This is a genomic window from Ruegeria sp. YTSA064 (assembly GCF_059610325.1).
On the sequence record NZ_JBXWNK010000005.1, the window covers coordinates 225,619 to 336,813 of the forward strand.

A 111,195-nucleotide genomic window follows, 5' to 3' on the forward strand; every position below is an offset into this window, starting at 1 on the left:
CGAGACAAACAAGCTGGCACGGTTCTGCGCGAAGCGGTGAAAGGGGCCAAATTCACAAAATTCAAAGTCAATGACATCCAGGACTTTGTTTATCGCTACGACGCGAAACATCGTCTGCCGCACAAAGAACCGGGCGAGATCGAAGGTGCCAAGTTGACCCCGCTGCCGGATATCGGCCGTGTACCAAAGGGCCTTAAGGACGGCGAATGGCGTTTCGCGAGCCTTGTGCATTTTGGCTGCAAAATTCCCGACTACGGAGAGCTGAACTGGCGGGCACTAGTCGACTGGGAAACCAACGCGGTGCTCTATATCCGGCCCTTGGTGGGCTGCGTCTCGGGCTATGTCTTTACTGACGACCCGATCTCACTTTCAGGAGATTCCGAGCTTGATCCGACGGCGCCGGTCGCGCTTTTGGACGCACAACGCGAGCTGGTGGCACTGGAACGGTTAATATTACCGGGCGGAGGCGCACCGGTGGAGCTGAGCGGCGAACTAGTGGCAGTACGCGACCTCGACACGCCGAACATCGCCCCACCGACTGAAAATGCCGGTGCCGCATCGGTCTTTGACTATCCCGCCGACAGCGACGATTTCGCGGCAGTCTGCGCGTATTACAACCACGATTTCCTGTATCGCTTCGTCCAGTCTTTGGGCTTCGATCTGCCCAGCTATTTCGACGGGGTAACCTTTCCGGTGGATGTGGATCACCGTTGGTTCAATCCCGCTGCAGGGCCGGTGAACGCCCAGGCCCCCGGCAATGCCATAGGCGACGGTGTTCTACGATTTCGCTATGCACTGGCGGCCAATGGGTCCACGGTCGGCATGGCTACAGACTCGCGCGTTTCGGCGCATGAGTTCGGGCACGCGGTGCTGTGGGATCATCTCAATTGGCCCAATTTCGGCTTTTGTCATGGCTTTGGTGACGCGCTGGCGGCAATTCTCTACGATCCGCAGGGCATCGCGCCGGATCGTTTCCGCACCTTCCCCTTCAGCAATCTGATCACCCGGCGTTGGGATCGGTCGGTTGCCTCGGGCTGGGGCTGGGGTGGTACGATGGACGTGGGCGGATATCTGTCAACCGAGATCAACGCCACAACGCTGGGCCGGATCTATCGATCTTTGGGCGGTGACTCTACCGATCTGGACGACAGGCTACATGCCAGCCGCTACACGATCTATCTGATCCTGCAGGCGGTACCGCTTTTGGCCGGGATCGTGCCCAACACAGTCGAAGGTTTTTCCCGGGCCTTGCAGGAATCTGACCAGAACACTGCTCTATTCGACGGTGCAGCCGGAGGCTGGGCACACAAAGTGGTGCGCTGGGGCTTTGAGAAGCAAGCCCTCTACAACGGAGCACCGCCCGATGTGGACGTCTTCATTGATGACGGACGGCAGGGTGAATACCCTTGGCAACAGTCAGGCAATGTCGCCCCCGGCATATGGAACCGGCATCGTCCCGACGGGGGCACCGACCATGAAACGCCGCGCCGCTGCGTCGAGAACTATCTGTATGTCCGGATCGGCAATCGCGGCAACTACCCAGCCCAATCAGTGACGTTATCAATGGCCCGCGCGACCGAAGGTAAGGGTGCCACATGGCCGGACGACTGGGAACCGCTTATTGTAGGAGAGCCCATCGGCCAGTCCGTGCATTGTGGCGACGAAGTGATCGTCGGCCCCATCCCGTGGTGCCCCGAGGACATATGCGAGGAATACGTCCTTGCCAGCGCGGATACGCCGGACGATCGCAGCAATGTCGAGACGATTGCAGGCAGTCTACCTGTCGACCGGCTGGCGCTTGGTGACAACAACGTCGCCCTCCGCCGATTGGAGGTAAACCGCGCCGAAGATGACACCCCTTGCTGCGAGGAGGAAGAACCGAAGATGACCTATCGTTACGCTGTCAAGTTCGTCTGCGGCTGTTCCAAAGGCCGCATTTTATCCACTGGCCGCTATCACACAGCAATTAACATCGGCAACGGCAGCGGAGAACCGGTGCGTTTCCGCAAACGGGTATCCTCTGCCTTGCCAAACGAGAAACCGGGCAATGTCTCAGCCAGGACAAAAAACAAACTCGGACCTTGGGAATCGATGGAGATCGATTGTGAAGACGTGGCGCGACATCTGCGTGTGGCCGAGTGCTGTTTCCTGAAGGGGTTCGTCTTTATCGACAGCGAAACACCGCTGGACGTTGTCGCGGTCTACACCGCAGCCCATGGTGAAGGCGAAGTGGAAACAATCGATGTCGAACCGGTCGTGCCTCGGCTGATCAAAAAGACGCCACCACCACCTCCTCCACCTCCGCCTCCGGATACCGAAGAGAAGCCGGATTTGATCCCGGTACAGCCCTTCCCGCCCGGTCCGCCACCCTTCCCGGCTTGGTATTGTGAGGAACCACGCAAGTTGAGGATCATCGTGCGTAACATTGGTGCAGGGGCCGCGGGACCATCGACCACACGGGTCGATTTCTTCCAGAGCGGCGTGGTGGTAGACTTGCCAACGCCGGCGTTGGGGCCAAACGGGGATGAGACCACCCTGTCGCTCGTCTTCCCTGACGACGTCAAAGGTGGCGAGCAGATCCCCTTCAAGATTACCGTCAATGCCAATCCGGTCGATGGCGTGGTGGAGATTGACACCACCAACAACAGCGACTCCTCTTCCTGCGGCCTGGCCAGCTAGGGAGCGCCGCGGGTAGCCCGGGCCTGTATTGGCCCGGGCTGCGCGGCCACGAATTTTTGGTAGCACAACTCCATTGCATTCAAGGAATAAGTCTCGTCCGCGGGGGTATCTTTCGCACCCATAGCGAACGGTAGGTTCGACGGGCCGCAGTGCAGCGACCGAGTGTGGTGGTCAACAGCCGGTTTGGACCTGTTGTGCCATGACTAGAGATGCATTCTTTCCTGATGTCGAATTGGATCATCGATGTTTTAATAGCAAACAAAACTACCGGAAGGTTGAATTGTTTTCTTACTCTCGGGTGGTTCCACTTGACCTCCATATTCACATGAAATAGGAGGTGCTGTACTTGAGCGGGCGTTGTGTAGTGGTAAGACCTTAGCCTTCCAAGCTAATGACGCGGGTTCGATTCCCGCCGCCCGCTCCAAGAAATCCCTTCCGACACATGACCTACAAAATCAGAAGAGATTTCTCCTTAAATATTTAATAAAAAACAAAATAATTTGAATTAAAGCGTTTGTCTTCCAAGCTAATGACGCGGGTTCGATTCACGCCGCCCGCTCCAGTTCTTTCCCCATGCCAGTTGCGTCAAATGGCCCTTATCGGGCTGCAAATCTCTGCCTTCAGCTTGACCATAACCGTCGCTGCCGCCAAGAAGCAGTGATTGACGCCCGTTTTGGGGCGAATGACCACAACGTAAGGGCCAGACATGGCAAATTCACGCTCCGCCAGTCCAGCGAACAAACCGGCTCCGGGCACTCAGGAAGAGCGCGCGGGATCCAGAAAAATAGGTGTTCTGGCATCGTTGTGGCCCTTCATGAAGCCTTACCGATTACTGATGATTGGCGCGACACTTGCGTTGATTTTGACGGCGAGTATGACGCTGACGCTGCCGCTGGCAGTACGCCGGGTCGTTGACAATTTTCGCATCGAAGATGGCGAGCTGCTGGATTGGTACTTTTTGGCGGCTCTTGGTATTGCAGGCATTCTCGCGGTCGGGACGGGTATTCGCTATGCGTTGGTGACGCGGCTGGGCGAGCGTGTTGTCGCTGACATCCGGAGGGCTGTCTTCGATCGCGTGATTGGTATGAGCCCCGAGTTCTATGAACGGATCATGACTGGAGAGGTGCTCAGCCGGATCACGACCGATACGACGCTGATCCAATCGGTTCTCGGATCATCGGTATCGATCGCGTTGCGCAACATGCTGATGTTTGTCGGCGGGCTTATTTTGATGTTGCTGACATCGGCCAAATTGACAGGGATGGTCCTGCTGCTAATCCCCGCGGTGATCGTGCCTATACTGGTTCTGGGCCGCAGATTGCGAACCATCAGCCGGGAAAATCAGGACTGGATCGCGGCGTCTTCTGGCAATGCAGGTGAGGCGCTTGGGGCGGTGCAAACTGTACAGGCCTTCACCCATGAACAAGCCAGCCGTGCGCAATTTGGCGAAATGACAGAAATTTCGTACGAAGTTTCTCTGCGCCGTATTCAGACCCGTGCGGTCCTTACTGTGATCGTAATTTTCCTGGTGTTTTCTGGTATCGTCGGCGTGCTGTGGATGGGTGCGAATGACGTGCGCAATGGAGCGATGACCGAAGGTGTTCTGATCCAATTCGTGATCTACTCGATCATCATGGCAGGCTCGGTCGCCGCCCTTTCGGAAATCTGGAGCGAACTGCAGCGCGCAGCCGGAGCAACTGAGCGGCTGGTCGAACTTCTAAACGCAGAGGATACGGTTAACGACCCTGCGCAAGCCAAGACGCCGCCAGCTCCGGTGCGGGGCGAGATTCGCTTTGACGACGTGACTTTCCACTATCCCGCACGCCCGGACGTGGTAGCGCTGGATCAGTTTTCACTGCAGATCGACCCCGGTGAAACCGTGGCCTTCGTCGGACCTTCCGGCGCAGGCAAGACAACCGTGATCCAGATGATCCAGCGGTTCTATGATCCGGATTCCGGGCAGGTAAGCCTCGACGGGCTTGATCTGCGCGAACTAGACCGCAACGACTTTCGCCAGCATATCGCGTTGGTTCCACAGGACCCAGTTATATTTGCCGCCTCGGCGCGTGAAAACATTCGTTTTGGCCGCCTGGATGCTTCGGATGCCGAGGTTGAGGCAGCGGCGCGCGCCGCTGTCGCGCATGAATTCATCTCGGCGCTACCTGAGGGCTACGACAGCTTTGTGGGTGAACGCGGTGTGATGCTCTCGGGTGGGCAGAGACAGCGCATCGCCATCGCCCGCGCCATTCTGCGCGACGCGCCAGTCCTGCTGCTGGATGAGGCCACCTCGGCACTCGACGCAGAAAGCGAGCGCGCGGTGCAGGGGGCTGTCGATAATATGCGGGCCGGGCGTACCACGCTGATCGTGGCGCACCGTCTGGCGACCGTGAAGAAGGCGGACCGGATTATCGTGCTCGAGGCCGGGCGCATTGTGGCACAGGGAACGCATGACGATCTGGTGTCGCAGGACGGTTTGTATGCCCGATTGGCGCGTCTGCAGTTCACTGACGGGGTGGCCGCAGAATAAAGTGACGCACCGGCACATCCGGAATCGCCGTTGCGTCATTCTACATTTTCTCACAGCTGATCGCTAAGCCCTTGCTTGCGCGAGTTGAGTTTTACTTCCATCTTGGAGGCAACGAAAACCCGCGCGTGACACGGGAGAGAGATCAGGGGAGGAGCCACATGGCCTTTGTGGGAATCGAAGACAAGGCGCGTATGGAACAGGAGATGCCATGGGAGGACCGGGATGTGCCTGTGACCTTCCACCAGCTTTTGTCGCGGACGGCGGGCAGGTTCCCGAACCACAAGGCGATCAGCTTTCAGTTGCTATCTGGCCCGACCGACAAAGCAGAGACGCTGACCTGGTCGGAACTGCTAGGCAAAGTCAATCAGGCGGCGAATCTGTTCCGCTCGCTTGGGATCGGTGAAAAGGATGTGGTGGCATATGTGCTGCCCAACTGTAACGAGACCCTGGTCACGATGATGGGCGGAGCGGTGGCGGGGATTGTGAATCCGATCAACCCGTTGCTCGAACCCGAACAGATTGCAGCGATCCTGCGCGAGACCAAGGCGAAGGTTGTGGTCACTCTGAAATCCTTCCCCAAGACGGACGTGGCCCAGAAGGTTGAAGAGGCTGTGCGCCACGCACCCGGCGTTCACACGATTCTCGAGATCGACTTGAACCGTTATCTGACGCCGCCAAAATCCTGGCTGGTACCGTTCCTGCGCCCCAAGATGGGTGACAAGGAAAAGCTGGCCCACGCGACCTATAAGAATTTCATTGCTGAGCTGAACAAGCAGCCAAAAACGCTGACCTTCGAAGACAGCAAGGAAGATCGCGTCGCGTGCTATTTCCACACCGGCGGCACCACAGGCATGCCGAAGGTGGCGCAGCACAAGTATTCCGGTCTGATCTACAACGGCTGGCTGGGGCAGACTCTGCTGTTTGACGAAAACGATGTCATCATGTGCCCGCTACCGATGTTCCACGTTTTTGCGGTGCATGTGATCGTGATGGCAGCCGTATCGTCGGGTGCCCATGTCATATTCCCGACACCTGCGGGGTATCGCGGTGACGGTGTCTTCGACAATTTCTGGAAGCTGATCGAGCGCTGGAAAGTCTCGTTCATCATTACGGTGCCCACCGCGATTTCTGCCAAGATGCAACGCCCGGTGGATGCGGATATCTCATCCGTCAAAACCGCGTTCTCGGGCTCGGCTCCACTACCGGTTGAACTCTTCCGCAGGTTCGAAGAGGCCACAGGCGTGACCATCGTCGAAGGTTATGGCCTGACCGAAGCCACTTGCCTTGTGTCGTGCAACCCGGTGGATGGAGAGAAAAAGATCGGTTCGATCGGTATTCCGTTCCCATATACAGATGTGAAAATCCTGCAGGACGGGCCAGATGGTCCGACCGAATGCGGTGTCGATCAGGTCGGCGAAATCTGCATCTCGAACCCTGGCGTTTATGCGGGCAACACCTACACCGAGGTCGATAAGAACGTAGATCTCTACCATTTCGACAAGTACCTGCGCACGGGCGATCTGGGCCGCTTTGATGAGGATGGTTATCTTTGGATCACAGGTCGGGCTAAAGACCTGATCATCCGCGGCGGCCACAATATCGACCCCGCCGAAATTGAAGAGGCGCTTCTGGGGCACGAAGCTGTCGCCTTTGCGGGCGCGATCGGTCAACCGGATGCACACGCAGGCGAACTGCCATGTGCGTTTGTTGAGCTGGTCGACGGGGCCTCGACCACGGACAAAGAGCTGCTGGAGTTCTGCAAGGTTCACGTCCACGAACGCGCTGCACAGCCCAAGCATTTGACCATTCTCGATGAACTGCCGAAAACTGCAGTAGGCAAAGTATTCAAGCCTGATCTGCGCAAGCACGCGATCACGCGTATATATAATGGTGCTCTGGAAGCCGCCGGCGTCGCGGCACGGGTCGTTTCTGTCATCGACGACAAGAAACGCGGGCTCGTCGCGCAGCTTGACGCGAACGGCGCGTCCGAGGACGATGTGGCCAAGGTGCTGGGTGCGTTTACCCGACCGTGGGAGTGGTCTGAATAATCTGGAGGGACAATGGACTATGAACGTCTAATCGACGAAGAGACCTGGGATTTCATCCGGCGTACCGCCGAGAGCTATCCCGATGATACAGTCGAAATGTCCATTGCTGACCAACGCCGGGTCTATGACACGATGTGTCAGGATTTTCGCCAACCGCGACCCTCGGGCGTTGATGTTCAGGACAGGTCCGCCGATGGCGTGCCTGTTCGCGTTTACACTGCCGGTGATCCCACTCGAAATGTGATTTACTTTCACGGCGGCGGGTTCGTCGTGGGCGGACTGGACAGTCATGATGATGTCTGTGCTGAAATCTGTGTTCAGACTGGCTATCGGATAATCTCTGTCGATTATCGCCTGTGCCCTGAATATGTGCACCCGGCGCAGTTTCAGGACAGTTGGGCTGCTGTGAGCTGGGTGGTTCAGGAATATGGCGATCCAATCGTTCTGGCGGGAGACAGTGCAGGCGGTAATCTGGCTGCAACCGTTGCGCATTATGCCCGAGGGCGATTAGATAACGTGCTGGGTCAGGTTCTGATCTATCCCGGTTTGGGCGGTGACATGTCAAAGGGTTCATATATCGAACATGCAAATGCGCCGCTTTTGACCCTGGACGACATCCGGTTCTACCAAACTGTACGCTGCGGTGGGCCTGCACCGAATAACGATCCCTCATTCGCTCCGTTGCAGGATGATGATTTTTCTGGCCTCCCACCGACGGTTGTTGTGACGGCTGATTGCGATCCACTGCGGGATGACGGACCGGCCTATTGTAAGCATATAACTGCGGCAGGTGGGTTGGCCCATTGCATTAATGAACCGGGGTTGGTTCATGGGTATCTGCGCGCCCGAACTTCGGTCAGGCGCGCCGCTGACAGCTTTGAGCGTATCTCGGTGGCGATCGAGGCGCTGGGGCAGGGGATCTGGGCTTACGACTAACAAGTGCCTCAGGTCAGGAACGATTTGGCCTTCATAGTATCTGCCACAGGCGCACCGACGCGCTGTAGTATGGTTGGCGCAAGCTGAAGCTGGTCGATCACGGTCTCGGTGTCAGGCCCTTCGGCGTCACCAAAATAGTAAAGAGCCGTTTCCTGCTGTAACGGGCTGCGCCCGCCATGATGGCCGCGTTCATCTTGGCCATGATCGGCGGTTACGATGACATCGTAGCCAAGCTGCCGCCAACGCGGGATGAAAGGTGCCAGCATTTCGTCCATGACGAAACAGGCGTGGTCCATTTCCTCACAGTCGTGGTAGAAACGGTGCCCCATACTGTCCAGCGTGCAGGTGTGCAGAATACCGTAATCCAGACCAAACCGAAGGCACAGGTTGGTCAGCGTGGCGAACAGATCAACATCGGATGGCGTCATCTGGTTGGCTTTGCCGTAGCCAGTCATCGAATGGAATCTGCCATGGTTGATGGTCTTGCTGTCAGGCTCGTCATATTCCACATCACGAACGTAGTCGAAGGGGTGACGGTTGAAGAATTGCGACCAGTAGCTATGCGTGACCGCGCCGGTCACACCGCCCGCTTCTCGTACCTGACTGAAGACGTCCTTGTGGGACAGCCGAAACACGTTGCCATTACCGGTGCAGCCATGCTGTTGCGGTGTGACACCGGTATGGATCGAAGCGTAGCAACTGGCTGATGTCGAGGGCAGGACAGAGCGCAGTTTCCAAACTCGCGCATCGCCGCTGTCGACCCATCCTTCAAGATTGCCAAACAGTCTGCGAAAGTTGCGCCACGGTACACCGTCGAGAATGATCAAAAGCAGTTTGCGGTCCATTGTCCGGCCCTATTCTTTTCGAAGTATTGGTTGTCGCGACCCTAGGGGATTCGCTTGCACGGGGCTGCCCATTTGCGCCCTAAAATGTAAAATCCCGACGTTTGTTTTCAGTCAAACGCCGGGATTTCCAAACATTATGCTATGTTCGGGATAAGTCCGGGATTAGTTGCCCGCACTTTCCATTTTGCGATGGGCGACAACCTCTTCCAGCCAACCCAGATGCATTTCGGGCACCGAGCTGAGCAGCAAATCGGTATAGTCATCGAAGGGTGGGCTCAGCACCTGCGACTTGGGTCCATAGCGGACCACGCGGCCCTGATACATCACCGCGATACTGTCACTGATGGCGCGCACCGTCGCCAGATCGTGGGTGATGAACAGATAGGCCACATCCTCGATCTTCTGCAAGTCGAGCAGCAACTTGAGGATGCCATCTGCCACAAGCGGATCGAGCGCCGAGGTGACCTCATCACAGATGATCATTTTGGGCTTGGCCGCCAATGAACGAGCGATGCAGACCCGCTGTTTCTGACCGCCAGACAGTTCGGCTGGGTAGCGATCGATGAACTTCTCGCCCAGCTCGATCTCATCCAGAAGTTCTATGATACGCTTGCGTTTCTCAGCACCGCGCATGTTGAAGTAAAACTCCAACGGTCGCCCGATGATCGTACCGACTGTTTGCCGCGGGTTCATCGCGACATCCGCCATCTGATAGATCATCTGCAACTCGCGCAGATCTTCAAGTGAACGGCCCTTCAAGTCGGGGCTAAGTTTCCGACCGGCAAAGGTGATCTCGCCATCGCGCGGCGGCAGCAACCCGGTGATCACACGGGCCAGCGTCGACTTGCCTGAGCCGGATTCACCCACCACAGCCAATGTCTGCCCCGGATGAAGCTCAACATTGACGTTGTGAAGAACGTCGAAGTTCAAGCCTTTGTAGCGCGCGGTAATACCATCGACGCTCAGCACCGGATCCGCAGTGGGCTGCTTTTCTTCGTGTTCAATCGAGCGAACCGAAACCAGCGCCTGAGTATACTCTTCTTGCGGATTGTTGATGATCTGATCGGTGTTTCCATACTCGACCGTATTGCCCATCCGCAGAACCATGATGTCGTCGCTGACTTGTGCGACAACTGCAAGGTCATGCGTGATGTACAACGCAGCGACACCTGTATCGGCGATGGCCTCCTTGATGGCCATCAGGACGTCGATCTGAGTGGTCACGTCCAAGGCCGTGGTAGGTTCGTCAAACACAACTAGATCCGGTTCGGGGCACAACGCCAGCGCTGTCATGCAGCGTTGCAACTGACCGCCCGAAACTTGGTGTGGGTATCGATCACCGATATTGTCCGGATCGGGCAGGCCTAGCTTGGCGAACAATTCGCGCGCGCGGGCTTCGGCCTCTTTACGAGAGAATTTCTTATGTTCGACTGCAGCTTCGACCACCTGATCCATGATCTTTTTGGCGGGGTTGAACGAGGCGGCTGCTGACTGCGAGACATAAGACACCTCGCCGCCGCGCAGGTTGCGGATATCACCCAGCGCCGACTTCATGATGTCACGGCCGTTGACCCAAACCTCGCCACCGGTGATCTTAACGCCGCCCCGGCCATAGGCCATCGAGGCCAGACCGATGGTCGATTTGCCAGCTCCGGATTCACCGATCAACCCCAACACCTTGCCGGGCGCGAGGTCAAAGCTGACCCCGTGCACGATTTCGATGTCATGGGGCTTTTCGCCCGGCGGATAGACGGTCGCGCCGATCTTGAGGTCGCGGACCTTGAGAAGGGTATCACTCATCCTCGGCCTCCTTTCAGCGATGTGGTACGGTTCAGAACCCAGTCAGCAACAAGGTTGACCGAGATCGCTAGCGTGGCGATGGCCACTGCAGGGTAGAGCGCGGCACCAATACCGTAGACGATGCCGTCCTTATTCTCTTTCACGATGCCGCCCCAATCCGCCAAGGGCGGCTGGACGCCAAGGCCTAGGAACGAAAGCGTCGAGATGAACAGGACCATAAAGATGAACCGCAGACCGAACTCGGCCACCAGAGGCGACAGAGCGTTCGGCAGGATTTCTCGGAAAATGATCCACCTGCGTCCTTCACCGCGCAGTTTGGCGGCTTCGACGTAGTCCATCACGTTGATATCCACGGCGACAGATCGCGACAGACGATATGGTCGGGTCGCATCCAACAGGCCCATCACAAGGATCAGGATCGGAACGGTTACCGGAACGATTGCCAGAATAACCAGCGCCAGGATCAGCGTAGGGATCGACATGATCAGATCGACCGTCCGGCTAAGCGCCTGATCGGCCCATCCGCCCAAAACTGCAGCAAGTAGGCCCAATGACGTTCCCGTCAGAAAGCTGAGAAGTGTTGCAGCTGCGGCAATGAAGATTGTTGTGCGCCCGCCATAGATCATGCGGGTTAGCAGATCGCGGCCGATATTGTCCGTGCCCAGCAGATGCTCGGAGCTACTCGGCTCCCAAACGTCGCCGACCACTTCTGCCATTCCATAAGGCGCGATCAAGGGCGCGGCGATCGCGACAAAGAAATAGGCGCCGGTGAACATAAGGCCAATCAGTGCCGAAAGAGGAATGTTCTTTATCATTTCGGATGCCTCAGTCTTGGGTTGGCAAGGATCGACACGATATCCGCGACCATGTTCAACCCGATGTAAACGGCTGCAAACACCACACCGCAGGCCAGAACAACAGGCACGTCACGCTTTGTCACGGCATCTACGAGGTACTGCCCCATACCGGGATAGACGAAGACAACCTCGACCACGACGACACCTACGACCAGATAGGCCAGGTTCAGCATGACAACGTTCACGATAGGTGAAATCGCGTTGGGAAAGGCATGCCGGGCGATAACCTGAAAGGTGCTCAAACCCTTTAGTTCAGCCGTTTCAATATAGGCGGATTGCATAAGATTAAGAATGGCAGCGCGTGTCATGCGCATCATCTGCGCCAGAACCACCAGCGTCAGTACGAAGGCTGGCAAAGCAATGGCATTTAGCTTTTGCCCAAACGACATTGAATCGTTGACCATCGCTAGCGAGGAGAACCAGCCCAGTTTCACTGAGATGTAGTAGATCACCACGTAGCCGATCAGAAATTCCGGTATCGAAACCGTTGTGAGCGTGATCGCAGAGATCAGTTTATCCGGCCAGCGGTTGCGATAACGCACGGCCAGAAGTCCAAGAAAGATTGCAAGTGGAACGGAAACGATGGCAGCGACGCATGCCAGAAACAGTGTATTTCCAAGGCGTTTTCCAATGCTCTCAGAAATATCCAGCTTGTTTGTCAAGGATTGGCCAAGATCGCCCTGAAAAATGCCTCCCAGCCATTCGAAATAGCGGGTCAGGGCAGGGCGGTTCAAACCCATCTCTTCGCGCAGGTTAGCAAGGGCCTCTGGGGTTGCGGACTGCCCCAGGACGGCTTGCGCGGCGTCTCCGGGAAGGGCTTCGGTCAGGCCAAAAATCAAGGCCGAAGCGCCGAGCAGCAATAGGAGTCCCAGCGCCAGGCGCTGGGAAACCAATTTGATGATAGGATGCATTATCCGTAGCCCGTTTTAGACGAACCACATTTTGCGGGATATGTTGCCGTTCATCATCTCTTGCGTCGGGTCAGATTCCCATCCGTCCAGTTGGTTGCTGATGCCCTCGACAAAGTCGTTGAACATCGGACAGATCAGGCCGCCTTCGTCGCGGACCATCCGGCCCATTTGGCTGTAGATGCTTTTGCGTTTTTCAACGTCCAGCTCTGCCTTTGCCGCGAACAGCATATCGTCGAACGCCTGAACCTTAAACCGAGTGTCGTTCCAGTCTGCGGTCGACAGGTACGCGGTCGAATACATCTGGTCCTGAACCGGACGGCCTCCCCAGTACGAGGCACAGAACGGCTGAACGTTCCAAACCTCGGACCAGTATCCATCGTTGGGTTCACGCTTGATTTCAAGCGGAATTCCAGCCTGTGCGGCGGTCTGCTGGAACAGTGCAGCGGCGTCCACAGCACCCGGGAAGGCACCGTCGGCTACACGCAATATGATCGGCGAACCATCATGGCCGGACTTTTTGTAGTGCTCTGCAGCTTTCTCAATGCTGAATTCGCGCTGTTCGATGGTTTCATCAAACAATGGGTAGGCTGCGTTGATCGGCATGTCATTCCCGATCGAGCCATAGCCACGCAGGACTTTGTCTACCAATTCCGCACGGTTGATTGCGTATTTCAACGCGGTGCGCAATTCGTTGTTGTCGAACGGAGCCGTGTCGCAATGCATGATGAAGACATAGTGACCGCGACCGGCGGTTGAATGCACGGTCAGGTTTGGTGCACGGCCCAACAGGTCGGCAACTTTGGGTTCAACGCGGTTGACGGCGTGGACCTGTCCGGACTGCAGTGCAGCGGTCCGCGCAGTTGCATCGTTGATCACAACAACTTCGACGCTGTCAAAATTACCGAAATCGCTGTTCCAATGGTTTTCGTTCTTGGTGAACAGGTGACGGACGCCGGGTTCGTCCACTTCCAGTTTATACGGACCTGTGCCGATACCTGCCGCCGGGTTATCCATGCCCCCATCGGGCTGAATAATCAGGTGATAGTCGGCCATCAGATACGGCAGGTCGGCGTTTGGCTCGGTCAATGTGACTTGGAAATTGTCTCCATCGGCCTTCATCGACTCGATGCCTTTCATGATGCCCAATGCACCTGATTTGGAATCTTCGTTGGAGTGGCGCTGCATAGTTTTCAGCACGTCATCGCTGGTCATGGTCTTGCCGTTGTGGAACTCAACCCCTTGACGCAGCTTGAACGTCCATACTTTGGCGTCTGCACTTCCTTCGACGCTTTCCGCCAGGCGCGGTTCAATGGTCCCGTCGGGGGCCACTTCGACCAATTGGTCACCGAATTGCTTGCCGTTCTGGAACGGGACTGAGCTTGCGTAGGTTGCCGGATCAAGTGAGTTGGTCGATTCACCGCCCTGCAAACCGAATTTCAGATCGCCGCCCTTTTTTGGGCCAGCCGCACGTGCGGCCTCGGCAAACATATTGCTTGCGATTGCGGCCGAGACACCCAGTGCCGCTGCTTTACCCATGAATTCACGGCGGGTCAGCTTACCAGCCGTGACCTGCTTTGACATGTGAGTGAGTTGTTCGTTCATCCAGAGATCTCCCAGTTGATTGGATGTTCGGTCCATTGTTGGACTTTTTATTGACGCGTGAGTCAAAGTAGGGGCAATGCAGGGTGGTGGGCAAGTGAAAATCTTTCGTCTGAAGCTTCAAAACTTACATTTCATTGCGTGGCACCGTGTCTTCGAGCGTTTTTGAGTACACCAATTCGTTATTTTCGAAGGCGCTTATCTCTGCTCGAACAAAAAAGTTCTTATTATCGGACCACATCTCGCAAACGCTTTCGGTGAATAGGAACGATTCACCGCGCTGCTGTTCTTGTGTCCAACGACAATAGCCCCGCGCCGATAGGGGGTTGTCGGGGTGAATCGACCACTTTTCTGTTGCTGTGCTTCCGGTGATCAGCCCATGCGTTTCGTCACGGAGTTTGCCAAAGTCATCCTCGATGATCAGGTGGGTTTCGCCGGTGGTCATATCCAATTCTACACGCCGGGAATTTTGCGTTTCTCGAAGAACACTGACGGGATTTGCAGATTCTGCATCAGGAGGGGCGAAGTTGTATTCGTTTGATTGATGTGGCGGACGCGTTGGAATGATTATGTCGCCTTCAGTCAGTTGAAGCTCGACAGTTTCCGGCGAAGGCCAGATTAACGGCCAATAGGCGCTCGAGATCGCCACGCGTAAGCGGTGCCCTTTCGGTATTCGATAAGCGATGTGATCCAGGTCCAGTTCTATATCGTAGGTCTGATCGGGTATTAGGGGGGTGGGATCTGCATGACTGTCCCGGTGCGTCAGATTTAGCACCCCATATGTGATCCGCGTCGAAGCACCGTCCGGGTGTATATGATTCAGCCGAACAGCAATCTGCGCCTGAGGTTTGTCAGCCCTCAGTCGGAGCCGGATTTTGGGTGCGCCCACAATCTCGATGTCGGCTGCCAATGGGTCGCTGTCGAAACAGGCTGAAAGCGCGTCGTCCCCCCTCTGGTCCCCCGGCATATCCGGACCTAGCCAAATCGCACAAAACTCGCCGCTTTCAAGACCGCAGGTATGTGGCGATCGGATTGAGGTGTTCAGTGACCCTTCGTGCCCAAGGCCGGCATCGGTCAGTTGCATCGTCATGGTTGGCAGATGCGATGTCGCGCCTTCATCCTCGGCAATCCAACGCCCTGCGCGCTCTTTGTACCAGCGCGCCGGACGCACACCGTTCATCACATAAGCGCGGTAGTCTGGATCATCTTCGACACCTGTATCCTTTCCCTTTAGCCAATGGTCCCACCACCTTAGGGCCTCCTGCAAAAAACCGATGCGAGGTTCAGGAACTGCGAAATGAGGATATTTGTGCACCCATGGGCCAACAACACCTTTGACCGGCGCGTTCAACTGTTCGACCAGCAATGGCACAGTGTTCTTGTAAGCGTCACCCCAGCCTCCAACCGCCAGAGTGGCCGCTTGAATTGAATCAAAATTCTCGCAGACGGAACCATGGCGCCAATAGGCATCACGTGTTTGGTGGCGCAGCCAGACGGAGGGCAGGAAAGGCTCATTCACTAACCGATCCAACCAGAGTTCACGCCAGTTTGACCGCAGATCTGGGTCTGGAGCGCGAGAGGAGTAGGACCACATTGTCGCGCCCCAGCCCAGATTTTCATTCAGCAGGCATCCGCCTTTGTAATGTATGTCATCGGCATACCGGTCCGCGGTCGAACAAAGCGTAATGATTGCCTTCAAAGGCTCAGGCTGCATCGCGGCAACCTGCAATGAGTTGAACCCGCCCCAACTGATACCCATCATCCCGACCGTGCCGCTACACCAGGGTTGATCGGCTAGCCATTGGATTACTGCGACGGCATCGTCCAATTCCTGCTGAGTGTATTCATCCTCCATCAACCCTTCGCTGTCACCATTGCCGCGCATATCCACGCGTACGCAGGCATATCCACGTTTGGCAAACCAAGGATGGGATAAGGCGTCACGTGCAGTGGTACCGTCGCGTTTGCGATATGGCAGATGTTCCACAATGGCGGGAACCGGGTCTTCGCCCGCATCGATCGGGCGCCAGATCCGGGCTGAAAGGCGGCAGCCATCCGGCATGGTGATACCCATATCAGGGATTTCTTCGATCTCGCGAAGTGCGTTGAAGGGCGGTGCCATATCTCTGAACTCCTGACCGATAGCAACCGGGCCAAGATGTCAGATCAATTCCGTATTGCAATCACCAAGTCCATCACATTGGTCCCTGTAGGCCCCGTAACCAGCAACGCACCTGCTTTGGCCAGGAAGCTGCCGCTGTCCGCGTTGTTGAGGTATTCTTGCGCTTCGTCTGACCATGTTTCGCCGGTAACGATAGCGCCGGCTGCGTCCGTTGGCCCATCCGTGCCATCTGTTCCACCAACGATCACTGTAATGTCCCGTTGCCCTTCAATTTCGTGCGCCAAAGCCAGCGCTAGGGCCTGATTTCGTCCACCTCGCCCGGGTTGGTCCGGAAGAACGACGGTTGGCTCTCCTCCAAAAACCATCACGCCTTTGGGCATGTGGCGCAGTCGTTCTCCTATCGCGGTCGCAACTGATAGGTAGTCATCGTGCAACGCCTCCGCGTTGGCGAGGACGACAAAGCCAGCTTGCTCGGCTGTTTGGGCGGCCGCGTTACGTGCGTGCGCATTTGATGCGATTATTGAGGTCTGGGCGGCAAAACGTGGCGCATCTGGCAACGCTCCGATACCGGATCCAATCACGCCCAGGTCGTCTCCAGGGACATCCGAGATCGCCAAAACGGTCACTTTGTTCCCCGGAAAACTGGACAGTAGTCCTCCGCCCTTAATGCGCGATAGTTTGCGCCGCTCAGCATTCATCGTTCTGATATCCAATCCATCGCCAAGCAATCTTTGGTTCAGGGCTTCAAGATCGTCCAGGGAGAACCCAGGCATCAAATCCTCGGCCAGAGAGGACGCGCCGCCAGATACCAGTAGCAACAGACTGCTATCATGTTCCATGCTCTCAACGGTTTCGCGCAATGCCTTTCCCCCGGCCAGACTGCGATCATCAGGTACGGGATGAGAGGATTCGATGACATCAACATGCGCCGGCAGGCCATCGCTATGGCCATCTTTGGTAACGACCAACGTGGGGACCGCGCCGAACTGGTTCGCTGCAGCGCGGGCCATCGCAGCCGCCGCCTTGCCAACGGCCAGTATCTGGTCTGGCCGTTCCAGCATTTGGATCGCTTCCAACGTCGCGGTGTAACCATCGACAGCCGCCACACCGGCGCTCCAAATATCCTGAATCTGTTGAGAGGCCCGCATCAGCTTTCCATCCAAATTGTCACGGGCCCGTCATTGACCAGTTCTACAGCCATGTCAGCCCCGAATGATCCCGTTTCGACTGGTATGCCCAGTGAGGACAGGTTGCGAACAAACGCTTCATAAAGTCGTTCGCCCTCTGCTGCCGGGGCCGCACCGGAAAATCCCGGGCGGTTACCGCGTGACGTGTCAGCGGCCAAAGTGAATTGGCTGACTACCAGTGCTGAGCCGCAGATATCCAAGATCGAACGGTTCATTTTTCCTGCATCGTCTTTGAAGATGCGAAGCTTTGCGATCTTGTTAGCCAGTTGTTCGGCCTGAGCCTCATCATCCCCTTGCATCGCACAGACCAAAATCATCAACCCCGGACCGGATTGTCCAATCACCGTTCCCTCGACTGTGACAGAGGCACTGGAAATTCTTTGAAGCAGCGCGCGCATCTGCAATTCCTACTCTTGGTGTTTATTCACGCCAATCAACGATATCATCCAGAGCGGCACGTCCTGTTCTGAATGAGTTGGCTGGATGGTCTTTATCTGGATATCCGAATGAGATCGCACATAAAACAATCCGGTCATCTGGAATATCGAAATACCGGTGAAGAAACGGACCATAAGCCGCAACCGCCGCCTGGGGGATACTGGCCACACCCAGGGCTTGTGCCGCCAATGCGAATGCTGTCACAAACCCTCCGCAATCCATGGCACCGTATGGGCCCAGCTCGGTGGGGCTGGATAGGATGGCGCAGTGTGGAGCTCCGAACAGCGTGTAGTTTTCCATCATTTGCTGCGCCGAAGCGGTGCGATCACCCTTTTCGACGCCGACCGCTTTGTATAACGCCCAGCCGCATGCGCGCCGACGATCCTGATAGACACCGGAATACCTGGTTGGAAAGGGCAAGTCGGGGTTTGGGCTGGCCTGATGTGTCTCGCGCTGCAGCGCTTCGCGAAAATGGTCAGTTTCAGGACCGCTGGTGATCGTAAGCTGCCAGGGTTGCGCGTTGCACCAGCTTGGAACATGCGTTGCGCTGGTGACGATCTGTTCAATCTGTTCACGGGGAACAGGGTTTGAGCAAAAGGCACGGCACGAATGGCGCTGAGTTAAAAGAGCGTTCAGAGCGTCAAGGTGCAAGTCAGTTTCCCCCATCCAACGCGCTATCTGACACGAGTGTTCTCTTTATTGTTGTCCGGTTGCAACCAGATAACCGACACTTGCGGCAACCAGCAGGCCCAGTACCACCGCGATGGTAATCTTGATCGCCGACCAGGGGCGCTCACCCTGAACGCGCCCGGTTCTGCCATTCACTACAAAGCGAAAGGTCTCGCCCCGGTATTTATAGGCTGCCATCCAGACCGGCAGCAGGATATGTTTGAACGTGACATCTCGGACTTCCGTATCGACAGCGTGGATGCGCTGACGATCGCCACCGATATCAAACCGTACATCACGCTCGATCACGCGCGCCATGTGACCGCGCGCCTCCTGATATCCTTCCTGCAATTCGACCGTATAGGCTTCGGCACGGAATCCAGCCAGATATTCGGGCTGATAGGGCTCAAGCGCAGGCAGATCCCAGGGTTCCAGGCCATCCGTATAGGATTTGGGCAGCGATTGTGATGCCAACACCAGAACATCATCAAAAAACCGTGCCACGCGTCCGGACTTTGCCGACCAGCGCACCTTGGGAACCTGCTGCTGAACGCGCTTTCCATCCCGCATCACGGTTCGGTTTTCGTAATAGACGACACCACGTTCACCCCGATAACTCGACTTGGTATCGGCATCGAATGTCCAGTAGGGCACGTAGATGCCCTGCATCTTGCGGCCTTTGCGGGCGTATTCCTTCAGCCCATTGGGCGCAAACCACAGTCGCCCCAGCCAATCCCCCATGGCTTGGTGCGCCGAGCGTTCGTCCACTGCAAAGGGCAACACACCGCGTGGCTTGATATGGCGGCTTACACCGGTATCAGTGACGACAGGTGTCGCACAAAATGGACACTCTGCGGCGTGTGTGTTTGGGTCAAATTCGACCTGTGCTGCGCAGTTGGGGCAGGTAAGAACACGAGTTTCTTCAATTTCACTATCGGGGAGGCGATCCGCGATGGCCGTGTCGAAATCGAGTTCACGTAAACTGGCCCCTCCCCACGGGCCCGCGCCAATGGCCTCGGAATGACCGCAGTGATCGCAGGTGAGCGTTCCGTCACCGGGATTGAACCGATAATCCGCCCCGCATTGTTCGCAGGGAAAACGGTGTTCGTCGCTCATCGGCTGGCCTCTATTCGAACACCCTTGTTACCTGGGCCAATAATCAAACGCACGACTAAGGCTGCTAGGATGCAAATCACAACGAAATTTAGAGAGTTTTTTTGCAAATAACCACCACCCATAGTCAGTTAATACGCCGTTCACGGAGATGGTGCCGAAACCATCGCCAAAGCTGGATGAGTTCTTGGAATCCTGAGACATACGCTCGCTTCTGAAAAACCTGATGGCCAACCTTAGGGCGATGAGGGTGGCCGCAATTCCTGCACCCCAAATGGCAGCGCGAACATAGCTGATCTGACGGCGCATCATGATGCGCAGAAACGGTTTGACCAACAGCCAACAGGTGAGAAACGAAATTGGGAGCCCAAATAGCGCGTACCAAAATACAAGGTACACCGTGTCTGGATTCCAACCCCTGTTGTATGAATTGGAAAGCAGCGGGACACCAATAACGCCGACCCACCCCAATAGCGCTGACAGTTTCACAGTACATGCGAGGTCGCGCTGAGAATAAGGAGATGCGGGCTTGACCTCTGCCACTGCGTCACGCCCCCGGAGGTGGCGGTGGCAAGATGGTGAACAGCTGCGCCAATTCTTGTACGTCCCCCGCCTTTTTCCAACCGTCCTGACCAGCCGTCCAGACATGCGTATCGCGCGTGATCTCACCGTCGGTTGCCATACGACCGATCTTGGCTTTGGAAAATGGTCCGCTAGTCTGGCCATCCACCGCGATATGCCACACATGCTCGACGGGTGGCGGGGGCGGCGGTGCCGCATGCGCTGACGCTTGCGGTGCAGCGAGTGCGGAACCACCCCAGGGACCACTCGGCTGACCCGCTGCCATGTTCGACATTTGCTGCGCCATCGCCATGCCCATCCCCATGCCAAGACCGGCACCCATTCCACCGCCCTGACCGGGGTTATTGGCAGCCGCTGTCATGGCCTCGGCAGCGGAATACTGAGTGAACTTGCCCAGATCGCCCGCCAAACCCATCGAGGTGCGCTTGTCCAGAGCCGCCTCGACCGCAGGTGGGAGCGAGATATTCTCGATATAGAACTCAGGCATGCTTAGGCCATACCCATCCAGCACTGGCGATACCTCGGCTGCGATCAATTTGCCCAAATCTGCGGTGTTCGCCGCCATATCCAGCACCGGAATACCTGAGCCTGCGATGACGCGGCTGAATTCCTGCACGATGATGTTTCTGATCTGAAAGCTGATCTCGTCCATGGTGAACTCACCATCTGTGCCTACGATCTCTACTAGGAATTTCGCTGGGTCCTTGACCCGGACCGTATAGGTGCCAAAGGCCCGGATGCGTGTTGGCCCAAACTCGGGATCGCGCAGCATGATCGGGTTCTTGGTGCCCCATTTCAGGTCATTGAACCGGGTCGTGTTAACGAAGTAAATTTCAGACTTGAACGGAGACTGAAAGCCATGATCCCAATGCTGCAGCGTCGTCATGATCGGCATGTTGTTTGTCTCAAGCATGTAGAGTCCGGGCGTGAACACATCCGCCAGCTGCCCCTCATGCACAAACACAGCCGCCTGACCTTCGCGCACTGTCAGCTTGGCGCCGTATTTGATCTCGTGGCCCTCACGCTCGAACCGCCAGACCATCGTGTCGCGGGTGTCGTCAACCCAGTGGATGACGTCGATGAATTCGCCGGTCAGAAAATCAAAAATTCCCATTGGATTTCTCCTGTCTTCGGGGTCAGAGCGACTGCCCCATCAATTCGCGTGCAATGATACGGACCACCGGACGTGCCTCGTCAGCGGTCATGCCCGCTTTCAAGCGTGGGTCGTAAAGAATCGTCAGTAGTTTTTCGTCATGGCTGGTGAGCAGGGCGAACTCGTCGTCATCATTGAAGATCGACGGTCGGGCCGATGGGCTGTCATTCGGAAGCCCCAATCCTTGCGCAATCTCTTCATGAACGCAGCTCAGGCGCACCAGATCGGGATGTTCTGCCCGTATCAGGGCAACAGCCCGGGTATAAGTCTGATGCGTGCTGTTCGATGCCGACGCAAACACAAAACAATAGAAAGACCGCGGCAGTTTGTCGAAGAGATCAAGCTGCGCCTGTCCTATGCCGGGGATCAGTTGTCGCAACCGGGCTTGTACATAGGCGGTATCATCTTCACCCGCCACGAATACGTGAAAGTTCGCATTCCGGGTGGTGGTCGAGACCGGATGTCGAGTCAGCCGCGACAAACGGTTGGCATAGGCGTCAATTCGGGCAGTCTCTTGCTGGCGAACGTTTGGCGCGACTGAGGGTCCGAATTCGGGTTTGATGCGTACGGGTGACGACCAGCGACTTAACTGTCGGCTGGTTCTTCTGCTACCGCTCGAGACAGCCTGCCCCGGATACTCATTATAAAACGCAATGGTTTCGAAATTCCGTGCGAGGTCATCGGCGTCGTAGGGCGTATCCGGCCCACCACCATCGGTGCGCAACAACCCGCGCGTCAGCAGGTTGTTCTGAACGCTTTCATAATACCGCGCGAGGTCGAGGCTGGCGGGCGAAGGGGGCTGATAGGCATTGCTCAAGCCCTGAGGTTGCTCCGGGTGGGGTTCCGGAGCGATGGACGTCGTCAAGGCCTCTTCGCAGCCAGCTAATGCCAGCAGCGAAACTACCAATGTTGCAGTCCTAGCGCGATGTAATGGCCGCACGCCCGCTGTTTCCATTATCCGGGGACAGCCGTTCCGGCATTGTCACCGATCCCGTCCTGTCGCGCTTTGGCCGAGGCGAGCGTGTCGCGCAACTCGGCCTCCATCTTCTTCAGTTCTTCCTCGGCGGCGGCGCGCTTGGCTTTGCCTTCGTCCGCTATGGCGAGGCTTTCGTTGATCGTACCGATCAGGTCAGCGTTGGCCTGCTTGACGGCTTCGATGTCGAATACACCACGCTCCATCTCTTCGCGGATCATCTTGTTAGACTCGCGCAGGTTGGCCGCGTTCGAGGTCAGCAGCTCATTGGTCAGATCATTGGCATCACGTACGGCGGCTGCAGCTTCGGCACTGCGCTGGATGGTTACCGCTTGTGCCAGCTGGGTTTCCCAAAGCGGCACGGTGTTGACGAGGGTTGAGTTGATCTTGGTCACCAGCGACTTATCGTTCTCCTGCACCAAGCGGATCGAGGGCAGCGACTGCATCGTCACCTGACGGGTCAGCTTCAAGTCATGGACCCGGCGTTCCAGATCGTCGCGCGCGGCGCGCAAGTCGCGCAGTTCCTGCGCCTTCATCACCTGCTGGTCTTCGGGTGCGGCCTGAACCTCGGCCTCTTTTTCGGGAATGTCATGGCTGTCCAGTTCGGTCAGCTTCTCCTCACCCGCCGCGATGTAAAGCGCGAGTTCGTCGTAGAACTCCAGCGTCTTTTCATACAGCAGATCCAGAGACTTGATATCTTTCAGCAAGGTGTGCTCATGGCCCAAGAGGTCGTCTGTGATCCGGTCGATCTGGCTTTGAACGTCCTCATACTGCGCCGTGAACTTGGCAAAGGGCGCTGCGCGGCCTAGCAGTTTTTCCCACCAGCTACGCTCGCGGCGAACGTCTAATTCGCTGACAGAGAAACCTCTGATCGTCGTTACGATATTGCGAAGGCTGTCGCCCGCCGGGCCCACATCCTTATTGCGGACATCGGCCAGCATCGCCTGACTGATCTCCTGCAATTCCGCCTGTGCGGATGATCCAAATGACACGATCGAGTTTGTGTCGCCCATGTCGATCTCACCCATCCGCTTGCGGATTTCGGCGCCAACTGGTTCATCGGCGTCTTCAAGCGGCACAATCTCAGCCTGTGGTTCAGGGAGGGCGACGGCGGTGACTTCTTGCACCAGCGTTTCAGCCTCGACTGCCTTGTTCTTGATCTCATCGGACATGGGGTAATCCTCGCTTACATAAATGCCGGTCAATCCAACCGGACGCCTTCGCGCTGCAGCCGGTCACGCAGCACATCAATTTCAACCGTCAGATCACTACGGTCATCCAATAGCATCTTTCGCGTCCGCGCCGCGAAATTCTGTTCGAGATCGTCCAGCAGGGCCGAATAATCTGCCAGCGCCTGCGCATCGCGGGTACGCGCATAGACGTCCGAAAACTTCACCGTCGCATCGCGTGCGCCCTGCAAGTAAACCGTCAGATATTTCCGCGCGCCCGCCAGATCACGTGGGTCTTCTTCGACCGTTCGGAACAAATCGCGGGCGGTATCTTGAAACCGCTCGACACGCGCTTCGATCTGACGGTCTCCGGCGCGTTTGATCGCGTCGGTCATTTGGGTCAGGTGAGATTCCGCATCCTCAACAACGCGCGCCACGCGATCTTGTTGGAAGGTGTCGATGCCTTCCATACCCTTGTCTTTCAAGGGGTCGATGCCAAAGGACACCGAATGTAATGCAGTGGCAACAACCCCAAACAGAACCGGTGCCAACAGGCTGGCCTGAGCTGCGGTTTCTGCATCTAGAAACTCTGTTCGATACGCGGCCAATGCCGTGCCCAGCCCAGTCAGGACGCTTGAGAAGATTTTGCGGGGGAAGGCCGGGCGGCGGGCGGTACTTTTGGCATTGTATGCAGATTCCGCTCGCAGCCCTTCGCGCAGCAAGAATGCGGCGGCCGTCAGCAGACCTGCAGCGATCAAACCAATTGTCATTCCGATAGCGCCGTCGTTCAGTGACAGGAATGCCAACGGAATTGCGGGCACAAATAGGAGGTTCGCGCGTGCACCCGCCGGTTCGACCCGAGCTCCGTCAAACTGTCCACGAGAGGGTTGATCTTGGTCTGACGACGCACCCTGAGGGCTGAATTTCCCACCGAACCTTTTGGCCATGCCCTTACAAGCCCCCAAGCACGCCGGTACAGACGCCGAACAACAGCACCAGCAGCGCTGCATACGCCAATTTTTGTACTCCGGTCCCGGACATGGTGCCCCCAAACTGTCGCTATCACAGAAAATTTAGGCGATGCGATGGCTTGGCGCTAGGGGGAAGGTTACTTAAGCCGCGTCACTTGCGAGGTTTCTTGCCGATTGTCGGCCTTTTGCGCTGAGGCCGGGCAGGGCGTTTGACGGTTGGCTTGCCGCTTTCTTCAGCGTCCATCCCCAGTTGGTCACGCATAACACGCCGACGAATCTCTTCAACCTCACCGGATTTCAAGTCGCCAAGCTGAAACGGGCCATAAGAAACCCGCAAAAGTCGGTTTACCGCATAGCCGATATCTTCGATTGCACGGCGAATCTCGCGGTTCTTGCCTTCGCGCAGACCGATGGTTAGCCAGGCGTTCGCACCCTGTTGGCGGTCCAATGTAACGGTCATGGGCTGAAACCGTTCCCCGTCTATGACCAATCCCTTGCGAAGCGGTGCAAAATCTTCGTCCTTGGGGCGTCCGTTAACCCGCACCCGGTATTTGCGCAGCCATCCGGTGGCGGGCAGTTCAAGCTTGCGCTTGATGCCGCCATCATTGGTGAGCAGCAGCAACCCTTCCGAATTCAGGTCGAGCCGTCCGACACTCATGACCCTCGGCATATCCTCTGGCAGATCGTCAAAGATCGTCTTGCGTCCCTTTTCATCACGCGCAGTCGTCACAAGGCCTGGAGGCTTGTGATAGAGCCATAGGCGAGATGGCTCGGGCTCGGACACGGGTTTGCCATCGACAGTGATCCTGTCCTTGGCCGTCACGTTCAGCGCTGGGCTACTGATGGGTTTGCCATTCACGGTCACACGACCGGCTTCGATCATGCGTTCAGCCTCGCGACGCGAGGCGACACCGGCGCGGGCAAGCACTTTGGCGATCCGATCGCCGGGAGGAGGGGTATTGGTCATCCCTCGCCCATAGCCTATCCCGGCGGCTTGCGAAAGCCGGGTTTCTGGGGCAGTCAGAGGCATGGAGTTCCGATCTCACATGAAACTGGCGCTGGAACAGGCGCAGGCGGCGGCAGACCGGGGGGAGGTGCCCGTGGGTGCTGTAATTATCGGACCGGACGGTCAGGTGGTTGCCGCTGAAGGTAATCGGACACGCGAGTTGAACGATCCCACCGCCCATGCCGAGATACTGGTGCTGCGCGCCGCCTGCGCACAGGCCGGATCGGAGCGGCTGCCTGATCACGATGTATATGTGACGCTGGAACCCTGTGCCATGTGTGCGGCAGCACTGGCTGCGGCGCGTATCCGGCGTGTGTACTACGGCGCATCCGATCCGAAATCGGGCGGCGTCGCCCACGGCGCGCGGGTATTTTCGCACCCGCAGGCACATCATGCCCCTGAAATCTATGATGGGATCGGTGCCGAAGAGGCCGAGCGATTGCTCAAGGATTTTTTCGTGGGGCGGCGTTAGCGCGCTACCAACTCAGGCTATAGATCGTGTGATCGCCGGGCAAACCTTTCAGTGAAACTGATCTTGGTGTGCCAAAGGTCAACCCATCTTGCCCGTCCGCTAAAAGCTGGGTTGCGTCGGACAAACGGACCTCACCCGGTGCGGCTGAGGCCGCGATCCGGGCGGCCTTGTTCACCACCGTACCGAAGAAATCGTCATCGGTCTGGATCACATCTCCCGTATGTATGCCGACGCGAATCTGCAGCGTTGGTTCACCCAATTCACTGGCGTTGCGCCGCTGCAGGTCGACTGCGGCCATCAGTGCCGCCCGCGCCGACGAGAAGCTGGACATGGTTCCATCCCCCAGCGACTTTACCAGCGTTCCGCTCTGAGCCTCGATGACGTCACGAGCCAATTCAAAGTGTTTTTGGACCGCATCGGTCCAGATCCGGTCCCCCAGCTTGTCGGCAATAGCCGATGAATTGACGATGTCCGTGAACATAACCGAAGCCATGCCCTCGCGCTGATCCTGACGAAACCCGTCGCGTGCGGCTGCTACCAGCGCGTCCAGGGCTTTGTGCTCAATACCGATTTTTTCCATGTTATGGATCGGATTGGACACGTGGCAGTGCACCATCTTCCACACACCGTCTTCGAGATGCAGGATGAAGGTGAACCTATGCAACATTGCCTTTTGGTTCGTGGCGAAGCAAAGCGTTGCAACGCAATGGGCCCAACCAACTGCACCGCATTCAAATGCCTCCAGGCTGTGTTCTTCCCAACCGTAGTCGGGAATTTCGGCCACATGATCAGGGAAACCCTTTCGGAATAGCGAGCCTGACCAAATCTCCCCATCCGCTGAGCCTTGATATCGCAGGTACTCAGACGTCGACAGCATGTTGTAGAGCGCTGCTCCATCTTTGGCTCGGACAGCGTCATTCCAGCGTCGCACCACCGCGATCAACTCCGGCGATGGGCGAATAGGCTGATTCATTTGGATTTCACCACAAGCTCCCGAGGGATGTCCGCCAAAGGCTGACCACCATTGGCGGTAACCAAAAAGCTCTCGGTGATCGCCAGTCCCCAATCCGAAGTCCAGAGCCCGGGCATCAAATGGAAGGTCATATTTTCCTGAAGTTCGGTCGTGTCACCCGGCCGCAGGCTCATGGTGCGTTCACCCCAATCGGGAGGGTAACTTAATCCGATCGGATAGCCGGTGCGGTTGGCTTTGACATATCCGGCGCGGGCGAAACTCTCGTAGACACAGTTCGCGACCTCTTCGCAAGTTGTGCCCGGACGCGCCGCGCTCAAGGCATCATCGATGGCCCTGAGCACAGCAGCCTCGGCGCGGCGAATATCTTCCGGAGGATCACCCAGAAACAGGCTGCGACTGGCCGGGCAATGATAACGGCGATAGCACCCTGAGATTTCAAAGTAAGTTGCCTCATCCTGTGTTAAGGGTCTATCGTTCCAGGTGATGTGCGAAGCAGACGCCTCGGTACCTGAAGGGGCGATTGGAACGATTGCGGGATAGTCCCCGGCCAGTCCCGGCAATCCGGCGATCCCTGCTGCCTGAACTTCGGCAACCAGTTGGTTTTTTGGCAGCCCTTCGCGGAACGCATCGCGCAACACCTGATGCATATGGGCAGTAAGCCGCCCCGCTTTTTGCATCATTTCGACCTCAGCGTCGCTTTTGACCGCGCGCTGCCAGTTTACCAGGCCAGTGGCATCCAAAATCGCAGCGTCTCCGAATGCGTTCTGCAGTATGCGATGACTGGCGGCCGAGTAATAGTAGTTGTCCATTTCGACACCCAGTGCCGAAGTCCATCCGCGGTCCCGCAAAAGTTTGGCGAGGGAATCGACGGGATGGTGGTCGGGGTGTTGAACGTGCTCTTCAGGCCAGTCCAGAAGATCAGATGCATCCATCCATGTGGTCTGCGCTGCACCAGCCTTGTCCTGCGTACGCCCCCACCATAGTGGAGAACCGTTCGCTGGCAGGATGACCATCTGGGGTACATAAAAACTCCACCCGTCGTAACCGGTAAGCCACGCCATGTTCGATGGGTCGGTTATCAGCAGGGTTTCGATCCCCTGCTGTTCCATTGCTGCGCGGGTCTTCGCGATACGGTCGGCAAATTCCTGGGCGCTGAAATCTGTGGCGGGCATCAGAGAGAAATCGCTTTCATCACTTCGGGTTCGATCACATCGACGCCCGGCAAGCCGTCAATCAGGGCCTGAGCCGATTGTTCGAGAATCGGAAAGGTCTGGTAGTGGCACGGAATAATTGTTTTGAAATCAAAGTACCGTTTGGCCGCGTAGGCCGCGCCTTTCATGTCCATGGTAAAGTGACCACCGGCGGAAAGGATGCCGATATCGGGTTTGTAGAATTCCCCCATCCAATCCATATCCGCCATGATATCGGTATCGCCAGAGACGTACACCATTCGGCCCTCGGTTGAGATCATATACCCGACTTCGGTCCCACCGGTACGCAATCCGTCGGGGGTTGAAAAGGTCGAGCTGTGCGAGGCTGGGACCATAGATACCTTGATACCGCTAAGGTCAACTGTGCCGCCTTTATTGAAACCAACTGTTTCGATCCCTTCCGCCTCGGCCCAATAGCCCATCAGATCGTACTGTCCCACGACGGGAGCATTCAGATGTTTGGCCAGTGGCAATACATCAACGACATGATCGAAATGGGTATGGGTCAGCAGGATATAGGTTGCACCCGCCACCGCCGTATCATGCTGATCTTCGGGCAATGACGGGTTCCCCGTAAGCCAGGGATCGACCAGCAGGACCTGCCCCGATGTTTCGATGCGAAAGCTGCCATGTCCCAGCCAAATAATATCCATAGTGAACCCTCCCAAATTCTGCTTGGCGTCAGCCTAGCATCGGCTATGTAAAAATCCATGGACTGGACGCAGTATATTGACGGTTATTGCGAGCGGATCTCGCCAGCGTATTGGGCCGAACCGATAAACGCCGTGACCAATGTGGCGTTTCTTGTTGCGGCATTCGTCATGTGGCGCAGGGTGCGAGGGCAGGGTGTACCGCTGGCGATGGCTTTGGTTGTGATACTGACAATGATTGGTGTCGGCAGCTACCTGTTTCATACGCATGCACAGGTTTGGGCCGCGATAGCAGATACAACGCCGATCTTGCTTTATATTCTGGTTTATATCTTTGCGGTGAACCGGGATGTCTGGGGGATGCGGCCCGTTTATGCGCTGCGTCTGACCGCGCTGTTCATTCCCTACGCGGCGTTGACGATTCCCGTGTTTCAGCTGGTGCCGGGTTTGGGCGGTTCAGCAGCCTATGCACCGGTGCCGCTATTGATCCTGATTTATGCTTTACTGTTGAGGTCGCGAACACCCGATACAGCGCGCGGGTTGGCGATCGGGGCTGGCATACTGATCGCCTCGATCATTTTCCGAGCGTTGGATGAGCCAACCTGCGGTCACTTTCCCATCGGAACGCATTTCATGTGGCACATCCTGAACGCCACCATGCTGGGCTGGATGATCGAGGTATATCTGCGCGCCGTTCGGAAGGTGCCTGTCCCTACCGCGCCGGGTACTTGAGCCCGAACTGAAATATCGTGGCAGACTGACCATACCTGGGAATCACATGAGGTCAGTCACGGAATGCTGCCGCCAAAGCCTCGGGCAGATCAAATTCCGCCAAAACTCTGGCGCGGCCTTCGGCGGACATCTTGATGGCGGTTTTTTCCACGATGCGCTGAATTTTCTCGGCTGAATGCTTCGCTGCGAAGGGTTCAAAATACCATTTCAGGAAAACGAAACAGATCACATCCTCAAGCGCCTGCACATCGGCATGGCGCTTGATGCCTTGTTTGCGCAGCATATGTTCGACTGCTTCGATTTGATCCGCACCATATTCGGCTTGTTCCATAAAGCCTCGCACCACGTCCGCGTGGTAAACACCTTGTGCCTTGCGCCATGCCAGATAACCGGCCCGCCCTTCAGGATATTCGGTGCGTTTCAGCTTCCAGCGCTCGACATGCTGCCCGCGGGCGGCAATCTGTAGTGCATCAGATGCATTTGGGAAAAGGCGATCAAGCTCGGCACTCATGCGCTGGCCATACAGCAGTTCTGCGGGCTGCCCGTTTTCCATATTGGGATCTTCCGCATTGGCGGCGTCAATTGCGTTCAGTACTGCTTGCTTGCGTGCGCTCATGTTCTGCTCCGTTAGCTCGCCTGATCGTCACCTGTGGGTGTTTCGGCTGATGGTCTTTGGTCATGCTAACGACTTGTCGGTCAGGGTACAGCGGTGATTTGGAAAAAGTGCCGGATCAGGAGGGGGAAACCGATCCGGCACATGGGACAGGCCTACTTGCCCGTCTGGGTTTGGTCTTTGGTCACTGTCTCCGAAACAGGCTCAGGGAAGCTGAGGTTTCGGGTCAGATTGCTCATGTCTATTCCCAATGCCAGGGCGGGAGATGTCAGAACCACGGCGGCCAAGATGAATGCAGGGACAAAGGTTTTCATATGCTGTCTCCGGTTTCGTGTTGTGTCACACTATTGAAATGAACAGTTCGGTTTAGTTTTCAATATCTATAGTGAACTAATCAGTTCACTAATTTGCATATGGGGCATTCAAAAACGCATGGCTGCTGGCGAATTGAGTGCGCACGACGGCGTCATCCGGTGACCGGTCTTGCGAGTGATGCGACAGACGGGTAAACGCCCCTTAACGCATATGAGGTTTTCCGATGTCGATAGACCAAAGCACCGCCGCCAAGGTGGCCAAACTCGCCCGGATCAAGGTTGAGGATGACGCGCTGCCTGCGCTGGCATCCGAGTTTAACACCATCCTTGGTTTCATCGAGCAACTGAACGAAGTGGATGTCGAAGGTGTCGAGCCGATGGTCTCGGTCACGCCGATGCGTCTGAAGCGTCGTCAGGACGAAGTCACTGACGGAAACCAGCAGGACAAAGTTCTGTCCAATGCCCCCGATGCGCGCGAAGGGTTCTTCGCTGTTCCCAAAGTTGTGGAGTAGGTCATGAGCGAACTGAACAAACTGGGGCTGGCCGAAGCCCGCGACGCGTTGCGTGCCGGCGATGTAACTTCGGTTGAACTGACGGATGCCTGCCTGACAGCCATTGATGAAGCCGATGCGCTGAACGCGTTCGTCCACAAGACGCCCGAGATTGCGATTGAGCGTGCAAAGGCCGCAGATGATCGGATCAAAGCGGGCGACGCCCCTTCGATGTGCGGCTTGCCGATCGGTATAAAAGATCTGTTCTGCACCAAAGGTGTTCCTTCGCAGGCCGCATCCAAGATACTCGATGGCTTTAAGCCCGAATACGAATCCACTGTGTCTCAGCAATTGGCTGACGCAGGTGCCGTGATGCTGGGCAAGCTGAACATGGACGAATTCGCCATGGGCTCGTCCAACGAAACCTCCGTTTATGGTAACGCCGTCAGCCCGTGGCGGCGTGGCAACGACGAGGCTCAGCTAACACCAGGCGGCTCGTCTGGTGGTTCGGCCTCGGCTGTTTCTGCTGATCTGTGTCTGGCTGCGACCGGCACCGATACCGGCGGTTCGATCCGGCAGCCTGCCGCATTTGTTGGCATTACCGGCATCAAACCGACCTATGGCCGCTGCTCACGCTGGGGCATCGTTGCCTTCGCCTCGTCGCTGGATCAGGCCGGCCCGATGACCAAGAACGTACGTGACGCGGCGATCATGCTGGAAACCATGTGTGGCCATGACCCCAAGGATTCCACCAGCGCCGAATTGGCTGTGCCGAATTTTGAGGCAATGCTGACCGGCGATATCAAGGGCAAGAAAATCGGAATTCCCAAAGAATACCGCATGGACGGTATGCCCGCCGAGATCGAAAAGCTCTGGGTTGATGGCGCTGCTATGCTGAAAGACGCAGGGGCTGAGATCGTCGATATTTCGCTGCCGCACACCAAATACGCACTACCTGCATATTATGTGATTGCTCCTGCTGAGGCGTCTTCGAACCTTGCCCGCTATGACGGTGTCCGCTATGGCCGCCGCGCGCAGCTGGCACAAGGTGACGGAATCACCGAAATGTATGAAAAGACACGCGCGGAAGGCTTCGGCCCCGAGGTCCAGCGCCGGGTAATGATCGGCACATATGTGTTGTCGGCGGGTTTCTATGACGCCTACTACAACCGCGCCCGCAAAGTGCGGACACTGATCAAGAAAGACTTCGAAGATGTCTTCGCGACTGGCGTTGACGCAATCCTGACCCCGGCAACGCCGTCGGCCTCGTTCGGTCTGGGCGAGATGACTGAGGCTGATCCGGTTCAGATGTACCTGAACGATGTGTTCACCGTGACCGTGAACCTCGCTGGTTTGCCCGGAATTTCGGTTCCTGCAGGACTGGACGCTCAGGGACTGCCGCTGGGTCTGCAACTGATCGGCCGCCCATGGGAAGAAGGCGATCTGCTCAACACCGCCTATGCGCTTGAGAATGCCGCCGGGTTTGTGGCCAAGCCGGGCAAATGGTGGTAATTCTCTGACCGGAAGAACGACAAGAAGGCGGAGCAGCCGAATGCGTAAATTGCTTCTGATTTCGACCCTCGGGCTGGTAGCAGCCTGTGATACGGTCGCCCCTGTATCGGGCACCGGGTTCAATACGCCGGAATACCAGGCCCAACGCGAGGCTGAACTAACCGGGCAGGGGCTGGCTGGTAACCCGTTGCTGCCACCCGAAGCGATTTCAGAGCAGCCGCTTTCGGCGCAAGGTGCTCCTCTGAATGACGGCAGTGCGGCTGATATTGCAAACCAGACGGCTGTGGCGCTGGCCAGTACGTCTGACCAGCAAGGCTTAATGGCCCCAGTGACAAACAACACAGGCATTTCTGACGAACAGGATTTTGAAGCCGTTTCAAACAGGCGTAGTATCGATGCAGATGCGGCGCAGATCGAACAGAACCGACAGACATATGAAGTTGTCGCGCCAACCGCGGTTCCACAGCGCGGTACAGATGGACAGCCCAACATCGTGCAATACGCGTTGAACACGTCAAACCCCGTCGGAACCCAGCTCTACAGCCGTGCAGGGTTCAATTTAAAGGCCAAAGCCGAGCGGAACTGTGCGCAATTCGCATCGCCGGATCAGGCCCAGATCGAATTTCTATCCAATGGCGGTCCCCAGCGCGACCGTAAAGGTCTGGACCCGGATGGCGACGGCTATGCCTGCGGCTGGGACCCCAGTGCGTTCCGCAGTGCCGTCAACAACTGAGCTTTCGCCGATCTGGCATCCATCGCCCAATTTCGGCCCCCGGCGCGATGGGTTGAAGCCTGCGCTGATCGTTCTGCACTACACCGCAATGGAAAGCGCATCAGCTGCGCTCGAGCGCCTTTGCGATCCCGGTCCTGAAGTTTCCGCTCACTATCTGATCGGCGGCAATGGCGAGCTCTGGCAGCTTGTGCGCGAGGAAGACCGCGCCTGGCATGCCGGGGCAGGGGAGTGGCAAGGGCAAACAGATATAAATTCCCGTTCCATTGGCATCGAATTGGACAATCGGGGCGATCACCCGTTCTCCGAGCCTCAGATGAACGCGCTGGAACAGCTTCTGTCCAAACTCATGCGGCGTTGGTCGATCCCCCCGGAAGGTATCATTGGACATTCCGACATGGCACCCGGGCGCAAGACCGACCCAGGCCCCCGTTTTGATTGGCAAAGACTGGAACGTCAAAGCCTCGCCGCTCCATCTGGCACCGAAGCGCCTTCCGGATCGACGTTCCGGGCGCTGGCGCAAGTCCGGGGATATACAGCTGATGTCGATGATGACATCCTGCTCAAAACCATTCGCCTGCGCCACCGTCCCTGGGCCAAAGGCCCATTGCACCCTGACGATTTCAAAGCGCTGGCCCTTCCTCCACATCCGACCTGATCCGCAATTCATCGGGCCAAAAATATTCCGGGGTTGAATTGACCGAAGGCCAAGAAGGGGCTGGCCCCTTCATCCTCCAACCGCTCTTGACGTAACCTCTCCCAAAGCATACGCAACACCTCGCGCGGAGGGCCGGATGGCCGCTGGGGCATATGCCCGAGAGGAAAGTCCGGACTCCACAAGGCAACGGTGCCGGGTAACGCCCGGGCGGGGAAACCCGACGGAAAGCGCCACAGAAATCAGACCGCCGCGGGCCTTGGCCCGAGGTAAGGGTGAAACGGTGGGGTAAGAGCCCACCGCGCCGCTGGCAACAGTGGCGGCACGGCAAGCCCCACCGGGAGCAATGCCGAATAGGGTCCCCGCGCGGGCCGGTCGGTGCAAACCGATACCGCCGCTAGGCTCGCTTTGGCCGAGAGGGACCGGGTTGGCAGCTTGAGCCGCGCAGCAATGCACGGCCTAGAGGAATGGTCATCGAAGGGGGCAACCCCGGAACAGGATCCGGCTTACAGGCCCTCCGCGCATAATTCCTCAGCCCGTCGGCGGCGTATACACCCCGGTTAGCGTTGCTGCTTTTGCAGCGACCGAAACGAACTCTTCGGCAGACCATGCGCGCACGGTTTCGATTTTCGATACTGCACCCGTGCTGGCAACGGCCATCCCGATTGCGACCGCATCAGTGCCGTCAGGGACCTCGCTGATGACAACAACATCGTTGCTACCAGTGGTTACGTAGAATGAGATCAGCTTTCCGCCCGCTTTCTCAAGCAGCGCACTGACCGGGCCGGTACGATCCTGAGGATTGGCAACCATCGCCTGAACGGCCTCGGATGAGTAGGATGCGTAAGTGATGAATACAGGCATGAAAACCTCCCACTGTTTAAGTCTATTCGGAACCATCCGACTGGCCGGTTCCATGGCCAGATTGCTTGCTGAGACGCCTGCAATTCAGGAACACCCGGGTAACCCGGGCGATACTATTGACGTGAGTGGTGTAGGGTGCCGGACGATAGTCCCGGTCAGATTTTGCCCATGTTCGCAACACGGACTCTTTGGTCACGGTGACCCTATCACAGTTTCGTGAACACACCAAGCGACACCCCGTTGAGGCGGAGTAGGGAATTGTTCCCGGAACACGGCGAATCTGGTTGACTTGGGCGTACGAGCAGTTAAAAGCGCACGCTCATAAGGATTCAACCGAAAGGCCCCTGCCTTTTCGGACGCAGGAGATAACCATGGCGAAGCCGACGACAATCAAGATCCGTCTGAACTCGACCGCGGGCACGGGCCACTTCTACGTGACCAAAAAGAATGCGCGCACCATGACCGAGAAAATGACCATTCGTAAATACGATCCGGTTGCTCGGAAACATGTCGAGTACAAAGAAGGCAAGATCAAGTAATCTGCCCTCTGACTTGAATTTTTGAAAAAGGACTCTGCCGATGCAGGGTCCTTTTTTGTTGGTTTGAGGCGTCCCACAGCGCGTCGGTGCGAAACACGGGCGTTGCAGGGGCGCATCAGCCCCTCGGGTGTTCTGGGTGAGGGCGGCTTGCTTTTACGCACTCCATGCCGCTACGCTTCAGCAACTCTTTCCAAAATGTTGACCGCCATGAAAAAAATCTTGTTACCCGCCCTTGCAGTTCTGACCCTGTCAGCCTGCGAAGATCCGTTTAACCGCGAAGGTGTTGGTTTCACCGGGATAGATGGTGAACCGCGTACGGTATCCGATGTGAAAGGAGCCGCGGCATTTGTTCAACCTGCAACCAACATCCCGGCAGAGCTCGCCAAGTTGCCGACAGTTCAGGTTTCGTCTGATCAGACCGAGCTTTCCAAGATGGCGAAAGTAGCTATCGAGAATGGTGGGCGCACTGATACCAGCGCCGTTCAACTGTCAGGCCAGAGCACTAATCTGCTGCTGAGCACGGTCAGTGTGAACGGGACATTGTTTGGTGTGTTGCGAACTGAAGAAGGGGACACTCGCGTGGACAATTCCATCGGTGCAAACTTCGGAGCTCGGACCGAGCGCTTTACCGGTTGCTTGCCCGCTGGAGATGTTTACCGCAAAGGCTCGTCCAAGCGCAGCTCTGGTTTTGCGGTGCCGCTGAACTGTAGCTGATTGCCAAAGTACCAAACCATTTTGTACCCCCGCCAATTTGGTGGGGGTTTTCTTTTTCGCCGTCATTCAACGCGCCATTCAGCGAAACTGATCACGGGGTTTAGCCCGGCGCGCGCCATCAATTCAGCTGAAGGCGTATTGAAGGTTGCATAGGTCGTGGCCAAAACATCTCCGCCATCAGCAAGCAGATGTGCGCGAACCTCGTTTATCAAGGCTAATCCGATTCCTTTCCGACGGTGCTTGGCATCGACGCTGATGTGGTGCAGCATCGCACGTGTTTCCGCCCGGCGAAAAGGTGTCGCAGCACGCCTCTCAAGCTCAAAAATCGCATATCCCAACAGTATTTGATTCTCCTCATAGCCCAATGCAACCACTGCGTCATGGCTGAGCCATTCTGAAAGATAGGAAACAACTTCCTTGTCATCTGGCAAAGGCGCGTATCGCTGCGGCTGGTTCTGAACGTGCAGGTCATGCACCTGTTGAAGTAATGGCAGCAAACGATGCGCCTGTGACGGGCAAATGGTGGCGATGGACATCAATGGTCCTCCGATTATCCAAACAAAAAGGGCGGGTCTTTTCGGACCCGCCCTTTGGCTGTGAGTATGAGGTTCGCGTTATTCGCGATTACCAAGCAGCTGCAGCAGGAACATGAACATGTTGATGAAGTCCAGATACAGGTTCAGTGCGCCCATGATGGCCGCCTTGCCTAGCCATTCCTGGTCACCCGCATGGGCCATCTGCAGATAGGTCGTTTTGATCTTCTGAGTGTCATACGCGGTCAGGCCCGCAAAGATCAGAACACCCAGGATCGACACAGCGAACATGATCGCAGGCGATTGCAGGAAGATGTTGATGACCATCGCGACGATCAGACCGATCACGCCCATCATCAGGAAAGTACCCATGCCGGACAGGTCTTTCTTAGTGACGTATCCGTAAAGCGACAGGCCCGCGAATGCGATCGAAGTCACTAGGAATACCTGAGCGATCGAGATGCCGGTGAAGGCTACAAAAATCCAGCTCAGCGACAGGCCCATGACGGCTGCAAATGCATAGAAGAACAGCTGCGCACCAGACGCCGAAAGGCGGTTGATGGCGGCACCAAAGCCAAACACCATTGCAAGAGGTGCGAACATTACGATCCAGCCCAGGATATTAGGGCTAAGCGTGACTGGGTCACGGAAGATCGACAGAAGTTGCGGGCTTGAGCCAACGGCCCAAGCGACAGCAAACGTGATCAGCATACCTACGGACATTGTGCCGTAGACTTTGTTCATATGGGCGCGCAGGCCCTCATCAATCTCGGCAGCGCGCGCGCCGGACGCCGTCCGGATCGTGTCGAATTGTGCCATCTAAGGGTCTCCCTTCAATATTCTGTGCTCAGCCTGCGATCGCAGGCCGATTTCCCACTAAATATCGGAGAGTACGGCCTTCGTTTCAAGGGTTTTCACTCCAAAACTCAGCAAAACTGTCGGCAAATTTGGTGACTGGTGCAAAAAACCTGACGGCGCAGTCCCTAATGCCGCCAGATTTCTTCTATTGTCCAATTAATACAAGTGTTTGTACCAGTAGTCAGGCGCATCCCACATAGGACGAGAAGCCTCGGCTTGTGCCTCGGAGCGGGTGATTCCGATATCTTCCAAAGCGCGATCATCAAGCTGAGCCAGTTTTTGCCGTTGCCGCGAAAGGCTCAACATGTTGAGCAGGCGGTCTCCAATCGATTTACCTTTGATGCGACGCAGAGTCGAAATGGCTAGATGGGTCATGGGTATTGCCCTTTCATGTTTGACTGATGAAACACTGTGCTTCAATCAATTTCCTTGATCTATATGGGGCATTCTGACATATTTTAAAAATGAATGTTTTTGACGTTACCCATAAGGAATCTTGAAGATGCGAAATCTGGACATCACTACGCTTCGTTCATTCGTTGCGGTCGCTGATCACGGCGGCGTTACCCGCGCAGCTGGATTTCTTCATCTCACGCAATCTGCTGTTTCCATGCAGCTCAAGCGGTTAGAAGAGCTACTCGGGCTGGAGCTGCTGGATCGATCCGGTCGAACCATTGCGCTGACCGCGTCCGGCGAGCAACTGCTTGCCTATGCGCGCCGGATGATTGCGTTGAATGATGAGGTGATCGGGCGGCTTACTGATCAGGCTTTTGAAGGAGAGGTCGTGTTGGGGGTGCCGCATGATGTCGTTCATCCGTTCATCCCCCGTGTCCTAAAGCGCTTCAATGCCAGCTTCCCGCGCGTGAACGTGAACTTGGTTACCTCGAATACGCGTCACCTGAAGGAGGAATTTGCGCGCGGAGGTTTTGATTTGATCGTAACCACGGAATCGGGAGCGGGCGAGGGGGCTGAAACCTTGTATCATATGCCACTGCGCTGGGTCGGAGCTCTGAACGGGTCCGCCTGGCGACAACAGCCTCTGCGGCTGGGGTTTTGCCGCAATTGCATCTTCCGTCCGGTTGCGACCGCGGCGTTGGATGACGCTGGGATCGAATGGGACATGAGCATCGACAGCGACTCAGACCGTACGGTCGAAGCAACAGTCAGTGCTGATCTGGCGGTGGGTGTACTGTTGGAGGGGACACAGCCCAACCATCAGGAACTGATCGACCATGCTGGGGTCCTTCCGGACCTGCCGGTGCAGTTCATCAACCTTTATGGTGCTGAAAGAGTGCGCGAGGAATATGTGGCTGAGCTCGCAAATCTCCTGCGGCAAAACTTTTCACACCCCAGTGCGCGCCCCCTCAAAGTGGCGAGTTGATCTGGATGACGATCTTACCGGTGGATTTGCGATCACGCAGCAATTCCAATCCCTTGGCTGCGTCCTGCAAAGGCAGGATGTGGCTGATATGAGGTTTAATCCGTCCTTCTGAGTGCCAGCGAAACAGAGTGCTGAAACTATTGTGAACGATTTCCGGCTTAAATTTCAGGTAACCACCGATATAGACGCCAATCACACTGAGATTTTTAACCAAAAGATGGTTGGCCGGAATCTGAGGAACTTCACCCCCCGCAAAGCCGATGGGCAATAGGCGGCCCTCGGGATTCGTGGCGCGGAACGCAGCCTTGAAAACGTCACCACCGATGGCGTCATAGACCACGTCGGCTCCGCCAAGGACGCGAACGCGGTTACGCAGATTCTCATCCGCATCGATCAAATGGTCCGCACCGGCCTGCTGCGCCACCGCCAATTTGTCGGTGCCGCGCGCTTGCGCGATGACGGTCGCCCCCATCAGTTTCCCGATTTCGATGGCGGTCAGCCCAACGCCGCCAGCCGCTCCGGTCACCAGCAGCGTTTCGCCGGCCTGTAGGCGTGCCCGGTGCTCCAACGCGATATGGCTGGTGCCATAGGCGATCTGAATGGCGGCAGCGTCTTCGAAACTCATTGTGTCTGGGATGACAATAACCCGGTCAGCATCGAAGACACCAGATTCGGCCAGGCCGCCCTGACCAGAGAAAACAGCGACGCGGTCACCTGGTTTTAGATGCGTAACACTATTTCCGACTTCGGCAACGACCCCTGCAATTTCCATACCCAGAGTAAACGGTGTGCCGGGTGTATCCTGATAGGAGCCTTTCTGCATCAAAAGATCGGCAAAGTTCAGCCCGCAGGCCCGAATGGATACGCGCACCTGATTTTCCGCTGGTGTCGGCTCGGGCATTTGGCAAATTTGCGCCATTGCTCCCTTGGTTTTGATACGAAATGCCAGCATCAGTGTTCTCCGGTATTTTAGGGCACATAGGCGGAGAGCGCGCGCGTTTTGTCAATTCCAATCAAACACCCTTCTCAAACAGGTGTCTGGTCTAATTTGTTGTCTCCGAACATACACAGATGTGATGATCCCGGTACTCAACCATAATCAACAGTCCATATTCTTGGATTCAACCGTCTTGAAAAAAGAATCGATTGCGGCAATATTATTGTTCTATGGTGCTGTTCGGGGGGCACGATCCTAGTTAGGAAGTTCTTAAGCAGCGACCCGCTAACTTGGCGGTGACGGCTGCTGTTGCGGTTTCCCGGACAGGTGTTTGTGTAAAGGAGACTACCAATGACCCATCACGTCGATGTCCATGTGGGCAAACGCGTCCGGCATCGCCGCTGGCTGATTGGCATGACCCAGCAGCAGTTGGCGCAGCAAGTTGGTATCAAGTTTCAACAGATTCAAAAATATGAAACGGGTGCCAACCGTGTAAGCGCGTCGCGTTTGTGGGACATTGCCGAGGCATTGGATGTTCCGGTCAGCTTTTTCTTTGAAGGCCTTGAAGAAGCTCAGAAAGCAGAGGCTGACAAAAAATCAGTTCCTGCAGATCTGATGGGTGATAAAGAAGCGCTTGATCTCGTTCGCTCGTACTATGCGATACCGGAAAATCAGCGTCGCCGCTTGTTTGAACTGGCGCGCGTGCTGAGCGACGTCGCCTAATACAATCGCTTGACTTCGCGGGGTGCCCGTCGCACGGGTAAGCCATGCAAAACACCCTACGAAGTGATCTAGAGATTGCCGAAGAAATGGCCGACGCGGCGCGGGCGGCCATTCTTCCGTTTTTCCGCCAATCTAACCTGAAGACGGACAACAAGCTCGATGCCGGGTTTGATCCTGTGACTGCAGCTGACCGCGAAGCAGAGAAGGCGATGCGTGCGGTGCTGGCCATTCACCGGCCCAAGGATGGCGTTTTAGGGGAAGAGTTCGGCCATTCCGAGGGGGTGAGCGGACGGGTTTGGGTGTTGGACCCAATCGACGGTACGCGCGGATTCATAAGTGGTACGCCCACATGGGGTGTTCTGATTGCCCTGAGCGATGAGACTGGACCTAAGCTTGGCGTAATCGATCAGCCCTATATCGGTGAACGCTTTATTGGAGAAAAAGAGCTCGCCTTTGTCAAAGGCCCTATGGGGCGTGCGGAACTCGAGACGCGGAATACGCGATCTTTGGATCAGGCGATCATCTTCACGACCTTTCCTGAGGTCGGTACCGAGGCTGAGGCGGCTGCCTTCAAGGCGGTATCTCAGAAAACGAAGCTGACGCGTTATGGGATGGATTGTTACGCCTATGCGCTACTTGCTGCAGGGCAAACAGATCTGGTGGTCGAGGCTGGGTTGAATGCCTACGATATCCAAGCCCCAATCGCGGTGATCGAAGCCGCAGGTGGTATTGTGACAGATTGGCAGGGCAATCCAGCCCATAATGGCGGGCGTGCCCTCGCAGCAGCCAATGCTGAGATTCATGCGGCGGCGCTGGAAATCTTGAAGCAATATTAAACGGGTTGCCGCACCCCCCATGCGGCTTTAAACTGATCGCGGCTGGTTCTTACGCCCGTTTTCCACCAGCCCAATACTCCACGCATGAGACGGGCAGGATGCGGGAGTGCTAAAATGACAGAAATTTTGATCCGGAATGCCGACATTATCGTGACGATGGACGATGATCGGCAAGAGCTTGTGGGCGCTGACCTGTTGGTTCGGGACGGAAAGATTGCCCAGATTGGCCATGGTTTGACCAGCCTGGGTGAAATACATGATGCCGCCGGATGTGTTGTTACCCCTGGTCTGGTGAACACCCATCATCATCTCTACCAAACCCTTACACGCGCGGTGCCCGGTGGGCAGGATGCGTTGCTATTTGGATGGTTGCGAACACTTTATCCCATCTGGTCCCGCTTTGGACCTGAAGAGATGTTTATCTCTGCTCAGATTGGTCTGGCAGAGTTGGCGCTGTCTGGCTGCACGCTCAGTTCTGATCACCTCTACCTTTATCCCAATGGTGCGCGACTTGAAGATACGATCCATGCCGCGTCGGAATTGGGTTTGCGTTTTCAACCGACGCGCGGGGCAATGAGTATCGGCGAAAGTGATGGTGGATTGCCTCCTGATGCTCTGGTCGAAGCCGAGCAAGCCATTCTGGAGGACATGATCCGCGTGGTGGATGCCTATCACGATCCATCAGAAGGCTCGATGTGTCGCGTTGGTCTGGCGCCGTGTTCACCGTTCTCGGTTAGTCGGGACCTGATGCGCGATGCCGCGCTTCTGGCGCGCGATAAAGGCGTAATGCTTCATACTCATCTGGCAGAAAACGATGAAGATATCGCCTATTCTGAAGATCAGTTCGGTTGCCGGCCCGGCCAATACGCAGAGGAGCTGGGCTGGACCGGATCGGATGTCTGGCACGCCCATTGCGTCAAGCTGGATGGCTCCGAGATCGACCTATTTGCGCGTAGCCGAACTGGTGTTGCGCACTGCCCATGCTCCAATTGCCGCCTTGGCTCAGGTATCGCGCCAGTCCGCAAGATGCGCGACCTAGGCGTGCATGTCGGGCTGGGTGTGGACGGTTCAGCCAGCAATGACAGCGGCAATCTGATCGCCGAGGCGCGTCAGTCCATGCTTTTGCAACGGGTTGCAAATGGCGCTGACGCCATGTCAGCCCGCGAAGCGCTTGAAATCGCCACCCGTGGCGGGGCGGAAGTGTTGAATCGGCCCGATTGCGGCAGGCTTATGCCCGGCAAACGCGCTGACATAGCCATTTGGGACGTACGCGGCATCGAAAGTGCAGGCAGTTGGGACCCAGCTGCGCTCCTTCTGGCCGGACCAACGCGTGTCAAACACCTGTTTGTCGAGGGACGCCAGGTTGTGCGCGACGGCCAGATCGTCACGATTGACCTGCCGAAGGCTATGGAAACTCAGAATCGTCTGGCAAGCGCGTTGGCAGAATAGCGGATCCGCTCTTCATCTGGCTGAAAATATCCCCGCCGGAGGCATGGGCCATTGGCCCATTCCCATCATCCAGTAACAGCTCGCCCGGCGATCCAGACCTCGGCAACAGCCCGATCATCCCCCATCATTATGGTCGGGAACACCGCTTCCCAAAGATCATCAGCATGTGCTTCGCGTTGGGCGATGGCCGGAGTCGAGGCAAGGTCCAATACCACCAGATCCGCCTCCATACCCACCGCAATATTGCCGATACGATCATCCATCCGCAAAGTTTGAGCTGATCCAACCGTTCCAAGCCAAAGCAATTGCGAAGGGTGTAGCGGACGACCCCGCAGTTGACCAATTTCGTACGCTGCGGCCATTGTGCGCAGCATCGAAAAGCTGGAACCACCGCCTGTATCGGTGGCAAGACCAACCCGGTGCCCCTCGCGGATCAGGCCGTTCATGTCGAACAGACCAGAACCGATAAACGTATTGGACGTGGGGCAGTGGATCAGAGCTGCATCTACCTCGCGCAAGCGGTCACGTTCGCGATCCTCCAGATGGATCACGTGACCGTAGAGACCGTTTCCACCCAACAATCCAAACTGCTCATATGTATCCAAATAGTCGCGCGCCTCAGGGAACAGAGAGCGCACCCATTCAATTTCGTCGGTTTGTTCGCTGAGATGGGTTTGCATCAGGCATTCGGGATGCTCCGCCCAAAGTGCGCCCATGGCCTCTAACTGATCTGGTGTCGATGTCGGCGAGAAACGCGGTGTAATGGCGTAGGATATGCGATTCACCCCGTGCCACTTTTCAAGCAGTGACTTGGACTGGTCATACCCGGTCTGTGCGGTGTCACGCAGCCCCTCGGGTGCATTTCGATCCATGCAGGTTTTGCCGGCGACAACCCGTTGACCTCGCGCAATTGCTGCCGAGAAAAACGCATCAACACTCTCGGGATGAATAGTGCAAAAGCTGCACATTGTCGTCGTACCGTGTGCTGTCGTCAAATCGAGGTATCTGCTTGCAATTTCAGCGGCATAGACTGGATCGTCGAACTTCATCTCTTCCGGGAACGTGTAGCTGTTGAGCCAGTCGATCAGCCGCTTGCCCCAACTCGCAATCATTGCGGTTTGCGGATAGTGAACGTGCGGATCCACAAAGCCCGCCGAAATAAGCTTGTCGCCATAATCCTTAACTTTGGCCTCGGGGTGCGCGACAGAAAGATCGGACGCGGATCCCAATGCTGCGATGCGACCATCTTCTATCAATACGGCTTCGTGTAGTTCGGTCGCGTCTGTGGGTTCGCCTTCGAACGGTGATCCGTTGAAGCTGAGCACGCGTCCCTTCAAAAGCGTCTTTTGCGCCATCTGCTGTGTTCTCCGCCTGTTTGGGGCCGCTATCCAGCATAGGGATGCAAAAGATGTGGGTAAATTGGACCATTGTCATTGTTTTCCGGTAGCTGCTTCTTCTATCTAGGGTCAATCGGCAGGAAAAAAGGGGCAGCGCATGACGACAGGCAGTGACGAAGCCAGACCCGATCAGCCCCAGGACGAGGACGCCTATGCGCTCGACCCGCGAACCGTCGAAGCCATCCTCTATGCGGTGGAGGTCGAAGATCGCGCCAAGCTGATCGAGCTCATGGAGCCGCTACATGCGGCTGATATTGCCGACCTTCTGGAACAGATCAGCCCCTTTGACCGGGCGAGCCTGATCCGGTTGTACGATAAGGAATTTGACGGGGATATTCTTTCAGAACTGGATGAATCTGTCCGGGAAGAAGTGATCGATGTTCTGAAGCCGGATGTCTTGGCCGAAGCTGTTCGGGACATGGAAAGCGACGATGTCGTTGATCTGCTCGAGGATCTCGAAGAGCCGCAACAAGAGACGATCCTTGATGCGCTTGAAGACTCTGAACGAGTCGCGGCTGAGCAGGCGTTGTCCTACCCCGAAAATTCCGCCGGTCGTCTTATGCAGCGCGAAGTCGTCATGGCGCCCGAGCACTGGACGGTGGGGCAGGCCATTGATTTCATGCGGGCCAATGATGATCTGCCAGAACAGTTCTATCATGTGGTCCTTGTTGACCCGCGGCTGAAGCCCGTTGCGCAGGTTACACTGGGAAAGCTGATGGCGACCCGGCGAGAGGTGCCCTTGCATGACCTCGCCGAGGAAGAATTCCACACCATCCCTGTCGATCAGGACGAAGAGGATGTGGCCTATGCGTTCAACCAATACCATCTGATCTCGGCCCCGGTTGTGGATACGGATGGGCGGTTGGTTGGCGTCATTACCATTGATGACGCGATGGTGGTGTTGGATGAAGAATATGAAGAAGACATGATGCGTCTTGCTGGTGTCTCGGACGAAAGTTCTTTGTCCGATAGCGTAGCGGCAACCAGTAAACGGCGCTTGCCATGGCTCGGTGTTAATCTGGTCACCGCGATTTGCGGTTCGCTGGTTATTTCGCAGTTTGAGGCCGCGATCGATCAGCTTGTTGCACTCGCAATCCTGATGCCGATTGTCGCATCGATGGGAGGCAACGCTGGAACTCAATCACTGACAGTGGCTGTACGCGCGCTGGCGACACGTGACCTGACGAGTTCGAATGTGTGGCGCGTGATCCGTCGCGAATTACTGGTTGGGATGCTCAACGGATTATGCTTTGCCATCGTGTTGGGAACCGTTGGGATGATGTGGTTTGATTCTCCGTTGCTGGGTGTCGTGATTGGATCGGCGCTGGTCGTGAACATGATCATAGCAGGCTTTGCAGGTACGGTAGTACCGGTGGTGCTGGATCGTTTGGGGATCGACCCTGCACTGGCATCTGGAACCTTTGTGACCACGACGACGGACGTCATGGGGTTCTTCATCTTTCTGGGGCTTGCCAGCATGGTGCTACTGTGACCGACACAACCGATCTGACCGAAATCAAAGCTGCGGCCCGAAAGGCGGCTTTTGCACGCCGAAAGGCGGCGTTTGAAACGCGCCTACCGGGTGCTGCAGGACGTTTGTCCGAGGTTTTGGCCGGACACCGAGGTGTTCCCATCTCAGGATACATGCCCATCCGAACCGAGATCGACCCCTTGCCGGCAATGGCCGAAGCAGCCGCTTACGGAGCCGTCGGCGTACCCGTCATTCAGGCCGCCGGGAAGCCGCTGCGGTTTTCGCGTTGGACTCCGGAAGGCGCGCTGAAAGACGGACCATTTGGTGCGAAGGTGCCCGAGATCGACGATTATTTTGATCCCGAAATCCTGATTGTGCCGTTGGTTGCGTTTGATGCTCAGGGTGGTCGTCTGGGATATGGCGGTGGCTTCTATGATCGCACGCTAGAGGTGTTGCGCGGCAAGCGCCCGACATTGGCGATCGGGTTTGCCTTCGATGCGCAAGAGGCGGAGGAGCTGCCGCTTGAGCCGACGGACCAACCTCTGGATATGGTTATCACAGAAAGCCGCGTGCTGACGTTTTCGGCCTAGCCCGTGTGCTCAGCACGGAAATAGTCCCAGGCATCCTGTTTGGTTCCGTCTGGCAGGGTGCAGATCCCGGTTTGGCCGCCGTCGCCATCCTGAATATTGTACGTGCCGCCCCGTTCGATGCAAAAAGTCGCCGCCGGGTTTGCCAGTTCAGTTGATTGCCCGGCTGGCTGATCGCACGCGGCGAGGGTGGCGAGCAGGGTAACAATAATAAGATGGCGGGTCATAAGTTTCTCCTAACCAATATTATTTGCGGTTTATGGTGACAGTTTAATCACTTGTGCTTGTGTTGCACCACACTTAGGACGGATGGCATGAGGATATTATTTCTTGGCGACGTCATGGGGCGCTCGGGTCGCGCCGCCGTTCAACAGCACCTGCCGCGTTTGCGCGAGGAGTGGCGGTTGGATTTCGTCGTGGTTAACGGCGAGAATGCTTCCAATGGCATGGGGCTCAGTGGTGATCACGCCAAGCTGCTTTTGGACGCCGGTGCCGATTGCATCACTTTGGGCGACCATGCGTTCGATCAGAAAGACATGTTGCAGTTCATCGAGAAAGAGCCGCGCATTGTGCGCCCGGTGAACTATGCCAAAGGGGCACCTGGGCGAGGTCATCGGCTGTTCACGGCGCCGGGTGGACGCAAGGTGCTGGTGGTGCAGGTACTGGGGCAAGTATTTATGAAGCGCCCGTTCGATGATCCGTTCTCAACTATCGAACCAATTCTGAAATCCCACCCTCGCGGTGGGCAGGCGCAGGCGATTATCGTCGATATGCATTGCGAGGCGACGTCTGAAAAGATGGCGATGGGCCACTATTGCGACAAACGCGCCAGCCTTGTGGTGGGCACGCACACCCATGTGCCGACGGCGGACGCGCAGATTTTGACTGGCGGGACAGGATACTTGACCGATGCCGGAATGTGCGGGGACTATGACTCGGTCATTGGTATGGACAAACAAGAACCTATGCGTCGTTTCATCACCGGTATGCCCAAAGCCCGGTTCACACCCGCCAATGGCGAGGCAACGCTGAGCGGTGTGTATGTCGAAACCGATGATCGCGACGGAAGCGCAAAAACTGTGCAGATGGTCCGCGTTGGTGGGCGTTTGCAGCAGGCAGGCCCCTAAGTCGCATGTCAGGCTTGCCCTGTGGCATGCAATGCGTGAAACTGGCTGATAGGCGCGTGTGCCAGATCAGGTTTCGGACAGAATACCAAGAATGCAATTCCTTCAACTGACAGAAACGGGTAGCGCAATTCTGGCGCTGATGATTGTTGCAGGGATGTTCATCATGTTCCTGCGCGAGGTCTATCCGACCGAAGTTGTCGCCATTGGCGGCGTGGCCCTGATGCTTGTAACGGGTATACTGCCCTATCAAAGCGCGCTTGCGGTACTGTCTAACCCTGCGCCATGGACCATCGGTGCCATGTTCATCATCATGGGGGCTTTGGTGCGAACAGGGGCGCTTGATGCGTTCACATCTGTGGCGCAAAAGCAGGCGCAGGTTAATCCGCGTATAGCCATCGGTTTGTTGATGGGGTTTGTCGTCATCGCGTCTGCGGTGGTGTCGAACACACCTGTTGTCGTCGTGATGATCCCGGTCTTTATTCAAATCGCTCGCACACTGAACGTTTCGGCGTCCAAACTGTTGATTCCGCTTAGCTATGCGGCAATTCTTGGGGGAACGTTGACCCTGATCGGCACCTCAACCAACCTTCTGGTTGATGGCGTCGCGCGTGCGCAGGGCATGACGGCCTTCACGATATTTGAGGTCACCCCACTGGGCATAGCTCTGGTTATCTACGGCATGGTTTATCTGCGCTTCATAGCGCCGCGTTTGTTGCCAGAGCGCGACAGCATGGCCGAAATGCTGAGTGACCGATCCAAGATGAAGTTCTTTACTGAGGCGGTCATCCCACCCGAAAGCAACTTGATCGACCGCGAAGTTACGGGGGTTCAACTGTTCAAACGCCAAGGTGTGCGGCTGATCGACGTGGTTCGGGGTGATGAGTCGTTACGTCGGAACCTAAAAGGTGTCACGCTGAAAGTGGGTGACAGAGTGGTTCTCCGTACCGAGATGACTGAGTTGTTGAGCCTGCAAAGCAATAAGGAATTAAAGAGGGTTGATCAGGTCTCGGCAGTTGAAACCAAGACGGTCGAAGTTCTGATTACGCCAGGTTGCCGTATGGTTGGGCGAACATTGGGTGCGATGCGTTTGCGTCGTCGGTACGGCGTCTACGTTTTGGCTGTGCATCGCCGAAACCAGAATATCGGGCGCCAGTTGGATGCTCTGACTGTACGCGTGGGGGATACACTGCTGCTTGAAGGCTCACCCGGTGATATTCAAAGGCTGGCAGCAGATATGGACATGGTTGATGTGACACAGCCCTCGGCACGTGCCTTCCGTCGCAGTCATGCACCCATTGCCATTGGAGCATTGGTGGGAATCGTTGCGTTAGCAGCGCTGGGCGTCGCTCCAATTCTGCTTTTGTCTATACTGGCCGTTGCGGTGGTCCTGCTGTCCCGCTGTATCGATGCGGATGAGGCGTTTTCCTTCGTCGAAGGCAGATTACTGGCGCTGATCTTCTCAATGCTCGCAATCGGCGCGGCGCTCGATAAATCTGGCGCTGTGACGCTGATTGTCGAGGCGATCGCACCCGCGCTGGGCATGTTGCCGCCCTTCCTTATCATATGGGCTGTGTATTTGCTGACCTCGGTATTAACCGAATTGGTTTCAAACAATGCAGTTGCAGTGGTGGTAACACCAATTGCAATCTCGTTGGCGCAGGCAGTTGGCATCGATCCACGCCCATTGGTCGTTGCGGTGATGGTGGCGGCGTCGGCTTCGTTTGCGACGCCCATCGGTTATCAGACCAACATGATGGTGTACGGGCCGGGCGGGTACAGGTTCACCGATTTTCTAAAGGTTGGTGTGCCGTTAAACCTGACAGTTGGTTTGTTGGCCTCACTCTTGATCCCGTTCATCTGGCCACTTTGAGACTGGCACAGTTTCGCCGACTTGAATGTGTTGCCCTTGTAAATGGCGATCCAGCCACAATCTTTTTCTCAAAGACGAATGAGAGAGGATAGGATCATGCCTTTTCCAAAACTCGGACAGGCCATTGTGGCCGGAGCAGTTGTATTGGCTCTGCTGGGCAGCCAGAGCCACGCCGGATCGGTGACAGGCACAGCGACATATCGTGAACGGATCGCTCTGCCACCGGACGCAACACTGTATGTCGAATTACAGGATATCTCGCGGGCGGACGCGGCTGCCGTGACACTGGCAGCGCAGCGCTACGCTCTGAACGGCGTGCCATCAGAGTTTGAGTTGTCGTTTGATGATGCGCTGATCCACGAAGGAATGACCTATGCGGTCCGGGGTGCAATCTATCGTGGAGAGGAGCTGCTGTTTACGACCGATACGATTCACCCGGTGTTGACCAACGGAGAAGGCAGTTCCGCAGACCTGATACTGGTGCAGGCGCACGATCAGAGCGCCGCGACACTAGAAGGCACTGAATGGGTGGCCATCGGAATAGATGGAGAGGTGTTGGACGCAAAGCGCCCGCCACAGCTTTCATTTGCTCAAGGCGGAGCGTTCGGCGGTACAGGCGGTTGCAATCGGTTTACCGGACAAGCCGAAATCATCGGCAATAGCATAGAATTTCCTGAGAATATGGCTGCCACTTTGATGGCGTGCCCACCAGAAATGGAAGAGATTGAAGATCAATTTCTAGCCGCTTTGCAAAGTGTAACCACTTATGCGGTTGCCGGTGACAGTCTGGTTATGCTCGACGCCGCAGGCGAACCTGTCCTGAAGTTTGTGCGCAACCAGTAATCAGGCCACGGCGCGGGACCGTCCCGCATTGCGGCCCGAGAAGATGCAACCGCCCAGAAACGTGCCCTCCAGCGCGTTGTATCCGTGGTAACCGCCACCGCCAAAGCCCGCGACCTCTCCGGCTGCAAACAGGCCGGGGACGACTTGGCCGTTTGCGCCAATCATCTGACTGTCGAGATTGGTCTGCAACCCACCAAGCGTTTTGCGAGTCAGAACATGCAATTTAACTGCAATCAAAGGGCCATTTGACGGATCGAGGAATTTGTGTGGCTTAGCGGTGCGGATCAACCTATCGCCCCGGTAATTGCGCGCGGCATGGATCGCCATCATCTGAGCGTCTTTCGAGAATGGGTTGTCGATCTGAGAATCCCTCGCCTCGATTTGCGTGCGCAAATACGCTTCGTCAATCAGTCCGCCGCCCAATTGGTTCATGCCACTGACCAATTCCGTCAGCGTGTTGGCAACAACGAAATCCTCACCCTTTTCCTTGAAAGCCTCGACCGGTCCAGTCGCCTTTGAGCCGGATAGAATGCGCTGTTGAATAACCTCTTTCCAGCTGCCCGAAGTGAAGTCCGGGTTCTGCTCGGACCCGGAGAGGGCAAATTCCTTCTTGATCACTTTCTGGGTCAGAACGAACCAACTGTACTCATAACCCGTCTTCAAGATTTCGCGCAGCGTGCCCAGCGTATCGAAGCCCGGCAGACAAGGGGGTTGCAGACGATTGCCGCACGCGTCAAACCACATCGAGCTTGGACCGGGCAGGATGCGAATACCGTGCGCGGGCCAGATCGGATCCCAATTGCGTACGCCTTCCGTATAGTGCCACATTCGATCACCGTTGATCACATGGCCGCCTGCTTTCTCGCTGATCGGGATCATCCGGCCATCGACATGAAAGGGCACACCAGCGATCATGTCTTTGGGTGGCTCACCCAATCGGTTTGTGGGCCAGTTTTTTCGCACCATTTCGAAGTTCCCACCGATCCCGCCGGAGGTGACGATGACCGAAGGCGCGTAGACTTCGAACTCGCCCACTTCGTCTCGATTGGTCTTGCCACCCCTCTGGACGCTATCATCGGCTAGGACCTCTCCAGATACGCCCTTGGCTGTGCCATTTTGCATAATGATATGGCTGACTTGGTGGCGGAACTTCAATTGGATTAGACCGGCACTGACATGATTCTGCACACGTCTGATAAAATGTTCCAACACTCCCGGGCCCGTGCCCCACGTGATATGAAAGCGCGGGACCGAGTTGCCATGACCATTGGCGTATGACCCACCGCGTTCGGCCCATCCCACGACCGGAAACCAGCGCAACCCCATGTCATACAACCACGGACGCATTTCACCTGCCGCAAACTCGACATAGGCATCCGCCCACTTGCGGGGCCAATTGTCCTCATCACGGTCGAACTGAGCGCTGCCCATCCAGTCGCGCAGTGCCAGATCGTAACTGTCGCGAATACCCATGCGACGCTGTTCCGGGGTGTCGACCATGAACAGACCGCCAAGGCTCCAAAACGCCTGCCCGCCAAGGAAGTGCTCCGGCTCCTGATCCACAATGATCACACGCTTACCGCGATCCCCCAACTCTGCCGCGGCAGCCAGACCGGCAAGTCCGCCGCCGACGACAATCGCGTCTGCTGTATTATCAGCCATCTGATCTCCTTTCAGCGGTTGCGGAACCAAAGGATAAAGGGGGTCACGACCACATACATCGTGATACCATAAACTGCGGCCGGAACGGCAAGCGGACTGAAGCCCGTTGTGGTGCCTGTGATCAGTGCCGCCAACGTAATCCCCATCGCCGAATTCTGTATGCCTGTTTCGACCGAAATGGTTTTCGCCTCTTCCCATGTCAGCTTGGCGATCCGCGCCAGCCCAAGTCCAATCAGTAGCAGCGCGATATTTAGCGCGATCAAAGCGGCCCCGATCGAACTGAGGTTCTCAATGAAGAACTGCCAATTTCCGGCTAGCGCTGCCAGAACGATCAGCACAAACAGGATCGAGGCAAGCGTGGACAAAGGGTTATCGATCCGAACTGCGAACTCTTTGGCAAAGTGGCGAATACTAACGCCTATCGCGACAGGCAACGTTGTGATCAGGAATAATGCGGTAGCAAGGGCGCCAATCGATACTTCCGGGGCGGTCTCACCCATGAAGTAATCGATGGACCACGCGGCCAGAATAGGAACTGTCACAATTGACAACAAGCTGATCACAGCCGTCAGGCTGACTGATAGCGCAACGTCGCCTTTGGCAAACTTTGCAAGGATGTTGCTGGTTACGCCGCCGGGACAAAAGCTTAGAAGCATCACGCCAACGGCAATCTCAGCGGGTAGCCCGAACATCGTGACGGTTGTGAAGGCAGCCAGTGGTATCAACACAACCTGACTGATCGCACCTATGGCGAATGGGTATCCGCGGGTAAGAACTCGGCGAAAATCAGCGGCCTCAAGCCCGATCCCGAGCGACAGCATGATAATGGCCAGCGAAAGCGGCAGGCCAACATTTATGAGCAGGTCCAAGAACAACTCCTCCCAAAGTCATTCGGGCCAGCCTATGCGAGGGGGTGTTAATCAGGCAATAACGCCGTTGGGTCACCCGTAGCGTTCGGCGAACCGTCGCAGGATTTCCCCAGGTTGTGTAACGTCCGCCGCGTGGCAGATTTCGATCAGGCGTTGTGCATCTTCGGGCGGGAAATACCCGTGATCTTTGTAGATGTTAATCCGCTGTTCAAAGTCCTTGGCATCCGCTTCGGGGTGGAACTGAGTGGCATAGACATTTTGTCCCCAGCGGATCATCTGGATCGGGCAGGGGGCCGAGGCGACCAGATGCACGCAGCCTTCTGGCAGGGATTGCACGGCCTCTTTATGGCCGACAAAGGCTTCAAACTGCGGAACTAGGCCAGCGGTCAGAGGATCCTGCGCGCCATCTTCGGTCAGTTGGCAATCCGATGGTCCAACCGGTTCGCCGAATTGCCGTTTGCTGACATCACCGCCCAGGTGCGCCGCGAGAATTCCCAGGCCATAGCAGCATCCCATAAACGGGTGATCCTGTGCCGTGATTTGAGGCATCAATCCCATGATCGCGCCCTCGATCTTGGCATCCAATGTAGATTTTCTTGCCGGATCGTCGCTGACGCAACCCGGGCCTCCGCCAACGATCACACCGGCGTAGTCGGTAACGTCCAGCCCTTCGGGCAGGTCTTCGCAATCCAGCCGGATGCGGTGGGTTTGCGAAGGTTCAAGGCCGGTTTTGTCCAGAATTGAGGCGTACTCAGCATCCGAAGCATCGGTTTCTGGGCGGAGTTGCAGGATCAGAAAGCGTTTCATGCGCTGCCTTTACCCGTCAAAGCGGCCAGAACACAAGGATCGAGGGGATTGATACGGCGATGATCAATATCTCTAGCGGTAGGCCCATGCGCCAATAATCCCCGAAATGATAGCCTCCGGGACCCAGCACTAGCGTGTTGTTCTTATGACCAATCGGTGTGAGGAATGCTGCCGAGGCTGCCACGGCCACTGTCATCAGGAATGGATCGGGCGAGACCTCAAGCGTGCGCGCCATCTGTATCCCGACGGGGGCTGCAACAATTGCAGTGGCCGTGTTGTTGAGTACGTCCGACAGGGTCATGGTGACCACCATCAGCACAGTCAGGATCGCCCATGCAGGCAGACCGTTTGTCAACTGGATCAGTGCGTTCGCTATCAGTTCAGTGCCGCCGGATGTTTCCAATGCGCTTCCCAGCGGGATCATCGAACCCAGCAATACCACCACCGGCCACTCAATGTGATTGTAAATATCCGCAATCGGGATGATCTTGGTGAGCACATAGGCCACAACGACCAGACCCAAAGCGATGGGTAGATAGATCAGCCCGATGCTAGCGGCCAGTACGGCTGTTGCGAACAGGCCGATGGCGAGCCACGCTTTTTCGTTGGCGGTGACGTTCAGGCCGCGTGCCGCCAAGGGCAAACAGCCGAGCCACTCGGTCACGTCCGCGCCCCGGTCACGCGGGCAGAGCAGAAGCAGGATGTCACCCGCCTCAACTTCGGTCTTCCGGACTTGTTCCGTGATGCGACGGCCCTGACGAGAAATCCCCATCAGCACCGTGCTCTGTCGCCAGGCCAACCCCAGCGCCTGCGCGGTGCGTCCAGTGATGCGGGCGCTTTCGGGGGCAACGACCTCGATTACCTCAAGCCCGTCGCCCTCGGCAGTCAACACCTCTTGCCGCTTTGTGTCTGAAAAATCGAGATTAAGCGCAGCGCGGAATTCGTCCAACGCTTCGGGTCGGGCTTCAAGCACAAGCGCGTCACCTTCCCGCAAAGTGGTGTGGGTGGACCTGCCATAGCGCCGCTTGCCATCCCGGATCAGGCCGATGATGGCGACGTCGGATTTCTCTGCCGCCTCATAAAGCTCGCTAACGCGCTTGCCGATATGGGGTGACTCAGGCGGGACGGTCAGTTCGGCGATGTACTCGGCCAGAACTTCCGATGCTTCTTCCTGGACGCCACGATTGGGGATCAATCGCCAACCCACCAAGGCCACAAAGGCCAGACCGGCGATGGCTGCGATCCCGCCAACCGGGGCAAAGTCGAACATCCGAAATGGCTCGCCCAGAGTTTCGGCGCGGATTGAGGCGATAATGATATTGGGCGGTGTGCCGATGAGCGTGGCCATGCCTCCAAGAATGGTGGCAAAGCTTAGCGGCATCAGGCTAAGACCTACCGAACGCCCCGCCTTGCGAGCGGTTTGGATGTCGACTGGCATTAGCAACGCCAGCGCGGCAACGTTGTTCATAAAAGCGGACAGAACTGCGCCGATCCCGCCCATCAGCGCGATATGCGCGCCCAGACTGCGCGAGGCATCAACCAGTGTCCGTGTAATCAGGAACACCGCGCCCGACCGAACCAGACCCGCAGAGACCACAAGAACCAGTGCTACGATAATCGTTGCTGGATGGCCAAACCCGGCGAAGGCGTTCTCGACCGGGACAACGCCCAGCGTCACTGCAATCATAAGGGCAGTGAACGCGACGAGGTCATATCGAAACCGCCCCCAAAGCAGCATTCCAAATACGGCAATGAAAAGGGAAAAAAGAATAATCTGATCTGTCGTCATATCGCCACCATAGCCAAGGGCGAAGGCAGGGCAAGCCGCTCTCTTGATCCTGCCCCCCGCAAACGTCTATATGAGCGCCGAACACGCAATCACGAATGACGAGGACGCACCATGGCAGGCCATTCCAAATGGGCCAATATCCAGCACCGCAAGGGACGTCAGGACGCCGCGCGGTCCAAACTGTTTTCCAAACTGTCGAAAGAGATCACCGTTGCCGCCAAGATGGGCGACCCCGATCCCGACAAGAACCCGCGTCTGCGTCTGGCGGTAAAAGAGGCCAAGTCGAACTCGGTTCCCAAGGACGTGATCGACCGGGCCATCAAGAAATCTGTTGCGGGCGAAGGGGATGAATACGAAGAAATCCGGTACGAGGGCTATGGCCCAAATGGTGTGGCCGTGATCGTCGAGACGATGACGGACAATCGCAACCGCACCGCATCGACCGTGCGTTCGACGTTTTCGAAGAATGGGGGCAATCTGGGTGAAACCGGCTCGGTTGGGTTCATGTTCGACCGCAAGGGTGAAGTTGTCTATCAGGCGGATGCTGGCGATGCGGATACGATCTTTGAAGCCGCGATCGAGGCCGGGGCCGAGGATGTCGAAAGCTCGGAAGATGGTCACATCATCTGGTGCGCCGATACAGATCTGAACGATGTATCGAATGCGCTAGAGACCGCGCTAGGCGAATCCGAATCCACCAAGCTGGTCTGGAAACCCACAACCACGACCGAATTGGGTCTGGAAGATATGCAGAAACTGATGAAATTGGTGGATGCATTGGAAGACGATGACGACGTCCAGCGGGTTACGACCAATTTTGAGGCGACAGACGAGGTCATGGCCCAGCTCTGACGCGTCGGGCAATCGTTGGTTAATTAGAACCCGGCCTTTGGCTGGGTTTTTCTGTTGCAGGGCTACGCCTAACAGAAACTTTGGTCCCTAAGGTCCTTGCATTTATGATCAGATCAATGACGCTGAAAAATCTGAATAAGTAACCATAGGCGCATTACGCAGACCAAGAAATGGCGACGAACACGACCGATCCTGCCCGAAGAAATGTGCCGGTCATAGCTGGCCAGAGCATCCTGTCACAGGTTGCGTGGACTCTGGGCAGCCCCTCTGTTGTTTTGCCCTTTCTTGCGATCTCGTTAGAGCTGCCGATGTTCCTTGCGGCGGCATTAGTTTCTATTCGCATGTCGGGCAGTATGATCTCTGACCTCGTTCTGGCGCGTCCTATCGCGGCGCAGGTTCGCAAGAAACGCGGTATCGCCCTGACCGAAATAGGATTGGGCGGCTGCCTTTTGATGGCCTTGGCCATCGCGGCAACCGGCAGCGTTACACTGACCGCTATCGCCTTTGTTGCGGCGTTTTTCCTGATCGGACTGATTGAAGAGAGCCAATCCTTGATGTTGTCCGATCTGTTCGGTGATCATCTGAAATCGAAATCTCGCATGATTATCCGATATCTCCAATTGGGTGCCGGTGGTCTTTGCGCGATCGGATTGGTGTTATTGATCCACGAGATCACAAAAGAATATCCGCCATTTTCGCGACATTCTGCTGTAATCGCAGCATCGGTTTCGTTCTTCCTGTTTTCTGCGCTGTGCATTCTCGGAATGGCAGAGAGTGCCCCCGAAAAACCTGAAGATGGAAACATCAAGATTTCCAGCCGTCAATCGCTGCGGAGTATTATTTCCGGCATTGTTGAAATGTTCGAATACCCTTGGTTCCGTCGTTATATGGCGATGCGGCTTCCTTTGGTTGTTGTATCGCTGTCGGTCCCGTTCTTTGCGCTTATCGCTGCAGAGGCACACCATACTTCTGCAAAGGGGCTGACGGCCATGATCATTTCGTCCGCATCCGGGTATCTGGTTTCGGCGCCGTTGTGGCAGTTGGTGAACATGAAGTCTCACCGCGCGGTGATGGTCTCGGGCAACCTGATGGTCGCAGCAACCGGGATCGTTCTGCTAGCCTTCCACTATGCCCACATTGACCACGAAGTTCATCTGCACGCGATTGCATTGTTTGTCGTCTCGGTCGCAACAACCGGAATATCAAGCGCGCGGAAGCTCTATTTTCTGGACATTGCCCCCAAAGAACAACGTATTCAGGGTGCTGCAGCCATCAAGTCTATGTGTCGGTTAACGGCCGTTGCATTATCGGCTGCGTTGGCCGCAGTTGCCCATATGCACGAGGTTGCATCAGCTATTGTGTTCATCGTGCTTGTCAGTATTTGGGCAGCGTTTTCCTGTTACCGAATTGCGCAGCCGCAACAGAAGGCGGATACGCAGGCATAAGGTCAGTCTGTTGTGATGAGCGCCTGGGCTGCAACACGACGAACTGCCTTGGTCAACGGTGCAAGGGCAGGGGCAAGCACCCGCCCGATCTGCCAGGTCAGTTCCACATCCAATGGCGCGCCGGGAATAACCTCGCAGAGTTGACCTTTTACAATTGCAGGGCGCGTAAGGCTTTCAGGGTTCATCCCCCAGCCCAAGCCTGCAATCGCTGCCTCAACAAAGCCGTTTGTGGAAGGCATAAATTGCGTCGGTGGCGCAAGCCGACGTCCTATCTGTTTACTTATCCAGGTTTTCTGCAAATTGTCTTTGCTATTGAAAGTCAGACAAGGTGCCAGCGACAACGAGTTTGCCGATACGCCATCGCTGAACCAGCGCTCCATGAACGCGGGGCTGGCGGTTGGCAGATAGCGCAACGCGCCCAGCGCAAATGAATCGCATCCAGTGACGGCTTGTCCACCGACGGTAATCGCCGCGCTGACCTCGCCGCGCCTCAGCCATTCGGCCGAGTGATCCTGATCGTCAATCACCAGATCGAACAAAAGGTCGCCAGCCTTTGCCATCGCGTCGATAAACCATGTCGCCAGAATGTCGGCAGGAAGTGCAATCCGCACGCGGGTAGGGCCTTCGCGCTCATCTAAGGTCAGCTCTCGTGCGAGCTTTGCTTCAAGCAGGCCAATATCTTCGGCATGACGCGCAATCCGCAAGCCAGCAGGTGTTCCGGTGCAAGGGGAACCGCGATGTATCAGAGCGGCTCCAACACGATCTTCCAAAGCCTTGATGCGTTGAGAGATTGCGGAGGGGGTCACAGACAATTCAGCTGCTGCCGCATCAAAGCTTCCATGGCGCAATATTGCAGACAGCGCTGAAAGATGATGCGGGTCCAGGAGCATTAGATTTTCTTAATTCAGATTACAAACATTAATTTGATAGGGCCCCGGGATGGCTATAGTCAACGGCCAACAACAGGAGGTCGCATGTTCCCATCAATGATCGCAGGATTTGCCCTTAGCTTCAGCCTTATCTTGGCGATTGGCGCTCAGAACGCTTTTGTTCTGCGTCAGGGGCTGCGACGCGAGCATGTCTTTCCTCTCTGCATGACCTGCGCGGTTTCGGACGCAATTCTGATTGCGGCTGGGGTGGCTGGATTTGGCACACTGGCGCAGGCCGCGCCGTGGTTTGAAACGGTAATGCGCTATGGAGGCGCGATCTTTCTGACATGGTATGCTTTGCGCAGTTTCCAGTCCGCCTGGCGAGGGGGCGCAATGTTGGACACCGATGCAGGGCAGCGTACCAGTTTGCGCGCGGCTATGCTGACCGTCTTGGCCTTCACATGGCTTAACCCTCATGTGTATCTGGATACTGTGGTATTGATCGGATCGATTTCTGCCCAATACGATGACCGAATGGGGTTTGCTATTGGTGCAGTATCCTCTAGCTTCGTGTTCTTCTTCTCACTGGGATATGGTGCGCGCGTTCTTTCACCGATCTTTGCGCGCCCGCGTGCATGGCAAATACTCGACGTACTGATCGGCATCGTGATGCTGGGTATTGCGATGAAACTTGTTATCATGTGAAGGGTTGTTCCCGAATAGAAAACGGTGTTCAACCGTCGGTATGACTTCACCAAACGATCAGCAGCGCCCGCTTGTCGGCATGTTCTGGATGCTTTCGGCAGGTCTGTCTTTTGTGGGCATGAATGCTCTGGTGAAAGTGCTCGGGACCAGTATGGATCCAATTCAGGCCGCATTTTTGCGGTATGTTTTTGGGCTGGTTTTTCTTATTCCCGCGTGGCGTGCGTTGATTGGAACGCCGCTGTCCACTCGTAACTTGACCCTGTTTGGTTTGCGAGGTGTGATTCACGCGATAGCGGTTATGCTCTGGTTCTATGCCATGACACGCATTCCGCTGGCCGAAGTAACGGCAATGAATTACATGACGCCGATCTATGTTACTCTGGGTGCCGCGCTTTTCCTGGGAGAGCGGCTCGCTGTTCGTCGAATCGCAGCAATCGTTGTTGCGATTGTTGGGGTTGTCATCGTACTGAGACCCGGATTTCGCGAGGTATCGCCGGGACATCTGGCGATGTTGGGTACGGCCTTGGCACTTGGAGGTTCTTATCTGCTGGCTAAAGTTATGGTGCGTGATATTCGCCCATCGGCAGTAGTTGCGCATCTTTCTATCTGGGTCACGATTGCCTTGATACCTTTTGCTGTCGCCGTATGGCAGCCACCTTCCATGCGTGATTTGGGCATTCTGGTTGTCGTTGCCAGCTTTGCCACGGCTGGGCACTATTTCATGACGCTCGCGTTGCAAGCTGCCCCGGTAGCCGTGACTCAGCCCGTGACATTCCTGCAGTTGATTTGGGCGACGTTGCTTGGCACATTGGTTTTCCATGAGGGTGTCGACATCTGGGTTGTTGTCGGAGGCTCTCTGATCCTGGCAGCCGTCAGTTTTATCACTTGGCGCGAGGCGATACTTAGTAAGGGCAAAGCTACTCCGCCGACCCCGCTCCAGGGTTCAGAAACACCCGCCCAGAGTCGTTATTGATTGACGAGTCAATATAAAGCGCTTAGCTTCTCTTACACTCAAGCAGGGTAGAGAGGCGAAGATGCCAAAACTCGGAATGGAGCCGATCCGGCGGGATGCGATCGTAAAGGCGACGATTGCCGAACTTGGCGTACAAAAATCCCTCGATGTGACCGTCAGCCAGATTGCCAAGCGTGCGGGAATGTCCAGCGCATTGGCCCATCACTATTTCGGTGGGAAAGAGCAGATATTCCTTGCTGCTATGCGCCGTATCCTTTCGGATTTCGGAGCAGAAGCGCGCACCCAGCTTGGTTCCGCCAAGCCTGAAGAACGTGCGCAGGCCATCATCCGCGCCTGTTTTGCGCCATCCTGTTTCACGCCGGACGTGATTGCAGCATGGATGACCTTTTATGTTCTGGCGCAAACCAACGATGACGCGCTTAGACTTTGGCAAATCTATCAGGCCCGGATCCGCTCAAATCTCATCCATGCGCTACGCCCGCTAATGCGCGATCCGACCGAAGCCGCCGAAGACATGATTGCTCTGATCGATGGGCTGTACATCCACGCTGCTTTGAACGCCCCGCAAGAGCCGCAGTTGGCCGTGAACCATGCGCTGCGGGTTATGAGAGTTTTCCTAGAGGCCGAAAAATGACAAAGCCGAATATTCTGATCCTAATGGTGGATCAGCTCAACGGGACCCTCTTCCCCGACGGTCCCGCGGAATGGTTGCATGCGCCAAACCTGAAAAAACTGGCGGCAAAATCAACGCGCTTCGCGAATACATACACGGCGTCGCCACTGTGCGCGCCGGGGCGGGCCAGCTTTATGTCTGGCCAGTTACCCTCGCGGACAGGCGTCTATGATAATGCGGCTGAATTCCGCAGCGATATTCCGACCTATGCGCACCATCTTCGCCGCGCTGGGTATTACACTTGTCTATCAGGTAAGATGCACTTTGTTGGTCCCGACCAGTTGCACGGGTTCGAGGATCGCCTAACCACCGACATCTATCCAGCCGATTTCGGCTGGACACCGGATTATCGTAAACCCGGTGAGCGTATCGACTGGTGGTATCATAACATGGGATCGGTCACCGGGGCAGGCGTTGCCGAGATATCCAACCAGATGGAATATGACGACGAGGTTGCCTATAACGCCAAAGCCAAATTGTATGATCTGGCGCGTGGGAAAGATGAACGCCCTTGGTGTGTAACCGTCAGCTTCACGCACCCACACGATCCGTACGTGGCGCGTCGTAAATATTGGGATCTGTATGAGGATTGTGAGCATCTTGAGCCACAGATCTCGGATTTGGGCTATGACAATCAGGACCCGCATTCCAAGCGTATTTTTGATGCAAATGACTGGCGCAGTTTCGACATAAAGACCGATGATATCCGCAAATCCCGCCGCGCCTATTTCGCCAACATCTCTTATCTGGACGACAAGATCGGCGAGATATTGGAAGTGCTGGAATCCACGCGGCAAGAGGCCATCATCCTCTTTGTCTCGGACCATGGCGACATGTTGGGCGAGCGTGGATTGTGGTTCAAGATGACTTTCTTCGAGGGGTCCTCGCGAGTGCCCTTGATGATTTCGTCGCCCGATCTTCCAACTGGCCGGATCGATACACCGGTATCAACGATCGATGTCACACCAACACTTGGGGCGCTCGCCGGCGTAGATATGGCCGAAATCGCTCCGTGGACTGATGGCGAAGACCTTGTGCCTTTGGCGAAGGGCAATGAACGAACAGCTCCTGTCGCGATGGAATACGCGGCAGAAGCCTCCTACGCGCCTTTGGTTTCGCTTCGGTATGGAAAGTGGAAGTACAATCGCTGTGCATTGGACCCGGACCAGCTTTTTGATCTTGAAGAGGACCCTCACGAGCTGAAAAACCTGGCGAGCCAACCCGAGCACGCGGGCACCCTGCAGTCCTTAAGCGCCAAATCCGAGGCGCGTTGGGACCTTGAGCGATTTGATTCTGATGTAAGGGCCAGTCAGGCCCGTCGGTGGGTAGTTTACGAAGCGCTGCGGGAAGGCGGTTATTACCCGTGGGATTACCAGCCGCTGCAGAAAGCATCCGAACGCTACATGCGCAATCACATGGATCTAAACGACGTTGAAGAAAGCCAACGCTTCCCGCGGGGCGAATAACGTTCACTTTTTCAAAATACTTCCGCCAGAGGCGATTAAGATTTTTCGCCGAAAAATCTTAGCCTGCGTGGAAATGGAGACACGAATATGGAAGCAGATTTTGTCATCGTTGGCGCTGGGTCCGCCGGTTGTGCGATGGCGTATCGACTAAGTGAGGCCGGTGCCTCGGTTCTGGTGATCGAACATGGCGGCACCGATGCGGGCCCATTCATCCAGATGCCAGCCGCTCTCAGCTATCCGATGAACATGTCGCGCTATGACTGGGGCTATAAATCCGAGCCCGAGCCTTATTTGAACAATCGCCGCCTTGTTTGCCCGCGCGGCAAGGTGATTGGCGGGTCTTCGTCGATCAATGGAATGGTCTATGTGCGTGGCCACGCACGGGATTTCGACACCTGGGCGGATATGGGTGCGGATGGTTGGTCCTATGCGGATGTGCTGCCGTACTACAAACGCATGGAAACCTGGCATGATGGTGGCCATGGTGGCGATCACGCATGGCGCGGGACTGACGGGCCATTGCATGTGTCGCGCGGACCCCGTGAAAACCCGCTGTTCAAAGCCTTTGTCGATGCGGGGCAGCAGGCGGGATATGAGGTCACCGGAGATTACAACGGTGAAAAACAAGAAGGCTTTGGGCCGATGGAGCAGACCGTCTGGAAAGGACGGCGTTGGTCGGCGGCAAATGCCTATCTGAAGCCCGCTTTGAAACGTGAAAATTGTGACATTGTTCGGGGTCTCGCCGCACGCGTGGTGATCAATGACGGCCGCGCCACCGGCGTCGAATTGATCCGTGGCGGCAAGAAAGAAATTATTGGGGCAAGGCGTGAGGTCATATTGGCCGCGTCATCTATCAATTCTCCCAAGTTGCTGATGCTGTCGGGGATCGGTTCTGCGGCGCATTTGACTGAACATGGAATCGAAGTGGTCGCGGATCGACCTGGTGTCGGCGCCAATTTGCAGGACCATCTTGAGCTATACATCCAGCAAGCCTCGCTGCAGCCGATCACGCTCTACAAACATTGGAACCTGATCAGCAAAGGCTTGATCGGGGCGCAGTGGCTGTTCACAAAAACCGGCCTGGGCGCGTCGAACCAGTTCGAGAGTGCGGCGTTCATTCGCTCGAAACCTGGTGTCGAATATCCCGACATTCAGTACCATTTCCTCCCTATCGCGGTGCGTTATGACGGTCAGGCAGCGGCTGAGGGGCACGGTTTCCAAGCGCATGTGGGACCAATGCGTTCGCCGTCTCGGGGGGCTGTCACACTGCGCTCGGCACGGGTTGAGGATGCCCCAGTGATCCGTTTCAACTACATGAGCCATGATAAGGACTGGGAGGATTTTCGGTCATGCATACGCCTGACGCGCGAAATCTTCGGGCAGGATGCTTTCAAGCCGTTTGCCGGCAAGGAGATCCAGCCGGGTAAAGACGTACAGACGGATGAGCAGCTTGACGCGTTCATCGCGGAGCACGCGGAAAGCGCCTATCATCCCTGTGGATCCTGCCGAATGGGGCGCGCGGATGACAAAAGTGCAGTTGTTGACCCGCATGGTCGTGTGATTGGGGTGGACAGGCTGCGCGTCGCGGATAGTTCGATTTTCCCTCAGATTACCAACGGAAACCTGAATGCGCCATCGATTATGGTAGGGGAAAAAATGTCGGATCACCTGCTGGACAAGGAGCCATTGGCTAAAGCAAATGACGCACCTTGGATCAGCCCGAGATGGGCCACGGCGCAACGTTGATTCGGTTCTACCAATTGAGGTATCACGCAAAGAATTCTCAAGGAATTTGATTGGCGTCAAAGCGGTGTGAGACAACCATGTTTATCTCTCCGAAGTAACGCAACATTGAGGAGTTAACAGGATGTCGCACACCCCGCATGAACTGGCTGAAGAGTTTCCCGATAAGATCGACACCATAAGCCAGCTCAAGCAAACGGACGCCCATTTTGCGAGGCTTGCGGATGAATATCATGAGGTCAATCGCGTAGTGCACCGAGCTGAAACCAATGTTGAGCCAATGGAAGAGTTGGCCGAGGTTGAGTTGCGCAAGAAACGAGCTGTTCTCAAGGATCAAATCTGGGCGATCCTATCAAAAAGCTGACGGACAGGCGGGGGCTCTGCCCCCGTCGCGGCAAGCCGCGACTCCCCCGGAGTATTTCAGGCCAGATGAAGATCAGGTGACTTCGTATGGAAGGATACTGCGGATATCGGAGTTGATGGTCAGGCGGCGTTCGAGTGGCGGTACTGAACGCTGATGACAGGTCTGGCGTTCGCATATGCGACAGGAGATGCCGATCGGTTCGTATGCACTGGCGTTGTTAATATCGAGATTGTCGGCGTAGACCAAAGCTTCGGCGTGGCGCACTTCGCACCCCAATGCGATGGCATAGCGACGAACGGGTGCGCCGAAGGAACCGCCGGATTTCGATACATCGCGCGCCAGTGAGATATATCGTACACCGTCTGGTGTTTCTGCCAGCTGCTGCAGAAAGTGGCCCGGAGTTTCAAAGGCACGGTGAACGTTCCACAAGGGGCAGGCCCCGCCGAAGCGTGCGAATTGAAGCCGAGTGGCCGAATGGCGTTTAGTGATCGTTCCGGCCTGATCGACCCGGACAAAGAAGAACGGGATGCCTTTGGCCCCCGGTCGCTGCAAGGTGGAAAGACGGTGCGCGACCTGTTCGATGGATGCCCCGAACCGATTGCTGAGCAATTCCAGATCGTGACGATAGTCCTGCGCAGCACTTAAGAACAGACCATATGGCATCAGGGACGCCCCGGCGAAGTAGTTTGCGAGGCCAATCTTGGCAATCGCACGGGCCTCTTCACTTTGGAAGCGCGCGAAGTCGAGCGTTGCCTCAAGCAGTTTGTCCTGACTGATCAGCGCGACCTGCAGCAAAAGCTGGAAGACTTGTGTTTGCGGAGCTGCGCGTGAAGAAAGGCGCAGTGTCTTATCATCCGCGTTGTAGCTACGTAGGATCTCGGTATCGGTGAAGGTGACGTGGATTCCTCGTTCGGTCAGGCTGTTGATCGCTGCCTGACGAATGCCACCGAATTCATCAGCGCGACTTGCGAACCGTTCAGCTGCCCGGTCAACGGCGTCAATGTAATTGTCGCAATAGTGAAAGAAATCACGCACTTCTTCCCAAGGGCTGGCTTGAATGCGGGCGTCTTCCCGACCTAATGCTTCGTCCAAAGAAGCCAGACGTTCATGAGTTTGGCGATAGCTTCGATGCAATTCAATGAATGCGCGGGCCAGCGCTGGGGCATTTGATGCGGTCAGCCGCAGGTCAGCCAATGGGGGCATGGTGTCAGCAAAAACCGGATCGGCAAGCGCCTCGCGCATGTCCGAAACCAGGCGCTCACTATCGCCCGTGCTAAGCTCGGTCACGTCCATGCCGAACTCTTGCGCCAGCGCCAATACAACTGTCGTTGAAATCGGACGGTTGTTGTTCTCCATCTGGTTTAGATATGGCAGAGAAACGCCTAGTTTTGTTGCAAATTCCTTTTGGGTCAGAGATAGCCGGGTCCGCATCTCACGCAGTTTTGCGCCTGCATAGAGTTTTTGAGTAGCCATGTTAGTTCTTTGCAACTTAACTGATTGCTCAAGTTAACTTTGCAAACCTATTGGCGCAAGCCCTCTAAAGCCCCAGTTGCTTCTCGCGCCAGATTACGCTGCTGATAGCGCAAATCGCCAGAATGGAGGTTGCCAGCATCAGCCAGAGCAATGGCATTGCACCTGTCTCGCGTGTCAGCAATGCGCCCGCCCACGCGCTGAGGGCAGCGCCGCCGCCGAGCATGATCGCTCCGCTGAGGCCTGATGCGGTGGCTGCCAGATGAGGCCGGACAGACAATGACCCGGCTGTCGCATTGGGTATCGACATGCCGTTGCCAAGCCCAACAAAGGTCATCAGGCCAAAGAAACTGAGCGCGGTGCCAATGCCCGCTAAAAATAGGGAAGCGGAAATGGCTACGCCGATAGCATTCAGCCAGCATCCCCAGAGGACCATTCGGTTCACGCCAAAGCGTACAGAATAACGACCACTGATGAAGTTTCCGAAGAAGTAGCCAAGTGCGGGCGCGCCAAAATATATGCCAACTTCTGCTGCTGTCATGCCGAACACTTCGGTTCCGATGAAAGGTGCTCCACCGAGATATGCGAAGAACGCCCCAGACGAAAACGCAGAAGAGAGCGAGTAGCCCCAGAATCGGGGGGAGGCCAAAAGCTCGGGATATTCGCGGAATTGTTGTACCAAAGTTTTGCCGCTGGCAGCGGCGGTTTCGCCGAAATCACGGTAGGTAAGCAACAGGGCCAGTGCGCCCAACGCAAAGGGCAGCCAAAAATTCGCTTTCCAGCCGAACGCCTCTTCAAGCAGACCGCCAACTGCAGGTCCGATCATTGGGACGACGGCCATGCCCATTGTGACATACCCAAGCATCGATGCGGCTTTGTCCTGGGTGTACATGTCCCGCACCGCTGCACGGCTAAGAACGATGCCAACGACGATCACGGCCTGACTCATGCGGAATGCCAGAAAGACCTCGATCGTTGGTGCGTAGATGCAGCCCAGAGTCGCCAACAGGAACAATGCGAGCCCCCATAGAAGAACAGGCCGGCGCCCCGCCTTGTCGGCGATGGGACCGATTATGATCTGTAAGACCGCGTTGACCAAAAGATACAATGCAATCGATAGCTGCATCAGCTTGTAATCTGCCTCAAAGTAGGCGGCCATGAAGGGGAGACTGGGTAGGAACAAGTTCATGCTCAGCGCTGACAGGCCCGACAACAATATTAGCGTTGTAAGGGTCGGGGGTGTCCGGCTGATGGATGTTGAACTGAACTGCATGGTTCACACTTAGAACTTAGTTTGGGGGAATGCCAAGAGCGGGTTTGTGATGTCACATAACTTTACAAATTTGCAATTACCACCTGCTTGATTTTCTTATGTTTGCAAATTTGCTGAAAACTTCTTTGGTCTCGGTATTCGTATCGTTATGGTCCCGCAAAATCTCATGGGAGACTACCGTCATGAAAGACATCCTTTCCGAACTCGAGGGCCGCCGCAACGATGCACGCTTAGGGGGTGGACAACGGCGCATTGACGCACAGCATGCCCGAGGCAAGTTGACAGCGCGCGAGCGGATCGAGCTGCTGGTGGATGAAGGCAGCTTCGAAGAGTTTGACATGTTTGTCAGCCATCGTTGCACCGATTTCGGAATGGAAAAGCAAAAGCCAGCCGGTGATGGCGTGGTCACTGGTTGGGGCACGATCAACGGCCGGATGGTCTATGTCTTCAGTCAGGACTTTACCGTGTTTGGCGGCTCGCTGTCCGAAACGCATGCGCAGAAGATTTGCAAGATCATGGATATGGCGGTTCAGAATGGAGCGCCGGTGATCGGGATCAATGACTCGGGTGGCGCGCGCATTCAGGAAGGCGTTGCCTCGCTGGCGGGGTATGCCGAAGTTTTCCAACGCAACATCATGGCCTCGGGCGTGGTGCCTCAGATCAGTGTGATCATGGGGCCATGCGCTGGTGGTGCGGTCTATAGCCCTGCGATGACCGACTTTATATTCATGGTCAAAGACACCTCATACATGTTTGTGACTGGTCCGGATGTCGTAAAGACTGTCACAAATGAGGTCGTTACCGCCGAGGAACTGGGTGGGGCTTCGACCCACACCAAAAAATCCTCGGTTGCGGACGGGGCGTTCGAAAACGATGTTGAGGCGCTGGCCGAGGTCCGCCGGTTGGTCGATTTCCTGCCGCTCAACAATCGCGAAAAGCCTCCGGTTCGTCCCTTCTTTGATGAGCCGGGTCGGATCGAGACGTCGCTGGACACTCTGATCCCAGATAATCCTAACACGCCCTACGACATGAAGGAGCTCATCACCAAAGTCGCGGACGAGGGCGACTTCTACGAAATACAGGAAGATTACGCCAAGAACATCATCACCGGTTTTATCCGCCTTGAAGGACAAACCGTAGGCGTTGTGGCAAACCAACCGATGGTTCTTGCCGGGTGTCTGGATATCGACAGCTCGCGCAAAGCTGCGCGTTTTGTACGGTTCTGCGATTGCTTTGAAATTCCGATCCTTACGCTCGTCGACGTGCCGGGTTTTCTTCCGGGGACCTCACAGGAATATGGCGGCGTGATCAAGCATGGCGCGAAACTGCTGTTTGCTTATGGAGAGGCAACAGTGCCAAAGGTCACGGTGATCACGCGCAAAGCATATGGCGGTGCTTATGATGTGATGGCATCGAAGCATCTGCGCGGGGATTTCAACTATGCATGGCCCACGGCCGAGATCGCAGTGATGGGTGCAAAGGGCGCAACCGAGATCATCCATCGCGCTGATCTTGGAGATGCGGATAAGATCGCGCAGCACACGCAGGATTACGAAGACCGGTTTGCCAACCCCTTTGTCGCTGCCGAGCGTGGCTTTATCGATGAAGTGATCATGCCACACTCAACCCGCCGTCGCGTATCGCGTGCCTTTGCCAGTCTGCGCGGAAAGCAGCTGAAGAACCCATGGAAAAAGCACGATAATATCCCGCTCTAAGAGTTAGATGGAACAAACCGATTTGCTTCATGATCGACTTGATTGGACATAAAAGCGCGTTTGCCGCGCAAGCAAGTTCGGAGGGACTGGCTCGCGCTGGACGCTTCCTGGGGAGCGCGCTTGCATTGGCGATGTCTATGACTAGTTCGGTTCAGGCAAGTAATCTATTGCCCGTGCCATCGGGTCAGCCAGTAGAGCTCAGCAATGTACTGCTTGATACCAATCCCGGGGAACTCTGGGTTCGTTTCAGGTTTATTGCTCCCAATATCGGGGCGACCGTGGGCCGCATCACCTATGATGTCGCAGTGATCGACATGGAGCATCTGTGCCAGACGCTGGCGGTCCCTTACGTGGCGCAGCACGATCTGGATCCTGCGCGTGTCGTGATTTCTTTCTCGGATCGACCGCTGGAGTTCGGCACGTCCGAGCCAGATGCGACCCAGTTTTTTGAGGCCTATCGGCTGGAACAATCCCAATGTATCTGGGAGGGACTCTGACCATGAGAGTACGCGATCTCGGTCACAGGGTGCCCATATACAACTCAGAGGTTCATATCGTGTTTTCATCCCGGCAGGGTCGTCTGCACCCATGTAATTTCAATGCCTTAACCAGCGAGGTGTCGAAATGCTGAAACACCGTGGCTTCCCCGGCCGCTTGGCCGGAACTGACTTTCAGTTCACGATCCGGCGCGCCAATCCCAAGGGAGTGACTCCCTTGACCAGGCGCGAACGTTTTCGGGACCGCAAGCCTGCAGATAGGCGTGCAGATGCCGCATTCATGGAAGCGCTATGGGCGCAGTTTGGTGATCAGCCGTTCGAGCGTGGTAACCTGGATGCAGGCCGACTGAGTTGGCTGTTCGAGCGGGAAGTGATCGCCGCTGAAGATCCGTTTGACCCTGCCAGCTATGACGCGCTGTTGGTGATCGACCCGGAGGTTGCTCGTCAATCGTTTCCAGAAATCTTCGACGGGGTGCGCTGAATTTGCCCACCGCAGCTGCATATCAAGTTCGACCAACCCAAATTGGTGGAGCCCTGCCCGCGAACAGGCAGGGCACTTGGGGCAAGTCAGAAGTTCAGCTGTGCGGCCAACTGAATACGGTTGCCATCGAAAGTGTCACCCGAAATCGTATCGTTCCGCTCGCCATAGATGTATTCGGCGCTCAATGTCAGATTGTCAGTTGCTTTGTAGAACGCATTGACATGGATGGTCTCAAGCTCGGTGAAGGACAAACTTCCTGTCGAGGTGGGCAGGTCGTAATCTTCCTTACCGTAGGAGATGCCCACGTTCCATTTGGGGGTCAAATCTTGACGAAACTCGATGGTATACCCGTCGACATCGTTCGCCTGACCGCCAACAATCGCGTCACCCAAACCGATCAGGTAGGGGCCGATCGCTTCACCGTTGACGTAGTTGACTTGGAACAGGCCACCTTGCCAGGGACGGATCGAACCAGAAAGGGTAAAGCCGGTCTGATCCACTTCGACATCGCCGGATTGGGCTTTGCCGTACAAAACCGAGGCGCGCGCCAGGTATTTGCCGTCGTTATACTCGACCGCACCAGTCAGCACCGGATCATCCGAGTTCGAACCTCCGACGTTTTCCTCTACAGAAACAGCAAAGGTGGTATTCGATCCGAAGCCGTTAGTGTATCGAACCTGAGGAACACGGGCAAAAGGGATGCCGACCGGTCCATTGAACTCAACTGTGGTGGGGTAAGTGTCCAGAGGCTGGAAATTAGTCCAGTACTGACCGATGAGCCATTGTTCACCAATCCGGATATTCGCGTGACGAATGCGGAATTCTGCTGTACCGCCCGAGCCGAAAGCATCCACTTCGATCTGACCCTGGATGTCGCCAATGCCGCTTGGTGTGTTGGTACGCAGTCCGATTCGCGATTGCCGAACGGTGGCGCCAAATGTGCCATCGGTTTCGGCCGAGGGCTCACCTATGACATTCACAAACGCTGTGTCGCCCTGATCATATTCGAAGTCGTAGAAGAAATCGGCTTTGACATAGCCATAGACGTCCAGCGTGGTGTTTCCGATCCTCAGATCACCGGTCCCGGCTCCGGGCTTGGACGATTCCAAAGCCTCGACTCTTGCGCGAAGCGCATCGAGTTCAGCCTGAGTTTGTGCATCTTGCGCCAAGGCCTGCATTCCGGTCACGGAAAGCGTGCTGGCAGCAAGCAGGCTAGCAGTTTTGCCCTTTATTATCATGGGGATATTTCCTTGTTTGCGAGTGTGCACCGGCACCGTTTCACGCATAAGAGCCCGGGGAAAATCACCAATCTGCGAGGAATTCTGCGCAGTTTTTCAAGTAACCGTGTCAAGAATGGCTCGTGCTTTCACAGCTCGGTGAAAGCTCAGGATAAGCGCCTGGCCCCTGTAGATTTTCTTAGTGGACTTCCGAAAGCAACGCGTGAGGTATACCGCCGTGTTGGCCATCATCCGGCCGAGTATCGTCACATGAACGTGACTGGCATGAGCAGGGAATTCGGGGGTGCAGGGCGATATGGTGTCGGCGCAAAGTTGCGCGGACGCGCTGCCGGTGGGCAAGTTTTAGCCGGAATCTCAAACGGAAACGAAGATGGGTTTGCGCTGCAAATTGTGCTGTGCACAGTGAAGGGGCCGTGCGGCTCTACTTTGCCTGCGTCGCACAAGCACCTACTATTCCGTACCCCTTCCTTCCGCGGGCAGGCTTGTGTTCCCCACAGAGCTCTGTCCGCGGTTTTCTTTTTGGCGAACACAGTCCAAAAACGGCAAGAAACTGCGCAATTCAGTGGTTTGCAACCTCTGTTATTGCATAACAATGCCGGAATTCGGCATCTGCCCTCAAAGACTTTGAGAAACCAAAAAGGGCAGAAAACATGCAAAAATCACGAATCTTCCTTGCGTTGGCGACATGCGCCGGCCTTGTGGCCTGTGGTGACACAACGGGCGAGCAGGCGATCCTTGGTGGCGGCGCAGGCGCGGTCGGGGCTGCGGTCCTCAATGCAGATCCGCTGTTTGGCGCAGCGGTCGGTGCTGCGGGGAACGTGCTGTACTGCAAAACCCAAAACACCTGTAACTAACGCTGAATTTATCGGGGCAGCCAACACCCCGTCCGTCATCACGCATCACGCCGTCGTGGGGTCAACACCCTGAGGCGGCGTTTTGCGTTTCCAGAACTTCAATCCAAAGGACGTTCCATGTTCAACAAGATCCTGATCGCAAACCGGGGCGAGATTGCCTGCCGGGTCATCAAGACTGCCCGCAAGATGGGCATTGGCACGGTCGCCATCTATTCTGATGCTGACAGGAACGCCCTGCACGTGTCGATGGCGGATGAGGCCGTGCATATAGGTCCACCACCGGCCAATCAGTCATACATTGTCATCGACAAGGTAATGGACGCCATCCGTCAAAGTGGTGCGCAGGCTGTCCACCCCGGCTATGGCTTTCTGTCCGAGAATTCCAAGTTTGCTGAAGCGCTGGATGCCGAAGGCGTCGCCTTTGTCGGCCCACCGGTTGGTGCGATCGAAAGCATGGGTGATAAGATCACCTCGAAGAAGATCGCACAGGAGGCCGGGGTTTCGACGGTCCCCGGCTACATGGGGCTGATTGAAGACGCTGATGAGGCGGTGAAGATATCGAACGATATCGGGTATCCGGTGATGATCAAGGCCAGCGCTGGCGGCGGTGGTAAGGGCATGCGGATCGCGTGGAATGATGAAGAAGCGCGGGAAGGCTTCCAATCTTCCAAGAACGAGGCTGCAAATTCCTTTGGCGATGACCGGATTTTCATTGAGAAATTCGTGACCCAACCGCGCCACATAGAAATTCAGGTCCTGTGCGACAGCCATGGCAACGGCATCTATTTGGGCGAGCGTGAATGCTCGATCCAGCGCCGGAACCAGAAGGTTGTAGAAGAGGCGCCTTCGCCCTTCCTTGATCCTGAAACCCGAAAAGCGATGGGAGAACAGGCGGTCGCGCTGGCCAAGGCCGTGGACTATGCCAGTGCTGGAACGGTCGAATTCATCGTGGATGGGGAAAAGAACTTTTACTTCCTTGAAATGAACACCCGCCTTCAGGTGGAACACCCTGTGACCGAGCTGATTACCGGTGTTGATCTGGTGGAACAGATGATCCGTGTGGCTGCTGGTGAAAAGCTGACCATCACTCAGGATAACGTGACCTTGACGGGTTGGGCCATCGAGAACCGTCTTTATGCCGAGGATCCGTATCGCGGCTTCTTGCCCTCGATTGGCCGCCTGACCCGTTATCGCCCACCGCAGGAAATCGCCGCTGGCCCGTTGCTGGTGAATGACAAATGGCAAGGCGATGCGCCCAAAGGGGATAGCGCTGTACGTAACGATACCGGCGTCTATGAAGGCGGCGAGATCAGTATGTATTATGACCCGATGATCGCCAAGCTGTGCACTTGGGCGCCGACCCGCGAGCAGGCGATCGAAGCCATGCGTGTGGCGCTCGACAGTTTTGAGGTTGAAGGCATCGGTCACAATCTACCGTTCCTGTCAGCGGTTATGGACCACCCGAAATTCGTTAGCGGTGATATGACGACCGCCTTCATCGCCGAGGAGTATCCTGACGGATTTGAGGGTGTGGAATTGCCTGAAGCTGACCTGCGCCGAGTCGCTGCATCGTGCGCAGCGATGCACCGCGTGGCCGAGATTCGTCGTACACGGGTGTCGGGGCGGATGGACAATCATGAACGCAAGGTTGGAACAGATTGGGTCGTCTCGCTGCAAGGGCAAGAGTTCGAGGTTGCGATAGAGGCCGATCAGGATGGCTCCACCGTGTCGTTTGCAGATGGCACGAAGCACCGTGTCGCCTCCGATTGGACACCGGGTGATCAGCTTGCAGTGCTCGATGTCGATGGCAGCCCACTGGTTCTGAAGGTCGGCAAAGTGTCGGGCGGATTTCGCGTCCGCAACCGCGGCGCGGATCTCAAGGTGCATGTTCGCACCCCACGTCAGGCCGAATTGGCCCGGATGATGCCCGAGAAGCTGCCGCCTGATACATCCAAGATGCTGCTCTGCCCGATGCCCGGCCTGATCGTGAAGATCGATGTCGAAGTGGGGCAGGAGGTACAGGAGGGTCAGGCGCTTTGCACCGTCGAGGCGATGAAGATGGAGAACATCCTGCGCGCTGAGAAGAAAGGCGTTGTCTCCAAAATCAATGCTGGTCCCGGCGACAGCCTTGCCGTTGACGATGTGATTATCGAGTTCGAATGATCATGCGCGCGCCTGTTTCATACCTTTCAAGGTTCTCGGCGGCTTCCGTCGGGACTTTAAGGCAAGGTGCAGGTGTTCAGCCGCCTTCGCGTCGTTCGCGAATTTCGCGTTCACGCAAGGGCGTCTTGTCAATCGAGCGGCCTATCTCGCGCACGCTCCATGGGCTGGGTTTGCGCAGTTTCACTACACCATCCTTGTCGACAAATACCATCTGGAAACCGCGTGGTCGCAGTTTTGACCGTATCGGAGATCGTGCCGACGGATCGGTATCAGTCAATACGATTACGTCGCGATCACGCATTGCCGCTTCGCCCTCCAACAGCATGTCAATCTGTTGCTGGAACCTTGGGTCTGCAGGGGTATCGGCAAATACAACGATCGGGCGATGGGTCCAGAGAAAATCGCTCAGATCGCTGTCATCTACGGGACGCACAAAGCTGTCATCCGCAGGGGCATTCGCGTCCGCGGCCAAGGCGGCCAGCGGGAATAGTGCCGAGAAAACAAGGGCAAGCGTGCGTGTCATATGGCCTCCTGTTCTGTTGAATATAGCCTCTGCGCGGACGAATGCGACTGGCGAAATGTCTGCGGACATCAAAAAATTGTACTTCAGGCTCGATCCCGTTTCATCCGCGCCTATCCAAGCGCCGAGAATACAGGTTGTTCCTGAAGACTTTCGGTGGGGAGGGTAGGGCGATGGAGATCATCCTGCATTGCGGCGCACACAGGTGCGCAACCACCAGCTTTCAAAACTATCTAAGCAGGAATGAGAACACGCTGGCTGAGCAAGGGTTGGTCTATTGGGGGCCTGAACGCACACGTGCCAACGGTTTGAATAGCCTGAACAAATTGACGCCAGATGTTTGTGACGCGCTACGCCGTGATCTGGATGCGTGTCGGCGTGCGGGTGCCAAGCAGCTATTGGTAAGTCAAGAGAACTTCGTAGGTTCTATGGAGCGTAATATTGCATTCGCCTCGCTTTATCCCAGCATGCACGAGCGTAGTCTGCTGCTCGCGAAGGCCTTTGATGAAGGGGTTGGCAAATTGGCTCTGAATATCCGGGCATTGGATATGTATTGGTCTTCCGTTTCAGCCTATAAATTCAAACGCGGAAGTGAGCCGATTGAGCCCGCCAAATGGAAACGTATCACTCAGAGCAAGCGGAGCTGGCGAAATGTGATTGCGGAGATGGGCCGCGCGTTTCCGGGCGTTCCGCTACTAGTCTTGCCCTTCGAAGATTTTGCGGGCCATCAGCGTGCACAGCTTGAGGCTTTGACCGGGCGCGCGGCACCCGAGGACAACGACGGCCTTTCACTGAATGCCGCGCCACATCCTGCCCCTCACGGCCTAAACGCAGATCAGGCGATGAAGCTGTGGTCCGATTATGCGGATGATCTGGAATGGCTTGCCTCCGGCGCAGACGGCTTGGCCGAGCTTGTCTGCCGGACAGAAAGAGATACGCGCGGGGTCATCCCCGCGGAACCCCGATTGGAACAGAGGAAATCGACATGACCGACACCAACGACTGGCAGGTGCTGGCCGAAAAAGAACTGCGCGGGCGTCCGTTGGACGATCTGACCAAGGAAACTCTTGAAGGCATCGACGTTAAGCCGCTCTATACGCAGGACGACACCGCAGACCTGCCGCATATGGGGTCACTGCCTGGCTTCGGCCCGTTTACCCGTGGGGTGAAGGCGACGATGTATGCGGGTCGTCCCTGGACCATCCGTCAGTATGCGGGGTTCTCGACCGCCGAGGAATCGAACGCCTTCTATCGTCGCAACTTGGCCGCTGGTCAGCAGGGTGTCTCGGTGGCCTTCGACCTGGCGACGCACCGGGGCTATGACAGCGACCACCCGCGCGTTGTCGGCGATGTCGGCAAGGCCGGTGTGGCCATCGACAGTGTCGAGGATATGAAGATCCTGTTCGACGGTATTCCGCTGGACAAGGTTTCGGTCTCGATGACGATGAACGGGGCCGTGATCCCGGTTCTGGCCAGTTTCATCGTTGCGGGAGAAGAGCAGGGGCATGACAAGGCCGTGCTGTCGGGCACCATCCAGAACGATATTCTGAAAGAGTTCATGGTGCGCAACACTTATATCTACCCGCCCGAGCCATCGATGAAGATCATCTCGGACATTATCGAGTTCACCTCGAACGAGATGCCCAAATTCAACTCAATCTCGATCTCGGGCTATCACATGCAAGAGGCCGGGGCGAACCTGGTGCAAGAGCTGGCCTATACGCTCGCCGATGGCCGTGAATATGTGCGTGCCGCGACTCAGTCGGGCATGGATGTGGACAAGTTTGCGGGCCGTCTGTCGTTCTTCTTTGCTATCGGCATGAACTTTTTCATGGAGATTGCGAAGCTACGCGCAGCACGCACGCTCTGGCATCGGGTAATGACCGAGTTCGGAGCGAAATCCGAACGGTCGAAAATGCTGCGAACCCACTGCCAGACATCCGGCGTATCACTGCAGGAACAGGACCCCTACAACAACGTGGTCCGCACCGCCTATGAAGCGATGAGCGCGGTACTGGGCGGCACCCAATCGCTGCACACCAACGCACTCGACGAGGCGATTGCGTTGCCCACCGATTTTTCTGCCCGCATCGCACGGAACACGCAATTGGTGCTGCAAGAAGAGACCGGTGTAACCGATGTGGTCGATCCGCTGGCGGGTTCTTACTACGTCGAAAGCCTGACCAACGAGCTGGTTGAAAAGGCTTGGGCCTTAATGGAAGAGGTCGAGGAGATGGGCGGCATGACCAAGGCGGTTGCCAGCGGTATGCCCAAGCTGCGGATCGAAGAAAGCGCAGCCCGGCGCCAAGCCATGATTGACCGGGGCGAAGAGGTCATCGTTGGTGTCAACAAGTACCGCAAGGAACAGGAAGACCCGATCGACATTTTGGACGTCGATAATGTCGCCGTACGCGAGGCGCAGGTGGCGCGTCTGGAACGCATTCGCGCCACCCGTGACGAAGCAGCATGTCAGCAGGCGTTGGACGCGCTGACCACCACTGCCCGTGAGGGTGGTAACCTGCTGGCCGCCGCCGTCGAGGCCGCCCGCGCCCGCGCATCCGTAGGAGAGATCAGCATGGCAATGGAAAAGGAATTCGGTCGCCACCGCGCTGAAGTGAAAACCCTGGCCGGTGTCTATGGCGCGGCTTATGAAGGTGATGAAGGCTTTGCCGCGATCCAGAAATCCATTGAAAAATTCGCCGAGGCCGAGGGACGTCGCCCACGTCTACTGGTGGTCAAAATGGGGCAGGATGGTCACGACCGGGGCGCCAAGGTGATTGCCACCGCCTTTGCTGATATCGGGTTTGACGTGGACGTCGGCCCTCTGTTTCAGACTCCCGCAGAAGCCGCGCAGGACGCGGTGGACAATGATGTGCATGTGATCGGGATCTCTTCGCAGGCTGCTGGGCATAAGACGTTGGCACCCCAGTTGGTTGAAGAACTGAAAAAGGCCGGGGCCGAAGACATCATCGTCATCTGTGGTGGCGTCATCCCGCAACAGGATTACCAGTTCCTCTACGATCACGGTGTAAAGGCGATCTTTGGTCCGGGAACGAACATCCCTGACGCGGCACAAGATATCTTGCGTTTGATCGGTGAAGCCAAAGCCTGAGGTGAGCCAAGATTTTTCGTACGAAAAATCTTGTGATCCGGAACCTTTGAGGAAAACATGCGGCCAGACACTTCTTGTCTGGTCGCATGTTTTTTGGGAGAGCGTCTTAATGTTATTGGACCATTTGGCTGTTGCAGGTGAAACGCTGGAAGAGGCTTCTGACCATATCGAACAGGCGTTGGGCGTTCGATTGCAGGATGGCGGCAAGCACGAGAAATTCGGGACGTATAACCGCCTGTTGGGCTTGCGAGATGGCTTGTATCTGGAGGCGATTGCGATCGATCCCGATGCGCCCAACCCGCAAAGGACGCGCTGGTTCGATCTGGATCGGTTCTCCGGATCGCCCCGCCTGACAAACTGGATTTGCCAGGTTCCCGATATCGAGGCTTCGCTGACCGCCTTTCCTGACGGTGTTGGTCAGCCCATCGATCTGAACCGAGGCGCGCTGCGTTGGCGCATGGCGGTTCCACCGAACGGGCGTCTACCGTTTGATAATATCTTTCCCGCGCTCATCCAGTGGCAGGGCGATCTGCATCCTGCGCAAATGTTGCAGGACAGCGGCTGCCAGCTGCAACGCTTGATTGTGTGCCACCCGGATGCTCTCGATCTGGCCAAAGGCTTGGGGGCGTTGGATTATGTCGTTTTTGATAGTGGTCCGGCAGCATTGCGCGCAGAAATTGAAACTCCACATGGGCTGCGCGTGCTGGAATGATCATCCGACAGGCAACGGTCGAAGACGCACCCGCGATTACCGAGATCGCAAACGCGATCATTCGTGACACGCTGGTCACTTTCACCACCGATGAACGTAGCGTGGAAAAAGTGACGGCAGAGATAGAAACCCGTGGGCCGGTTTTTCTGGTCGCCGAGCGCGATGGGGTGGTCGAGGGATTTGCAACTTATAACTTATTCCGATCGGGCCCCGGATATGCGCAGTGCCGCGAGCATTCGATCCAGTTGGCGCCTGAGGCCAGAGGGCAGGGCACGGGGCGCGCATTAATGCAGGCCTTGGAGGCCATCGCCAAAACAAACAATGTGCATGTTCTGGTTGCGGGTATTTCCTCGGCCAACCCTGCAGCCGTCGCTTTCCATTCGGCAATCGGTTTCAAACAGGTGGGGCATATGCCCGAAGTGGGGTTTAAATGGGGGCAGCGCTTGGATCTTGTTCTGATGCAGAAAATACTTGCCCCGCAGTCATCTGTCGCACCTGACAGTCGCGCAAAGGCGCGCTAGGGTGCGGCCATGTCGATCTGGACCAGAATAGCTGATGCGCTTAATGCGCTTGCCAAGGGCGAAAGCCTGACCGCAGTATTTGAAAAGCTACGTACGCCCCCCGAACGTTCGGTCGCGTTTGCAATTGCCGTTGTGGCACTAGGGGCCAAGATGGCCAAGGCCGATGGTCAGGTGACACGCGATGAGGTTACAGCCTTCCGCGAAGTGTTCCAGATCGCGCCCGAAGACGAAGACGGCGCAGCCAAGGTCTTTGACATGGCCCGAACCGATGTCGCTGGATACAAAGACTACGCCCGCAAGATCGCGGGAATGTTTGCGGACGACAGCACCACGCTTTGCGATTTGATGGAAGGGCTCTTTCACATCGCTATGGCAGATGGGTTCTATCACCCAAACGAGAATGAATTTCTTGAAGAGGTCAGCCGAATTTTTGGTCAGACTGACGCTCAATTCATGGCCTTGCGTGCGCGATTTGTGCCGGACGCACCAAAAGATCCGTACACAGTGTTGGGCGTTGCGAGGAATGCGCCACTGCCCGAAATACGCAAAGTCTGGCGGCAGTTGGTGAGAGAGACTCATCCCGATGCGATGATGGCACGCGGCGTGCCCGAGGAAGCGGTGCGTCTGGCCGAGAAAAAGATGATCGATATCAACCGCGCCTGGGATGAAATAAACGGCGCTCGGGTGTGATCGGTGCGGCTGGCGACCTACAATATCGAATGGTTCGCCAATCTGTTTGATCGCGACGATAATCTGGTCGTCGACGATAGTTGGTCAGGGCGGCGTGACATAACCAAAGTGCAGCAGATCGAAGCGGTGGCCAAGGTTCTGACCGCCGTCGATGCCGATGCTGTATTGGTCGTTGAGGCCCCAAATACAGGCAAAACGCAAAATACCGTCCGCGCCCTTCAGCGGTTTGCCGAAGCATTCAATCTGCGCACGTCCCATGCAGTGATGGGGTTTGCCAATGATACGCATCAGGAACTGGCGCTGTTGTTCGATCCGGATGTCTTGAAAGCACGCCACGAGCCAGTTGGACAACTGAGTGATCTAGCCGCTCCTCGGTTCGATGGCGTGTTCCGCATTGATCTGGACATCGATGCGACCGAAGATCAGGTCGAATTCTCGAAACCGCCAATGGAACTGGCCATTGAGATGGCCAATGGATCGACCCTCCGCCTGATAGGGGCACATCTAAAATCCAAAGCCCCCCATGGTGCCGGGTCACGGGACGAAATGATCCGTCTGTCCATTGCCAATCGCCGCAAACAACTGGCGCAGGCGGTTTGGTTGGCGCGACGCGTTGAACACCACATTGACGCCAACGAGCCAGTTATCTTGCTTGGTGATCTGAACGATGGCCCGGGGCTGGATGAGTTTGAGCATCTGTTCGGGCGGTCTTCGGTCGAGATTCTATTGCAGGCAGGGCTTTATGATCCTCATGCCGCGCAAGCGCATCGCCCGCGTCCCGGATCAATACCGGCTACGGCGCGTTTTGAACGTCGGGAGGAGGGAAGATACCTTGAGGCGCTGCTCGACTACATCATGATCAGCAATGATCTGCGTGATCATGACCCGGTCTGGCGCATATGGCATCCATTTCGGGACGCAGCATGCTGGGGCACCCCCGAATTGCGCGATGCTTTGCTGGCAGCATCCGACCACTTTCCTGTGACGCTGGATATAGATCTGTAGCCTTTCAACTGCATCGGCCACCTCTTATATTTCTACCATGCGACATGTGTTGAAGATCTGCGCAACCTGCGCACTGGTGGCAATACCCGCCCATGCTGAAGAGGACAGCAAGTCCTTGATGGAGCGAGGTGCCGAGCTTTTTCTGGAAGGTCTACGGCAGGAAATGGAGCCCACGATCGAGGATTTGCGCGGTTTCGCCGAGCAGTTCGGCCCGGCATTGCAATCATTCCTGCAGGAGATGGGGCCAGCGCTGGCTGAACTCGCCACTCAGGTTCAGGATTGGACGGCCTATGAAACGCCCGAAATGTTGCCCAACGGCGATATTATCATCCGTAAAAAGCCAGCACAGGAACGACCCGAAGAAACGGTTCCGCAAGATGACATTCCATCCGATGGCTTGACTGATATTTGATCAGCCCCTCAGGATAACCTTGGGTTCAGAATTCAGCGCATTAGCCAATGAGTTGAACCGCGCTTCGGCAACTTCGTTGAACAATGGACCTGCTGATTTGGGCAAGCGCAGTTCAAGCTTTTGCTTCTTCGGATAGTAGCGCAACTTACCCATAGCCGCGTCATGCTGCATCCAAAGCATTGCTCCAAAGCGAAGCGCTTTGCCCAGGATTTCGGCCTGTTCTTGGCCGCGTTCATCCAGCAGTTCATAGAGCTTGTTAAATCGGCTTCCCTCACGCTTGTTCCTATATCGGTGCTGCAAAGCGAGGCCGATAAATACTCTCTCAGAGTGTTTGATCCCGCTCATGTTGGCACGGGTCACATATTCGAAACAGGCCTCGGCTCGGTAATCGGGATGCGCGCGCCAACTGACGTCGTGCAGCAGACAGGCGGTTTTGATCAGTCGCACCCGCTGCTCTGGCGCCGAGCGAAAAAGGGGCATGACAAAATCGAACAGGTGTTTTCCGAACCCGGGCAGGCGTGCATCTTTTGCTTCGGCAAAACGGCTTACCTCGATCAACGGGTCGCGATCGCGCAGGCGTTGCGGCATCTGCTCATACAGTAATCCTTCGCGGATGCCATAGCTGGATATCGCGATGTCCTTGGGCTTGAAGGTGCGAATCAAGCGGGAAAGCACATCCATTGCATAAGGGATCAGCGCCATACGCGAACCAGATACACCAGCCTTACTGCGCAATTCATCCGCGTTATTCTGTTCGATGAATTTGATGGTCTCGCGAACTTGACTCTGAGTCATACGGTATTCGTGCAGCACGTTTAGCGGGTAGCCTCGGCGCAGCATGTCAAGGCGTGCGAAGGCGCGCCAACTGCCGCCAACAAGAAACAGGCGATCCCGCTGGGGGCCCATCTTATCGCGCATCTCTTCCATAGTCTTCTTGATATGTGTCTTACGCGCCCGACGACCGCCTTTGATATCGCGCAGTTTGAGCGGACCCAAAGGCGAGGTCATGCGACGCCCGACCTTGCCGCCTCCGATTTCTGCCAGTTCGACTGACGAACCTCCGATGTCACAGATCAAACCATACGCGCCGGGCCATCCCAACAATACGCCCTGCGCTGACAGGCGGGCTTCTTCTTCGCCATTGACCACATTGATGATCAATCCTGTTTCCGCTTTTACCTGCTCACAGAAATCGCGACCATCTCTTGCTTCACGCACTGCGGCAGTGGCGACGGCGTGCAGGGTAGGTAGCCCGAGGTTGTTGGCCAGATATTTGAACCTATGCAATGCAGCCAGCGCGCGTACACGTCCCAACGGGTTAAGGCGCCCGGTTTCGGATAGGCCTGCCCCCAATTCGCACATGACCTTTTCGTTGTAGAAATAAGCCGGAGAGCGCGCTGCACCATCGAAGATCACCATGCGGACCGAGTTGGATCCGATATCGACAACGCCAACCCGAGACAGCGCCCGAGCCCCCGGATCTTCGAAAATGGGCTTTCCAAACAGCCCGTGATCGGGGAAATCGGTCTCGGCAGTCTGTGTCATTGTGTCCCCAGATGTTTTGGGCGCAGGATGCGGGATCACCTGTGTTGGGTCAATCGTGGGCATCAGATTGTTCGAGTTCTGTGTTCAATAGACGCACCGCCAGCGCACGGGTGATATCGCGCTTTTCATCGAGTGCAATGCGATCCAATTCGTCAACCACATTCGCTGCAGCTTCAAAGCTGCGATCCATGTGTTTGACCAGATACGCGATGACATCCGGGCCGGGGCTTAGCTGACGGTCAGTGAAGAGCTTTGCGAGCACTGCACCTAACAGAGCGTCATCCGGCGCTTCCAAGGCCACATGGTGCGCTCCTTCCACGCGACTTTGCAGATCGGCCAAAGGCAGGCGCCATAGCATTGGCGCGGCGCGTCCGGTCATAAGTAAGGCGTTCCCCTCGGCCAGCACCAGATTATGCAGGTGAAATAGCGTTTTTTGCTGTTCAGGATCACCTGCTATTAGGGGAACATCCTCGATTGCGACCGAGGTACGCGCGAGGTTGGGAACCTCTTCGTAGCGCAAATCAGTGGCCTGCACGATGCGGCCGCCTGTTTCCGCCGCCCAAACATGGGCCAAGTGGGTTTTCCCTGATCCTGCCGGGCCGCTTAGCACCAGCTTGTTTCCTGGCCATGAGGTCGCAGAGATCATCGCTACGGCCAACGCATTGGCGGGCGAGACAAAGAAGTCTTCGCGGCCCAAGGCGGTCTTGGACGGCAGATCAAAGCTGAGTTGTGTGGCCATTTACTCGTCGTCCTGTTCGAGCCCTTCAAGCCCGGTATAAAGACGGCTGTTCAGATATTGCTCGGTCGCGAACCGGGCCAAAACACCCAAGGCTGCAGCGACCGGAACTGCGACCAGCATTCCGACAAAGCCAAATAGTGCGCCGAACACTGACAAGGCCAGTAGCAGCCAGACGGGGTGCAAACCGACTGAGCTGCCTACCAACTTAGGGGTCAGGAAGTTGCCCTCGGTCACCTGTCCGATGGCAAATATGCCCGCGACCAGACCGATATGCGCCCAGTCCCCCCAAAACTGAAACAGAGCGAGACCAATGGCCAGAGAGCCTCCGATCAAGGCACCGAGATAAGGAATGAATGTGACCAGCCCGGCGATGAAGCCAACGATCAGGCCGAATTGCAAACCAACCAGCATCAGCGCAACTGCATAATATGTACCAAGGATCAGACAGACTGTGCCCATTCCGCGCACGAATGAGGCCAGAACAGCATCAATCTCGCCAGCCAGCCGCTTGATCGTAGGGGCGTGATCGCGGGGTAGCAGCTCTCCGATCCGGGCAATCATACGGTCCCAGTCCATCAGCAGATAGACTGCAACAACCGGTACGATGACCAGTAAAACGACAACGTTTATGGCCGATCCCAGCGAGGCCAGAACCGTCTGCAAAACATCTCCGGTTTTGGACTTCAGCGTATCACCAAAAGACACCAACATCTGGTGCGTGTTCGATTCCCGGTCCAGAAGAGCGGGGAATTGTTGTTCAATAAATGCGCGTAATTGCTTGAAAAGGCTAGGTAAAGTGTCGATCAGATCCAGTAGCTGAGTGATCAGGGCCGGAACGACCATCAAGATCATCAATACAAAGCCCAGCACTCCAACCACGGTTATGATCGCGGTCGCCGCCATTCGCGATAGACCCAGTTTTTCCAGGCGGTCCGCAACAGGATCAAGGAAATAGGCAATCGCACCACCGATCACGAAGGGTAGCAAGACATCACCCAACAGGTACAAAAGCAGCACGAAAACAACAGTGGCAATGCCCCAGTATCTAAGCTGATCCTTCACTGGCAAGGCCATGGCGCAATTCCTCGTTTGCACAGCATTGCCGTGTTCTTGGCCTATGACGCCCCGCGATGCAAGCGGTTCATGGAGCGCGATTTTTGCACCTCAATCTGTCAGTGTACCCAGTTCCGGAGTATCTCCTGTAGCCATTTCATCAGGCCAATTGGTGCGCCAAATTTCTGCTGACCAGTGGCCGCAATGCACCTCGGGGCGATCAAAGCCAGTCAGGACAGGCAGCAGCGGCGCGACCACCACATCGTGGCGCGGAACGGCGAAATACGGAAAGGAATAGCGTTCATGCCCGGATCGATTGACTACGCGATGCGGGGTCGATTTCAATCGCCCGCCTGACCATAGTTCCAGCATGTCGCCGATATTGACCACGAAGCCGCCTGGAGGGCAGTCCGGTGTGATCCAGCCTCCGGTGCGGGTCTGTACCTCAAGCCCGCCGACCGGATCGGGTGCAATTATTGTCAGCGCGTCGGTGTCTTTATGTGGATGAATTCCATAGCCACGCTCTTCCGGGGCCTGAGGCGGGTAGTGCAGCAGGGTCATGTTGGTCATCGGGTCGCGGAAGGCGTCGCGCAGAGTGTTGGGTGGGATCTCTAAGCCAACCTCTAGGGCGCCCAGCAGAAGATCGGCTACGCCATCAAGCTGTTGCCAATAATCCAGTATGACCGTACGCGCCTGCGGCACCTCTCGGGGCCAGATATTCGGGCCGTAAAGTGCGCATTCAGCCCGGATCGGGGCATCTTCGGCTGCTTCGAAATGTAGCTTGTACCCTTCGTACTTATCCGCCGCGCCCGAGCCGTCATTGGGCGTGAAGAACCCCATCGGTATGTACCCGCGATAGTTTTCGCGGGTGATGGCCTGATCCCATTTTCGGGCCTCGTCGATATCAAAGATCGCTTTTACAGTGTCGCGCACCTGATCGATGTTCTCAGGCGCAATGCCTGTCCCGGTGATCGACAGAAACCCGATACTGGTGCAGGCATCCATGATCTGCTCGACCGTTGACCGATACTGTGGTCCGGCGGGATTGGTCAGCGGGCTGATATCAATAGTTGGAATACGCTCCATTAGGTAATTCTCACGCCTTGCCGTTCCAATTCCTGATGCACAGGCGCAAGGTTCATGCTGTCGAGTTCCTGATTGCTTTTCAGCGATAAGGCCGCCGCGATCCCTGCGCCCTGACCCATCACCGCGCAGCAGGACATGTTGCGCGTCGCGGCGTGTGCGACCCGATCCGCACCATGAGATCGACCCGCAACCAACAAACCCTTGATCCCTTTGGGCAGCATTGAGCGATACGGGATCTGCATATACCGTCCGGTGGTCGGCAAGATCAGTATGCCGTAACCATCAATGAATTCAGGGTAAATACCGATGGAATCCTCGAACCGGCCCTGATGGCGGGCATCTGTTTCGGTCATGTTGTAGACTGCATCGATCTTGCGCGTATCCCGAATACCGATGGTCATGCCGAAATTGCGCAAACGTGCGTTTTCGCAGCCCGGCATGAATCGGCGGAGGGCATCAATGGCGAGCATCGCCTGACGGCGGCCTTCGATCTCACCAAATGTCAGGCTGTCGGGGTCGGTCCCGTCGATCTGATCCAAATGGATCAGGTTCATATAGGTCAGCTCTCCGGTATCGTGCATGGCACCCCAGGTGCCTGCAATCGTGTTCAGGTGAGCTGGTATCAGGCCTTCATCAATCGCCTGCTGGAAGGGTTTCTTGACGAAGGGCGAGAACATGTCATCCTCTTTGCCAGAGGTCTCGATATTCCATTCGCCACCGCCGCCCCAGTCCTTGTAGGTCTGCGGATCGGCTTTGATACCTTCCATAAAGGCCCGTTTGTCAACGCCTGCCAGATGAAACATGACCGAGGCTGCCATCATGTCCTCGCGCGGTGTCTTGTGGGTCGGGGCGCCCGCACGATGTGCGACGTCTGCATCCCCCGTTGCGTCGATGACAACCTTGGCCAAGATCGCCTCACGCCCCGCTTTGGATTCGGTGATCACGCCGGTGATGCGATCCCCATCCATGATCGGGGCGACGAATTGTCGATGCAGCATCGGAAGAACGCCAGCCTCTTCGACCAGCTTGTCGGCCACCAGCTTGAAGCCCTCGCTGTCCAGTTCATAGCTGAGCGATTGGCTTTCAGGCACGGCTGCGCCCATTTCCTTGGCGCGGGTCTCGAATTCCAGGCCGATGCCTCCGGCCTCGACGGTTTGTTCGTGGCGATACCAGGCAAAGCCTTCGACGCCGACGGCGGTGATATTGCCGCCCATGCAACCGAACCTGTCCATCAGCGAAACTTCGGCACCGGCGCGCGCTGCGGCCAGTGCCGCCGACAATCCCGCAGGGCCAGAGCCCACAACCAAAACATCTGTCTGGTGAACAACAGGGATCTGGCGAGCGGGTTCGGTGATTGTTCGCATTGTTGCCTCGCGATTGAACGTTTGCGCCAACATTGAAAAACCCGGCGTTGCGGTCAATCGAAAAACCGACAGCGGCGGGGTCGTAAAAACGCCATTGCGTGATTGCCCCCGGCGGGGCTTTGGCATAATCACCTTGCAGCGAAATTCTCACCCGTAAGGTTACGTTATGCGCCTCAGCCGTTACTTTCTGCCCGTTCTCAAGGAAACCCCCTCGGAGGCTCAGATCGTCAGCCACCGGCTGATGTTGCGGGCCGGGATGATCAAACAGGCTGCTGCCGGGATTTATTCCTGGTTGCCGTTGGGCTTTAAAGTTCTGCGCAAGCTGGAAAACATCGTGCACGAAGAGCAGGCGCGGGCAGGACATATCGCGATCCAGATGCCGATTCTGCAATCAGCTGACCTGTGGCGCGAATCCGGACGTTATGATGACTACGGTCAAGAGATGCTGCGCATGCAGGACCGCCACGGTCGCGATATGCTGTACACGCCGACCGCCGAGGAATTGGTAACTGATATCTTCCGCGGCCACGTCAGCAGCTACAAGGACCTGCCGCTGACGCTCTATCAGATCCAGTGGAAGTTCCGCGACGAAATCCGCCCGCGATTTGGCGTGATGCGGGGGCGCGAGTTCTATATGAAGGACGGCTATAACTTCGATCTGACCAAAGAAGACGCGTTGCATGCCTACAACCGCCATCTGGTCAGCTATCTGCGCACCTATGAACGCATGGGCCTGCAAGCCATACCGATGCGCGCTGATTCTGGTCCCATTGGCGGCGACAATACACACGAATTCCTCGTGCTGGCTGATACCGGTGAGTCTGAAGTGTTCTATGACAGCGATGTGGTCAACCTGTCTCTTGCAAATGTGGGAAATGGGCTCGACAGTCTTAATTATGACAGCCACGAAGATATGCAGGCAATCGCCAATTTCTTCACTTCTACATATGCTCGCACTGACGAGACCCATGACCCCAAGATATTTGAGTCTCAAGTGCCCGAAGAGCGTCGCCGCGTGGCGCGCGGGATCGAGGTTGGCCAGATCTTCTACTTCGGCACCAAATATTCCGAGGCGATGGGCGCAACCGTTCAAGGCCCCGATGGCAAGCCGGTTCCGGTTCACATGGGCAGCCACGGCATCGGCGTCAGCCGACTGATCGGTGCGATCATCGAAGCCAGCCATGACGACAAGGGCATCATCTGGCCCGAAGGCGTAACTCCGTTCCATTGCGGTATCGTGAATCTGAAGCAAGGCGATGAAGAGGCGGACGCGGCGTGCGATAAACTCTACAGCGCGTTGACCGCGCTGGGGCTTGAGCCGCTGTATGATGATCGGAAAGAACGGGCAGGGGGCAAATTTGCCACCATGGACCTGATTGGTCTGCCTTGGCGCATCACTGTCGGTCCGCGCGGTCTGAAAAACGGTGTTGTCGAACTGACTTGTCGCCGAACTGGTGAAAGTGAAGAGTTGAGCCCCGAGGCCGCTGTCACCAAAATCGCAGAAATCTACGAGGGTATCGCCTGAACAAGGCGATGTACTTTCTGAGATTTAGCTCAGTTTGCTGATGTCGGGCGGGCGGTCAGGATATCGCCGTCCGCTTCACTGCCTCGAGCGACCACGATTGGGCGACCAAAGCGGCGCACGAGCTCGGCGAGTTCAAAGCCAAGAAACCGCAATCCGCAGATACGTTCGTCTGTGGCGCGATCTGAGATGCACAGCCGCCCCTGCCGGAAAGCAAGGCGATAGCCTTTATCTCGTAAAATGTCAGTCAAACCGGCCCAGCTAGCGGCACTTATAAAAATTGGCCTGATTGCTGCGCGCAACAATGCGGCGCTTTCACAATCCATTTCTGTTGCTGCCGAACGGGCTAATATTGGGCCCGTGCCTTCCATATGTTCTTGAATACCCATGAGCGTACCTCCGCCCCTAAACTCTTAAAATGTGTCCCCCGCACAAAAAGGGTGACAAAATTTCCTACACTTATCAATTTGTGAAACAATATTTCGCGCCCAAATGTTGCGATTGTGACTCAGTCAGGTGCGGATATCTCACATTGACTTCATACCTGAAACAATAAGCCTTTGTCTGTGAAGAGGTTCACAACCTTTGGTGTATTGAAATGGGAGGTGATTCTCGCTTTAACGGTGAAGCACTGCCCTAAGGGTGAAATGATTCGTTTCAGACTGTTCTTTTCATGCCCGCGTCGGCTGCAGAAGCGCCAATTGGACATCCGCGCGATAACCGGCTTGACCATCTGACCAAATGTCGAGAGGGTCGCGAAAAATCTGAACCCGAGGCAGGAATGGCCAAAACACCACCGCCCTTCGCTCTTTTTGAATGGAAGATTGCCTGGCGTTATCTGCGTGCCCGCCGTGCGGATGGCGGCGTCAGTGTGATGACTTGGATCTCGCTGATCGGGATCACGCTAGCCGTGTTCGCATTGATCGCCACGTTGGCGGTCAGGTCTGGTTTTCGCTCCGAATTCGTGGGCACCATTCTGGGGGCCAACGCCCATGTCACCGTTTATTCCGCCGGAGAGATTGATGCACAGGGGCGGCTGGATCGCACCATCAGCGATTTCGATGGTATGGCCGAGCGGATCGCGCAGGTGCCCGGGGTTGAGCGCGCCGCCCCGCTGGTTAAAGGGCAGGTGTTGATCACCAATGCCGACCGCAGCTCTGGTGTGCAGGTCTTTGGCATGCGTCCTGACGATCTTGCTGATCTGTCGGGTATTGCAGAGAGCGAAGAAGCCTACGGCGATCTGTCCAGGTTCCCGGATGGCATCGCCATCGGCTCTGGCGTGGCGCGTGCGATCGGGGCGACTGTTGGAGATCGGGTGAAGCTGACTTCGCCCAATGGTGTGAAAACCGCCTTTGGTACGTCGCCGCGCGTGAATGCTTATGAAGTGGTCTATGTCTTTTCGGCCGGGCGTTTTGACATCGATCGTACCCGAGTCTACATGCCCTTCACCGAGGCGCAGAGCTTCTTCAACCGTGAAGGAGTGGCGGATGAGATCGAGGTGATGGTCGATCGCCCCGAAGAGCTGACCCCGATCCTGGTCCCGATTATCGAGGCAGCTGGAGAGCGTAGTCAGATATGGACTTGGCAGGATGCTTCAGGCGGTTTTTTGCGGGCATTGGAAGTCGAAGACAACGTTATGTTCATCATCCTTTCGATCCTCGTGTTGATCGCGGCGATGAATATCGTTTCGGGTTTGATCATGCTGGTGAAGAACAAGGGTCGCGACATCGGTATCTTGCGCACCATTGGCCTTAGCGAAGGGTCAGTGCTTAGGGTGTTCTTCATCTGCGGAGCGTTCACGGGCATCATCGGGACCGCAATGGGCGTCATTCTGGGCTGCCTCTTCGCCATCTATATCGACCCGATATTCTCGTTCGTGAACTACGTCATGGGTGGCGGCGTCTGGGATCCTTCCATTCGAGGTATCTATGCCTTGCCTGCCGAATTGCACTTGTCGGATGTCTTGAAAGCCATCGGTCTTTCGCTAGGCCTGTCCTTCCTTGTTACCTATTTCCCGGCCCGCCGCGCGGCGCGGCTGAACCCGGTTGAGGCGCTGCGCTATGAATGATGTGACGTTAAGGCTCAGCGGTCTGAGCAAGACATATCTTCCAGGCACGCCAGGTGAGATTCAGGTGTTGCGAGGTGCCGATCTGGAGTTGCGTGCCGGGGAGGCGGTCGCGCTGGTGGCGCCATCAGGCGCAGGGAAGTCGACTTTGCTGCACATCGCAGGTCTTCTGGATACGCCCGATACCGGCGAGGTTGAAATCGCTGGTCAGGGGGCAATGGGCAAAGGGGATCGCACACGCACAGCGATCCGGCGGCGTGATGTGGGATTCGTCTATCAGTTTCACCACCTGCTTCCCGAATTCACGGCACTGGAAAATATCATTCTGCCGCAACTTGCGAATGGCACATCCGAAAAAGCGGCGCAGGTACGAGCGATGCAGTTGCTCGATCGTGTTGGCGTTTCGGCCCGCGCGGAACACCGGCCAGCCGCATTGTCGGGCGGAGAACAACAGCGCGTGGCTTTTTGCAGGGCATTGGCCAACAAGCCCCGTGTTCTGCTAGCGGATGAGCCGACCGGCAATCTGGACCCCGAAACCTCGGATCAGGTCTTTGCAGCCCTTATGGCGCTGGTGCGGGACGAAGGGCTATCGGCGCTGATCGCCACGCACAACCTCGATCTGGCGGCGCGGATGGACCGGATGTTGCGGCTGGAAGGCGGTGTGCTCAGGCCAGCTGAGTGATTGCGACACCGATCGCCATTACCGCAATACCTCCCGCCCGCATCAATGTCAGCGGTGTGACCTGAGCACCGAACAGGCCAAAATGGTCAATCGCAGCTGTGCTGATCAACTGGCCCAGAAGTACGAAAAACACGGCATTCCCCACTCCGAAATGTGGGGCCACGTGGGTAATTGATAGCACGTAAAACGCGATCAGCACGCCGCCCAACAGTAAGTGACGCGGGGCTTGTGCAATTTTGGCAAAAGCCTCACTTCCTCCGAGGATCAAAAGCGCCAGAGCCGAGGACACAAAGGCAATCGCGAACAGAATCACGGCCGCAGCGGTCGGCGATCCGATCAGTCGGCCCAAGGCTGCATTTAGGGCGGCAAGGATGGGAACGCCGATCCCGGCGGCCAGCATTATTGCTGCGTATTGTGTCATGACCCTGTATCCCTGCGCTCGTTTCGTTGATCTGGATCATTGCGCCAGTGTGGCCGTCGGGCAAGTCTGGAATTGTCAGGCAGAAGGGAGAAAAGCGATGGTCCGATCAATACTTGGCTTAGTCTCGCTGTCGGTACTCACTGCGATTTCGTCGCCCGTTTTCGCACAGGATGCCGAGGCTGGGGCCGAGCTGTATCAGCATTACTGCGCGACCTGTCATGGGTTGGACGCAACCGGGCATGGCCCGATGGCTGGGGTGCTGGTGATCCAACCAACGAACCTGAAAGCGCTGCTGGATGTTGATGGAGAATTTCCGACCGCGCGCGTGGTCGCCCGGATTGATGGACGCGATCCGTTGGTCAGCCATGGAAGCCCGATGCCGGTATATGGGCCTTATTTCGAAGGGAATGACACCGCAATCAAGACGCCCGAGGGGCAGCCGATTCTGACCAGCAAGCCGATTGTGGATCTGGTGGCATTCCTGAAAACTCTACAGGAGGGCTAGAAGGCTCAACGGCAGATACCTTGCACTTTCACGCCCGACCAAGGCAGCAACACAGCGCTTTCGCGCTTATTTCCGGGGAGTTTTGAGACATCGAAATTTACGCTTAACATATCGTGCAGGCGTTTGGTTCGGGGTGCTTCGGGGTCGAGTGCGCGGCAGCAGACATATTCTTCGACAATCGCGCCTTGTTGTTCAAACCCATAGGCAAGAAAATCAGGCGAGGTATCCAGATCGAACAGATACGGATCATTCTGGCGCCCGTGCTCAGCCGCTGCGCGCAGCGGGTGATAGCCAGTCGTCTTGCGATTCTGCCATTGCCAGACATGGGTCAGTTCATGCGCCAGCAGCATAGCCGCGATCAGGTTCATCTGTTCAGGGTATTGGCTCATGTAGTCGTCCAGATACCAGTCTTTCGTAAAGTACACGTGATTAAACAGGGCGACACCCGCCGGTTTTCCTGTCACGGTTTCCTCTTTGATGGGTGGTAATATACGCTCTCGACAAGCGACCCGAGGGCGGGCTTTCCGGGTAAAAGTTACTGCGGCAACCGGTGCGCCCTCGACCAAGCGCACGCGGTCAAGGTTCAGCGTTTCGCCATGAATTTTGCCAGCGAAGGAGCGCTCCTGATCGGTCAGGGGGCGGCCACAGGAAGCAAACAGAAACAGAGCTGAAATCATCAGGGTGCGGAGCATATCAACAAGCCTAATGTGGAAGCTTGGCTCTGCAAGCCGTTTTCAAAGGCTCATCGCCAAAACCCGGCTTATTTCTGTAAGCGAACGCCCGGATTGTTCCATCCAAGTGTTGAAAGCGGTTTGCACCGCAGCCATGGCTTTTTGGGAAGTCGCGGGTTTGTCGATGATGCCCTCGGCAACCAAACGAGCCGTCACGTCGCGTGACAGAATAAAACTATCCCGGCCAGCAAATCGCATGGCGTATTGGGCTGATGCACCGCCGAGTCGCGATCCGCGATTGGCCAGCATTTGCAGCAATCCGACGTATTCCTGTGACGGCCAACCGCCCAAAGTTTGACCAACGCCACCCTCGGAGCGGAGTTCCAGAAGAAAGGCCGCATTGTCCCGAACGGCAGCGATTTTAGCGCCGTTTCGTACGATGCGAGTATCTTGGAGCAGGGCGTCGAACTTTTCATCATCCATGAATGCACAACGACCGAGGTCGAAGCCGTCAAAGGCTGTTTCAAACCCGTCCCACTTTGCCTCGATCACTTTCCAGTTAAACCCGGCCTTAAAAATCGTTTTCGTGATTATCGATAACCAACGGTCATCAGCCATCTCCGCCAGTTCATTTAGGGGGGTTGGTTTGGTTAGCTTGTTTTCCAGCGCTTCGGGTCCACTATGGCGGTCTGCTGCCAGCTCATAGATTTCATCAAAGTGACGCATCTTAGGCCCTCCGTTGCGCAAATGCTGATACATCCTGTTCGTTTGGCAAGTAAAAACCAGTACGCAATCCGAAAAACCGGGATGTTTTTATTGACTAGTCAATCAAGTTCTTTCACTTTGTGGTATGAAGGGTGCTGCGTATGGGGAACACCGGTCGGAAGGGGGCCGGAGCGATAGTTAGAATTGGCGGGGGCGGATGATCTGGTTAAAAACAACAACTGCCTGTTCAATTTCGACCAGAATTGTGCATGTTTCGATCGCACCGTGAACGAGGAAATACTGGATGGGCTGTTAAAAGCTCAAAAACGGCAAATGAAAAAGACAGGGAGTCAAAACAATGAAAAAGCTTAGCGTAAGCGTGTTAGCTATCTTGGTCGCCAGTTCAGCCCATGCGGCAGACATGGGCGCCGTGGACGAACCGATCAAGCTGGCAATCAATGAATGGACTGGTCAGCACGTTACCACCCATGTTGCAGGCGAGATGCTGAAGGCTGCAGGTTATAACGTGGAATATGTGACCGCCGGTATGATGAACCAGTTCCAGGCACTGGCTGATGGCGACATCGATGCGACGCTGGAAATCTGGTCCTCTAACGTGTCAGACGAGTATGCCAAGAAGATCGATGAAGGCACGGTGGTCGAAATCGGAGATCTGGGCCTCGATGCGAAAGAAGGTATTGCCTATCCCGCGCACGTTGCCGAGCTTTGCCCGGGCCTGCCTGCGTGGGAGGCGTTGAAAGACTGCGCGCAGGTCTTCGCCACTGCCGAAACACTGCCTGGTGGTCGCCTTGTCGACTATCCTGCGGATTGGGGCACACCTGGCGCGGACCGCATGACCGGTCTTGAACTGCCGTTCAAAGCGGTTCCTGCTGGTTCCGAAGGTGCTCTGATCGCGGAATTGCGCGCCTCGACCGAGCGCAAGTCGCCGCTGCTGATCACTTTCTGGCAGCCGCACTGGGCGATGTCGGCCTATGATGTGCAGTTTGTTGAACTGCCTGCGGGCGAAGAGGCGTGCTTTAACGATCCGTCCTGGGGCCCGAACCCAAATGCGGTGAACGATTGCGACTTCTCACCGTCCCGTATCTTCAAGGCCGGTTGGAGCGGCATGGAAGAGAAGTGGCCTGCAGCCTATGAAATCCTGACTAACTATCAACTGGCGGTCGAAGACCAGCAGCCAATGATGGGTGCGATCGACGTAGATGGCGGTGCAGTCGAAGAGGTGGTCGCTGCATGGATGGCCGAGAACGAAGGCAAGTGGCGTCCTGTGGTTGACGCGGCAACCAAGTGAGCCCGCTTTAGTGACTGACGCCAATACGCCAGCCATCGCCTGCCAGAATCTCTGGCAGGTGTTTGGCCCCGGCGCTGAGAAAGCTCTGACCGACGCGCTGTCTCGGTCAGGGAATGACGCCGACAAAGCCGCAACTGATCTTAGGGAACACGGGTTTATTCCCGCTGTTCAAGACGCCAATTTCGAAGTTCGCGAAGGTGAGCTATTCGTCATCATGGGGCTTTCGGGTTCGGGCAAATCGACGCTGATCCGCTGTATATCGCAACTGTTGCCTGGTACGGGCGGGGAAATCCGCGTGGATGGCGAGAACGTTATCGGTGCATCCAAAAAGGTGCTGACCGATCTTCGGCGCAAAAAGCTAGGCATGGTGTTTCAGCATTTCGGCCTGTTTCCACATATGACTGTGGCTGAAAACGTAGCATACCCGCTGCGTGTTCAGGGCGTGAGCAAAAAAGAACGTTTGGCCCGCGCGCAGGAAGTGATCTCTCTGGTCGGTCTGGAGGGGCGCGAAGACAGTTTCCCCCGGCAGCTTTCAGGCGGCCAACGCCAGCGTGTGGGGATCGCGCGCAGTCTTGCCGTAAATCCGGACATCTGGTTTCTGGACGAGCCGTTCTCGGCCCTCGACCCATTGATCCGCCGCCAGCTGCAGGATGAGTTCCTGCGTATTCAGGCGACGTTGAAAAAGTCGATCGTCTTTATCACTCATGATATCCAAGAGGCTCTGAAACTGGCCGACCGCATCGCCATCATGCGCGATGGCAAGATCGTGCAGATCGGCACACCTACGGATATCGTGCTGCGCCCGGTGGACGACTATGTGCGCGAGTTCTCAAAGGATGTTGCCAAAGGCCAACACGCCAAGGTCGCCTCGGTCATGCGCGATGATGGGGAACGTGGGCCAGATGATCCGGGCCTGACCACATCAATGACATTGGATGCAGCACTTGCGCATTGCATGGAGCTTTATGAACCCGTGCCCGTGCGCGATGCAGACGGCAATATTGTCGGCACCGTGCATCCGTCTGATTTGGCTGCAGCCTTGCAGGTGGATGAGACATGACCGCGGTGACGGACACTCCCGCGCAACAGGTTCGCCTGACAGCCGGGGCGCAAGCTGCGCTGATTACAGTGATCGTCGGCGCGGTCTGCCTTGCGCTGGAAGGCGTCGCCCCGTGGCTGGTCAAATGGCCTGCCGCGTGGGAATTGCCCGCAACTCAATGGGTTGGGGCATTTCTGGATTGGTTTCTGAACGGCATTAAACCGGCCATGCGGCTGTTTTCGGACCTGATGACCTATCCGATGAATGCTGCCAACTATGTGCTGGGGAACACCCCGTGGCCGATCCTCATCAGTATCGTCACCGCTCTGGGCTGGTATCTGGGTGGTTTGCCCATGGCGGCGCTGGGCTTTATCGGCCTCAGCTTCGTTCTGGCCTCGGGCTATTGGGCCGAGAGCATGAACACGCTCGCCCTCGTCGCCGTGTCGGTGCCCGTGGCGCTGATCATGGGCGGCGCGATCGGCATCCTCGCCAATGAGGTGCCGCGGGTGAAGTCATTCGTGCAGGCGGTGCTCGACATCATGCAAACGGTACCGACTTTTGCTTATCTGACGCCGCTTTTGCTGCTCTTTGGCTTTGGCCCGGTGGTCGGTCTGATTGCATCGGCAATCTACGCAGCCCCACCCATGGCGCGCAACGTGATGCTGGGTCTGGAACGGGTAGAGTCCGAGATCAAAGAGGCCGCCATCATGTCCGGCGGCACCCGCCTGCAGCAACTATTTCAGGTCGAGATTCCGGCGGCCACCACGCAGATCATGGTCGGTGTTAACCAGTGCCTGATGGCGGCCCTGTCGATGGTGATCATCGCCGCCGTCATCGGAGGCTTCAACGACATCGGTTGGGAGGTTCTGCTGACCATGCGCAAAGCACAGTTCGGCGAATCCTTGATGGCCGGTCTGGTCATCGTCGTTTTTGCAGTCGTCATCGACCGGATGAGCGGCACGTTGGCGACCGAACGCAAACGCTATGACAGTCGTGTTGTCTGGGCGATGCTGGGCTTTGCCGTTCTGTTCACAGCCGCCTTCTGGGCGTGGCTTCCCAATCCGTCCGAGCTGACCGTGCTGGACCCGATGGCCGGGGCCATTGACAGTGGCCTGACCGCGTTCACGCAGGCCAACGGGCCGTGGCTGGATGCGCTCAAGAACAACTCATTGTTCTATGTGCTGCTGCCGCTGCGGATCGGGCTGGATCAGGCGGTGCTGCCTTTCACATGGGGATTCCAGTGGACCCCGAGCATGAGCTGGGGTCTCTTCGCCGTTGGGGCCGCAATCGCGCTACTGATGGCTTGGCGCGGTCACCTGACCGGAGGGCTGGTAGTTTTGATCCTGATCGGCATGCTGGAAACCGGCATCGGCAACCTGCCATGGCCCTTTGTACTGACCGGGGCTGCCGCACTGGGCTGGGTCGCAGGGGGCTGGCGTCTGGCGGCGTTGTCGGTGGGTCTGCTCTGCACCATCCTTGTCTCAGGCCTGTGGGAACGCGCACTGTTGTCGCTCTATCTCAGCGGCGCTGCAGTGTTCTTCTGCGCCGTGCTTGGCGGTCTGATCGGGCTGGCCAGTGCGGTCTGGTCTCCGGTCTGGACCGTTGTGCGCCCGATCTGCGATATGCTGCAGACGATCCCGCTTTTCGTGTTCCTGATCCCGGTCCTGATGGTGTTCCAGATAGGAGAGTTCTCGGCTTTCCTTGCGATCTGTGCCTACGCGATTGTCCCGATGATCCGCTACACGCGGCACGGTTTGGTCAACACGCCAGAAGAGATGATGGAGGCCGCGATCTCCAGCGGCGCGACCGAGTGGCAGATCATGCGCGACGTACGCGCGCCTTATGCTGCACCGACCATCCTGCTGGGTTTGAACCAGACCATCCTTTATGCCTTTGCCATGCTGGTGATTGCAGCGCTGATCGGCACGACCGGTTTGGGCCAGTCAATCTATCTGGCGCTGGGCCAGGCTGATGTGGGGCTTGGCATCTCGGCTGGGGCGGCCATGGCCATTCTGGCCCTGATCGCCGATCGCATGGTGCAGGGCTTTGCCGAGGAACGCCGCAAGGCGCTGGGCCTCTAAAACAGCGCAGGGGCGGGCAACCGCCCCATGCCGCACTTGATTTCGGACAAAGACCCACGCGTGATCACGACGTAATCCGGGTGCAACATGTTCGGAGATAAAAATGACCGGTTGGGGCTTTTTCCTCGCAGCACTTGCCACCTTTCTGCTCAGCCACATGATCCCGGCGCGGCCAGCGGTGCGCGGCTGGCTGATTGGCACACTAGGGCGCACGGGGTACTTCGCTGCCTACTCCCTGATCTCGCTTGTGGTGTTAGGCTGGCTAATCGTTGCTGCCGCCAATGCACCTTATGTTGAAGTCATTCCGCCGCTCACCATTTTCCGCTGGGTGCCAATGCTCGTTATGCCGATAGTCTGTTGGCTGGCCATTGCGGGCCTCTCGATCCAGAACCCATTTTCTTTTGGAGGATTAGGGCATCGTTCCTTTGATCCAGAATCCCCCGGCATCCTGCGCACTACGCGCCATCCGATCTTAGTGGCGCTGATGCTTTGGGCCGTTGCCCACCTGCTGGCAAATGGCAGTCTGTCACATGTCATCCTGTTCGGATTATTCGCGGGCTTCGCTGCGATGGGAATGGTTCTGATCGACCGCCGCACAGCCCGTTACATGGGGTCGGATTGGCGTCGCCTGTCTCGAAATACCGCGCGTATCTCCTTGCGTGTGCCTCGTCCATGGCCACGCTTTTGGGTCTGGCTTGCCGCTTTCGCTGCCTACGCAGTTATCTTCCATCTGCACGAAGCTGTGATCGGGCTCTCGCCGATGCCCTGACACGCGGGAGTGGTCGAACTGCCCGGCCCGTGCTATCTGATCTGTCACCATTCGAAGTCTTGAGGTCTCACAATGCATCTCGCCTATGTCACAACCACCGATCGCGGTGCCACCGATCGCCTGCTCAGCGCTTTTGCCGAGGCGCTGACCGATGCAGGCACAGCGTTGTCGGGTGTGGTGCAAACCAACACCGAATGCGCCGAAGGTTACAAATGCGATATGGACCTTAAGGTGTTGCCGACCGGAGAAACCATTCGCATCTCGCAATCGCTTGGTAAGAATGCGCGTGGGTGTCGTCTGGACCCGGCCGAGTTGGAACGCGCTGTTGGATTGGTGACGCAATCTCTGGATAACGCTCCGCAGTTGCTGATTATCAACAAGTTCGGCAAGCATGAGGCCGACGGGCGCGGCTTTCGCCCTCTCATAGCAGATGCGTTGGGACGTGGGATACCGGTCCTGGTAGGGCTCAACAAACTGAATATAGAACGGTTTCAGGAGTTCGCGGGCGGGATGGCCGAAGCGCTCGAACCGGACCTCGGTTGCCTGACTGATTGGCTTGACGGTCTGAACCAGTCTGAAACGCAGCGCACAGCCTGACTGCCCATCATGGGCGGTCGTCAAGCCGCATTCGACACGAGAATGTGAAAAAACTGGACATGTCTGACTGCATCGGGTCTAGCTTCGGCGAGGAAGCAATCCGGTAGTCCGACAGGATAGGGACGCACCGGTGGAATCGGGGCGTATCATGAGCCAATCCCAGACGGATCCTTACCAGCTATCCACCAATCCTGGGCGGATTCAGCAGTTGGCTGGAACTGACAGATTTTGGCTTTGGTTATTTTGCGGTTACTTCTTGCTGCACGTTGTCGTCCGGCTCGCAACGGGTGGTGCGCTTGGTCTGGACGAGGCCGAGATTTTGCTGGATGCCCGCGAACTTCAATGGGGTTACGGCCCCCAACTACCACTGTATGCATGGTTGCAATGGGCCGTTTTCCAGATCACCGGCCCAAGCATACTTGGGCTGTCGCTGCTGAAGAACGGGTTACTGTTGGCGACTGTCGTCACTCTTTATATGACTATTCGGACCCGACAAATTCCTGTAGCCGCGGGGGTGTCGGTGCTGTCTTTGTTGATGCTTTATCAATTCAGTTGGGAAGCGCAGCGCGCGCTGACGCACACGGTTCTCGCCAATCTCTGTTCTGCGCTGAGTTTCGCGGTGATCTGGGGCTTGATCCGCAATCCCACGACCAAAGGCTATGTCCTGCTAGGCGTGGTGATGGCGGCGGGTGGGCTGTCCAAGTACAATTACGCTATTGCGCTCCTGGCTATGTTTCTGGCGGCGCTCAGTACGCGAGAGACGCGTAAACCATTCTTATCGGTGAGGTTGTTGTTGTCGGCCGGTATCGCTGCGGCTCTGATTGCTGCTCCGATGGTGTGGATTCTGAACCATTCGGCCCTTGCCTTTGACAGCGCACGCAAACTCGACATGTCTAGCGATGGACGCACCTATTCGGCGGTCTTGCGCGGCGCAGCCGAGCTGTCGATGGCGGCACTGGGTTTTGTGGCGCTGCTATCCCTGATTATGAGCATTCTCTGGTTGATCTACCGGCGGCAAGGGGCGCCTGGTGTCGCAGATGACCTATTGCGTTTTATGCTGCGGACGGTGTTTTGGGCTTTGGTCCTGATGGCGTTGATCGTGATCATCAGTGGCAGTACCAATATTAAGGATCGCTGGCTGCAACCCATCCTGATATTTGCAGGTCCAGCCATTATGCTGTGGCTTCTACCCAAGATTGGTCGAGCTGGAACCCGGCGCTTCTGCCAGATCTCGGGCGGGCTAGCTGTGCTGATCGTCGTGGCCATGCTGCATCATAATCTTGCCGGAAACGCAAAGCGTGCGGCTCCGTTTGCTGCGCTTACCCCTCAGATACTGGACCAGACCCCGCCTGAGATCGTGATCGTTGCCCATAACTGGCTGGCTGGCAACATGGCCTATCTGGCCCCGGATCGATCAATTCACGGCGAACGCCGCATGAGCGTATCTGCTCCGGCGCTCCGTGTTTGGGCTGCAGGTCGAAAAGCACCGAAAGACATCAATCCGGCAGATGTTGTCACATTGGAAGCCCCTTATCGATTTGATTCTGGCGAATTGATGTCGCTGTCTTTCGCACCTGTGACCCGGTAGCGTTGGGCTGCAGCTCAATCGAAGATCAGGGCGCTCAACGGTCATCCCATGGTCTTGAATATACCGGACGCGCTTTGGCACGATCTCTAGGGCAAATCAGGTGGCCCAGCCAACGAGTGACGAACGACCATCCTAGTATCTATACAGACTGATCGGCCTTCTGACCTACCTTCAACCATTTCTACAAGTTCCTGCGCAGCCTTGCGCCCCATTTCGCGATGAGGGACGTGAACTGTCGTCAGGGACGGGCTTACAATTTCGGCCAACTCAATGTCATCAAATCCAGTTATCGAAAGCTGCTCTGGAACCTGAATGCCAAGGTTACGTGCTTCGCGCAGGGCCCCGGCGGCAAGGACGTCGTTGCCGCAAATCACCACCGTCGGCCTAGGGCTCAGGTTCATGAGTTTACGAAGGGCCTCGGCACCCTTTTCAATTTCGTATGTGGTTTCGATCAGCGTTAAGGTGTCAGGGTCGAGGCTGTTTTCCGTCATGGCAAGTCTGACACCCTCAACCCGACTTTGAGCCCGGTCATTGCCTTTCGTTTTCCCCGAAATCATTGCGATCTGTCGGTGACCGGTCAAAATCACCTTCCGGGCCAGTTCTCCCATTGCTGCGGTGTTGCTGAAACCGACCGAAGGGCGTTGCACCCTTGGATCGTAAGACCAGGCAACCAATGACGGAATTTGGTGCTGTTCGAGATAATTGTAGATCTCTGCATCTCGTGCATATCCAATCAGCAGCAACCCGTCTGCACCGCGCGCGACAAGAGTGCGAATTTGTTCTCGCTCGACTTCGGGATCATAGGCAGAGCTGGAGACCAAAAGCGTATATCCGCTTTCGCGAAGCTGGTCCTGAAATTCCTGCAGCCCGCGGGCGAAGATCGCGTTGTCCATAGTCGGGATTATCGCGCCGATCGTAAAGCTGCGATTCGCTGCCATCACGCGGGCCGCGAAATTCGGCGTATAGCCCAGCGATTCGACTGCTTGCATCACACGCTTGCGCGTGGATTCGACCACTCTTTCCGGTGAGTTCAGGCATCGCGAGACTGTGGCGGTCGATACGCCCGCCGCCTTTGCGACGTCGTTAAGTGTCGGAGCTGAACGGGTTTTTCCCATACTGTGCCTGCATCTGATCTGACGCCCGTCTTATCACAAAAAAGCCCATTTGCCATCTATTCATGTAAGCGCTTGCATTATCAATGTAAGCGCTTACAAGTGTATTTGAGATAACGAACTGGGATTCCGTGATGTTCCTCTGGGCTGCTGCCGCTGTGTTTATCGTGTTCTTTGCCAATGTGGCCTTGGGCGCCTTTGGCGGTGGTGCGTTTCTGGGGGATGTCGGGGAAATGCTGGTTTTGTTTGCCGCCTCGATTTTGTTCGTGGTGGCCATTCTCAAGCAGGAGGCTGACCATAAAAACAAAAACGGCAGCTGACGGATTTCATGGGAGGAAGACAATGACGAATGGCAAGGATGGCCTCAAATCTGCTGAGCGCCGGAATTTTCTGAAACTGGCCTCAACCGGCTCGTTCACAGCGGCGCTTGTGGCTGGTGCGGGTGGCGTATTGTGGTCATCAGAGGCGGCGGCGCAGACCGCCAAAGAAGAAAAAGAACGCGAAAAAGCGGCCGATCACGTAATGACTGTCGCCACAGCTTATGTTTTGGGCGCTTCGCGCAGCTATCCAATTATGCAATTGGATCTGAAAGAGAACATCCAGAACGCCACCAACGGCAAGGTATATGTCAAGCTTGCCCCAGGTGGCCAGTTGGGTGCAGGTGGCGCACTGGTCCAGAAGGTTCAGGGTGGAACAATTCAGGCGGCCCAGCATTCGCTGTCAAACTTTGCACCCTTTGCATCAACCGTTGACCTGATCAACATGCCGTATCTCTGCGGCTCGAACCAGCGGTTCACAAACCTGGTACATTCGGACACATGGACCAAAGAAGTTCACCCCAAGGTCGAAGCTGCTGGGTTCAAGGCCCTGTTCTACGTTGTCATCGATCCGCGTGTTGTCGCTGTGCGGCAGGGCGGGAATGCGATCATGACACCGTCTGATATGAGCGGTGTCAAATTCCGCGTGCCGGGATCAAAAATGCTGCAGCAATACTATCGGATGGTTGGTGCAAACCCGACACCCGTAGCCTGGGGTGAGACACCGTCGGCGATCAAGCAGGGTGTGGCGGATGCGCTCGACCCATCGGTTGGTGCGCTGTATGTCTTTGGTTTCAAAGATATCCTCAGCAATGTCACCTTCACGCAGGCGGTGCCTGACAGTCAGGTCTATTCCTGTAATCTTGAGTGGTTCAATTCAATGCCAGCCGATGTGCAGGAAGGCATCATGTGGGGGTCTGAGATGACCAGCCATCAGAATCTGTCCAAGGTTCCTTCGGCCAGAGCCTTTGCAATGGCGGAATTGAACAAGGCAGGAGTGCAATTCCATTCACTGTCCGATGACCAATTGGCCGAGTGGCAGGATGCCGGCGGATATCAGCGTTCGGAATGGGATCCGTTCAAGACGGAACTGGCAGGCTCGATGGATAATTTCGAGAAACTGGTCGAAGCGGCTGGTACGCAGGGCAAATACTACGTCCACGACGCGTAATTTAGTAGGGCGAGGGGCAAACGCCCTTCGCCCGCTTTTTCCCATTCAACCAGATGGTAGCGGTCCCTTTGGACCGGCAAAATTGAGCGCTGCCAGGGATCGGGGCTGGAAATGAGCTTATTGCAAAAGATCAACCGCGACGCCGAACGCTGGTTGCTACTGGTGTTCTACGTGATGCTTGTCGTTACCATGGCGATCGAGGTGCTGCGGCGCGAGGTATTTTCGTTTTCCTCGATCTGGGGCGAGGAAATCGTTCGCTATTCTTTCATCTATCTCGCCTGGATCGGCGCGGCGGCAGCGGTCAAGGAACGTGCTCATATCCGTATCGACGTACTCATGCACTATATGGGGCAGCGTCCAAAGGCGGTTCTGTATATATTCGGCGATCTGGTGATGCTGGGTGTGGCTGTCATTGCACTCTACTGGTCCTATGAAGCCGTCCATGTCTCCGCCAAGTTTGGATCGGTCACGGATGGGCTGCGGGTGTCCAAGGTTTGGTTTCTGATGGCAGTTCCCACCGGGTTTGCGCTGATGATTTGGCGCCTCATTCAATCCTTGATGCGCGACTTCAAATCTCTTCGAGACGGCACACCCGTCTTCGAAGGTGACAAACTGTTTGACTGAGGAGAACTCGAATGCTTTGGAATTCCCTCAATCAAACGGTCGAGCTCGGCTGGGATTTTTATCTGCCCGTCATTCTGTTCGTTGGCCTGATCGCATTGGCCGTACCGGTATGGGCGGCGATCGGCACCGCCGCGATTGTCATGTTGGTCATGTCAGGGGATCTGCCGCTGAGCGCGGTTGGTGAAAGCCTGTTCACCGGAATAGACGCCTTTGCCTTAACAGCTGTCCCCCTTTTCATCCTGACCGGGGATGTTCTTGTAAGGACTGGGCTTAGTAAGAAATTCCTTGATGTCGCCGAAGCGCTGACCTGTTGGACGCGCGGAGGTTTCGGGTCAGCCACGGTGCTGGTTTGCGGGATGTTTGCCGCGATTTCGGGCTCTGATGCGGCGGGCGCTGCTGCGGTGGGGCGGATGACCATCGCACGCCTCGTCGAAAGCGGTTACCCGCGACCTTATGCCTGTGCGCTGGTGGCTGCGGGCGCCTGTACCGGCATCCTGATTCCACCTTCGATCGCCTACATCATCATCGGCCTCGTGTTGGGCATTTCAGCCTCGACCCTATTTCTTGCGGCGTTAATCCCCGGCCTAGCGATTTTGGTTTCGATCCTGATTACCAATATTATCATGAACCGGATCTATACCTATGAAACCGGGGGCAATATGGGACTGAGCGAATGGCTCGGTAACCTTGGTCATTCGCTAAAATCCGGTTGGTACGCCTTCATCGTGCCCGGGATTATCTTCTACGGAATTTTCTCTGGCCGCCTGACCCCGACAGAGGCCGGTGCGACCGCGGTTGTCGTCACCATCGTGATGGGCTTCATTTTGGGAACTCTGAAGCTATCCGACTTTCCTGCGATGCTGGTCAGTTCTGCCAAAGTGAACGGGGTAATCCTGCCAATCATCGCGTTCTCGGCCCCGCTGGCCGAAGCGCTGGCAATCATGGGAGTCCCTCAGGGGTTCGTGACGGCGGTGACTGGTTTGACTGATGATCCGATGTTGTTGATCCTGCTGATGATCTGTATTCTGATCGCCGCAGGCTGCGTCATGGAAACAACGCCCAATATTGTGATCCTGGCACCAATCCTGAAGCCACTGGCCGACAATATCGGAATGAATGAGATTCAGTTCTGCATCATGATGATCACCGCGCTGGGTGTGGGATTCATCACACCTCCGTTGGGATTGAACCTCTTTGTTGTCTCGGGCATCACGGGCGAGTCCATACTCAAGATTGCTGCCCGCGCCATACCCTTTGTGCTGACAATGTTGATTGTGGTGCTGTTGATTGCATATTTCCCACCGATCTCGACCACGCTGCTTCCCGATATCTATAAATAGGACTACCCGGTAATGACTCGCGAATATCTGAAAAAGGCAGATCTGACCCCAAAATCAGACGCGTCTGAGACCCACAAAATCGTGCAGGACATCCTGAACGATATCGAGAGTGGGGGTGACGCCAAAGCACTGGAATATGCCGCAAAGTTCGACAATTACGAGGGCAATGTACTTTTGACCCCGGAAGAGATCGAGGCGGCTTGCGCGCTTGTGCCGGAAAAGCTCAAGGCTGATATCCGCTTTTCGCACAATAATGTGCGCCGGTTCGCCGAGCTGCAGAAAAGCACAGTGCATGATGTGCAGATCGAAATATCACCGGGTTTTATTACGGGTCAAAAGGCGATCCCGGTGGATGCTGCCGGCTGCTATGTGCCGGGCGGCCGTTATAGTCATATCGCCAGCGCCATCATGACCGTGACAACGGCCAAGGTGGCGGGTTGCAAGCACATTACGGCCTGCTCACCACCGCACCCTGGGGTAGGGGTTGCGCCTGCTATCATCTATGCGGCGCACATTTGCGGTGCAGATAAAATCATGGCGATGGGGGGCGTTCAGGGGGTTGCGGCAATGACCTTTGGCCTATTCGGGCTGCCAAAGGCAAATATTCTTGTTGGCCCTGGCAACCAGTTTGTTGCCGAAGCCAAACGGATACTGTTTGGTCGCGTCGGTATCGATATGATCGCCGGACCGACCGACAGCCTGATCCTCGCCGATTCCACGGCGGACGCACATATTGTGGCCACCGACTTGGTGAGTCAGGCCGAACACGGTTACAACTCTCCGGTCTGGCTGGTGACCGACAACCGTTCATTAGCGGAAGAGGTCATGCGATTGGTGCCAGCCTATATCAAGGACTTGCCAGAGGTGAATCGTGAGAATGCAGCCGCAGCCTGGCGCGATTATGCCGAGGTCATTCTGTGTGCGGATCGCGAGGAAATGGCAGCCTGTTCCGACGAATATGCGCCCGAGCATTTGACGGTTCAGGCTGATGATCTGGACTGGTGGCTGGATCGGCTGACTTGCTACGGTTCGTTATTTCTGGGTGAGGAAACTACGGTTTCCTACGGTGACAAAGCGGCGGGCACCAACCACGTGCTTCCGACTTCACGAGCGGCAAGCTACACTGGCGGCTTGTCGGTTCATAAATACATGAAGATCGTGACATGGCAGCGATCCACACGGGACGGCTCGAAGCCGGTCGCTGAAGCCACCGCCCGAATTGCGCGACTTGAGGGCATGGAGGGCCATGCGCGTGCTGCTGACGTTAGATTGGCGAAGTATTTCCCGGATGAAACCTTTGACCTGACCGCGAATGGCTGACCCACGCGCATTGTTTGACCTAACCGGACGAACCGTTTGCGTCACCGGTGCCAGTTCAGGGCTGGGAAGACAGGCGGCCATTACGCTTGCGGCGGCGGGGGCGCGGGTTGTGGCCGTGGCACGCAGGGCAGAAGCTTTGCAGAGCCTCTGTGCGGAAATTGGTGCGGACGCTGCCTATGTGCAGTCGGATGTGGCAAACCAAAGTCAGACAGAGGCATTGGTCGCAGAGATTTCGCGACCCTTCGGCGCCCCGGATATTCTGGTACATGCCGCCGGGATAAACACCCGGCAGCCAGCAGATGAGGTCACGGTTGCCGAATGGGATAGAACTCTGGCGCTGAACTTATCTGCTCCGTTTTTTCTGAGTCAGGCAATGGTGCCAGCAATGAGGCAGCGAGGTTGGGGACGAATTGTTAACTTCGCCTCGCTGCAATCCTTCCGCGCTTTCCCCGGTGGCATCGCCTATGGGGCAAGCAAGGGTGGGGTCGGTCAGCTGACCCGTGCGATGGCAGAGGCTTGGTCTGGCTTCGGGATCTCCGCAAACGCGATTGGGCCGGGGTTCTTTCCAACCGAGCTCACACAAGCTGTGTTCAGCGACGAGCATCGTGCAGCGGGCAATGCGGCGCAAACCTGCATTGGCCGCAATGGTCGGCTTGAAGACATCGACGGGCCGCTGCTGTTTCTGTGTTCTGAGGCATCTGCCTATGTCACGGGTCAAATCCTGATGGTTGACGGGGGGTTTACGGCGAAATGAAAGCCCTGGTTTACGAAGGTAATGAAACGCTCGGTTTCCACGATGTGCCCATGCCGGTCGCTCAGGTAGGAGAGCATCTGATCCGCATCCAAGCCTCTGGCATCTGCGGATCCGACATGCATGCCTATCTGGGGCATGACGCGCGCCGCCCTGCGCCCCTTATCCTGGGACATGAAGCGGCCGGTGTTGTTACCGGTGGGCCCCGCGATGGCCAACGTGTGACCATAAATCCTCTGGTCAACTGTGGTTCTTGCTCTGCTTGCGCGTCAGGTCGGGAAAACCTCTGTCCCAACCGCCAGATCATCTCGATGCCCCCGCGCGAAGGCGCGTTTGCTCAATTTGTGGCCATCCCGGATCGCAATTTGGTTCCGGTACCGGATGACGTGCCCTTGGAAAAGGCTGCGTTGACGGAACCATTGGCAGTCAGTTGGCATGCTGTGCGTCTTGCACTGCAAGCGTTGCGTCCGGGAATGGACCGTCGCGCTCTGGTCATCGGTGGAGGGGCCATCGGACTTGCGGCGGCTCTTGCCTTGCGCGCAATGGGTGTGACTGACGTGATTGTTCAGGAACCCAATGCCGAGCGTCGGGCTTATCTGTCCGAGCGTTGCGGCCAGCAAACCATCGATGTGTTTCACGGCACTGTGCCACTGGTTGTAGATGCGGTCGGAATTGCAGCTACGCGCGCAACGGCATCTGCTGTTGCATTGCCGGGGGGGGTGATTGCACATGTTGGGCTAGGCGAGGATGTCGGAGGCTTAGATATCCGCCGCATGACTCTGCAGGAAATCACGTTCATCGGCACCTATACCTACACTGCACAGGATTTCCGAGATACCGCACGCGCGATCTTCGATGGTTGCCTCGGTCCGCTGGATTGGCCCGAGATGCGCCCTTTGTCTGACGGTGCTACTGCCTTTCAGGACCTGCGTTCTGGTTCGGTGGCTGCGCCCAAGATAATCCTCGATCCCTGGGCATAAGACACCTGCCCAAGAATAAGGAGAGCACAAATGTACGACAGAGTTCTGGTCCCCATGGCGCTGGATCACGGCGTTTCCGGCACAACCCTCACCGCCGCCAAAACCTTATGCAATCCGGGCGGACAGATCACCGCGCTGCATGTCTATGAGGCGCCACATAGTTCTGTCAGCGCGTATCTCGATGAGGAGGCCGTGCGCAGCGCGTGGGATAAAGCCCAGCAGAGGTTGGCAGAGAAAACGGCCGGCCATGGTGATGTGACAACCGAAATGGTCAAGGGACGTTCCTATCGCGCCATTCTTGAATTTGCTGAAAAACATGATGTGGATTGTATCGTTGTTGGCTCGCACAAACCGGGCCTCAGCGACTTTTTCCTTGGCAGCACCGCTGCGCGTGTGATCCGACACGCACCTTGTGCGGTTCATGTCTGTCGCACATCCTAGCTTTCAAACTGACACGCCAAATCGCGCAATGCGCCCTAAACAGGACAGATACTCCGGATATGGACATAGACAAAAAGATAACAGACGACCTGGTTGCGAACGATATCTCGTTTGTGACCACCGTTCCATGCAAGCAACTTGCAGGCGTGATCGAACATATCGATGCGCGAGATGGGATTTTTCATATCCCGTCGAACAAAGAAGACGAGGGCATGGGCCTGTGTGCCGGGGCATGGATGGGTGGAAAACGCCCGGCGATTATCATGCAAAACACGGCCATCGGTGTAACCATCAACACGCTGGCGACTTTGATTCAGTATTATCGGATGCCACTGCCTATGCTGATTTCATATCGCGGAGAGCTGCGTGAACCGATTGCCTGTCAAGTCGAAATGGCCGTTCATACCAAAGCCCTTTTGGCTCAGCTCAACATACCTACCTATCATTTCCACCATCAGTCCGATGTCGAAGAACTGGACGCGATCCTGAAATATACGTTCATGTGCAATAAGCCGGTCGCGATCCTGACCGATGCCAATTTCTGGGGAGGCTATGGCGACCAATGATCCGTTCTGAAATTCTCAAGGAAATCGCTCCGATCCTGCGTGATCAACTGGTTGTCTGCAACATCGGCATTCCCAGTCAGGAACTGCACGCCATCGACGACCAACCGTCCAACTTTTATATGCTGGGGACAATGGGGTTGGCCTCTTCAATTGGGTTGGGATTAGCGTTGTCTCAACCCAAACCGGTGATCGTGATTGATGGTGATGGCTCGATCCTGACCAATCTGGGTACTTTGCCAACCATCGCGAATAATGTGGCGGACAACTACATCCTGTTGATTGTGGACAACGGTTCCTACGGGTCGACGGGGGACCAGCCGACTTATGCGGGTCAAAAAACCTCGCTTACAAAGATGGCCGAAGCCGCGGGATGTGAACGTGTTATTGAATGCGCGGCCGAAGAAACAGGTCGTGTCCTACAAGAGGCCCTGGATGCGAAGCAGATGACCATCATTGTCAGCAAGTGCGAAAGCGGCAATGCCAAGATGCCACCGATTACAATGGACCCGGTGGTCATTCGTGACCGCTTTATGAAGGCCGTTCAGGCCTGATGGCCGCCAGCACCATTCATTCGGCCGAGGACGCGCGACGCCTGGCGCGTCGCAGGCTGCCTTGGATGGTGTTTGACTATATCGACGGCGCTGCCGGACAGGAATCCGGGGCGGCACGAAACCGTGCTGCCTTGGATGCCATTACTCTGCGTCCGCGTATCTTGAAGGATGTGAGCCAGCGATCGCTGTCGGCGCAGATTTTAGACCAACAATCAGGCCGGCCTTTTGGGATTGCCCCGATGGGAATGTGCAACCTTTCAGCTCCTGGCGCTGATCTGATGCTGGCGCGTTTGGCAGCACACAACCGTGTGCCTCATGTCGTATCCACAGTTGCGTCTACCTCAATGGAAGAGATCATTGCCGAAGCCGAAGGTAATGCCTGGTTTCAGCTTTATTTCAGCGGCGACGGCTCTGGCACGTTTAAGTTGGTCGAGCGGGCGAAATTCGCAGGCTATGACGTTCTGGTTCTGACCGTTGATGTGCCCGAGGTTGGTCGGCGTCCACGCGAACTGCGCCATGGGTTCAAGATGCCGTTTCGTATCGGACCGCGCCAGTTCCTCGACTTTGCTCTGCACCCTCGGTGGTCGTTGACCACCTTGTTCAAGGGCCGCCCTGTGATGGCGAATTTCGATGCGGAAGGTTTCGATTTTGACCGAACTGAAAGCCGCGCGCGTGCCGATTGGGACACGCTGAGCCGGTTACGCGATGCCTGGCCGGGAATACTGGTGATAAAAGGCGTATTGGATGTCGAGGATGCCCGAACACTTGTGTCGGCAGGGGTGGATGCAATTCAGGTCTCCAGCCATGGCGCAAGGCAGCTGGACTCTGCACCTGCACCCATCGAAAAGCTGCCAGAAATCCGTGCTGCGCTTGGGCCGGACTTCCCGATTTTCTATGATAGCGGCATCAGATCAGGCGAAGATATCCTCAAGGCTCTGACAGTCGGAGCGGATTTTGTCTTTGTTGGACGAATACTGCAATATGCCATCGCCGCTGCCGGAGAGCCGGGTCTGGAACAGCTTTGGGGTGTTCTCAGCGACGAATTGAGCATTGCAATGGCGCAGACTGGGCTGACGACATTGGACGATGTCGGTTGGCGCGAATAGCGTTAGTGCGCGCTGGCTGTCCGGATCCGGCTTCCTAAAGCATTGAAAGTGTGTGGAAATGGTAGCCCGTAGGGGAATCGAACCCCTCTTTCCAGGTTGAAAACCTGGCGTCCTAACCGATAGACGAACGGGCCATTTAGACCAAACAAACGAAATGGTAGCCCGTAGGGGAATCGAACCCCTCTTTCCAGGTTGAAAACCTGGCGTCCTAACCGATAGACGAACGGG

109 protein-coding genes, 2 tRNA genes and 1 other RNA gene (1 of these 112 only partly in view) are annotated in these 111,195 nt (G+C 56.4%); 64 read left to right on the forward strand and 48 right to left on the reverse strand.

What is annotated here, in order from left to right:
• From AC2FI7_RS09650 to AC2FI7_RS09670, 5 genes are all read left to right on the forward strand, one after another.
• On the forward strand, positions 1-2,679 hold the 3' portion of the coding sequence (locus AC2FI7_RS09650) for a hypothetical protein (RefSeq protein ID WP_496815860.1). It extends 411 nt beyond the left edge of the window; only the last 2,679 of its 3,090 coding nucleotides appear in the window; its start codon lies beyond the left edge, outside the window; the stop codon is at positions 2,677-2,679.
• A gap of 350 nt (positions 2,680-3,029) precedes the next feature.
• Positions 3,030-3,103, forward strand: a tRNA-Gly gene (locus AC2FI7_RS09655).
• Between the two features lie 282 nt (positions 3,104-3,385).
• The gene (locus tag AC2FI7_RS09660) at positions 3,386-5,206 is read left to right on the forward strand and encodes an ABC transporter transmembrane domain-containing protein (RefSeq protein WP_010441871.1); all 1,821 of its coding nucleotides are present in this window, start codon (positions 3,386-3,388) and stop codon (positions 5,204-5,206) included.
• A gap of 158 nt (positions 5,207-5,364) precedes the next feature.
• On the forward strand, positions 5,365-7,254 hold the full coding sequence (locus tag AC2FI7_RS09665; protein ID WP_010441872.1) for an acyl-CoA synthetase: 1,890 nt from the start codon (positions 5,365-5,367) through the stop codon (positions 7,252-7,254).
• A 12-nt stretch (positions 7,255-7,266) separates the two neighbouring features.
• Positions 7,267-8,190, forward strand: a complete 924-nt coding sequence (locus tag AC2FI7_RS09670) for an alpha/beta hydrolase (protein WP_010441873.1) — start codon at positions 7,267-7,269, stop codon at positions 8,188-8,190.
• A gap of 8 nt (positions 8,191-8,198) precedes the next feature.
• Here AC2FI7_RS09670 and AC2FI7_RS09675 read toward each other — a convergent pair whose 3' ends face one another.
• The 16 genes from AC2FI7_RS09675 to AC2FI7_RS09750 form a co-directional block, all read right to left on the reverse strand.
• Complete coding sequence (locus AC2FI7_RS09675) at positions 8,199-9,035, reverse strand: alkaline phosphatase family protein (protein ID WP_010441874.1); 837 nt, start codon at positions 9,033-9,035, stop codon at positions 8,199-8,201.
• Between the two features lie 162 nt (positions 9,036-9,197).
• Positions 9,198-10,835, reverse strand: a complete 1,638-nt coding sequence (locus AC2FI7_RS09680; protein ID WP_010441875.1) for an ABC transporter ATP-binding protein — start codon at positions 10,833-10,835, stop codon at positions 9,198-9,200.
• The gene (locus AC2FI7_RS09685; RefSeq protein WP_029621990.1) at positions 10,832-11,647 is read right to left on the reverse strand and encodes an ABC transporter permease; all 816 of its coding nucleotides are present in this window, start codon (positions 11,645-11,647) and stop codon (positions 10,832-10,834) included. The genes AC2FI7_RS09680 and AC2FI7_RS09685 overlap by 4 nt, the downstream gene beginning before the upstream one ends.
• Positions 11,647-12,603 carry an ABC transporter permease gene (locus tag AC2FI7_RS09690; protein ID WP_010441877.1) on the reverse strand — a complete coding sequence of 319 codons (957 nt, stop codon included), beginning with the start codon at positions 12,601-12,603 and terminating at the stop codon, positions 11,647-11,649. Before AC2FI7_RS09690 ends, AC2FI7_RS09685 begins: the two co-directional genes overlap by 1 nt.
• 15 nt (positions 12,604-12,618) lie before the next feature.
• The gene (locus AC2FI7_RS09695) at positions 12,619-14,205 is read right to left on the reverse strand and encodes an ABC transporter substrate-binding protein (RefSeq protein ID WP_010441878.1); all 1,587 of its coding nucleotides are present in this window, start codon (positions 14,203-14,205) and stop codon (positions 12,619-12,621) included.
• A 124-nt stretch (positions 14,206-14,329) separates the two neighbouring features.
• Complete coding sequence (locus AC2FI7_RS09700; RefSeq protein WP_010441879.1) at positions 14,330-16,324, reverse strand: CocE/NonD family hydrolase; 1,995 nt, start codon at positions 16,322-16,324, stop codon at positions 14,330-14,332.
• Between the two features lie 44 nt (positions 16,325-16,368).
• On the reverse strand, positions 16,369-17,472 hold the full coding sequence (locus AC2FI7_RS09705; protein ID WP_496815863.1) for a glycerate kinase type-2 family protein: 1,104 nt from the start codon (positions 17,470-17,472) through the stop codon (positions 16,369-16,371).
• The gene (gene dtd / locus AC2FI7_RS09710; RefSeq protein ID WP_170472627.1) at positions 17,472-17,909 is read right to left on the reverse strand and encodes a D-aminoacyl-tRNA deacylase; all 438 of its coding nucleotides are present in this window, start codon (positions 17,907-17,909) and stop codon (positions 17,472-17,474) included. The genes AC2FI7_RS09705 and dtd overlap by 1 nt, the downstream gene beginning before the upstream one ends.
• A 22-nt stretch (positions 17,910-17,931) precedes the next feature.
• Complete coding sequence (locus AC2FI7_RS09715) at positions 17,932-18,615, reverse strand: nitroreductase (protein WP_496815864.1); 684 nt, start codon at positions 18,613-18,615, stop codon at positions 17,932-17,934.
• Positions 18,616-18,645: 30 nt separating this feature from the next.
• Positions 18,646-19,734 (reverse strand): TFIIB-type zinc finger domain-containing protein, encoded by a 1,089-nt coding sequence (locus tag AC2FI7_RS09720; RefSeq protein ID WP_496815865.1) that lies wholly within the window; start codon positions 19,732-19,734, stop codon positions 18,646-18,648.
• A 27-nt stretch (positions 19,735-19,761) separates the two neighbouring features.
• Complete coding sequence (locus AC2FI7_RS09725; protein WP_496815867.1) at positions 19,762-20,274, reverse strand: hypothetical protein; 513 nt, start codon at positions 20,272-20,274, stop codon at positions 19,762-19,764.
• A 4-nt stretch (positions 20,275-20,278) separates the two neighbouring features.
• The gene (locus AC2FI7_RS09730; RefSeq protein WP_496815868.1) at positions 20,279-21,427 is read right to left on the reverse strand and encodes an SPFH domain-containing protein; all 1,149 of its coding nucleotides are present in this window, start codon (positions 21,425-21,427) and stop codon (positions 20,279-20,281) included.
• 22 nt (positions 21,428-21,449) lie between these two features.
• Positions 21,450-22,421 (reverse strand): DUF2927 domain-containing protein, encoded by a 972-nt coding sequence (locus tag AC2FI7_RS09735; RefSeq protein WP_496815869.1) that lies wholly within the window; start codon positions 22,419-22,421, stop codon positions 21,450-21,452.
• A complete protein-coding gene (locus AC2FI7_RS09740) occupies positions 22,421-23,611 on the reverse strand; it encodes a toxic anion resistance protein (protein WP_010441886.1) in 1,191 nt (396 codons plus the stop codon). Before AC2FI7_RS09740 ends, AC2FI7_RS09735 begins: the two co-directional genes overlap by 1 nt.
• 29 nt (positions 23,612-23,640) lie before the next feature.
• Entirely contained in the window at positions 23,641-24,555 is a 915-nt protein-coding gene (locus AC2FI7_RS09745) for a 5-bromo-4-chloroindolyl phosphate hydrolysis family protein (protein ID WP_010441887.1), read from the reverse strand.
• A gap of 175 nt (positions 24,556-24,730) precedes the next feature.
• A complete protein-coding gene (locus AC2FI7_RS09750) occupies positions 24,731-25,609 on the reverse strand; it encodes a pseudouridine synthase (protein WP_010441888.1) in 879 nt (292 codons plus the stop codon).
• Between AC2FI7_RS09750 and AC2FI7_RS09755 the strand changes: the two genes are divergently transcribed.
• Entirely contained in the window at positions 25,608-26,057 is a 450-nt protein-coding gene (locus tag AC2FI7_RS09755; RefSeq protein ID WP_010441889.1) for a nucleoside deaminase, read from the forward strand. The two genes, AC2FI7_RS09750 and AC2FI7_RS09755, sit on opposite strands and share 2 nt — an antisense overlap.
• 4 nt (positions 26,058-26,061) lie before the next feature.
• Here the strand turns inward: AC2FI7_RS09755 and AC2FI7_RS09760 are convergent, their stop codons facing one another.
• The 3 genes from AC2FI7_RS09760 to AC2FI7_RS09770 are packed head-to-tail and all read right to left on the reverse strand — an operon-like array spanning position 26,062 to position 28,894.
• Positions 26,062-27,030, reverse strand: a complete 969-nt coding sequence (locus AC2FI7_RS09760; RefSeq protein ID WP_496815873.1) for an adenylate/guanylate cyclase domain-containing protein — start codon at positions 27,028-27,030, stop codon at positions 26,062-26,064.
• On the reverse strand, positions 27,027-28,202 hold the full coding sequence (locus tag AC2FI7_RS09765) for a M24 family metallopeptidase (RefSeq protein ID WP_010441891.1): 1,176 nt from the start codon (positions 28,200-28,202) through the stop codon (positions 27,027-27,029). The genes AC2FI7_RS09760 and AC2FI7_RS09765 overlap by 4 nt, the downstream gene beginning before the upstream one ends.
• Positions 28,202-28,894: a metal-dependent hydrolase gene (locus AC2FI7_RS09770; protein ID WP_496815875.1), complete on the reverse strand. Its 693-nt coding sequence runs from the start codon at positions 28,892-28,894 to the stop codon at positions 28,202-28,204. The genes AC2FI7_RS09765 and AC2FI7_RS09770 overlap by 1 nt, the downstream gene beginning before the upstream one ends.
• 57 nt (positions 28,895-28,951) lie before the next feature.
• Between AC2FI7_RS09770 and AC2FI7_RS09775 the strand changes: the two genes are divergently transcribed.
• Complete coding sequence (locus AC2FI7_RS09775) at positions 28,952-29,623, forward strand: ceramidase domain-containing protein (protein WP_496815876.1); 672 nt, start codon at positions 28,952-28,954, stop codon at positions 29,621-29,623.
• A gap of 52 nt (positions 29,624-29,675) precedes the next feature.
• Here the strand turns inward: AC2FI7_RS09775 and AC2FI7_RS09780 are convergent, their stop codons facing one another.
• Positions 29,676-30,239 carry a DUF4202 domain-containing protein gene (locus AC2FI7_RS09780; RefSeq protein WP_496815877.1) on the reverse strand — a complete coding sequence of 188 codons (564 nt, stop codon included), beginning with the start codon at positions 30,237-30,239 and terminating at the stop codon, positions 29,676-29,678.
• 152 nt (positions 30,240-30,391) lie between these two features.
• Positions 30,392-30,550 carry a hypothetical protein gene (locus AC2FI7_RS09785; RefSeq protein ID WP_319544948.1) on the reverse strand — a complete coding sequence of 53 codons (159 nt, stop codon included), beginning with the start codon at positions 30,548-30,550 and terminating at the stop codon, positions 30,392-30,394.
• A gap of 224 nt (positions 30,551-30,774) precedes the next feature.
• On the opposite strand from AC2FI7_RS09785, the gene gatC reads away from it, so the two are divergent.
• From gatC to rnpB, 5 genes are all read left to right on the forward strand, one after another.
• A complete protein-coding gene (gene gatC, locus AC2FI7_RS09790; protein ID WP_170472591.1) occupies positions 30,775-31,062 on the forward strand; it encodes an Asp-tRNA(Asn)/Glu-tRNA(Gln) amidotransferase subunit GatC in 288 nt (95 codons plus the stop codon).
• Positions 31,063-31,065: 3 nt separating this feature from the next.
• Complete coding sequence (gene gatA, locus AC2FI7_RS09795; RefSeq protein ID WP_480455645.1) at positions 31,066-32,553, forward strand: Asp-tRNA(Asn)/Glu-tRNA(Gln) amidotransferase subunit GatA; 1,488 nt, start codon at positions 31,066-31,068, stop codon at positions 32,551-32,553.
• A 40-nt stretch (positions 32,554-32,593) separates the two neighbouring features.
• Positions 32,594-33,286, forward strand: a complete 693-nt coding sequence (locus tag AC2FI7_RS09800) for an excalibur calcium-binding domain-containing protein (protein ID WP_010441898.1) — start codon at positions 32,594-32,596, stop codon at positions 33,284-33,286.
• On the forward strand, positions 33,237-33,941 hold the full coding sequence (locus AC2FI7_RS09805; protein ID WP_037321442.1) for an N-acetylmuramoyl-L-alanine amidase: 705 nt from the start codon (positions 33,237-33,239) through the stop codon (positions 33,939-33,941). Before AC2FI7_RS09800 ends, AC2FI7_RS09805 begins: the two co-directional genes overlap by 50 nt.
• A gap of 124 nt (positions 33,942-34,065) precedes the next feature.
• Positions 34,066-34,463: RNase P RNA component class A (gene rnpB / locus AC2FI7_RS09810), an RNA gene on the forward strand.
• Positions 34,464-34,469: 6 nt separating this feature from the next.
• Here rnpB and AC2FI7_RS09815 read toward each other — a convergent pair.
• Positions 34,470-34,802 (reverse strand): GYD domain-containing protein, encoded by a 333-nt coding sequence (locus AC2FI7_RS09815; RefSeq protein ID WP_010441900.1) that lies wholly within the window; start codon positions 34,800-34,802, stop codon positions 34,470-34,472.
• Positions 34,803-35,173: 371 nt separating this feature from the next.
• Between AC2FI7_RS09815 and rpmG the strand changes: the two genes are divergently transcribed.
• Complete coding sequence (gene rpmG, locus AC2FI7_RS09820; protein ID WP_010441901.1) at positions 35,174-35,341, forward strand: 50S ribosomal protein L33; 168 nt, start codon at positions 35,174-35,176, stop codon at positions 35,339-35,341.
• Positions 35,342-35,548: 207 nt separating this feature from the next.
• Positions 35,549-36,055, forward strand: a complete 507-nt coding sequence (locus AC2FI7_RS09825; protein ID WP_158005272.1) for a lipoprotein — start codon at positions 35,549-35,551, stop codon at positions 36,053-36,055.
• A gap of 62 nt (positions 36,056-36,117) precedes the next feature.
• Here AC2FI7_RS09825 and AC2FI7_RS09830 read toward each other — a convergent pair whose 3' ends face one another.
• The 3 genes from AC2FI7_RS09830 to AC2FI7_RS09840 form a co-directional block, all read right to left on the reverse strand.
• Positions 36,118-36,591, reverse strand: a complete 474-nt coding sequence (locus AC2FI7_RS09830) for a GNAT family N-acetyltransferase (RefSeq protein ID WP_010441903.1) — start codon at positions 36,589-36,591, stop codon at positions 36,118-36,120.
• 78 nt (positions 36,592-36,669) lie between these two features.
• Positions 36,670-37,407, reverse strand: coding sequence for a Bax inhibitor-1/YccA family protein (locus AC2FI7_RS09835; protein ID WP_010441904.1), 738 nt, complete (start codon positions 37,405-37,407; stop codon positions 36,670-36,672).
• A gap of 195 nt (positions 37,408-37,602) precedes the next feature.
• Positions 37,603-37,821, reverse strand: a complete 219-nt coding sequence (locus tag AC2FI7_RS09840) for a DUF1127 domain-containing protein (RefSeq protein WP_010441905.1) — start codon at positions 37,819-37,821, stop codon at positions 37,603-37,605.
• Between the two features lie 127 nt (positions 37,822-37,948).
• On the opposite strand from AC2FI7_RS09840, the gene AC2FI7_RS09845 reads away from it, so the two are divergent.
• Positions 37,949-38,827: a LysR family transcriptional regulator gene (locus AC2FI7_RS09845; protein WP_010441906.1), complete on the forward strand. Its 879-nt coding sequence runs from the start codon at positions 37,949-37,951 to the stop codon at positions 38,825-38,827.
• Here the strand turns inward: AC2FI7_RS09845 and AC2FI7_RS09850 are convergent.
• Positions 38,811-39,779 carry an NADPH:quinone oxidoreductase family protein gene (locus tag AC2FI7_RS09850; protein ID WP_010441907.1) on the reverse strand — a complete coding sequence of 323 codons (969 nt, stop codon included), beginning with the start codon at positions 39,777-39,779 and terminating at the stop codon, positions 38,811-38,813. The two genes, AC2FI7_RS09845 and AC2FI7_RS09850, sit on opposite strands and share 17 nt — an antisense overlap.
• Positions 39,780-40,115: 336 nt before the next feature.
• Here AC2FI7_RS09850 and AC2FI7_RS09855 point away from each other — a divergent pair, with 336 nt between their 5' ends.
• The 3 genes from AC2FI7_RS09855 to AC2FI7_RS09865 all read left to right on the forward strand — a co-directional run bounded on the left by AC2FI7_RS09855 (position 40,116) and on the right by AC2FI7_RS09865 (position 42,772).
• Positions 40,116-40,487 carry a helix-turn-helix domain-containing protein gene (locus AC2FI7_RS09855; protein WP_010441908.1) on the forward strand — a complete coding sequence of 124 codons (372 nt, stop codon included), beginning with the start codon at positions 40,116-40,118 and terminating at the stop codon, positions 40,485-40,487.
• A gap of 44 nt (positions 40,488-40,531) precedes the next feature.
• Positions 40,532-41,323 (forward strand): histidinol-phosphatase, encoded by a 792-nt coding sequence (gene hisN / locus AC2FI7_RS09860; protein ID WP_010441909.1) that lies wholly within the window; start codon positions 40,532-40,534, stop codon positions 41,321-41,323.
• A 114-nt stretch (positions 41,324-41,437) separates the two neighbouring features.
• A complete protein-coding gene (locus tag AC2FI7_RS09865; RefSeq protein ID WP_496815882.1) occupies positions 41,438-42,772 on the forward strand; it encodes an 8-oxoguanine deaminase in 1,335 nt (444 codons plus the stop codon).
• Between the two features lie 65 nt (positions 42,773-42,837).
• Here AC2FI7_RS09865 and guaD read toward each other — a convergent pair whose 3' ends face one another.
• A complete protein-coding gene (gene guaD, locus AC2FI7_RS09870) occupies positions 42,838-44,127 on the reverse strand; it encodes a guanine deaminase (protein WP_010441911.1) in 1,290 nt (429 codons plus the stop codon).
• A 139-nt stretch (positions 44,128-44,266) separates the two neighbouring features.
• Between guaD and mgtE the strand changes: the two genes are divergently transcribed.
• Both mgtE and AC2FI7_RS09880 read left to right on the forward strand, forming a co-directional pair.
• Positions 44,267-45,661, forward strand: coding sequence for a magnesium transporter (gene mgtE, locus AC2FI7_RS09875; protein ID WP_010441912.1), 1,395 nt, complete (start codon positions 44,267-44,269; stop codon positions 45,659-45,661).
• Positions 45,658-46,230, forward strand: a complete 573-nt coding sequence (locus tag AC2FI7_RS09880; protein ID WP_010441913.1) for a 5-formyltetrahydrofolate cyclo-ligase — start codon at positions 45,658-45,660, stop codon at positions 46,228-46,230. Before mgtE ends, AC2FI7_RS09880 begins: the two co-directional genes overlap by 4 nt.
• Here the strand turns inward: AC2FI7_RS09880 and AC2FI7_RS09885 are convergent.
• Positions 46,227-46,454, reverse strand: coding sequence for a putative hemolysin (locus AC2FI7_RS09885; protein ID WP_010441914.1), 228 nt, complete (start codon positions 46,452-46,454; stop codon positions 46,227-46,229). The genes AC2FI7_RS09880 and AC2FI7_RS09885 overlap by 4 nt on opposite strands.
• Positions 46,455-46,541: 87 nt before the next feature.
• Between AC2FI7_RS09885 and AC2FI7_RS09890 the strand changes: the two genes are divergently transcribed.
• From AC2FI7_RS09890 to AC2FI7_RS09900, 3 genes are all read left to right on the forward strand, one after another.
• The gene (locus AC2FI7_RS09890) at positions 46,542-47,354 is read left to right on the forward strand and encodes a TIGR00282 family metallophosphoesterase (RefSeq protein WP_010441915.1); all 813 of its coding nucleotides are present in this window, start codon (positions 46,542-46,544) and stop codon (positions 47,352-47,354) included.
• 91 nt (positions 47,355-47,445) lie between these two features.
• On the forward strand, positions 47,446-49,224 hold the full coding sequence (locus tag AC2FI7_RS09895; protein ID WP_010441916.1) for an SLC13 family permease: 1,779 nt from the start codon (positions 47,446-47,448) through the stop codon (positions 49,222-49,224).
• Positions 49,225-49,320: 96 nt separating this feature from the next.
• Positions 49,321-50,067, forward strand: coding sequence for a YbaY family lipoprotein (locus AC2FI7_RS09900; RefSeq protein WP_010441917.1), 747 nt, complete (start codon positions 49,321-49,323; stop codon positions 50,065-50,067).
• Here the strand turns inward: AC2FI7_RS09900 and AC2FI7_RS09905 are convergent, their stop codons facing one another.
• From AC2FI7_RS09905 to AC2FI7_RS09920, 4 genes are all read right to left on the reverse strand, one after another.
• A complete protein-coding gene (locus AC2FI7_RS09905; protein WP_010441918.1) occupies positions 50,068-51,729 on the reverse strand; it encodes an FAD-binding dehydrogenase in 1,662 nt (553 codons plus the stop codon).
• Between the two features lie 11 nt (positions 51,730-51,740).
• Positions 51,741-52,598: a bile acid:sodium symporter family protein gene (locus AC2FI7_RS09910; protein ID WP_010441919.1), complete on the reverse strand. Its 858-nt coding sequence runs from the start codon at positions 52,596-52,598 to the stop codon at positions 51,741-51,743.
• Between the two features lie 72 nt (positions 52,599-52,670).
• Complete coding sequence (locus AC2FI7_RS09915; protein WP_010441920.1) at positions 52,671-53,405, reverse strand: glutamine amidotransferase; 735 nt, start codon at positions 53,403-53,405, stop codon at positions 52,671-52,673.
• 16 nt (positions 53,406-53,421) lie between these two features.
• Entirely contained in the window at positions 53,422-55,194 is a 1,773-nt protein-coding gene (locus AC2FI7_RS09920; RefSeq protein ID WP_010441921.1) for an SLC13 family permease, read from the reverse strand.
• 111 nt (positions 55,195-55,305) lie between these two features.
• On the opposite strand from AC2FI7_RS09920, the gene AC2FI7_RS09925 reads away from it, so the two are divergent.
• Both AC2FI7_RS09925 and AC2FI7_RS09930 read left to right on the forward strand, forming a co-directional pair.
• Entirely contained in the window at positions 55,306-56,046 is a 741-nt protein-coding gene (locus AC2FI7_RS09925; protein ID WP_010441922.1) for a YebC/PmpR family DNA-binding transcriptional regulator, read from the forward strand.
• A 170-nt stretch (positions 56,047-56,216) separates the two neighbouring features.
• Complete coding sequence (locus AC2FI7_RS09930) at positions 56,217-57,491, forward strand: MFS transporter (RefSeq protein ID WP_010441923.1); 1,275 nt, start codon at positions 56,217-56,219, stop codon at positions 57,489-57,491.
• A gap of 2 nt (positions 57,492-57,493) precedes the next feature.
• On the opposite strand, the gene AC2FI7_RS09935 is transcribed toward AC2FI7_RS09930, so the two are convergent.
• The gene (locus tag AC2FI7_RS09935; protein WP_010441924.1) at positions 57,494-58,381 is read right to left on the reverse strand and encodes a LysR family transcriptional regulator ArgP; all 888 of its coding nucleotides are present in this window, start codon (positions 58,379-58,381) and stop codon (positions 57,494-57,496) included.
• Between the two features lie 84 nt (positions 58,382-58,465).
• On the opposite strand from AC2FI7_RS09935, the gene AC2FI7_RS09940 reads away from it, so the two are divergent.
• The 6 genes from AC2FI7_RS09940 to AC2FI7_RS09965 all read left to right on the forward strand — a co-directional run bounded on the left by AC2FI7_RS09940 (position 58,466) and on the right by AC2FI7_RS09965 (position 64,284).
• Entirely contained in the window at positions 58,466-59,065 is a 600-nt protein-coding gene (locus AC2FI7_RS09940) for a LysE/ArgO family amino acid transporter (protein WP_010441925.1), read from the forward strand.
• Positions 59,066-59,105: 40 nt separating this feature from the next.
• Positions 59,106-60,038 carry a DMT family transporter gene (locus AC2FI7_RS09945; protein ID WP_010441926.1) on the forward strand — a complete coding sequence of 311 codons (933 nt, stop codon included), beginning with the start codon at positions 59,106-59,108 and terminating at the stop codon, positions 60,036-60,038.
• 61 nt (positions 60,039-60,099) lie between these two features.
• Positions 60,100-60,672: a choline-binding transcriptional repressor BetI gene (gene betI / locus AC2FI7_RS09950; protein WP_480874743.1), complete on the forward strand. Its 573-nt coding sequence runs from the start codon at positions 60,100-60,102 to the stop codon at positions 60,670-60,672.
• Positions 60,669-62,177 carry a choline-sulfatase gene (betC, locus tag AC2FI7_RS09955; RefSeq protein WP_496815885.1) on the forward strand — a complete coding sequence of 503 codons (1,509 nt, stop codon included), beginning with the start codon at positions 60,669-60,671 and terminating at the stop codon, positions 62,175-62,177. Before betI ends, betC begins: the two co-directional genes overlap by 4 nt.
• An 87-nt stretch (positions 62,178-62,264) precedes the next feature.
• Entirely contained in the window at positions 62,265-63,923 is a 1,659-nt protein-coding gene (gene betA, locus AC2FI7_RS09960) for a choline dehydrogenase (RefSeq protein WP_010441929.1), read from the forward strand.
• Positions 63,924-64,044: 121 nt separating this feature from the next.
• Positions 64,045-64,284, forward strand: coding sequence for an HP1242/YdcH family protein (locus AC2FI7_RS09965; RefSeq protein WP_010441930.1), 240 nt, complete (start codon positions 64,045-64,047; stop codon positions 64,282-64,284).
• 72 nt (positions 64,285-64,356) lie between these two features.
• Here AC2FI7_RS09965 and AC2FI7_RS09970 read toward each other — a convergent pair whose 3' ends face one another.
• Both AC2FI7_RS09970 and AC2FI7_RS09975 read right to left on the reverse strand, forming a co-directional pair.
• The gene (locus AC2FI7_RS09970; protein WP_010441931.1) at positions 64,357-65,757 is read right to left on the reverse strand and encodes a helix-turn-helix domain-containing protein; all 1,401 of its coding nucleotides are present in this window, start codon (positions 65,755-65,757) and stop codon (positions 64,357-64,359) included.
• A gap of 64 nt (positions 65,758-65,821) precedes the next feature.
• A complete protein-coding gene (locus AC2FI7_RS09975) occupies positions 65,822-67,027 on the reverse strand; it encodes a multidrug effflux MFS transporter (protein ID WP_029621991.1) in 1,206 nt (401 codons plus the stop codon).
• A 182-nt stretch (positions 67,028-67,209) separates the two neighbouring features.
• Here AC2FI7_RS09975 and AC2FI7_RS09980 point away from each other — a divergent pair, with 182 nt between their 5' ends.
• The 3 genes from AC2FI7_RS09980 to AC2FI7_RS09990 all read left to right on the forward strand — a co-directional run bounded on the left by AC2FI7_RS09980 (position 67,210) and on the right by AC2FI7_RS09990 (position 69,720).
• Positions 67,210-68,742, forward strand: a complete 1,533-nt coding sequence (locus tag AC2FI7_RS09980) for an acyl-CoA carboxylase subunit beta (RefSeq protein ID WP_010441934.1) — start codon at positions 67,210-67,212, stop codon at positions 68,740-68,742.
• Between the two features lie 29 nt (positions 68,743-68,771).
• Positions 68,772-69,239: a DUF6497 family protein gene (locus AC2FI7_RS09985; protein ID WP_010441935.1), complete on the forward strand. Its 468-nt coding sequence runs from the start codon at positions 68,772-68,774 to the stop codon at positions 69,237-69,239.
• Positions 69,240-69,366: 127 nt separating this feature from the next.
• Entirely contained in the window at positions 69,367-69,720 is a 354-nt protein-coding gene (locus AC2FI7_RS09990) for a hypothetical protein (RefSeq protein ID WP_010441936.1), read from the forward strand.
• 86 nt (positions 69,721-69,806) lie between these two features.
• Here AC2FI7_RS09990 and AC2FI7_RS09995 read toward each other — a convergent pair whose 3' ends face one another.
• Complete coding sequence (locus AC2FI7_RS09995; RefSeq protein WP_010441937.1) at positions 69,807-70,958, reverse strand: DcaP family trimeric outer membrane transporter; 1,152 nt, start codon at positions 70,956-70,958, stop codon at positions 69,807-69,809.
• 650 nt (positions 70,959-71,608) lie between these two features.
• Here AC2FI7_RS09995 and AC2FI7_RS10000 point away from each other — a divergent pair.
• Positions 71,609-71,812 (forward strand): hypothetical protein, encoded by a 204-nt coding sequence (locus AC2FI7_RS10000; protein ID WP_010441938.1) that lies wholly within the window; start codon positions 71,609-71,611, stop codon positions 71,810-71,812.
• Positions 71,813-71,929: 117 nt separating this feature from the next.
• Positions 71,930-73,975 carry an acetyl-CoA carboxylase biotin carboxylase subunit gene (locus AC2FI7_RS10005; RefSeq protein ID WP_010441939.1) on the forward strand — a complete coding sequence of 682 codons (2,046 nt, stop codon included), beginning with the start codon at positions 71,930-71,932 and terminating at the stop codon, positions 73,973-73,975.
• Positions 73,976-74,051: 76 nt separating this feature from the next.
• On the opposite strand, the gene AC2FI7_RS10010 is transcribed toward AC2FI7_RS10005, so the two are convergent.
• Complete coding sequence (locus AC2FI7_RS10010; protein WP_010441940.1) at positions 74,052-74,498, reverse strand: DUF4174 domain-containing protein; 447 nt, start codon at positions 74,496-74,498, stop codon at positions 74,052-74,054.
• A gap of 170 nt (positions 74,499-74,668) precedes the next feature.
• Here AC2FI7_RS10010 and AC2FI7_RS10015 point away from each other — a divergent pair, with 170 nt between their 5' ends.
• The 7 genes from AC2FI7_RS10015 to AC2FI7_RS10045 all read left to right on the forward strand — a co-directional run bounded on the left by AC2FI7_RS10015 (position 74,669) and on the right by AC2FI7_RS10045 (position 80,947).
• Positions 74,669-75,484, forward strand: a complete 816-nt coding sequence (locus AC2FI7_RS10015; protein ID WP_010441941.1) for a hypothetical protein — start codon at positions 74,669-74,671, stop codon at positions 75,482-75,484.
• Positions 75,481-77,607, forward strand: a complete 2,127-nt coding sequence (scpA, locus tag AC2FI7_RS10020) for a methylmalonyl-CoA mutase (RefSeq protein WP_010441942.1) — start codon at positions 75,481-75,483, stop codon at positions 77,605-77,607. The genes AC2FI7_RS10015 and scpA overlap by 4 nt, the downstream gene beginning before the upstream one ends.
• Positions 77,608-77,716: 109 nt before the next feature.
• A complete protein-coding gene (locus AC2FI7_RS10025; protein WP_010441943.1) occupies positions 77,717-78,319 on the forward strand; it encodes a VOC family protein in 603 nt (200 codons plus the stop codon).
• Complete coding sequence (locus AC2FI7_RS10030; protein WP_010441944.1) at positions 78,316-78,840, forward strand: GNAT family N-acetyltransferase; 525 nt, start codon at positions 78,316-78,318, stop codon at positions 78,838-78,840. The genes AC2FI7_RS10025 and AC2FI7_RS10030 overlap by 4 nt, the downstream gene beginning before the upstream one ends.
• A gap of 9 nt (positions 78,841-78,849) precedes the next feature.
• A complete protein-coding gene (locus AC2FI7_RS10035; RefSeq protein WP_010441945.1) occupies positions 78,850-79,530 on the forward strand; it encodes a molecular chaperone DjiA in 681 nt (226 codons plus the stop codon).
• Between the two features lie 3 nt (positions 79,531-79,533).
• Entirely contained in the window at positions 79,534-80,535 is a 1,002-nt protein-coding gene (locus tag AC2FI7_RS10040; protein WP_496815890.1) for an endonuclease/exonuclease/phosphatase family protein, read from the forward strand.
• Positions 80,536-80,572: 37 nt separating this feature from the next.
• Entirely contained in the window at positions 80,573-80,947 is a 375-nt protein-coding gene (locus AC2FI7_RS10045) for a hypothetical protein (RefSeq protein WP_170779714.1), read from the forward strand.
• On the opposite strand, the gene AC2FI7_RS10050 is transcribed toward AC2FI7_RS10045, so the two are convergent.
• The 5 genes from AC2FI7_RS10050 to AC2FI7_RS10070 form a co-directional block, all read right to left on the reverse strand.
• Positions 80,948-82,492 carry a Ppx/GppA family phosphatase gene (locus AC2FI7_RS10050; protein ID WP_496815892.1) on the reverse strand — a complete coding sequence of 515 codons (1,545 nt, stop codon included), beginning with the start codon at positions 82,490-82,492 and terminating at the stop codon, positions 80,948-80,950.
• Between the two features lie 49 nt (positions 82,493-82,541).
• Positions 82,542-83,231 carry a P-loop NTPase family protein gene (locus AC2FI7_RS10055; RefSeq protein WP_480606534.1) on the reverse strand — a complete coding sequence of 230 codons (690 nt, stop codon included), beginning with the start codon at positions 83,229-83,231 and terminating at the stop codon, positions 82,542-82,544.
• Positions 83,232-84,305, reverse strand: coding sequence for an AI-2E family transporter (locus tag AC2FI7_RS10060; protein WP_480606537.1), 1,074 nt, complete (start codon positions 84,303-84,305; stop codon positions 83,232-83,234).
• A gap of 90 nt (positions 84,306-84,395) precedes the next feature.
• Positions 84,396-85,370, reverse strand: coding sequence for an isopenicillin N synthase family dioxygenase (locus AC2FI7_RS10065; protein ID WP_010441951.1), 975 nt, complete (start codon positions 85,368-85,370; stop codon positions 84,396-84,398).
• A complete protein-coding gene (locus AC2FI7_RS10070) occupies positions 85,370-86,767 on the reverse strand; it encodes an FAD-dependent oxidoreductase (RefSeq protein ID WP_120981161.1) in 1,398 nt (465 codons plus the stop codon). The genes AC2FI7_RS10065 and AC2FI7_RS10070 overlap by 1 nt, the downstream gene beginning before the upstream one ends.
• Positions 86,768-86,900: 133 nt before the next feature.
• Here AC2FI7_RS10070 and proS point away from each other — a divergent pair, with 133 nt between their 5' ends.
• A complete protein-coding gene (gene proS, locus AC2FI7_RS10075; protein ID WP_496815895.1) occupies positions 86,901-88,259 on the forward strand; it encodes a proline--tRNA ligase in 1,359 nt (452 codons plus the stop codon).
• Positions 88,260-88,288: 29 nt separating this feature from the next.
• Here proS and AC2FI7_RS10080 read toward each other — a convergent pair whose 3' ends face one another.
• A complete protein-coding gene (locus AC2FI7_RS10080) occupies positions 88,289-88,645 on the reverse strand; it encodes a hypothetical protein (protein ID WP_010441954.1) in 357 nt (118 codons plus the stop codon).
• A gap of 392 nt (positions 88,646-89,037) precedes the next feature.
• Between AC2FI7_RS10080 and AC2FI7_RS10085 the strand changes: the two genes are divergently transcribed.
• Both AC2FI7_RS10085 and AC2FI7_RS10090 read left to right on the forward strand, forming a co-directional pair.
• On the forward strand, positions 89,038-90,324 hold the full coding sequence (locus AC2FI7_RS10085) for a lipoprotein-releasing ABC transporter permease subunit (protein WP_010441955.1): 1,287 nt from the start codon (positions 89,038-89,040) through the stop codon (positions 90,322-90,324).
• Positions 90,317-91,003, forward strand: coding sequence for an ABC transporter ATP-binding protein (locus AC2FI7_RS10090; RefSeq protein ID WP_010441956.1), 687 nt, complete (start codon positions 90,317-90,319; stop codon positions 91,001-91,003). The genes AC2FI7_RS10085 and AC2FI7_RS10090 overlap by 8 nt, the downstream gene beginning before the upstream one ends.
• On the opposite strand, the gene AC2FI7_RS10095 is transcribed toward AC2FI7_RS10090, so the two are convergent.
• A complete protein-coding gene (locus AC2FI7_RS10095) occupies positions 90,987-91,424 on the reverse strand; it encodes a DMT family transporter (RefSeq protein ID WP_010441957.1) in 438 nt (145 codons plus the stop codon). The genes AC2FI7_RS10090 and AC2FI7_RS10095 overlap by 17 nt on opposite strands.
• 97 nt (positions 91,425-91,521) lie before the next feature.
• Here AC2FI7_RS10095 and AC2FI7_RS10100 point away from each other — a divergent pair, with 97 nt between their 5' ends.
• A complete protein-coding gene (locus AC2FI7_RS10100; RefSeq protein WP_010441958.1) occupies positions 91,522-91,929 on the forward strand; it encodes a cytochrome c in 408 nt (135 codons plus the stop codon).
• Between the two features lie 5 nt (positions 91,930-91,934).
• On the opposite strand, the gene AC2FI7_RS10105 is transcribed toward AC2FI7_RS10100, so the two are convergent.
• Both AC2FI7_RS10105 and AC2FI7_RS10110 read right to left on the reverse strand, forming a co-directional pair.
• Positions 91,935-92,621 (reverse strand): hypothetical protein, encoded by a 687-nt coding sequence (locus tag AC2FI7_RS10105; protein WP_010441959.1) that lies wholly within the window; start codon positions 92,619-92,621, stop codon positions 91,935-91,937.
• 42 nt (positions 92,622-92,663) lie between these two features.
• A complete protein-coding gene (locus AC2FI7_RS10110; protein WP_010441960.1) occupies positions 92,664-93,326 on the reverse strand; it encodes a DNA-3-methyladenine glycosylase I in 663 nt (220 codons plus the stop codon).
• 337 nt (positions 93,327-93,663) lie between these two features.
• On the opposite strand from AC2FI7_RS10110, the gene AC2FI7_RS10115 reads away from it, so the two are divergent.
• From AC2FI7_RS10115 to AC2FI7_RS10140, 6 genes are all read left to right on the forward strand, one after another.
• Positions 93,664-94,614: an ABC transporter substrate-binding protein gene (locus AC2FI7_RS10115; RefSeq protein WP_010441962.1), complete on the forward strand. Its 951-nt coding sequence runs from the start codon at positions 93,664-93,666 to the stop codon at positions 94,612-94,614.
• Between the two features lie 10 nt (positions 94,615-94,624).
• The gene (locus AC2FI7_RS10120) at positions 94,625-95,674 is read left to right on the forward strand and encodes a quaternary amine ABC transporter ATP-binding protein (protein WP_010441963.1); all 1,050 of its coding nucleotides are present in this window, start codon (positions 94,625-94,627) and stop codon (positions 95,672-95,674) included.
• Positions 95,671-97,734, forward strand: coding sequence for an ABC transporter permease (locus AC2FI7_RS10125; protein WP_010441964.1), 2,064 nt, complete (start codon positions 95,671-95,673; stop codon positions 97,732-97,734). Before AC2FI7_RS10120 ends, AC2FI7_RS10125 begins: the two co-directional genes overlap by 4 nt.
• A 103-nt stretch (positions 97,735-97,837) precedes the next feature.
• The gene (locus AC2FI7_RS10130) at positions 97,838-98,503 is read left to right on the forward strand and encodes an NnrU family protein (RefSeq protein ID WP_010441965.1); all 666 of its coding nucleotides are present in this window, start codon (positions 97,838-97,840) and stop codon (positions 98,501-98,503) included.
• A gap of 72 nt (positions 98,504-98,575) precedes the next feature.
• On the forward strand, positions 98,576-99,100 hold the full coding sequence (locus AC2FI7_RS10135) for a DUF2478 domain-containing protein (RefSeq protein WP_010441966.1): 525 nt from the start codon (positions 98,576-98,578) through the stop codon (positions 99,098-99,100).
• A 148-nt stretch (positions 99,101-99,248) separates the two neighbouring features.
• The gene (locus AC2FI7_RS10140) at positions 99,249-100,688 is read left to right on the forward strand and encodes an ArnT family glycosyltransferase (protein WP_319544904.1); all 1,440 of its coding nucleotides are present in this window, start codon (positions 99,249-99,251) and stop codon (positions 100,686-100,688) included.
• A gap of 86 nt (positions 100,689-100,774) precedes the next feature.
• On the opposite strand, the gene AC2FI7_RS10145 is transcribed toward AC2FI7_RS10140, so the two are convergent.
• Positions 100,775-101,803: a LacI family DNA-binding transcriptional regulator gene (locus AC2FI7_RS10145; RefSeq protein WP_010441968.1), complete on the reverse strand. Its 1,029-nt coding sequence runs from the start codon at positions 101,801-101,803 to the stop codon at positions 100,775-100,777.
• Positions 101,804-101,934: 131 nt separating this feature from the next.
• Here AC2FI7_RS10145 and AC2FI7_RS10150 point away from each other — a divergent pair, with 131 nt between their 5' ends.
• The 11 genes from AC2FI7_RS10150 (at position 101,935) to AC2FI7_RS10200 (ending at position 110,967) form a co-directional block, all read left to right on the forward strand.
• Complete coding sequence (locus tag AC2FI7_RS10150; protein ID WP_010441969.1) at positions 101,935-102,120, forward strand: hypothetical protein; 186 nt, start codon at positions 101,935-101,937, stop codon at positions 102,118-102,120.
• A 22-nt stretch (positions 102,121-102,142) separates the two neighbouring features.
• Entirely contained in the window at positions 102,143-103,288 is a 1,146-nt protein-coding gene (locus AC2FI7_RS10155; RefSeq protein WP_010441970.1) for a TRAP transporter substrate-binding protein, read from the forward strand.
• A 111-nt stretch (positions 103,289-103,399) separates the two neighbouring features.
• The gene (locus AC2FI7_RS10160; protein WP_010441971.1) at positions 103,400-103,912 is read left to right on the forward strand and encodes a TRAP transporter small permease; all 513 of its coding nucleotides are present in this window, start codon (positions 103,400-103,402) and stop codon (positions 103,910-103,912) included.
• Between the two features lie 11 nt (positions 103,913-103,923).
• Positions 103,924-105,252 (forward strand): TRAP transporter large permease, encoded by a 1,329-nt coding sequence (locus AC2FI7_RS10165; protein ID WP_010441972.1) that lies wholly within the window; start codon positions 103,924-103,926, stop codon positions 105,250-105,252.
• A 12-nt stretch (positions 105,253-105,264) separates the two neighbouring features.
• Positions 105,265-106,572 carry a histidinol dehydrogenase gene (hisD, locus tag AC2FI7_RS10170; RefSeq protein ID WP_496815898.1) on the forward strand — a complete coding sequence of 436 codons (1,308 nt, stop codon included), beginning with the start codon at positions 105,265-105,267 and terminating at the stop codon, positions 106,570-106,572.
• Positions 106,565-107,326 (forward strand): SDR family NAD(P)-dependent oxidoreductase, encoded by a 762-nt coding sequence (locus tag AC2FI7_RS10175; RefSeq protein WP_010441974.1) that lies wholly within the window; start codon positions 106,565-106,567, stop codon positions 107,324-107,326. The genes hisD and AC2FI7_RS10175 overlap by 8 nt, the downstream gene beginning before the upstream one ends.
• The gene (locus AC2FI7_RS10180) at positions 107,323-108,303 is read left to right on the forward strand and encodes an alcohol dehydrogenase catalytic domain-containing protein (protein ID WP_010441975.1); all 981 of its coding nucleotides are present in this window, start codon (positions 107,323-107,325) and stop codon (positions 108,301-108,303) included. Before AC2FI7_RS10175 ends, AC2FI7_RS10180 begins: the two co-directional genes overlap by 4 nt.
• A gap of 30 nt (positions 108,304-108,333) precedes the next feature.
• Positions 108,334-108,744 (forward strand): universal stress protein, encoded by a 411-nt coding sequence (locus AC2FI7_RS10185; RefSeq protein WP_010441976.1) that lies wholly within the window; start codon positions 108,334-108,336, stop codon positions 108,742-108,744.
• A 59-nt stretch (positions 108,745-108,803) separates the two neighbouring features.
• The gene (gene comD, locus AC2FI7_RS10190; protein ID WP_170472438.1) at positions 108,804-109,310 is read left to right on the forward strand and encodes a sulfopyruvate decarboxylase subunit alpha; all 507 of its coding nucleotides are present in this window, start codon (positions 108,804-108,806) and stop codon (positions 109,308-109,310) included.
• Positions 109,307-109,861 carry a sulfopyruvate decarboxylase subunit beta gene (gene comE, locus AC2FI7_RS10195; protein ID WP_010441978.1) on the forward strand — a complete coding sequence of 185 codons (555 nt, stop codon included), beginning with the start codon at positions 109,307-109,309 and terminating at the stop codon, positions 109,859-109,861. Before comD ends, comE begins: the two co-directional genes overlap by 4 nt.
• A complete protein-coding gene (locus tag AC2FI7_RS10200) occupies positions 109,861-110,967 on the forward strand; it encodes an alpha-hydroxy acid oxidase (protein ID WP_496815902.1) in 1,107 nt (368 codons plus the stop codon). The genes comE and AC2FI7_RS10200 overlap by 1 nt, the downstream gene beginning before the upstream one ends.
• Positions 110,968-111,026: 59 nt before the next feature.
• On the opposite strand, the gene AC2FI7_RS10205 is transcribed toward AC2FI7_RS10200, so the two are convergent.
• Positions 111,027-111,101, reverse strand: a tRNA-Glu gene (locus AC2FI7_RS10205).
• Positions 111,102-111,195: the final 94 nt, after the last annotated feature.

Excerpts from the sequence above, each read along its gene's own strand:
- AC2FI7_RS09665 (WP_010441872.1), top strand. The coding sequence starts at position 5,365 with ATGGCCTTTGTGGGAATCGAAGACAAGGCGCGTATGGAACAGGAGATG.
- AC2FI7_RS09905 (WP_010441918.1), bottom strand. The coding sequence starts at position 51,729 with ATGGCTGATAATACAGCAGACGCGATTGTCGTCGGCGGCGGACTTGCC.
- AC2FI7_RS10055 (WP_480606534.1), bottom strand. The coding sequence starts at position 83,231 with ATGGCCACACAACTCAGCTTTGATCTGCCGTCCAAGACCGCCTTGGGC.
- AC2FI7_RS10175 (WP_010441974.1), top strand. The coding sequence starts at position 106,565 with ATGGCTGACCCACGCGCATTGTTTGACCTAACCGGACGAACCGTTTGC.
- AC2FI7_RS10160 (WP_010441971.1), top strand. The coding sequence starts at position 103,400 with ATGAGCTTATTGCAAAAGATCAACCGCGACGCCGAACGCTGGTTGCTA.
- AC2FI7_RS10110 (WP_010441960.1), bottom strand. The coding sequence starts at position 93,326 with ATGCGTCACTTTGATGAAATCTATGAGCTGGCAGCAGACCGCCATAGT.
- AC2FI7_RS09940 (WP_010441925.1), top strand. The coding sequence starts at position 58,466 with ATGTTCCCATCAATGATCGCAGGATTTGCCCTTAGCTTCAGCCTTATC.
- AC2FI7_RS10060 (WP_480606537.1), bottom strand. The coding sequence starts at position 84,305 with ATGGCCTTGCCAGTGAAGGATCAGCTTAGATACTGGGGCATTGCCACT.
- AC2FI7_RS10165 (WP_010441972.1), top strand. The coding sequence starts at position 103,924 with ATGCTTTGGAATTCCCTCAATCAAACGGTCGAGCTCGGCTGGGATTTT.
- AC2FI7_RS09765 (WP_010441891.1), bottom strand. The coding sequence starts at position 28,202 with ATGCCCGCCACAGATTTCAGCGCCCAGGAATTTGCCGACCGTATCGCG.
- AC2FI7_RS09705 (WP_496815863.1), bottom strand. The coding sequence starts at position 17,472 with ATGCGGGCCTCTCAACAGATTCAGGATATTTGGAGCGCCGGTGTGGCG.
- AC2FI7_RS10145 (WP_010441968.1), bottom strand. The coding sequence starts at position 101,803 with ATGGGAAAAACCCGTTCAGCTCCGACACTTAACGACGTCGCAAAGGCG.
- AC2FI7_RS10050 (WP_496815892.1), bottom strand. The coding sequence starts at position 82,492 with ATGACACAGACTGCCGAGACCGATTTCCCCGATCACGGGCTGTTTGGA.
- AC2FI7_RS10125 (WP_010441964.1), top strand. The coding sequence starts at position 95,671 with ATGACCGCGGTGACGGACACTCCCGCGCAACAGGTTCGCCTGACAGCC.
- AC2FI7_RS09915 (WP_010441920.1), bottom strand. The coding sequence starts at position 53,405 with ATGAAACGCTTTCTGATCCTGCAACTCCGCCCAGAAACCGATGCTTCG.
- AC2FI7_RS10045 (WP_170779714.1), top strand. The coding sequence starts at position 80,573 with ATGCGACATGTGTTGAAGATCTGCGCAACCTGCGCACTGGTGGCAATA.
- AC2FI7_RS09670 (WP_010441873.1), top strand. The coding sequence starts at position 7,267 with ATGGACTATGAACGTCTAATCGACGAAGAGACCTGGGATTTCATCCGG.
- AC2FI7_RS09815 (WP_010441900.1), bottom strand. The coding sequence starts at position 34,802 with ATGCCTGTATTCATCACTTACGCATCCTACTCATCCGAGGCCGTTCAG.
- AC2FI7_RS10095 (WP_010441957.1), bottom strand. The coding sequence starts at position 91,424 with ATGACACAATACGCAGCAATAATGCTGGCCGCCGGGATCGGCGTTCCC.
- AC2FI7_RS10035 (WP_010441945.1), top strand. The coding sequence starts at position 78,850 with ATGTCGATCTGGACCAGAATAGCTGATGCGCTTAATGCGCTTGCCAAG.
- AC2FI7_RS09890 (WP_010441915.1), top strand. The coding sequence starts at position 46,542 with ATGAGGATATTATTTCTTGGCGACGTCATGGGGCGCTCGGGTCGCGCC.
- AC2FI7_RS09930 (WP_010441923.1), top strand. The coding sequence starts at position 56,217 with ATGGCGACGAACACGACCGATCCTGCCCGAAGAAATGTGCCGGTCATA.
- AC2FI7_RS09720 (WP_496815865.1), bottom strand. The coding sequence starts at position 19,734 with ATGAGCGACGAACACCGTTTTCCCTGCGAACAATGCGGGGCGGATTAT.
- AC2FI7_RS09775 (WP_496815876.1), top strand. The coding sequence starts at position 28,952 with ATGGACTGGACGCAGTATATTGACGGTTATTGCGAGCGGATCTCGCCA.
- betC (WP_496815885.1), top strand. The coding sequence starts at position 60,669 with ATGACAAAGCCGAATATTCTGATCCTAATGGTGGATCAGCTCAACGGG.
- gatC (WP_170472591.1), top strand. The coding sequence starts at position 30,775 with ATGTCGATAGACCAAAGCACCGCCGCCAAGGTGGCCAAACTCGCCCGG.
- mgtE (WP_010441912.1), top strand. The coding sequence starts at position 44,267 with ATGACGACAGGCAGTGACGAAGCCAGACCCGATCAGCCCCAGGACGAG.
- betI (WP_480874743.1), top strand. The coding sequence starts at position 60,100 with ATGCCAAAACTCGGAATGGAGCCGATCCGGCGGGATGCGATCGTAAAG.
- AC2FI7_RS09970 (WP_010441931.1), bottom strand. The coding sequence starts at position 65,757 with ATGGCTACTCAAAAACTCTATGCAGGCGCAAAACTGCGTGAGATGCGG.
- hisN (WP_010441909.1), top strand. The coding sequence starts at position 40,532 with ATGCAAAACACCCTACGAAGTGATCTAGAGATTGCCGAAGAAATGGCC.
- AC2FI7_RS09850 (WP_010441907.1), bottom strand. The coding sequence starts at position 39,779 with ATGCTGGCATTTCGTATCAAAACCAAGGGAGCAATGGCGCAAATTTGC.
- AC2FI7_RS09865 (WP_496815882.1), top strand. The coding sequence starts at position 41,438 with ATGACAGAAATTTTGATCCGGAATGCCGACATTATCGTGACGATGGAC.
- AC2FI7_RS09855 (WP_010441908.1), top strand. The coding sequence starts at position 40,116 with ATGACCCATCACGTCGATGTCCATGTGGGCAAACGCGTCCGGCATCGC.
- AC2FI7_RS09680 (WP_010441875.1), bottom strand. The coding sequence starts at position 10,835 with ATGAGTGATACCCTTCTCAAGGTCCGCGACCTCAAGATCGGCGCGACC.
- AC2FI7_RS09690 (WP_010441877.1), bottom strand. The coding sequence starts at position 12,603 with ATGCATCCTATCATCAAATTGGTTTCCCAGCGCCTGGCGCTGGGACTC.
- AC2FI7_RS10025 (WP_010441943.1), top strand. The coding sequence starts at position 77,717 with ATGTTATTGGACCATTTGGCTGTTGCAGGTGAAACGCTGGAAGAGGCT.
- AC2FI7_RS10180 (WP_010441975.1), top strand. The coding sequence starts at position 107,323 with ATGAAAGCCCTGGTTTACGAAGGTAATGAAACGCTCGGTTTCCACGAT.
- AC2FI7_RS09885 (WP_010441914.1), bottom strand. The coding sequence starts at position 46,454 with ATGACCCGCCATCTTATTATTGTTACCCTGCTCGCCACCCTCGCCGCG.
- AC2FI7_RS09695 (WP_010441878.1), bottom strand. The coding sequence starts at position 14,205 with ATGAACGAACAACTCACTCACATGTCAAAGCAGGTCACGGCTGGTAAG.
- AC2FI7_RS09785 (WP_319544948.1), bottom strand. The coding sequence starts at position 30,550 with ATGAAAACCTTTGTCCCTGCATTCATCTTGGCCGCCGTGGTTCTGACA.
- AC2FI7_RS09740 (WP_010441886.1), bottom strand. The coding sequence starts at position 23,611 with ATGTCCGATGAGATCAAGAACAAGGCAGTCGAGGCTGAAACGCTGGTG.
- AC2FI7_RS10030 (WP_010441944.1), top strand. The coding sequence starts at position 78,316 with ATGATCATCCGACAGGCAACGGTCGAAGACGCACCCGCGATTACCGAG.
- AC2FI7_RS09840 (WP_010441905.1), bottom strand. The coding sequence starts at position 37,821 with ATGACCCATCTAGCCATTTCGACTCTGCGTCGCATCAAAGGTAAATCG.
- AC2FI7_RS09935 (WP_010441924.1), bottom strand. The coding sequence starts at position 58,381 with ATGCTCCTGGACCCGCATCATCTTTCAGCGCTGTCTGCAATATTGCGC.
- comE (WP_010441978.1), top strand. The coding sequence starts at position 109,307 with ATGATCCGTTCTGAAATTCTCAAGGAAATCGCTCCGATCCTGCGTGAT.
- AC2FI7_RS10000 (WP_010441938.1), top strand. The coding sequence starts at position 71,609 with ATGCAAAAATCACGAATCTTCCTTGCGTTGGCGACATGCGCCGGCCTT.
- AC2FI7_RS09755 (WP_010441889.1), top strand. The coding sequence starts at position 25,608 with ATGGAGTTCCGATCTCACATGAAACTGGCGCTGGAACAGGCGCAGGCG.
- AC2FI7_RS10155 (WP_010441970.1), top strand. The coding sequence starts at position 102,143 with ATGACGAATGGCAAGGATGGCCTCAAATCTGCTGAGCGCCGGAATTTT.
- AC2FI7_RS10130 (WP_010441965.1), top strand. The coding sequence starts at position 97,838 with ATGACCGGTTGGGGCTTTTTCCTCGCAGCACTTGCCACCTTTCTGCTC.
- AC2FI7_RS10150 (WP_010441969.1), top strand. The coding sequence starts at position 101,935 with ATGTTCCTCTGGGCTGCTGCCGCTGTGTTTATCGTGTTCTTTGCCAAT.
- AC2FI7_RS10100 (WP_010441958.1), top strand. The coding sequence starts at position 91,522 with ATGGTCCGATCAATACTTGGCTTAGTCTCGCTGTCGGTACTCACTGCG.
- guaD (WP_010441911.1), bottom strand. The coding sequence starts at position 44,127 with ATGGCGCAAAAGACGCTTTTGAAGGGACGCGTGCTCAGCTTCAACGGA.
- AC2FI7_RS09750 (WP_010441888.1), bottom strand. The coding sequence starts at position 25,609 with ATGCCTCTGACTGCCCCAGAAACCCGGCTTTCGCAAGCCGCCGGGATA.
- AC2FI7_RS09925 (WP_010441922.1), top strand. The coding sequence starts at position 55,306 with ATGGCAGGCCATTCCAAATGGGCCAATATCCAGCACCGCAAGGGACGT.
- AC2FI7_RS10090 (WP_010441956.1), top strand. The coding sequence starts at position 90,317 with ATGAATGATGTGACGTTAAGGCTCAGCGGTCTGAGCAAGACATATCTT.
- AC2FI7_RS10105 (WP_010441959.1), bottom strand. The coding sequence starts at position 92,621 with ATGCTCCGCACCCTGATGATTTCAGCTCTGTTTCTGTTTGCTTCCTGT.
- AC2FI7_RS10200 (WP_496815902.1), top strand. The coding sequence starts at position 109,861 with ATGGCCGCCAGCACCATTCATTCGGCCGAGGACGCGCGACGCCTGGCG.
- AC2FI7_RS09745 (WP_010441887.1), bottom strand. The coding sequence starts at position 24,555 with ATGGCCAAAAGGTTCGGTGGGAAATTCAGCCCTCAGGGTGCGTCGTCA.
- AC2FI7_RS09920 (WP_010441921.1), bottom strand. The coding sequence starts at position 55,194 with ATGACGACAGATCAGATTATTCTTTTTTCCCTTTTCATTGCCGTATTT.
- AC2FI7_RS09995 (WP_010441937.1), bottom strand. The coding sequence starts at position 70,958 with ATGATAATAAAGGGCAAAACTGCTAGCCTGCTTGCTGCCAGCACGCTT.
- AC2FI7_RS09675 (WP_010441874.1), bottom strand. The coding sequence starts at position 9,035 with ATGGACCGCAAACTGCTTTTGATCATTCTCGACGGTGTACCGTGGCGC.
- AC2FI7_RS09985 (WP_010441935.1), top strand. The coding sequence starts at position 68,772 with ATGATCGACTTGATTGGACATAAAAGCGCGTTTGCCGCGCAAGCAAGT.
- AC2FI7_RS09825 (WP_158005272.1), top strand. The coding sequence starts at position 35,549 with ATGAAAAAAATCTTGTTACCCGCCCTTGCAGTTCTGACCCTGTCAGCC.
- AC2FI7_RS10015 (WP_010441941.1), top strand. The coding sequence starts at position 74,669 with ATGGAGATCATCCTGCATTGCGGCGCACACAGGTGCGCAACCACCAGC.
- AC2FI7_RS09990 (WP_010441936.1), top strand. The coding sequence starts at position 69,367 with ATGCTGAAACACCGTGGCTTCCCCGGCCGCTTGGCCGGAACTGACTTT.
- AC2FI7_RS10070 (WP_120981161.1), bottom strand. The coding sequence starts at position 86,767 with ATGTTGGCGCAAACGTTCAATCGCGAGGCAACAATGCGAACAATCACC.
- AC2FI7_RS09895 (WP_010441916.1), top strand. The coding sequence starts at position 47,446 with ATGCAATTCCTTCAACTGACAGAAACGGGTAGCGCAATTCTGGCGCTG.
- hisD (WP_496815898.1), top strand. The coding sequence starts at position 105,265 with ATGACTCGCGAATATCTGAAAAAGGCAGATCTGACCCCAAAATCAGAC.
- AC2FI7_RS09975 (WP_029621991.1), bottom strand. The coding sequence starts at position 67,027 with ATGCAGTTCAGTTCAACATCCATCAGCCGGACACCCCCGACCCTTACA.
- comD (WP_170472438.1), top strand. The coding sequence starts at position 108,804 with ATGGACATAGACAAAAAGATAACAGACGACCTGGTTGCGAACGATATC.
- AC2FI7_RS10140 (WP_319544904.1), top strand. The coding sequence starts at position 99,249 with ATGAGCCAATCCCAGACGGATCCTTACCAGCTATCCACCAATCCTGGG.
- AC2FI7_RS09700 (WP_010441879.1), bottom strand. The coding sequence starts at position 16,324 with ATGGCACCGCCCTTCAACGCACTTCGCGAGATCGAAGAAATCCCTGAT.
- AC2FI7_RS10080 (WP_010441954.1), bottom strand. The coding sequence starts at position 88,645 with ATGGGTATTCAAGAACATATGGAAGGCACGGGCCCAATATTAGCCCGT.
- AC2FI7_RS09980 (WP_010441934.1), top strand. The coding sequence starts at position 67,210 with ATGAAAGACATCCTTTCCGAACTCGAGGGCCGCCGCAACGATGCACGC.
- AC2FI7_RS09805 (WP_037321442.1), top strand. The coding sequence starts at position 33,237 with ATGCCTGCGGCTGGGACCCCAGTGCGTTCCGCAGTGCCGTCAACAACT.
- gatA (WP_480455645.1), top strand. The coding sequence starts at position 31,066 with ATGAGCGAACTGAACAAACTGGGGCTGGCCGAAGCCCGCGACGCGTTG.
- AC2FI7_RS10010 (WP_010441940.1), bottom strand. The coding sequence starts at position 74,498 with ATGACACGCACGCTTGCCCTTGTTTTCTCGGCACTATTCCCGCTGGCC.
- AC2FI7_RS10115 (WP_010441962.1), top strand. The coding sequence starts at position 93,664 with ATGAAAAAGCTTAGCGTAAGCGTGTTAGCTATCTTGGTCGCCAGTTCA.
- AC2FI7_RS10005 (WP_010441939.1), top strand. The coding sequence starts at position 71,930 with ATGTTCAACAAGATCCTGATCGCAAACCGGGGCGAGATTGCCTGCCGG.
- AC2FI7_RS09945 (WP_010441926.1), top strand. The coding sequence starts at position 59,106 with ATGACTTCACCAAACGATCAGCAGCGCCCGCTTGTCGGCATGTTCTGG.
- AC2FI7_RS09770 (WP_496815875.1), bottom strand. The coding sequence starts at position 28,894 with ATGGATATTATTTGGCTGGGACATGGCAGCTTTCGCATCGAAACATCG.
- AC2FI7_RS09845 (WP_010441906.1), top strand. The coding sequence starts at position 37,949 with ATGCGAAATCTGGACATCACTACGCTTCGTTCATTCGTTGCGGTCGCT.
- AC2FI7_RS09780 (WP_496815877.1), bottom strand. The coding sequence starts at position 30,239 with ATGAGCGCACGCAAGCAAGCAGTACTGAACGCAATTGACGCCGCCAAT.
- AC2FI7_RS09735 (WP_496815869.1), bottom strand. The coding sequence starts at position 22,421 with ATGGAAACAGCGGGCGTGCGGCCATTACATCGCGCTAGGACTGCAACA.
- AC2FI7_RS09715 (WP_496815864.1), bottom strand. The coding sequence starts at position 18,615 with ATGGGGGAAACTGACTTGCACCTTGACGCTCTGAACGCTCTTTTAACT.
- AC2FI7_RS09660 (WP_010441871.1), top strand. The coding sequence starts at position 3,386 with ATGGCAAATTCACGCTCCGCCAGTCCAGCGAACAAACCGGCTCCGGGC.
- AC2FI7_RS09965 (WP_010441930.1), top strand. The coding sequence starts at position 64,045 with ATGTCGCACACCCCGCATGAACTGGCTGAAGAGTTTCCCGATAAGATC.
- AC2FI7_RS09760 (WP_496815873.1), bottom strand. The coding sequence starts at position 27,030 with ATGAATCAGCCTATTCGCCCATCGCCGGAGTTGATCGCGGTGGTGCGA.
- betA (WP_010441929.1), top strand. The coding sequence starts at position 62,265 with ATGGAAGCAGATTTTGTCATCGTTGGCGCTGGGTCCGCCGGTTGTGCG.
- dtd (WP_170472627.1), bottom strand. The coding sequence starts at position 17,909 with ATGCGCGCGCTGCTTCAAAGAATTTCCAGTGCCTCTGTCACAGTCGAG.
- AC2FI7_RS09730 (WP_496815868.1), bottom strand. The coding sequence starts at position 21,427 with ATGGGAATTTTTGATTTTCTGACCGGCGAATTCATCGACGTCATCCAC.
- AC2FI7_RS10185 (WP_010441976.1), top strand. The coding sequence starts at position 108,334 with ATGTACGACAGAGTTCTGGTCCCCATGGCGCTGGATCACGGCGTTTCC.
- AC2FI7_RS10065 (WP_010441951.1), bottom strand. The coding sequence starts at position 85,370 with ATGGAGCGTATTCCAACTATTGATATCAGCCCGCTGACCAATCCCGCC.
- AC2FI7_RS09900 (WP_010441917.1), top strand. The coding sequence starts at position 49,321 with ATGCCTTTTCCAAAACTCGGACAGGCCATTGTGGCCGGAGCAGTTGTA.
- AC2FI7_RS10085 (WP_010441955.1), top strand. The coding sequence starts at position 89,038 with ATGGCCAAAACACCACCGCCCTTCGCTCTTTTTGAATGGAAGATTGCC.
- AC2FI7_RS09830 (WP_010441903.1), bottom strand. The coding sequence starts at position 36,591 with ATGTCCATCGCCACCATTTGCCCGTCACAGGCGCATCGTTTGCTGCCA.
- rpmG (WP_010441901.1), top strand. The coding sequence starts at position 35,174 with ATGGCGAAGCCGACGACAATCAAGATCCGTCTGAACTCGACCGCGGGC.
- AC2FI7_RS09800 (WP_010441898.1), top strand. The coding sequence starts at position 32,594 with ATGCGTAAATTGCTTCTGATTTCGACCCTCGGGCTGGTAGCAGCCTGT.
- AC2FI7_RS10135 (WP_010441966.1), top strand. The coding sequence starts at position 98,576 with ATGCATCTCGCCTATGTCACAACCACCGATCGCGGTGCCACCGATCGC.
- AC2FI7_RS09835 (WP_010441904.1), bottom strand. The coding sequence starts at position 37,407 with ATGGCACAATTCGACACGATCCGGACGGCGTCCGGCGCGCGCGCTGCC.
- scpA (WP_010441942.1), top strand. The coding sequence starts at position 75,481 with ATGACCGACACCAACGACTGGCAGGTGCTGGCCGAAAAAGAACTGCGC.
- proS (WP_496815895.1), top strand. The coding sequence starts at position 86,901 with ATGCGCCTCAGCCGTTACTTTCTGCCCGTTCTCAAGGAAACCCCCTCG.